Genomic DNA, 112,398 nt, shown 5'->3' with positions numbered 1-112,398 from the left:
AGCCACGACAAGACGTTCGAGATCGCCGCGGACGGCATCGTGCAGGTGCTCGACAGCGAGGGCACCGTGCTCATCGAGCACGAGGTCGGCAAGGGCGACATCTGGCGCGCCACGCAGACCAAGCACATCCCGATCATGGACTGGGTCAAGCTGGCCGTCACCCGCGCCCGTGCCACCGGCGTCCCGGCCGTGTTCTGGCTGGACGCGAACCGCTCGCACGACGCGCAGATCATCGCCAAGGTGCACCAGGGGCTCGCGACGCTCGACACGCACGGCCTGACGCTGACGATCCTCGCTCCTGAGGAGGCGACCCGGTACACGCTGGCCCGCATGCGTCACGGCCTGGACACCATCTCGGTGACCGGCAACGTGCTGCGCGACTACCTGACCGACCTGTTCCCGATCCTCGAGGTCGGCACCAGCGCCAAGATGCTCTCGATCGTCCCGCTGCTCGCCGGCGGCGGACTGTTCGAGACCGGCGCGGGCGGTTCGGCCCCGAAGCATGTGCAGCAGCTGGTGCAGGAGAACTACCTGCGCTGGGACTCGCTGGGCGAGTTCTTCGCCCTCGCCGCCTCGCTCGAGCACTTCGCCGACGCGGAGGGCAACGAGAAGGCGCGCATCCTGGCTGAGACGCTGGATGCCGCCACCGGCACCTTCCTCGAGGAGGACCGTTCGCCCGGCCGTGCGCTCGGCACGATCGACAACCGCGGCAGCCACTTCTACCTGGCCCTGTACTGGGCGCAGGAGCTGGCGAAGCAGACGAAGGACGCCGAGCTGGCGGCCGCGTTCGCCCCGGTTGCCGAGAAGCTGGCCGCAGACGAGGCGACGATCGTCGCCGAGCTGAACGCCGCGCAGGGCTCGGCCGCCGACATCGGCGGCTACTACCGTCCGGACGCCGCGAAGGTGGACGCCGTGATGCGTCCCTCCGCGACGCTGAACGCGGTGATCGACGCGATCTGAGCGCCACTCAGCAGAAACGCTGCGGCCCGGCATCCGAGAGGATGCCGGGCCGCAGCGTTTGAGAGGGCTGACTACTTCTGCACCGTGACTTCGAAGCCGTCCGGTGCCCAGTCGTACACCCACTTGGCAGCCGACTCAGTCATGTTCACGCAGCCGTGGCTCATGACGTTCCCGAAGTTGTTGTGCCAGTACGTGCCATGGAATGCCTGGTTGCCGTTGAAGTAGGTGACCCACTTGACGTCCTTGGTGACGTAGGTCTCGCCGACCATGTCCTGCATCGCCACGTGCGCGCGGATCCGGAAGTGCCCCTGGCGGGTGTCGAAGCCGGGCTTCCCTGTGGAGACCGCCCAGTCGCGGACGAGCTTGCCGTTCTCGTAGAAGTAGGCGTGCTGCTGCGACAGGTCGACGACTGCGTGGCGGTACAGCGGAGTGGTCTCGAAGGGCGTCTCGTTGACCGTCAGTGCGTACGCGCCGTTGCCCTGGCCGAGCTGGGCGGCGAAGGCCGCAGCGATGCCGGCGGTGCTTCCGAGCGCGCGTCCGGTCTGCCCGTCGGTCAGCGAGCGGAGCACTTTGCCGTTCGAGTCGACGACGGTGGTCGCGTTGACAGGGGCTCGGTCGACAGCGCCGGGCAGCGTCGCGACGGTCTCCTGGATGGCGCCGGCGTCGGCGTCGATCACGAGGTCGCCGTCGACGGGGGTCACGGACAGCCAGCTGGCGGCGACAGCGGGGGCGACCGGGACGGTGCGCTCCTCGCCCACGTAGAAGCCGATGGTCGGCAGCATCTCGTTGAGCTTCGCCGCGGCGGCGCTCGCCTCGTCGTCGGTGATGTCAGCCGGAACCGGGGTGCCCGTGGCGTCGAACTCTGCGGAGGACTTCCCATCGGCGACGGCCGCGACGAAGGCCTTGGTCAGGGCATCGAGGTCGAGGCCGGTTCCGTCGGTGGCCGGGGTGACGGTGTAGGTGCCGGACGCGGCGTCGAAGGTGACGGCGGCGTCGACGCCGTCCTTATAGCTCGCCGGCACGGCGGCGCGGAGCGAGCGGTCGGCGGCGTCCGGGTCGAGCGTGATGTCGGCTTCGATCGGATCGCCGGCCCAGGCGCCCAGGTTCCACATCGGGTGCGCGGCGAAGGCCGCTTCGGCGAGGGCCTTGGCATCGGTGTCCACGCCGAGGGACGCGCCGTTGACCGTGGCATCCGACCCGGCCCCGGTGAGGACGATCTCGGTGTCGGCGAGGTGCGAGCTGATCGCATCCGCGGCCATGCCGGCGGTCATCCCGCCCACCGGGATGCCGGCGACGGTGGTGCCGGGTGCGATGAGGATCGTCGAGGCTCCGGCTGCGGCGAGCAGGAGAGCTCCGGCGCCGATGCCGATCCACAGGCCGAGGTGGTGCTTCTTCGGCGCCGGCTGCGAGGGTGCCCATTCGAGGTGCGAGGCGCCATCTGATGGCGGCAGCGCATCCGTCAGCGGAACCGTCGGCGCAGCGTCGCCTGCGACGATGTTCTGCGCGCCAGTGTTCGGTGCAGAAACAAGATCGGTCACGAACTCACCCCCCGTGTCTTCGGACAACCCTCCAGCATCAATGATAAAGGACGGACGATAACGAGGGGGCAACGGTCGAGGGCGGATGCCGCATGATGCGACATCCGCCCTCGACGTTTCCTGCAGGTCAGGCCGTGCAGAGCTCGGTGAGCGCCTTCACCGAGTCGTTCAGGTCGCCCGTCAGCGTGCTGATGTCGGACGCGGCAGAGGTGTCGCCGTCGACGACGACCTTCTTGAACACGTCGCGCAGCTGCGCGTAGGAGTCGTGGAAGTCGGAGACGGCAGCCTTGACCTCGGGGTTGGTGACCGTGTCGGATGCTTCGCCGAGGCTGTCGACGAGGGTGGTGAGGGCATCGATGGTGCCCTGCGGGTCGCTGGCGGCCTTCGACATGTCGATGTCCTGCAGCCCGCTGGTGGCGGCGGAGACCTTGTCGGTGGCGACCTTGCAGGCGTCGGCGACGGACTGCTCGGACGTCTTAGGCGCCTCCTTGGAGGCCGAGCTCGACTTGTCCGAGCTGGAGTCGGACGCAGGAGCGCCAGAGCAGGCGGTGAGGCCCAGGACCGCGACGGCGGCGATGGCGAGTGCGGCGATACGACGGTTCATCAGGTACGTTTCCCTCCCGCGCGGGGTGTCTCCCCGCGCAAACGAACGGCGCCAAGTCAACCACAGGTGACCCGGGCGCTGGAAAACGGCGGCGGCTAGTAGCTTTGTCAGATGCCCTTACTCTTCCCTCTGCCGGCTGTCGGAACGGCGGACACATGCTTCTGAGCAGCGTGCTCGCCGCGTCCGGACAGGTCAGGGTCTTCCGCGCAGCCACAGTGGTCGACGGCACCGGAGCGCCGCGGTATCTCGCGGATGTCGCAGTCGAAGGGGCGCGGATCGTCGGCATCCGGCGTCCGGGCGATGCCGACCCGATCGAGGCGCCGGAGAGAGCGGTCGAGACGGATGCCGCCGGCCTGGTGCTCGCCCCCGGGTTCATCGACCTCAGTCTGCAGCCTGCCGACGGCGTCGCACCTGACGAGAGGATCCGTCGGGGCGTCACGACTGCGACGGTAGGTGCGCACGGTGCCGGTGCGCCGTCGGCCGGGAACACCGTGATGCTCGTGCGGCTCGGCGACCTGCGCAGGCGCGCGCTGGGTGCGGTGGAGCGGCCCGCGACCGCCGCCGAGATCACGGAACTGCAGCGGATGCTGGGGGAGGAGCTGGACGGCGGAGCCGCGGGACTCGCGTCCGGGACGCAGGCCGACGCCGCCGAGCTCGAGGCTCTGCGTCGCGTCGTCGCAGAGCGCGGCGGTCTCTGGGCGCCGGACGTGGATGAGAGCGAACCCGTGGAACTCCGGAGTTCACTCACCCTGGAGGAGGCCGTGCATCGGCGGTCCCGCATCCCTGCCGAGCGCCTCGGCCTGCACCTCGGCGACACGCCGCGTGGTGTGATCCGCGAGGGCGCCGCCGCCGATCTGGTGCTGCTCGACCCCGAGACGTTCGACGACCGGGGCGCCGCGCCGACCGGCATCCGCGAGGTGCTCGTGTCCGGCGTGCCCGTGCTGACGGCCGGCGAGACCACCGGGGCCACGCCGGGGCGGGCGCTGCGCATGCCGCCCCCGCCGCATCGGGCGACGGTGCCGCGGACCGCTCACGAGATCGACTCCGATGCGGCGCCGTTCGTGCTGCACGCCGGCACCGCGGTCCATCCGCAGGATGGGCTGCAGGGTATCGCCGGGTTGCTCCGCGACGCGCTCGGCCTGGGCGAGGCGGATGCCGCGCTGCCCGCCATCGCACTGCGGGTCGACTCCGCGGTCGGGGGACCCGAGGCGTTCCGCATCCGCGTGGGCGCCTCCGGCATCGACGTCGCCGGGGGCTCGGCGGAGGGCGTGTTCCGCGGGACGACCGTGCTGCGACAGCTGTGCGATCCGGAGCGCGCAGTCGGCAGCCGCCTCCCCGCAGGAACGTGGTGGGGGGAGCCTGCATTCGGCTGGCGCGGGCTCATGCTCGACGTGGCCCGGCATTTCCGTCCCGTCGACGAGGTGCGGCGGATGATCGACCTGCTCGCCGCTCATCACCTGAACGTGCTGCATCTGCATCTCTCCGACGACCAGGGCTGGCGCTTCGAGGTGCCGGGCTATCCTCGGCTCACCGAGGTCGGAGCGGTACGGCAGGCCACCCAGCTCGGACACGGCCCGCTGGCCACCGTGGAGCCCGGCGTGCACGAGGGGTTCTACCGGGCCGAGGAGATCCGGGGCCTGGTCGCCTACGCGGCCGAGCGGTTCGTGACGGTCGTTCCCGAGGTGGAGCTGCCTGGCCATGTGCAGGCCGCACTCGCCGCCTATCCCGAACTCGGCAACACCGACGTCTCGGGGTCGCCGGAGGGCGCTTGGGAGCGGTTCGGCGTGAACCGGCGCGTTCTGGCGCCGACCGAGGCATCCCTCGCCTTCGGCCGTGCCGCGATCGATGCGCTGTGCGAACAGTTCGACGCGGAGTGGATCGGCATCGGTGGAGACGAGGTGCCGACCGACGAATGGGCGGCCAGTCCCGCGGCGCACGAGCGGATGCGGGAGCTCGGCCTCTCGTCGCCGGAGGAGGTGCAGCCGTGGTTCACCCGGGCGTTCGTCGCCCACGTCCGCTCGCACGGGCGCACGGCGCTGGCCTGGGACGAGGTGCTGGCGGGCGACGTGCCCGAGGGCGTGCGTGTGCTCGCCTGGCGCGGCCCGGTCGCGATGGCGGAGGCGCTGCGTCGCGACATCCCCGTGGTGGCCTGCCCCGATCTGGAGGTCTACCTGGACTACCCGCAGTCGGACTCGGAGGACGAGCCGATCCGGGTCGGTCCTCCGCTGCCGATCGAGCGCGCGTACACCCTGCGCGTGCCGGACGGCGCCGAGGGCGGCCAGGCGAACGTGTGGAGCGAGCACCTGCCGACCCGCGACCGGGTGGACTTCGCGGTGTTCCCGCGACTCTGCGCGATCGCGGAGCGACTGTGGGAGGGGGGAGAAGCGCCGTCGGTCGACGGGTTCGCGCAGCGGCTGCCCGTGCAGCTGCGCCGGCTCGCCGCAGCCGGCGTGCAGTACCGCCCGCTGGACGGTCCGACGCCCGCGCAGCGCCGTCCCGGAGTCCCTGGTAAGCCGTTGACCCTCGCCCAGCGGGAGGCGATCGTGGCGGACCTCGTCGCGGGTCTGTCGACCCCGCGCGCCGGCGGTCCTGCCGCTGGTGGCGGCGGATCAGAGTAAAGTAACGTTTCGGTAACCGTGATCGTCCACGTAGGCGACCAGGGTTGCGAAAATTTTGTTCGTAAGGTCTACTAACAAACATGTCCGAACCGGATGAGCTGCGCACGCCGACGTCGATGGATCACCTCGGCGCACCGGCGCACGCCTTCGGACCCGTGCGGCGACTCCGGTCCCGTGCCAAGGTTCTCCCCGAGCACGCCCGCGGGCACAACCGCGCCCTCGTCCTGCAGACGCTCTACCACTCCGGGGCGATGAGTCGTGCGGACCTGTCCCGCGAGACCGGCCTGACCCGGGTGACGATCTCCGATCTGGTCGCCGAGTTCATCGCCGACGGCATCGTCGTCGAGATCGGCGTGCGCGAGACCGTCGGCCCGGGCAAGCCGCCGATCCTCGTCGACATCGATCGCGGTGGACACCAGATCATCGGCATCGACCTCTCCGGCCCGACGCACTTCGACGGTGCCGTGATGAGCCTGGACGGCGACGTCGTCGAGCGACGCACGGTGACCAGGCCCGAGGGCAAGGACGGCGACGCGGCCTACGCGGCCACGCTGGCGCTCGCCCGCGAACTGGTGGCGGCATCCAGCCGGCCGCTGCTCGGCGTGGGAATCGGCGCACAGGGCATCGTGCGGTCCGACGGCGTCGTGCTCAGCTCGCCCAACCTCGGCTGGCACGGGTTCCCGCTCGAGGCCCGCCTCGGCCTCGACCTCGATCTTCCCGTCATCGTCCGCAACGACGCCAACGCCGCCGTCCTCGCCGAGTACACCTTCGGCGAGGAGCGCAGCGACTTCATGCTCATCAAGATCGGACGCGGCGTCGGCGCCGGCCTGATCACCGGCAGCCAGCCGCTGCTCGGCAGCCGCTTCGCCGCGGGGGAGATCGGCCACGTCGTGGTCGGCACCGACGGCGGACCGCGCTGCGTCTGCGGCAAGGAGGGCTGCCTCGAGGCCTGGGTCAACGTCACCCGCCTGACGGCAGCGATCGAGGAGGAGCCGTCCGCCCGCGACGACATCCTCCGCGATGCCGGTGCGCGGATGGCCATCGGCATCGCACCGATCGTCGCCGCACTCGACCTGTCCGACATCGTCCTGTCCGGACCGCCTGAACTGCTCGGCGACGTCCTCATCGACGCGGCGATCGACACCCTGCGCGCGCGCACCCTGGAGGGGATCTTCGACGATGTCGCCATCCGTCTCACCCACCAAGACGACATCGTGCTGCGCGGTGCCGCGGTGATGGTCCTGTCCGGTCAGCTGGGAGTCTCGTAGATGGTGGCAGGCATCGCCCGGCTGGAAGGCCGGGCCATACGAGTGGGCCTTGATGTCGGCGGAACCAAGACGGATGCCGTTGCCGTGGACGACTCGGGGGAGATGCTCGGGCGCATCCGCCGGCCCACCGGATGGGGACCGGACGCGGTCGTGCAGGGCATCCTCGATACCACCTTCGCCCTCGCCGACGAGGCGGGCTTCAGCACCGCCGACATCCGCTCGGTCGGCGTCGGCATCCCCGGCATGGTGGACAGCGCCACGGGCCGCGTGCTGCACGCCGTGAACCTCGGGGTCGAGTCGCTCGACATCGCCGAGCGCGCCCGCCCGGTGCTCGACGCGCCGTTCGCCGTCGAGAACGACGTCAAGGCCGCCGCGCTCGGCGCAGCCTCGCTGCGCGGCGGCGACGCCTCCATGGCGTACCTCAACCTCGGCACCGGCGTCGCCGCCGGGGTCATCACCGACGGCCGCATCTGGCGCGGCGTGCACGGCAGCGCCGGTGAAGTGGGACACATCTCGGTCGATCCGCACGGTCGCGTGTGCGGCTGCGGCCAGCGCGGCTGCGTCGAGACGCTGTGCGGCGGCGGGGCACTGGCGCGGGCGTGGGGACGCCCGGGCGAGCTGCCCGTGCTGGACATCTTCGATGCAGCAGAGGCGGGTGACCCCGTGGCCGTGGGGCTCCGTGCCGACCTCGCCAGGGGCGCGGCGGCCGCCGTGCGCATCCTGGTGCTCTCGGTCGACGTCGAGACCGTCGTCATCGGTGGCGGGCTGACCGCGCTCGGCGCGCGGCTGGAGAGCGACATCATGCAGGCGCTGCGCGCGGATGCCGAGAGCTCGGCGTTCATGCGCTCGTTGCACCTCGATGAGAGAATCGAACTGCTGCCGACCGGATCGCCGGTCGCGGCCCTCGGTGCCGCCCTGCTGGTCGCGGCACCGGCCGAGTTCCCCATCCCCCTGAAGGAGACCGCCGCTCATGGCTGAAGTCGTCATCGTCGAGAACGCCGCCGCCGCCGGCGCCCTGGTCGCCGAGGAGATCATCGAGCTGCTGGACCGCAAGTCCGACGCCGTGCTGGGGCTGGCGACCGGCTCCACGCCGCTGGGCGTCTACCAGGCGCTCGCGCAGCGCGTGGAGGGGCGCGACCTGTCGCAGGTGCGCGGCTTCGCCCTCGATGAGTACGTCGGCCTCGACCCCGCGCACCCCGAGAGCTACCGGTCGGTGATCACGCGCGAGGTCGTCGAGCCGCTCGGGCTCGACCCGGCCCGCGTGCGCGTGCCGAACGGTTCGGACGAGACGATCCAGCACGCCGGCGCCGACTACGAGGCCGCGATCGAGGCCGCGGGCGGAGTGGACCTGCAGATCCTCGGCATCGGCACGGACGGGCACATCGGCTTCAACGAGCCTGGCTCGTCGTTCGCCTCGCGCACCCGCGTGAAGACGCTGACCGAGCAGACCCGCGAGGACAACGCGCGGTTCTTCGACTCGATCGACCAGGTGCCGCGGCACTGCATCACGCAGGGACTGGGCACCATCCTGCGCGCCAGACACCTCGTGCTGCTGGCCTTCGGCGAGGGCAAGGCGCAGGCGATCGCCGACGCCGTCGAGGGCCCGGTGTCGGCCATCCTCCCGGCATCCGCCATCCAGCTGCACGAGCACGCGACGGTCGTCGTCGACGAGGCCGCGGCGTCGAAGCTCAAGCTCGCGGACTACTACCGCTACACCTACGCGAACAAGCCCGCCTGGCAGGGCATCTGACCCACGACCCTGCTGGGACCCACCTCGGAGGGGAGGAGGGCGGGGGATCAGCCCCAGGCGATCGGGAGCAGGTGCTCCTCGCTGAGCGGCGCCAGCGGCAGGCCGCCCTGCTCAGCCTCGGTGATCCAGCGCAGTTCGGCGAGCTCGGCCTGCACGACGACCTCGCCCGGCTCGGCGGTCATGGCGAACGCGGTCGCGACCACGCGGTGACCGGGTTCGTTGGCGGCATCAGACACGAAGGTGCCCAGCGGACGCAGCTGATCCTGGAACACCACGAGACCCAGCTCCTCCCTCAGCTCGCGCACCAGCGTCTCGGCCGCCGTCTCGCCGGCCTCGGGCTTGCCGCCGGGTTGCATGAAGCGCTCGGTGCCCGTCTTGCGCACCAGCAGGGCGCGTCCTTCGCTGTCGGTGATGACGGCCGCGCTCACGTGGATGTCAGTCATGGGGAGCGAACACCTTTCCTGGGTTGAGAATGCCCTGCGGGTCGAAGACGCGCACGATCTGCCGCTGCAGCTCCCACTGGTCGTCGCCGAGCTCCTCGGCCAGCCAGCGGCTCTTCAGCGTGCCGATGCCGTGCTCGCCGGTCAGCGTGCCGCCCAGGCGCAGAGCGGCGCGGAACAGCTCGCCGGCGGCGTCCCAGATGCGTGGCGGCACCACGTCGCCGTCGATGACGAAGTTCGGATGGAGGTTGCCGTCGCCGGCGTGCGCCACCGTCGGGATGCGGATGCCGTAGGCCTGCTCGATCCTGGCGATCTCGTCGAACATCGCCGGCATCGCGCTGCGCGGCACCGAGACGTCCTCGATGAGCGTGGTGCCGAGGCTCGCCATCGCGGCGTGCATCGAGCGGCGGATCGCGAGCAGCCGCTCGCCCTCCTCGGCATCCGCGCTCCAGGCGACCTCGCCGCCGGCGGCGAGGAGCACGTCGGCGATCCGCTGCGCCTCGGCGAGGGCCGCGGGGCCGTCGGTGCGGATGGTCAGCTGCGCGGCACCGGGCACCGGCGCGGGAAGCCCGAGCAGGGCGTGCACGGCCTCGAGGCTCGAGGCATCCATGAGCTCCATGATCGCGGGCTGCACGCCGGCGGCGGTCACTGCGGCGGATGCCGCGGCGGCGGCGCGCACTCCGGGGAAGATCGCGGCGAGCGTGCAGACCTCGCCCTCGATGCGGCGGCGCAGCCGCAGCGTCGCGCCCACGACCACGCCGAGCACGCCCTCGGAGCCGATCACCAGTGAGGTGAGGTCGAGGCCGGTGACGCCCTTCACCGAACGGTGGCCGAGATGCAGCAGCCGGCCGTCGGCGAGCACGAGGTCGACGGCCAGCACCGCGTCTCGGACCACTCCGTACTTCGCGCACAGCAGGCCGCCGGCACCCGTTGCGATGTTGCCGCCGACGGTCGAGATCTCGCGACTGGCGGGATCCGGTGCCCACCAGAGGCCGTACCGGTCCAGTTCGGCGTTCAGGTCGGCGTTCAGGATGCCCGGTTCGACGACGGCCAGCAGATCGTCGGGGCGCACCTCGAGGATGCGGGTCATCCCGCCCAGGGAGAGCACGATCTCGCCGGCGCCGGCGTTCGCCGCACCCGCCAGACCTGTGCCGGCCCCGCGGACGACGACGGGGGTGCCGGTCGCCGTGGCGATGCGCATCGTCTGCTGCACGTGCTCGACGGTCTCTGCGTGCACGACGGCCAGCGGCCGGCCCTGCGCGGCATGACCGGAGCGGTCGGAGCGGACGGCCTCGAGTGTGGCCGGATCGGTGTCGACCAGTCCGCCCAGCGCCGCGCGGAGCCGCTCCAGCGCGGTCATGACAGCGCGCGGCGCCCGGAGATCAGTCCCGCGCCGACGGCGACCACGGCGAAGGCGATGCCCGCCCAGCCCTGGCCCATCGCCCACCAGGCGAGGGTGACGCCGACGTAGATGAGCAGCTCGACGACGGCCCGCAGGAACGGATGCAGCCGCAGCACGGGCTTAGGCGACAGGAACAGCGCCCACACCACCAGCACGATCACAGGCAGCCCGATGCCGAACACGAGGTTCATCGGCAGCGGCCAGGACACGAAGCCCCACAGTCCGAGGGAGAACAGGGCGACGATCAGCACGATCGCGCGGACGATCTCGAGCGGGGTGATGTTCGGGCGGTTCACGCCCGGAACGGCGGCGGAGTCCTGCGGCATGCCTCAAGTCTAGTTCGTGGCTCCCGGGCCGAACGGTCGCCGGCGGGCGGCGCGCAGCGCCGGGGACGCGACGGAGACCGGCGCCTCTTCACGAGGATCGCGCGCGGCGAGGGATCAGTCGACGGGCACCGGGTCGGTGGATGCGACGGCCTGATCGGCGGGTGCGGCTTCGTCCGCCTCCGTGACCGCCGCGGCCTCCGTGACCGAGGCATCCTCCACGATCGCCGTCGGTTCGGGGACGACCGCGGGGTCGGACGCGGGTGCAGGCACGTCTGCGGGAGACGGCGCGGGTGACTGTGCCTCCGGGGCGGTCGAATCCTCCGGAGCGGGCTCGGGAGCCTGCTCACCGGGCGGGAGGTCGGGGACGGTGCCTGTCCAGCCCAACTGGGCGAGGGAGAGGTGCAGCCATGCCCCGGGTGCGTTGTCGACCGTCGCCCGGAGGGCGACGTCGGCGTTCGGCTTCAGGTGCCCGGCGGGAATGACGAGGTCGATCAGGCCGAGGCCCGAGTCGCCGAGCACCGTCCTGGCGCTGAGCCCCGGTGCACCGTCGACCATCGCCTGCACGGTCGCCCCGGGAACGCCGCCGACCGGGATGGAGGCGTGCACCTGCCCGTCGGCGTCGCGCCAGAACGTCGCCGGCCCCTGGGAGAGCGCGGGCGTTCCGGGGTCGGTGCCGGGGTCCGTCCCGGGATCGGTGCCCGGGTCTGTACCCGGATCCGTGCCTGGATCCGTGCCCGGATCGGTCGGATCCGTGGGGTCGACGGGCGGCGTCGTGGGCTTCGCGGTCTCGGCAGGCGCCGGCGCGAGGACGGCGGGGGAGTCCGGGGCGGCGAACACGTCCGCATCGGCGTCGCCGGCCGGGGGCTCCGTCGGAAGAGGAGCATCAGGCTGCTGCTCGTCATCGACCTCGATCACGATCGGCTGCTTGCCGAGCACGGACTGGTCGGGCGAGACCTCGGACGAGATCGACGACGGGTCGTCATCGCCCGCGGAGGGCTGCGAGGTCGCGGGCGAGGCGTTCATCATTCCGGGGACGACCGCGACGGCGGCCACGACACCCGCGACGAGGAGCGCAGCCGAACCGGCGCCGACGAGCGCGCCGATACCCCCGATCGATCCACCGGACGCCCCGGAGCCTCCTGCACCTGCGGCCGATCCGCCGGCTTGACCGGAGCCGGCCAGTCCGGCGCCTGCGCCTGCGACGACCGCGCCTTCGACGACGCCGGAAGGCATGGCGGCGAGTGCGACGATCGGGGTGCCGCCGCCCTGCAGCGCGGCGAGGTACCCGCCGGCGCCTGCCACGCCCAGCACGAGGGGCAGCAGCACGAGGGCGAGCCGGCTGGAGACGTCCTTCGCCTCGGCGGCGACGATCATGCAGCGCGCACAATCGTCGAGATGCGCCTCGAGCCGACTGCGGTCGCGCACGCCGAGGTTGCCGCGCGAGTAGGCGCCGAGATGCTCGATCGTCCACTGGCAGTCGGAGCCCGGCTCGGCGCTGCGCAGGTGCGCCTGGATCCACGCCTCGCGCAGTCCCTCACGGGCGCGGAACGCGAGCTGGGAGACCGCTCCGGCCTTCATGCCGAGCAGCGGCGCGACCTCGGCCGGCTTCATCTGCTCGATCTCGGAGTACCAGAGCACCTCCTGCCAGCGGGAGGGAAGACTGCGGAACGCCTGCGCGGTGAGACCGCGGTCGAGCGCCTCCTCGGCCGCCTGATCGGTGCTGGACGGATCGGCGACGGCGTCGAGCTCGTCGATCGCGGTCTCGCGACGCGAACGGCCCCAGGCCGCGGCGGTGTTGCGGATGCTGGTGAACAGATAGGCGCGGAACGAGCCGTTCGGTCCGCCGCCCTTCAGGATCGCCTGGTAGATGCGGGCGTAGGACTCCTGCACGAGGTCGTCGGCGTCGATCGTGGAGGTGATCGAGCGGGCGACCGCCATCCCGGACGGATAGTGCCGACGCCAGAGTTCGCCGAACGCTTCGGCATCACCCGAGCGGGTGCGGAGGACGAGGTCGGCGTCTGCCGTCAGTTCGTCGGTGGTGTCGTCGTGCACAGATCTTTCCAAGGCTGTCGGTGCTTCCCGGACCGCGGGAGCGGGTTCACAGGAAGAGACGCGTGAACTCCGGATCTGTCACGCGCCTCACCCATTCTGACCCCAACTCCACGATTCGGAAAGCCCCTGTGGACAAGTCGGGACAACTCCCGGCGACTGCGGATCAACCTCTCGGGAAAGTTTCTGCGGAACCCGCGTAATGAATCGCGTGGACCGTCGTCTCATCCGTAGAGCATGTCGCACGTGCCACCGGGGGGCGGTGCGGACGACAGCCGGTGAAGGGTAACTCGCCGGTCCGGTGGGCTCGGGGTCCTCGGGGGAGGAGCTCCCGAGCCCCGCCGGCTCTCAGGTTTTGGGGACCTGACCCGAACAGGGGCAGAGGCCGTCGCTACTGGGGGCGACGGCCTCTTCTGTTTTCTGAGGCATGTCAGCGCGCGGAGCGCGCGCCGGTCCAGACGCTCACGACCCGGAGGTCCGCGTCCAGGAGCACCGCGTCGCCGAGCATCCCCGGGCGAAGAGCGCCGAGCTCCTCGCCGAAGCCGATCGCCGCGGCGGGAGTCTCGGTGAGGGCGCGCACGGCGTCCGACAGGGTCGCACCGGCCGCGACGGCGTTGCGCAGCGCGGCATCCTGCGTCAGCGTCGAGCCGGCGATCGAGCCGGAGTCGACCCGAGCGACGCCGTCGAGGACGGTGACGTGCAGTCCGCCCAGCGAGTACTCGCCGTCGACGGAGCCCGCCGCCGCCATCGAATCGGTGATCAGGGCCACGCGGCCCGGCGCCTCGTCGAAGAGCAGCTTGGTGACGTGCGGATGCAGGTGGATGTTGTCGACGATCGCCTCCAGCGTCACCCGGTGGTCCGCGGCCGCGGTGAGCACAGGACCGGGATCGCGGTGGTGGATCGGCCGCATCGCGTTGAAGGCATGGGTGAGGATCGACGCGCCGGCGTCGAACGCCGCGCGGACAGTGTCGTCATCGGCATCCGTATGCCCGACGGCGGCGACGGCACCGCTCGCGACGACGACGCGCACCGCTTCGAGTCCGCCGGGGATCTCCGGCGCGATCGTCATCTGCCGCACTGTGCCGCGGCCGGCGTCGAGCAGCCGCTGCACGTCGCCGGCGGTGGGCTCCCTGAGCAGCTCGGGGTCGTGTGCGCCCTTGTGGCCCGGGTCCAGGAACGGGCCCTCCAGATGGCTGCCGAGGATGTCGGCATCCGTCTCGCGCAGGTCGGCGATCTCGGCGACCCGCGCCGCAAGGGCGTCGAGCGAGCCGGTCACCAGCGAGACGACCGCCCTGGTGGTGCCGTGCGAACGGTGCATGTCACGCGCGGTGCGGATGGCGGCGACGCCGTCGTCGAACGTCGCACCAGCGCCGCCGTGACCGTGGATGTCGATGAAGCCCGGTGTGAGGATCGCGCCGGGGCCGGCCGCCTCGGATGCGTCGACGACGGTGCCGGCCTCGGGCCGCTCCGCGCCGACTCCGAGCTGTGAGACCCGGCCGTCCTCGAAGAGCACCCAGGCGTCGTCGACGATGAATCCGTCGTTCACGAGTCGTGCGGAGTGGATCAGGAGCGAACCCTCCGCCGAGCTGTGCGTCATGCCCATGCGATCTCCTCAGAACGGGTGAACTCGATACCCGAAGCCTCCCACGCGGGGGCGAGGCCCGCGACCCGCGCCCGGAACGAGTCCCAGGTGCGCTCGGCGCCGTCCTTCGGCGACCAGGCCGTCTCGGCGTGCGCGGCGATGCGAGGGAACACCAGGGTGTCGGCGGCCGCGATGGTCGTCACCGTCTCGGTCCACAGCGGGGCCTCGACGCCGAGGATCGCGTCGTCGGCCAGGCCGGGCACGACGGCGGTCGGCTCCCACTCGTAGGCGGCGCGCACCGGCACGATCCCGGCCCAGACGAGGCCGAGCGGGAAGTCCGGCGTGGGCTTCATGTCGAGGTAGGCGCGGTCGGACGGCGACATGATCAGCGCGCCACCGCGCTCGACGAAGTGCTCCGCCTCCTCTGCGTGCGACCCCTTCGGCTCGACGCTGCCCCAGTACTGGCCGATCGTGCCCTCGGCGATCCCGGTGACGGCGCCCGCCTCGTGCCAGGCGACCGGGGTCTTGCCGGTGTCGGCGGCGATGCGGCTGACCCGCTCGAAGAACAGGGCGAAGTCCGCGGCGGGGGTGCCCAGACACTCGTCGCCACCGATGTGCAGGTACGGGCCGGGGGTGATCTCGGCGACCTCGCGCAGCACGTCGGTGATGAAGTCGTAGGTGCGCTCCTCGTGGATGCGCACCGAGGAATGCCCCACCGCGGCCCCGCGGTAGTACTCCCCGTGGACGGGCAGCGGGCTGCCGAGAGCCGCCTGCTCGGCGATGGACTGCTCGCTGAGCCAGGGCTCCTCGACGAGGTCGGGGTAGGCGATGCCGACCGCATGCGTGTGGCCGGGCAGATCGATCTCCGGCACGACGGTGACGTGCCGCTCCGACGCGTACGCGAGGATCTCGCGGTACTGGTCCTTCGTGAAGAATCCGCCCGCGCCGCCGGTGGTGTCGCTGCCGGAGGCGCGCTCGGTCAGCAGCGGCCAGGAGTCGATCTCGAGGCGCCACCCCTGGTCGTCGGTCAGATGCAGGTGCAGGTGGTTGAACTTCAGGTCCACGGCACGATCGATGTAGGCCTTGACAGCGTCGACCCCGAAGAAGTGCCGGGCGACGTCGAGCATCACCCCGCGGTAGGCGAAGCGCGGGGCGTCCTCGATGCGCACCCGGGGCACGGCCCAGCCGGCATCCGAATCGTGCAGCAGCTGCAGCAGGGTGCGGGTGCCGTAGAACAGCCCGGCGGCGTCCGCGCCGGTGATCCGGATGGCGTCGCCGAGCGCGTCGAGGACGTATGCCTCTGCGGCGCCCGCCGCCGGATCGACGGACAGCACGATCTCGGCATCCGTTCCCTCGCCGACGACCTGCGATCGGACGCCGGTGCGCGCGACCAGTGCGTCGCGCAGCAGGCCGGCGACGCCGGCGTCGCCGGAGATGCGGGCGGATGCCAGGGGGATCACCCCCTCTTCTCTGCGGACGTCAGCAGGATGGGGGACGAGCGGCAGGGAATCAGGAAGGGCCATGAACAAAACCTACCGTGATGGCGCGTCGCAGGGGGAGGGGCGGAGCGTCGACAATCGACGGGATTCCAGCATCCACTGCGCACGGCCATCGGGTAGGCTCTTCCTCGTCGCGACTGGCGTCTGGGTGGGTCACCACCGGGGAGCGACTTCTCATGGGAATCGACCGCGCGCCTGGGCCGATGCGAATCCATCCCCTTTTCCCGTGAGAAAGCAGGAAACCGCCATGACCGACCGCTTCTTCAATGCTCCGCTCTCCGAGGTCGATCCCGAGATCGCACAGGTCCTCGACCGTGAGCTGAAGCGTCAGCAGACCTTCCTCGAGATGATCGCGTCCGAGAACTTCGTGCCCGTGTCGGTGCTCCAGTCGCAGGGCTCGGTGCTGACCAACAAGTACGCCGAGGGCTACCCGGGTCGCCGCTACTACGGCGGCTGCGAAGAGGTCGACGTCGCCGAGGAGCTCGCGATCGCCCGTGCCAAGGAGCTGTTCGGCGCCGAGTTCGCCAACGTCCAGCCGCACTCCGGCGCCACCGCGAACGCCGCCGTGCTGCACGCAATCGCCCGCCCCGGCGACACGCTGCTGGGTCTGTCGCTCGATCAGGGCGGCCACCTCACCCACGGCATGAAGATCAACTTCTCGGGCCGTCTCTACGACATCGTCGCCTACGGCGTGAACCCGGAGACCTCGACGATCGACATGGACGAGGTCCGCCGCCTCGCCATCGAGCACAAGCCGAAGGTCATCATCGCCGGCTGGTCGGCCTACCCGCGCACCCTCGACTTCGCCGCGTTCCGCGCGATCGCCGACGAGGTAGGTGCGCTGCTCTGGGTCGACATGGCGCACTTCGCCGGTCTCGTCGCCGCGGGCCTGCACCCGAACCCTGTGCCGCACGCCCACGTCGTCTCGTCGACGGTGCACAAGACCATCGGCGGCCCTCGTTCTGGCTTCATCCTCACCAACGACGCCGACATCGCCAAGAAGATCAACTCGGCCGTGTTCCCCGGTCAGCAGGGCGGCCCGCTGATGCACGTGATCGCCGCGAAGGCGACCGCGTTCAAGATCGCCGGCACGCCGGAGTTCAAGGAGCGTCAGGAGCGCGTGCTGCGCGGCGCCGCGATCATCGCGGACCGCCTCTCGCAGCAGGACGTGAAGGATGCCGGCATCGCCGTGCGCTCGGGCGGCACAGACGTGCACCTGGTGCTGGTCGACCTGCGTGACGCCGAGATCGACGGCAAGCAGGCGGAGGATCTGCTGCACGACATCCACATCACCGTGAACCGCAACGCGGTGCCGAACGACCCGCGTCCGCCGATGGTCACGTCGGGCCTGCGCATCGGCACCCCGGCGCTCGCGACCCGCGGCTTCGGCGACGCCGAGTTCACCGAGGTGGCCGACGTGATCGCCCTGGCGCTGCAGCCCGGCGCGGACGTCGAGGCCCTGCGCACCCGCGTCGACGCGCTCGCCGCGGCGTTCCCGCTGTACCCCGACCTGCAGCAGTAAGCACCCACGCGTCCCGAATCCCGCCGCGCCGAGTGCACGGGATCTCGGCGAGTGCACGGCTTCTCGACGTGAGGAAGCCGTGCACTCGATGCCAAGCCGTGCACTCGGCGAGCGTCGACAAGGAGAAGACGACATGACTGCGAAAGTCCTGGACGGCAAGGCCGCTGCGGCGGAGATCAAGAGCGAGCTGGCCGAGCGCGTCGCGGCGCTGCGCGAGCGCGGCGTCGTGCCGGGCATCGCCACCGTGCTCGTGGGCGCAGACCCGGCGTCCCAGCTGTACGTCGGCATGAAGCACCGGCAGTCCGAGGCGATCGGCATGAACTCGATCCAGCGCGAGCTGCCGGCGGATGCCACGCAGGAGCAGGTCGAGGCCCTGATCGACGAGCTCAACGCCGACCCGGCCTGCCACGGCTACATCGTGCAGCTGCCGCTGCCGAAGCACCTCGACACCGACGCCATCCTGGAGCGGATCGACCCCGCCAAGGACGCCGACGGCCTGCATCCGACCAACCTCGGACGCCTGGTGCTGAACGTCAACGCGCCGATCCACACCCCGCTGCCCTGCACGCCACGCGGCGTCATCGAGCTGCTGCTGCGCAACGACTACGACCTGAAGGGCAAGCACGTCGTGGTCGTCGGTCGCGGCGTCACGATCGGGCGGCCGATCGGCCTGCTGCTGACCCGTCGCGACATCAACGCGACGGTCACGCAGGTGCACACCGGCACCCCCGACATGTCGCCGTACCTGCGCACGGCCGACGTCATCGTCGCCGGGGCCGGGGTGAAGCACCTGATCAGGGCCGAGGATGTGAAGCCGGGTGCGGCGGTGCTCGACGTCGGCGTCACGCGAGAGGCCGACGTCGAGACCGGCAAGTCCAAGGTCTACGGCGACGTGCATCCGGATGTCGCCGAGGTCGCGGGCTGGCTCTCGCCCAACCCCGGCGGCGTGGGCCCCATGACCGTGGCGCTGCTCATGACGAACGTGGTCGAGGCTGCCGAGAGAGCGGTCACGGCCGGCTGAGCCCCCTCGCCCTGTCATCGACGCCCCGGCGCGCATCGCGCCGGGGCGTCGATGCGTGTGCGAGACGGGGCGGCACCGATAGGCTGACCCCGAATCGCGCCGTTCGCGTCGGGGGGAGCCGTCATGGAGGTCGTCCTTTTCATCGCCCAGCTGCTGGTCGTGCTGGGCTGCATCGTGATGGGCACCCGCTCCAGCGGCGTGGGGCTGGGCCTCTGGGGCGGCGCCGGTGTCGCCATCCTGGTGTTCGGCTTCCGGCTCGTTCCGGGGTCGCCGCCGGTGGACGCGCTGCTCATCGTTCTCGCGGTGGTCGTGGCGGCCTCGATGATGCAGGTCGCCGGCGGCATCGACTGGATGGTCTCGGTCGCGGCGAAGCTCATCGCCCGCAACCCGAAGCAGATCACCCTCGTCGCGCCGCTCGTGTCGTTCCTGTTCTCGGTCGGAGCCGGCACCTCGAACATCCTCTATCCGCTGCTCCCGGTCATCCAGGACCTCTCGTACCGCAACGGCATCCGTCCGTCGCGTCCGCTGTCGCTCTCCGTCGTCGCCACCGGCGTCGCTCTCGCGTGCAGCCCTGTGTCGGCGGCGATGGCGGCGATGGTGACGCTGACCGATGTCGCGCCGTACGACTTCGAACTCATCGACATCCTCAAGGTGACGATCCCCGCGGCCGTCGTCGGCATCGTGCTCTCGTCGCTGGTGGTGAACCGGCTCGGGAAGGAGCTGGCGGACGACCCCGAGGTGCAGGCGAAGATCGCCGCCGGCACCCTCGCACCTCCGAGCGGTGACGCCGCCGAGGTCAAGGCGCAGGTGACCGTGACCAAGGCCGGCCGGAACGCCGCGATCATCTTCCTCACCGGCGTGCTCGTGATCGTCGTCTTCGGTCTGTTCAAGAGCATCCGCCCGGTCGACGCGGACGGCGCGCCGATCGGGATGACGCCGATCATCGAGATCGTGATGCTGCTGGCCGGCACGGTCATCCTGCTGGTGTCCCGGCCGAAGGTCGCCGAGGTGCCTATGGCGACCGTGTTCCGCGCCGGTATGGTCTCGGCGATCGCCCTGTTCGGTCTGGCCTGGCTGACCGACACGTTCCTCACCGCGCATGCCGAGCTGATCGCCGACACGGTCGGCGGGCTCGTCGCCGCTGCGCCCTGGGTCTTCGCGCTCGGCGTGTTCCTGGTCTGTGTGCTCACCACGAGCCAGTCCACGGCGACGCGCACGATCGTGCCGATCGGCCTGTCCGCCGGCATCCCGCTCGGCGTGCTGTCCGGCATGTGGGCCGGCGCGTTCGCCGGCATCTATGTGCTGCCGACGAACGGCTCGCAGATCGCCGCGGCGAACTTCGACACCTCGGGCACGACGAAGCTCGGCACCAAGCTCGTCGACCACTCGTTCTTCCTGCCGTCGCTGATCCTCGCAGTCACGACGATCGCGGCCGGTTCGCTGTTCGGGCTGCTCTGGGGCGGGTGACCGTGGCGGGTCAGCCGCGGTAGAGGTCCCAAGCGCGCCGGCAGGATGCCGCGACGGCGTCGACGTGCACCTGGTCCTCGGTGATCCACTCCGTGCCGGGCCGGTGCAGTTCACCGACCGCCGCGTCACCGAGCAGGTACTCGCGGAGGAACTCGGCCTGCACGGCGTCGAGCTCGAGGCCGGCGGCGCGCGCCTGCGCACCCGCTTCGCGGAAGCGGGCGCCCGCTGCGAGGATCTCCTGGCTGCCGAGATAGGGCTTGTTCAGTGCGACGTCCGCCGGGTCTGCGACCCGGAAGCCCTCCCGGTGCGCCTCGGCCAGCGCGCGCAGCCGCGCGGGATCCATCGTCGGCGGGTCCTCGGTCGTGCGCAGCTCGCCACGGGTGTCACCACGGTTCGACAGCGCGACCACCCGGGGCAGGCGATCCTTCTCGTCGCGGGCGACGTTGACCGCACCCTCGCGCGTGGTCGTGGTGTTCATCGTGTCGTGGAACGACAGCCGGGTGAACCGGCCGCCCTCGGCGAGCCCGCGAGCCAGGAAACGTTCTGTGAGCTCGTCGCGGATGCGCTCGTAGACCCCGAGGCCCCGCTCGGCGACCTCGACGAAGGTGCCGACCAGCCGGTGCAGCTCCGCCTCGGTGCGCGGCACCTCGAGGATGGGGAAGAACGAGAAGGTCACCGGGCGGATCGCGTCGACGCCGGTGAGGTCGACGCGCTGCCACGGACCGGCCTCGGCGGTCCGTGCGATCGCCGCGGACAGGTCGGCGGCGACGTCGGCCGGCTTCGCGCGGTTCGGGTCGCGGACCAGCCGCGGATGCGGGTTGAGCACCGCCACCACCCGCGGGTCCTGCGACGCCCAGCGCCGCACGATCGCGTCGGTCGCGACATCCGTGAAGTCGTACTGCAGCCGCCGGGTGAGAGCCGGGGAGAGGAACTCCGCGATCTCCTCCGGGATCGCCGCCCCCGCGTGCGGGGCGCTGATCAGCACGTCGGCGTCTCGGATCGCCTCGTCGAGCGTGCGGTGCTCACGGTCGGCGTAGACGACGATGTCGTCCTCGGTGAAGGTCCGTCCTGCGGGGATGAGATCCAGACCGCTCATGGCTTCTCCTAGAGCTCGTCGAGCATGCGGCGCTGCTCGGGGGTGAGACCGTCGGCCAGCTCGTGCTCGCCGGCCTTCGTCGCGGGTGAATCGGGCGTTGCCGGCGTGGTCGACCCGGCTGCCTGCTTGCCGGTGATCTTCGCCGAGGTCGCGTCGTAGACGGCGCCGGCCTTCGCGCGCAGCCGGTCGTCGAACCGGTCGTAGATCACCCATCCGATCAGCAGCACGATCGGGGGCACGATCCAGCCCCAGAAGAACCCGCTCACCGACACGCCGCTGAGCAGCACGGTGGCCGCCCAGATGATCAGCTCGACGAGGAAGATGATCGCGTACTGCACGATCTTCTCGCCGAAGCCCGACCGGTCACCGGCCGATTTCGCCGCGGAGGAGCGGAACCACTTCAGCAGAGCCGGCTTGAGCGCGAGTGCGGCGAGCGTGAGGATGACCGCTGCCCAGAGCGCGTTCCATCCGACGTACACCGAGCGCAGCACCAGACCGAGCACGAGCAGTACGGCGACGTTGAACACGTAGAGCGCCGCGAAGCGGACGATGGCGTTGCGCATGCGCCCAGCTTCGCACACCGGAAGCGGACGCGCGCGGGGTCAGACGGCGGCGAGGGCACTCTCGATGCCGGCGATCCTGGCCTGCTCGTCGAAGCGGAACGTCGCCGAGCCCGTGGCATCCGTCACGACGGCGCCGGTGAACGCGTCGTCGGTCCACTGAAGGTTCCACGCGGCGAGCCGCGCGAGGTCCCACACCGACGTGCGCGGGTCGGTCAGTTCAGCGGATGCCAGGATGCGCGGGAGCGCGACGACCGCGTCCGCGACCGTGAGCGGGCCGAGCACCCCGTCGAGCACGAAGACCGCGCGGGTGCCGCCACCGGCATCCGCCGCGAAGTAGGGAGCGCGGCCGGTGAGCTCGCCGGCGGTGCCGCCCACGACATGTGCGGCGTCGATCACCCACGCGTCAATGTCGGCGATGCCGTCCGGGAACGGCGTCTCGCCCTCCGAGAGCGCGGGCAGGCCGTACTGCGAGCCGTAGTCTCGCAGCTTGACAGCCACGCCGTCCGGTGCTCCCATCGGGTGCGCCCACCCCCACAGCACGGACCGCGCCTCGGGCGCGATCGAGGCGATCAGGTGCGCGGTCGCGGTGATCCGGCGCGACGGGTCGGCCGCCGAGGAGAACGTGATGGTTCCCGCATCCAGGTCGGCGTCCCAGCGGTGCTCGCCGAGCGCGTCGACGGCCATGACGAACTGATCCTGGCGGAGGGCGGAGAAGAGCGCCGCCCGTGCGGCGAGCGGGCGGAGGGCATCGAAGGTCATGCACTCAGTGTGCGCCCCGCGCCTATGAATCGCACCCCTGGCACCTTTGAACCGTCCGCGTGCGGACTATGAATGCGACGCGATCGCGCCCTCGGGGCGGCCCATCCGCCACACGCTCGGCACCGCGAGCGCTGACAGTGCGATCACGGCGTACAGGATGCCGGAGGTGACGAGCACCGTTGCAGGGTCGGCCCGCGTGATCAGCCAGCCGTAGACGAGCGTGCCGATCGGCATCACGACGAAGCTGCCGAGCATGTCGTAACTGGACACTCGGGAGAGCTTGTCGCCGGGGACGTTCTCCATCATCGCGACGCTCCAGCCGGTGCTGAAGATCTCGGCGCCGGCGCCCGCGAGGAACGCCGCGATCGCCAGCAGCACCACCGCCGGGTGCACGCCGAGCACGGTGAGCGGGATCGCGAAGACGGCCATCCCGATCATGCCGAGCCGCAGTGGCCGGCGCAGCGGGAAGCGCATCAGCACCAGCGTCATCAGCAGCACGCCGAGACCCTCCGCGCTGACCACCCAGCCCCAGCCGGAGATGCCCAGGCGGTCGTCGTTCTTCGCGATGTACGGGCCGACCACGCCCCAGGCGCCGACGTGGATCGCGTTCATGATCATGAAGGCGAGCACGATGGTCCACAGCCAGGAGCGGCTCCAGAACTCCGTCCACCCGGTGCGCAGATCGGCGAACAGGGAGAACTCGCCCGACCCGGAGGGCGGCGGCAGCTTCACCATCGCGAGGATCGGGATCGCCGCGAACCAGCCGAGCACCTGCACCACCATCGCCCACGCAGGACCCACGGTGGACACCAGCACACCGGCGATCACCGGACCGCCGATCGTCACCGCCGATCGCACGAACGACAGCATCGCGTTCGCCTGCTGCAGGTGAGCCGGCGTGGTCAGCTGCGGGATGAGACCCTGCATGGCGGGCAGTACGAACGCGGTCGACGCGCCGTTGAGCGCGGCCAGCCCGATCATCGCGGGGATGGTCGCGGTGCCGGTGAACAGCAGCACTGCGACCGTGCCTATCGACAGGATGTCGAGCACGTAGCAGGCCTGGATCACGAGGGCCCGCGGAAGACGGTCGGCGACCACGCCGCCGAAGAGCACGAACACGATGTTCGAGATCGTGAACGCGGCGAGCACGAACGACAGGCTCTCGGGGTGATTGTCGATGTCGAGCACCGCGAACGCCAGTGCGATGGACGACATCGAGCCCGTGATCAGCGTGATCGCGCGGGCCAGGAAGAACCAGCGGAAGTTGCGGTCGCCCAGCGCCGCGAGGCCGCGGCTCATCGGGTGGTTCTCAGGAAGCGCATCCGTCGATTCTGGCACGGCGGATGCGAGGATCCCCAGCCGTCAGTACGACGCGCGCTGTGCGGAGTCGGATGCCGGGATGAAGCGCGTCGCAAGGGCCTCGGACGCCCGCGCCAGGAGCGCGACGTCGGCGCCGACCGCGATGAAGTCGGTGCCGTGCGCGATGTACTCCTCGGCCGCGACCGGGTCGAAGGCGTTCACGCCGACCGGCTTGCCGGCCTCCTTCACCGCGGCGAACGCCCTGGCTACCGCCGCGAGCACATCCGGGTGCGTCTGCTCGCCGAGGTGGCCCATCGAGGCAGCCAGGTCGCTGGGCCCGACGAACACGGCATCCACGCCGTCGACGGCCGCGATCTCCGCCGCGGCATCCACGCCGGCGGCGGTCTCGATCTGCACGATCAGGGTGGTGTGCTCCGCGGCGTCCTGCAGGTAGCCGTCGACACGGTTCCAGCGGGCGCTGCGCGCCAGCGCGCTGCCCACACCGCGTACCCCGGCCGGCGGGTACCGCACGGCGCGCACCGCGGCCTGCGCCTCCTCGGCGGAGGACACCATCGGCACGATGAGGTTCTGCGCCCCGAGGTCGAGGATCTGCTTGATCGCGACCGTGCCATTGAACGGCGCGCGGACGATCGGCGTGATCGGGTAGGCGGCGGAGACCTGCAGCTGCACCAGCACCGACTCCAGCGTGTTCGCGGAGTGCTCCATGTCGATGAGCAGCCAGTCCAGACCGGACCCCGCGGCGACCTCCGTCACCAGAGGGGAACCCGAGCAGGCCCACATGCCGACGAGTGCTCGGTCGCTCTCGGCGAGCCGGGCGCGGAAGGTGGGGGCGAGCTGCAGTGCCATGGATGCTCCTCGATCGTCATTGAGGGGATGGGCCGGAAGCGGCACCACACACCTATAGGGTAGAGGCGTCCGCGGGAGCCTGTCAGAGGCTGAGAGGGCCACGTGCCGACCGCTGAACCTGATACGGGTCATGCCGTCGTAGGAAAGGGCACGCAATGCGCACCGCTGTGATCGGCGCGGGGATCATCGGGCTGGCGACCGCCGCCGAGCTGGACCGCCGTGGCCACGATGTCGTCCTCCTCGACCCCGCGCCCGCGAACGGCGCCAGTCGCGCCGCCGCCGGGATGCTGGCGGCCGCCGCCGAGGCTGCCTGGGGGCAGGACGATCTGCTACCGCTGGCGCGCGCCTCCGCCGCGCTGTACCCCGCGTTCGTCGCCACTCTGGAGACGGCCGTCGGGCGCGACGTCGACGTCGGGTACCGCATGAGCGGCACGCTCGCGGTCGGAGCGGATGCCGCGGATCGTGCCGCCCTCTTCGAACTCGGCGAGCTGCAGAGCGCGCACGGTGTGCCGGTGCAGCGCCTGACCGGCAGCGCCGCGCGCGACCTCGAGCCCGCGCTCGGGCCCGCGGTGACCTCTGCCGTGCTCGCGGACGAGGACCACAGCATCGATCCGCGCCGGGTCACGGCCGCGCTGGGCGAACTCCTCGGCGAGCGCCTCCGCGAGGAGCGCGTCTGCCACGTGACCCGTAGGGACGACCGCGTCACCGGCATCCGGCTCACGACGGGGGAGGAGATCGACGCCGACGTCGTGATCGTGACCGCCGGGCTCGGCACCGCCGGCATCGACGGACTGCCCGCGCTGCCGTTGCGGCCGGTGTGGGGAGACATCCTCCGGCTACGCGTGCCCGTGGCTCTGCGTCCGCTGCTCACCCGCACGGTGCGCGCGCAGGTGCGCGGGCGCCCGGTCTATGTCGTCCCGCGCGACGACGGCACCGTCGTGCTCGGCGCCTCCGTGCGCGAGGGCGGTGTGGCAGGCGTGCAGGCCGGCTCGGTGCTCGCCCTGCTGCGCGACGCGGAGACGGTGCTGCCCGGGATCTCCGAGTGCGAGATCGTCGAGATGCTCGCCCGTCCGCGCCCGGCGACACCCGATGCCCTTCCGCTGCTGGGCACCGTCGAGCCGGGACTCGTGATCTCCACCGGCTACGACCGGCACGGTGTGCTGCTCGCGCCGCTCGCCGCGCGCCTCGGCGCCGACCTCGCCGAAGGACTGCCGATCGATCCTGTGACGGCCGCGGCCGTCGACCCCCTGCGCTTCTCGTCGGATGTCCGTACCCGCCGAGCCTTCGCAGACCTCACCCCTCCCGCCGAACTCGCCGGTGCCGGACAGAAAGGGCGATGATGACCGAAACCATCCGAGTGAACGGGGAGGCGATCGACGCGCGCCCCGGCGACACCCTTCTCGACCTCGTCGTGCGCCTCACCGGACACGCCCTGCATGATGACGGCTCGCGCGTCGACGGAGGCCGCCTCGGCGTCGCCGTCGCGGTGGGCGGTGCCGTCGTTCCCCGCAGCCGCTGGTCCGCGCACCAGGTCGCCGCAGGCGACGAGATCGAGATCGTCACCGCCGTCCAGGGCGGCTGAGAAGGAGCATCCGTGAGCACCATCGCACAGACCGTCGCCGACCCGTTCCTCGTCGCGGGGGAGTCGTTCTCCTCCCGGCTGATCATGGGCACCGGCGGCGCGACCAGCCTCGCCCTGCTCGAGGACGCCCTCGTCGCCTCCGGCACCGAACTCACCACCGTCGCGATCCGCCGGTTCTCGCCGGAGGGCCGCGATTCGGTGTTCGCGCTGCTGGACCGCCTCGGCATCCGTGCCCTGCCGAACACGGCGGGGTGTTACACGGCGCGCGATGCCGTGCTCACTGCGCAGCTGGCCAGGGAGGCACTGGAGACCGATTGGGTCAAGCTCGAGGTGATCGCCGACGAGGAGACCCTGCTGCCGGACCCGATCGAGCTGTTCCGCGCCACCGAGCACCTCGTGGCGGACGGCTTCCACGTGTTCGCCTACACGAACGACGACCCCGCGCTGGCCCGCAGGCTGGAAGACGCCGGTGCGGCCGCTGTGATGCCCGCCGGATCGCCGATCGGCAGCGGTCTGGGCATCCTCAACCCGCACAACATCGAGACGATCGTGCAGCGGGCGTCGGTGCCGGTCGTGCTCGACGCCGGCGTCGGCACCGCATCGGATGCCGCGCTCGCGATGGAACTCGGGGTGGATGCGGTCCTGCTGGCCAGCGCTGTCACCCGCGCCCACGATCCGGCGGTCATGGCGCGGGCGATGCGGGGCGCGGTGGAGGCGGGCAGGCTCGCGCGGGGCGCGGGACGGATTCCCCGGCGGCCGCTCGCCCGGGCATCCTCGGCGACCGACGGACTGATCGCCGCCCGTCCCTCGGAGGCCGACCTGTGAGCATCCCTCCGCTGGTCGACCCAGGGCCGCCGTTGCCGGCGGGCCGCGCCGCGCGCTTCGCACGGCACCTCACCCTGCCCGGCATCGGTGCGGAGGGACAGCGGCGCCTGGCCGCGGCGCGCGTGCTCGTGATCGGCGCCGGCGGCCTGGGCGCGCCGATCGTCCAGTACCTCGTCGCCGCCGGCATCGGCCTGATCACCGTCATCGACGACGACCGGGTCGAGCGCAGCAACCTGCAGCGCCAGGTACTGCACGGAGAGGCGGACCTCGGCCGGCCGAAGGCGGAGTCTGTGCGGGATGCCGTCGCTCGGCTCGATCCCGGCGTCCATGTGACCGCACACGTGGAACGGCTGCATCCGGCAGGCGCCGTCGAGCTGTTTGAGGCGCATGACCTGGTGCTGGACGGCAGCGACAACTTCGCCACCCGGTATCTTGTGAACGACGCAGCGGAGCTGAGCGGCACCCCGGTCGTGTGGGGCGGCATCCACCGGTTCAGCGGGCAGCTCAGCGTGTTCCTGCCGGGGCGCGGTCCGATGCTGCGCGACCTCTTCCCCGAGGTGCCGGACGCCGACGCCATCGAGTCCTGCGCGGTGGGTGGCGTACTCGGGGCGCTGTGCGGCGTGGTCGGATCGGCGATGGCCGTCGAGGCGCTGAAGCTGCTCTGCGGCGTCGGCGAGCCGCTCGTCGGGCGGCTGGCCCGCTACGACGCGCTCGCCGCCAGGTGGGACGAGCTGCGCTTCGCCGCCGACCCCGACCGGCCCGCGGTCATGAGCCTCGAGGAGATCGCCGTGCTGTGCGAGGTGCCGAGGGGGCGGCCGGACGACATCTCCGCCGATGAGGTCGCCGCGCGGCTGGGCGGATCGGGGCTGACGGTCATCGACGTGCGGACGGACGGGGAGCGCGCGGCATCCGAGATCCCCGGCTCCGCGCATGTGCCGCTGGACGACATCCTGGATCGCGGCTGGGTGGCCGTGTCCGGGGCGCTTCACGAGGCCGGCGGGGACATCGTGCTGGTGTGCCAAGCCGGGCTGCGCTCCGCGTGCGCGATCGATGCGCTCGCCGCGTCGGCGCCGGCGGATGCCGCACTGCGCAACCTGGCCGGCGGCATGGATGCCTGGGCAGCGGCGAGCCAGGGGCGGTGACGGCCCGACAGATGGCGGACGTTTCTGCGGATGGCGGACGTCTGGCCGGCGTGTCTGCCGCCCGGTGCGGATTCGTCCGCCGGGTGCAAGGGGGAGGGTAGACCCGGCGGTCAGCCCCGCTCGCTGAGGAACGCGCCGATGAGCGCGGCGGCGCGATCGGCACCGCCCTCCGCCCGCATCCGCTCGCCGAGGGCCGTGGCGGCCTCGCGGAAGCCGGGATCGTCCAGGGCGGTGCGCACGGCGACCCGCAGCTCGTCGGCCGGCACCGGGCGACCGGAGAGGTTCTCGCGGAGCACGAGCGCCGCGCCCTGTTCGGCGAACGCCTGTCCGATGAGGAACTGCTCCACCTGCTGCGGCACGACCACCAGCGGCACCCCTGCCGCGATGCCCTCGAGCGCGCTGTTCATGCCGCCGTGGGTCACGAACACGCCGGTGCGGGCGAGGAGATCGGTCTGCGGCACCCGGGGCATGGCCAGCATGTTCGCGGGCAGCGGGGTCTCGAGCTCGCTGCGCCCCGTGGCCAGGACCACCCGCACCGGGAGCTCGCCGAACGCTGCCGCGCAGGTCTCGAAGAACTCCTCACCCGCGGCATGCAGAGTGCCCAGCGAGACGAGCACCACGGGTTCGGTGCCGTCGATGAAGGTGCGCAGCACGTCGTCCAGGGCGGCGGGTGTGCCGGCCTCCGCCGTCGGCCCGACGAAGACGCAGGTGTCGTCCAGCCGATCGTCCGGTCCCTGCAGATCGCGCGGCACGGGGAAGAGCGTCAGGTCGCCGCGCAGCGGCAGCATCGGCGTCGGCGGCACCAGGTCCTTGCCGAACATCCGCACGACCTCGCGGCGCCCGCTCACCGCGGCGGGCAGCGAGCGCATGGTCGGCCAGGTCTCGGCCATCGACTCGCGAAGTGAGAGCGCCTTGATGGCACCGGTTCCGATGAGGATCGTCGTCATGAACGACACCGTCGGCAGATCGGCGAGACGCGCGCCGATGCGCCCCCACAGTGCGTTCGAGTCGTGCAGGATCGCGCTCGCGGACACCCTCCTCGCCTCTTCGGCGACGAAGGGCGCGAAGGTCTCGGTCGCCTTCAGCACCCGCACGATCACGGCGACGCTGCTGCCGCTCTGCGTGGCCTCGGCGATGTCCGCCGACTCGAGCACACCCGGCGGATAGGGCACGAAGTCGGCGCCCGTCGCGCTGATCCGCTCGGCGAACTCCTCTGTGCCCGCAGCCACCACCTTCGTCCCGGATGCCGCGAGCCGCGACAGTACGGGCAGCAGCGGGTTCACATGACCGGAGGCGGGCATCGTGGCGACGAAGAGCACGGACATGGATCCGACGCTACGCCCCTCGCGCGCCGTTCACACGAAGCGGCAGGCGATCGTGCCCATCTCCCGGTAGTCGCAGAGCACCTCGTCGCCGCGCTGCACCCACATCGGGCGGGTGAACGACCCCGCCAGGATGATCTCGCCCGCCTCGAGCCGCGCCCCGTGCTGGTGGAACTTGTTCGCGAGCCACGCCACGCCCGTCGCCGGATGCCCGAGCACGCCGGCGGCCACGCCGGTCTCCTCGATCTCGCCGTTGCGGCTGAGCACGCCGGGCACCCAGCGCAGGTCGATCTCGTCGGGCCGCATGCGCACGTCGCCGAGCACCATCGCGCCGTAGGCCGCGTTGTCGCTGATCGTGTCGACGATCGTGCGCCCCTCCAGCTCGATGTGCGAGTTCAGCACCTCGAGCGCGGGCACTGCGTAGTCGATCGCCGCGAGGGCGTCGTCGAGCGTGCAGTCGGGGCCCTGCAGCGGCGCCTTCAGCACGAAGGCGAGCTCTACCTCGATGCGCACGTTCGTGAAGTCGTCGAACGGGATTTCGGACCCCGAGGCGTACACGGTGTCGTCGAACATCACGCCGTAGTCGGGCTCGGTGATGCCGGTCGCCTGCTGCATGGCCTTCGAGGTCAGCCCGATCTTACGACCGACGAGGCGCCGCCCGGCGGCGAGCTGACGGTCACGCCAGACGCCCTGGATCGCGTACGAGTCCTCGATCGTGGCATCCGGATACCGCGCGGTGATCCGCGGGATCAGCGCGCGGGTGCGCTCGGCCTCGGCGAGCTCCTCGGCGATGGCGGCGATGGTCTCGGCGGGGAGGGTCACAGCTGGTGCCCGAGCTTTCCCTCGCGCTCATCCGCGCGGGTGTAACTGAACCCGTCGGCGCCGATCGTGACGGCCATCTCGCTGCTGTCGGTGCGGGAGTGCACCGGCTGCGGGTTGCCGTCAAGGTCGAGCACCAGCGAGGCGTCGGTGTACCAGGACGGCACGACGGGGTTGCCCCACCAGTCGCGGCGCTGGTTGTCGTGCACGTCCCAGGTGATCACGGGGTTGTCCGGGTCGCCGGTGTAGTAGTCCTGCGTGTAGACCTCGACGCGGTGGCCGTCCGGGTCGCGCAGGTACAGGTAGAAGGCGTTGCTGACGCCGTGACGGCCGGGGCCGCGCTCGATCGCGTCGGAGCGGCGCAGCGCGCCGAGCTTGTCGCAGATGGCGAGGATGTTGTGCTTCTCGTGCGTCGCGAAGCACACGTGGTGCATGCGAGGACCGTCGCCGCCGGTCATGGCGGTGTCGTGCACGGTGGGCTTGCGGCGCATCCACGCGGCGTACACCGTGCCCTCCTCGTCCTGGATGTCCTCGGTGACGCGGAAGCCCAGGTCCTGCATGAACTTCACGGCACGGGGGACGTCGGGGGTGACCTGGTTGAAGTGGTCCAGGCGCACGAGCTCGCCGGGGGAGTGCAGGTCGTAGCGCCAGGACATGCGCTCCTGGTGCTCGGTCTGGTGGAAGAACTCGTACGGGAAGCCGAGCGGGTCGACCACGCGCACCGAGTCGCCGATCCCCTTGACGAATCCGTCCGGGTTGCGGCGCACGTCACAGCCAAGCTCGGTGTAGAACTCGACCGCGCGGTCGAGGTCCTCGGAGGTCCGCACGCGGTATGAGAAGGCGGCGACGGCAGCGATCGGACCTTTGCGCAGCACGAGGTTGTGGTGGATGAACTCCTCGGTGGAACGCAGGTAGATCGCCTCGTCGTCCTCGCTGGTCACGTACAGGCCGAGGATGTCGACGTAGAACTGGCGCGACGCGGCGAGGTCGGTCACCACCAGCTCCATGTACGCGCAGCGCAGCACGTCCGGCGGCGTGCTCGCCGGGGTCGGCGTCGGGTTGTCGGTCCGGATCGGCGCCTCCTGGCTCACGTAGAAGCCGGAGGAGGTGAGGGTCATGTCTTCACGGTTGGTCATGTCAGCGTCCTTGCTCGTTGTCGCGAGAGCCCGAGTCAGCGGGGGTCGGGGTCGTCCAGATCGGGTGCGGCCGGCGGCGCCTGCTTGCCGAATGTGGGGTTGTGCGGTGCGCCCAGCGTGATGTGCACGCTCTGCTGGTCGGTGTAGAAGTCGATCGACCGGTAGCCGCCCTCGTGGCCGAGACCGGAGGCCTTCACGCCGCCGAACGGGGTGCGGAGGTCGCGCACGTTGTTCGAGTTCAGCCACACCATGCCCGCCTCGACGGACTGCGCGAAGTTGTGCGCCCGCTTGAGGTCGTTGGTCCAGATGTAGGCGGCGAGGCCGTACTTCGTGTTGTTCGCGAGGGCGAGCGCCTCGTCCTCGGTGTCGAACGGCGTGATGGCGACGACGGGTCCGAAGATCTCCTCCTGGAAGATACGCGCATCGGGGGAGACGTCGGCGAACACGGTCGGAGCCACGTAGTTGCCGGTGGGGAAGCCCTCCGGGCGACCGCCGCCCGCGACGAGGCGTCCTTCGGTCTTGCCGAGCTCGACGTAGCTCATCACCTTGTCGTAGTGCTCGGGGTGCACCAGCGCGCCGACCTCGGTGGCCGGGTCGTGCGGGTGGCCGACCTTCACGCGCTTCGCCTGCGCGGCGTACTTCTCGACGAACTCGTCGTACACCTCGCGCTGGACCAGGATGCGGGAGCCGGCGGTGCAGCGCTCGCCGTTGAGCGAGAAGACACCGAAGATGCAGGCGTCGATGGCGATGTCGAGGTCGGCGTCGGCGAAGACGACGGCCGGGCTCTTGCCGCCGAGCTCCATCGACAGCCCCTTGAGGAACGGCGCCGCGTTGCCGAAGATCAGCTGCCCGGTGCTGCTCTCGCCGGTGAACGAGATGAGCGGCACGTCGGGGTGCTTGACCAGTGCGTCACCGGCATCCTCGCCCAGTCCGTTGACCAGGTTGAACACGCCCTTGGGGAGGCCGGCCTCCTCGAAGATGCCTGCCCACAGCGAGGCCGACAGGGGCGTGAACTCCGCGGGCTTGAGCACCACGGTGTTGCCGGTGGCCAGCGCGGGGCCGAGCTTCCACGACTCGAGCATGAACGGGGTGTTCCAGGGCGTGATCAGACCCGCGACGCCGATCGGCTTGCGGTTGACGTAGTTCATCTGCTTGCCGGGAACCTTGAACGCGTCATCGGCCTGGGCGACGATCAGGTCGGCGAAGAAGCGGAAGTTCTCGGCGGCGCGACGAGCCTGGCCGAGTGCCTGCGTGATCGGCAGACCGGAGTCGAACGACTCCAGCTCGGCCAGGCGCGCGTCGCGCGACTCGACGATGTCGGCGATGCGGTGCAGCACCCGGGAGCGCTCGCGCGGCAGCATCCGCGGCCACGGCCCTTCGGTGAACGCGCGGCGGGCGGCGGCGACGGCACGCTCGATGTCGGCCTTCTTGCCGGCGGCCGCGTGCACGTAGGTCTCGTTGGTGACGGGGTTGAGCACCTCGAAGGTGTCGCCGTCGATCGAATCGACGAACTCGCCGTCGATGTAGTGCTGGATCTTCGCCGGCAGGTCGGCCGGGACGAACACGTCGGTCATCATCATCCTTCGGGGTCAGGCGGTCTTCGGATGCCGGGCATCGAGGAATGCGTCCATCGTGCGCCAGCGGTGATTGCGCGCGGCCAGCTCGATCTCGAGCGGGTCCGCGCCGGTGCGGATCAGGTGCAGGATCTCCACGTGCTCTTCGACGGAGTGCCGGGCGCGGCCCGGCACGAACGCGAACGTCGTGTCGCGGATGCCGGAGAGCCGCGACCATCCGCGGTGCACGAGATCGAGCAGGTGCGGGTTGGGGCAGGGTTCGTAGAGCACGGAGTGGAAGTCGCGGTTCAGCGCGGTGAACGCGTGTGCGTCGAAGTGGTCGAGCAGATGCCGCATCCGGTTGTTGATCTCGTCGGCGCGTTCCAGATCGTCCTCGAGCAGCAGCGGCGCGGACAGCGCGGTCGCGGAGCCCTCCACCAGGCCGAGCGTCTGCATGGTGTGCACGTACTCGCTCTCGTCCACCAGCGTGACGCGGGCGCCCACGTTGCGTTCGAAGGTCACCAGCCCCTCGGCCTCGAGCCGTCGGATCGCCTCGCGCACGGGCACGACGCTCATGCCGAGCTCGTCGGCGATCGCGCCGAGCACCAGCCTGTAGCCGGGGCCGAACGCGTGGTTCGCGATGCGCTCGCGGATCCAGGCGTAGGCGGCCTCGGACTTGCTGGTGGGCGGGGCGGGGATGCTCATGACTGGGTCCCTGAGTTCGTCGAAGGGTCCCGCTGGTCGTACTTCGCGCGCCACTCGGTGTTCATCGGGAACAGCCCGTCGACCGGATGCCCCGCAGCGACCTGCTCGGCGATCCAGGCGTCCTCGTCCTCCTGCGCGAGAGCCGCGTCGGCGACCTCCTCGGCGAGGTGAGCGGGGATGACGATCACGCCGTCGCCGTCACCGACGATGATGTCGCCGGGCTGCACGGTCGCGCCGCCGCACGCGATCGTCACGTCGACGTCCCACGGCACGTGCCGGCGGCCGAGCACCGAGGGGTGCGCGCCCTGCGAGAAGACCGGCAGGCCGATGTCGGTGACCGCGTCGAAGTCGCGCACGCCGCCGTCGGTGACGACGCCGGCGGCGCCGAGCGTCTTCGCGCGCAGCGCGAGGATGTCACCGAGTGTGCCCGTTCCGGACTCTCCGCGTGCCTCGATGACGACGACCTCGCCGGGGCGGATGGCGTCGAAGCAGCGCTTCTGCGCGTTGTAGCCGCCGCCGTGGCTCTTGAACAGATCCTCACGGGCGGGCACGAAGCGCAACGTCTTGGCGGTGCCGACGATCTTCGTGCCGGGGAGGTTCGCGGTCACGCCGTCGATGAAGCAGGAGTGCAGCCCGCGCTTGCGCAGCTGGCTGGACAGGCCCGCGGTGGGGGCGAGGTCGAGCTTGGCGCGGAGCTCGGGGGAGAGTCCCGGTTCCGTCACCGGAGGCAGCCCGGCCTCCTCACGAGACCCCCAGGCCTCGGTGCGCTGCAGATCGTCGACGGCGGGCAGTGAGCCGAGCGACTCGTCGAAGGGGGCGTCGCCCTCGGTCACGGTGGTCACGAGCCGGCCGGTCGAGAGCCCGGAATCCGGAGCATCCACCTCGATCTCGACGACGTCGCCCGGCACGATCACCGACGAACCCGCTGGAGTGCCGGTGAGGATGACGTCGCCCGGCTGCAGCGTGAAGTGCTGCGAGAGGTCGGCGACCAGCTGGGCGAGCGGGAAGATCATGCCGGCAGAGGTGTCGTCCTGGCGCAGCTCGCCGTTAACCCAGGCGCGCACGCGCAGCGCCTCCGGGTCGACGGCTCGGGCGTCGAGGTACTCGGGGCCGAGCGGCGCGTAGCCGTCGCCGCCCTTGGAGCGCACGTTCGAGCCCTTGTCGTTCGCGCGCAGGTCGTAGAGGCCGAGGTCGTTCGAAGCGGTGACCCACCCGACGTGCGACCAGGCGTCCGCGAGCGAGACCCGGCGGGCGGCGGTGCCGATGACCAGGGCGATCTCGCCCTCGAAGGCGAGCAGCTCGGTGCCGGCGGGGCGCTCGACGGTGCCGCCCGAGGCGCCGACCGAGGAGGTCGGCTTGAAGAAGTAGGAGGGTGCGGCGGGGCGCCGGCCGCGCTGATCGGCGCGGGATGCATAGCTCAGGTGGATCGCGATGATCTTTCCCGGGTGGGGGATCTGCTGGCTCACGGGCGCCTCCTTGCGGGCCTTGTGCGTCGTATTCGAAATCGTATATCATCCTGATACCCGGCGGCAAGCATCGAATTCCGACAGCCGCGACAAGGACGTCACCCTCGAAGGAGAGACAATGAGCGGCTCAGAGCAGGACGGGTTCACCCCGACCGGCACCATCGCATCACAGGCGGACAGGCGACGCGTCGTCTTCGCCACCGTCGTCGGCACCACTGTCGAGTGGTACGACTTCTTCATCTACGCCACCGCCGTCGGCCTGGTCTTCGGCCAGCTGTTCTTCGCCCCTCTCGGTGCGAACAGCGCGCTGATCGCCTTCGCGACCGTCGGCGTGAGCTTCCTGTTCCGGCCGCTCGGTGCCTTCCTCGCCGGGCACTTCGGCGACAAGCTCGGACGCAAGACCGTGCTGATGTGGACGCTCATCCTCATGGGGACGGCGACCGCGCTGATCGGTCTGCTGCCCACGTACGAGGCGATCGGCATCGCCGCTCCGATCCTGCTCGTGCTGCTGCGCATCATCCAGGGCATCTCGGCCGGAGGCGAATGGGGCGGGGCTGTGCTGATGGCCGTCGAGCACGCGCCGCGCACCAAGCGCGGCATCTTCGGGGCCTCGCCCCAGATCGGTGTCCCGCTCGGTCTGCTCCTCGCCTCCGGTGTGATGGCGCTGATGACCGCGATCGCCCCCGGCGATCAGTTCGTGGCCTGGGGATGGCGCATCCCGTTCCTGCTCAGTGTCGTGCTCATCCTGGTCGGCTACTACGTCCGGCGCCGCGTGGAGGAGAGCCCTGTCTTCGCCGAACTCGCCGAGCGCAAGGAGAAGGCGAAGATGCCGATCGTCCAGCTGTTCCGCAAGCACCTGCTGCTCGTGATCATCGCCGCGCTGGTCTTCGCCGGAAACAACGCGGTGGGCTACATGACCACCGGCGGCTACATCCAGGGCTACGCGACCAACCCCGAGGGACCGATCGGCCTCGAGCGCGGGCCGGTGCTCTGGGCGGTGACCGGATCCGCGGTGACCTGGCTGCTCACCACGCTGCTGGCGGGCTGGGTCTCGGACCGCATCGGCCGGCGAAACACCTACATCATCGGCTGGATCCTGCAGCTGGTAGGTGTCTTCACGCTCTTCCCGCTGGTGAACACGGGGCAGATCTGGCTGCTGTTCGCCGGACTCGCAATCCTCACCATCGGCCTGGGCTTCACGTACGGTCCGCAGGCAGCGCTCTACACCGAGCTCTTCCCGGCGAGCATCCGGTTCTCCGGCGTCTCGATCTCGTACGCGATCGGTGCGATCGCGGGCGGCGCGTTCGCGCCGACCATCGCCACGGCGATCGTGGACGCGACCGGTTCGACGCAGGCCGTCACCTGGTACCTGGCCGGCATGACACTGATCGGCCTGATCGCGACCCTGCTGCTGCGCGACCGCAGCGGCATCCCGCTCGGCCCGGACAGCGAGGAGGAGCAGTCGGTCAGCCCGATCTACGGCATGTCGGAGGCCTGACCTCGGCACACCTTCTCGCACTGCTCGCGCTGTGAGTCGCCCAGCGGGTCACAGCGTGAGCAGTGCGAGACGATCGGCAGAATCCCGGATGCTTCCTGTAGGGGGCTCCGGGATTCCGCATGTCGGCGCGACGCGAGGGACGTCGTCAGTCCGCGACGCCGCGCCGCTCCTCGAGCAGCGCCGCCACGCCCGCGAGGATGCGTCGCACGCCGAACAGCAGGGCGTCGTCGCGGGAGCCCTCCCGGCCGGCCTCGGCGAAGGCGGCGGTCGCGTGCGGAAACCTCGCGGTGTGAGCGGCGAGGACGGGGCCGAGCTGCGATGCCAGATCCTCCTCGGGGGAGGACGATCCCGCCTGCTGGCGCACCAGTGAGAGCGCGTGGCCCGAGAGCAGCGCCAGGAGGTCGAGTCGTTCACCTGCCGTCAGCGACAGCCCGTCGGTGGCCTCCAGCCCGCGCTCGTACCATGTGAGCTCCTGCGGGCCGGGCACGTGCGGCCTCTGGGCCAGTTCGACCGTCCATGGGCGCTCGAGCGCCCGTGAGTACAGCGCGCGGGACCAGTCGGTGAGTGCGTGCTCCCAGGGCGCCCCTGAAGTCGACGGAGGCGCTCCCAACGCACGGTCGAGGATCACCGCATCCAGGTCGGCGCGACCGGGGACATAGCGGTACAGCGCCATCTTCGTCGTTCCGAGGCTCTGGGCGACGCGCTGCATCGTGACGGCGTGCAGTCCCTCCGCGTCGGCGATCGCGGATGCGGCCTCGGCTATGCCGTCGAGGGTGTGCTTCGGCTTCGGCCCCCGGCGTGCTGGCGCCGGGGCGCCCCACAGCACGCCTGTTCCGGCGGAGTCGTCCTGATCGGCCATCCGCCCTCCTCGGGAAAGTTATTGCGTCCAGCGTACGCGATTAGTTATTGTATCCATGGGACGCAATTAACTCATCCTCACCAAGGAGCACCTCACGACTGTGAAGAAGATCCTCATCTCCGGCGCGAGCATCGCCGGTCCCGCACTCGCCCGCTGGCTCGGCCGCAGCGGCTTCGACGTGACCGTCGTCGAGAAGGCACCCGCCCTGCGGCCCGGCGGTCAGGCCGTCGACTTCAAGGGCCGCACCCATCTCGACCTCCTCGCGCGCATGGGGATCCTCGACGACGTGCGCGCGAACCAGACCGCGAAGACCGACTGGCGCATGGTGGACGCCGACGACCGTGTGCTGGCCGTGGTGCCGGGGGAGTTCATCGGCGGCGACCTGGAGATCCTGCGGGGCGACCTCGCGGGCATCCTGCACCGGCATTCCGACGGCGACGCGGACTACGTCTTCGGCGATGAGATCACGGCGATGTCCGAGACGACGGACGGGGTCGAGGTCGAGTTCGCGAGACGCGCCGCCGAGCGCTTCGATCTCGTGCTCGGAGCCGACGGGGTGCACTCCGCCGTGCGGCGCCTGGCGTTCGGACCCGAGCAGGAATTCGTAGAGTCCTCCGGATACCACTACGCGGTCGCGAGCGGAGAGGTGTCGCTGGATGGACTCGAGACCGAGCTTCCCGGCGGGCGCTCCGTCGCCTACGGGTGCAACACCCCGGACAGGCTGGTACTCCTCGGCGGGCAGAAGGCTCCGGCGCTGTTCGTGTTTCGCGGTGACGCCGGCGGCTACGACCGCCATGACGTCGAGTCCCAGCGGGCCTTCCTCGCATCCGCATTCGCGGACGGGGCGTGGCGCGTGTCGGCGGCGCTCGAGGCCGCGAGCACGGCGTCCGACTTCTACCTCGACGCACTCACCCGTACCCGCATGTCGACGTTCACGCGCGGTCGCTTCGCTCTCGTCGGCGACGCCGGATACGCGAACACCCTCGGTGGCTTCGGCACCGGTCTCGCCCTTGTGGGGGCCTACGTGCTCGCGGGAGAACTGATCGCCGCCGGCGGCGACCACGACGTCGCCTTCGCCGCCTACGACCGGCGGATGCGCAAGCCGACGAAGGTCGCTCGCACCGGGAACGCCGGGCCGTTCCTCGCGCCGCCCTCAGCGCGTCGCATCCGGATGCGGGACCGGATGTTCTCGAATCGCCTGATGTACCGCACGATGCTCTGGATGACCGAGACCTTCGCCACGGACGACAGCATCCCCGAGTACGGGCTGACCTGAGTCGGTGCCGCGCCCGACCGGGGCGCGGCACCTGGATCAGGCCTGCGGGTTGTCGATCACCTTGACGAGGTCGCGGCCGCGCAGCGTGTAGATCGCCTCGTCCTCGTCGATGTTCAGGTGCGGCCCGCTGTACCAGCCGCCGTTGATCTCCGGCACGACCACGGTCGTGGCGAACGCTCGCCGGTCGATGCGGAACAGGGTCGTGTCCGAGACCGCGTAGACCGCGCCGCGGGCGGCCTTCATCGCAGAGAACCCGGGGCAGATGCTGCGGAGGTCGGCGGTGTGCACGATGCGACGTGTCGGCCGGTCGACAACGATCAGCGTCCCGCGCAGAGTCAGCGCGAACAGGTGCCTGCCGTGCGTCTCGAGCGAGGCGATACCGTTCGGTGTCCCGGTCTCGAGGCGCCACAGTTCGGTGCGGTTCACCGGATCCCAGGCCACGATGGTGCCGCGCGGTCCGGTCTTCTGCGCGTTGTCCCCGCCGAGGTAGGCGATGCCGTCTGCGGCGGCCACGGCACGGACCAGCTGGATGTCGTCGATCGGGTTCACCGTGCAGGTGCTCGCGCCGGTCTCCGGGTCGAACGTCCAGATCGACCCGCCGCCCTCGGTGTCGGCCTGAGCCGCGACCAGGAGCAGCCCGTGCGCGGCATCCCACTCGGTGTCCAGCGGGCGGTTCTGCGTGCTGGGGAAGGAGGCGACGCGCGTGATGGGGGCGCCGGAGCGGGGGTCGTAGCGCCAGATGCCCTGGCCGCTGTACTGGCCGGTGTAGAGCACGCCGCCGATGACCTCGGCGTCCTTCGCCTCGCCGGGCAGCAGCAGGTTGACGACCTCGCCGGTGGCGAGGTCGTGGCGGGCGATGCCGCCGTTGCCGCCGACGTAGGCGAAGCCGCCGCCCGCGGCCACGCCCATGCAGGTCTGCGCGCTGACCGGCGCGCCGGCCGCGCTCAGGTCGATCGTCTGCACGGTCGCGCCCGCCGTCGTGACCTCGCCGAGGAAGCCGTAGCCGGAGGCTGCGACGAGATTCCCGCCGCGCGCGTCGAGACCCCAGATCTCGCCGAGATCGAGCAGGCCGAGGTCGAGCTGTCTCAGGTCGGCGGTCTGCGGGTTCCAGGCGAGGATGCCCGCCTCGTTGGCGCAGTGGATGGTGTCGCCGACGACGGTGAAGTTCTTCGCCGTCTTGCCGATCGAGGTGATGATCGCGCGCACCGAGTGGTCGGTGAGCGAGAGCGTGGCGAGCTTGCTCGGTTCTGCGGCGCCGGCGGTTGACACGACGAGTTCGCCGTGCAGCACGGCGAGTTCGCGGATGCTCGGGTCCGGCAGCATCCCGGTCGGGGTGATGTCGGTGAATCCGCCCTGCGCGCGGTCGTAGGCGTAGAGCGAGGCGCGAGAGGTGGATCCGCCGCCACCGAGGGTGCTTCCGGCTCCGAAGTAGGCGTGCGAGTCGGTGGCGGCGACGGCGCGGGCCAGCGTGGCCGTGGCGTCGGGGGTTCCGAGATCGGTGACCGCACCGGTCGCCGGGCTCCACTGCCACAGCGCCGGCGCGGTGCCGCTGCCGCCGCCGACGGCGAACAGCATGCCGTCCGGCGCCACCGCGAGGTCGCGCACGTCGCGGTCGCCGATGGTGCCGATCGGCGACGCGGGCAGCTGCGGCGCGGACAGGTCCCAGCGATACAGATTCGCCTGGGGGCCGCCGCTCTTCTGCAGCACGCCGATGTAGAGGGCGTTGCGTTGGGGGTCGACGGCGAGGGCCTGGATCGCGTACCCCGTCGCCAGCGTGGTCTGGTGCGCCACCTTGCCGGTGGTCAGGTCGATCCCGACCACCCCGGCCGGCTCGAGGTTGCGCGAGCCGACGTAGTACACGTCGCCGACGAGGACTCCGCTCATCAGCGAGTACTGCACGATGCCGGGTCCGAGGGACGTGATGACCGGGCCGGCACCGGGACGGGAACCGGCGGCGTGAGCCTGTGACGGCAGCGCGATCTGGGCGAGCGCGAACAGCCCGGCGGCCGCGCCGGAGGCGAGCAGGGTGCGGCGGGAGAGCTGTGCGGAAGCGGGGGCGGGGGAAGACATCGTTCTCCTTCGAACGGGTGGGAGCCGTGCGAAGAGAGTCTGCTGAGCGGTGCGAATCAGGTCAAGGAAAGGCGCCGAAAGGCAACAGAACCTAACAACCGGGCAGTGGTCGGCGCCGGATCAGCCGCCGAGGGCGTCGCGGATGGTCGCGGCGGAGCGCTGCAGGCGCGCGGCGATCTCGGCGTCGTCGAAGCGGGATGCCACATGCACGACGGCCAGCGCGGCGGGCCGCTTGCCGCGCAGCACGAGCGGCACCGCGACCGACTGCACCGTGGGGATGACCTCGTCGTGGCTGGTCGCGTAGCCGCACTCGCGAGCTGCGTCGACCTGGGCACGCAGCGCCGCATCGGCCTCCGGCCACTGGGCATCCGGCAGCTGCGTGAGGATCGCCTTGCCGGGGGCGCCGGCGGTGACCGGATGCCGGGTTCCGGGGCGCTGCGCGACGTTGGCGACGGCGTGCCGGGGTTCGACGCTGGTCAGGGTGATGCACTCGTCGCCGTCCAGCACCGCCAGGAATGCGGTCTGGCCGAGCTCGTTGGCGACCGCGGTGAGCTCCGGGAGAGCCTCGGCCTGGAGGTCGTGCGCGACTCCGGCGGCGAGGGCCGCCATCCGCGGCCCGAGCGCGACCAGTCCGGCGGCATCCCGCGACACGAGTCCGTGGTCCTCGAGCGTGCGCAACAGGCGGTAGGCGATCGAGCGGTGCACCTCGAGCCGGCCGGCGACGTCGTCGATCGACAGCGCGCCCGGCCCGTCGGCGAGGATCTCCAGGATCCGGATGCCGCGGCTGAGGGTCTGTGAGGCGGGGCTGGCCAAGGTGGCTCCCTTCGTATACGATCTGTTCAATAGTAGAACTTTGTGTTCGAATATAGAACATTTGGAAGGAATCGACGACGATGCAGTTCCACCACCACGGCTACGTCTCCGGTGATCCGCGAGTGCTCCCGGCATCCGGCACCGGGATCGACCGTCCTGCCGACCTGCCGGACGAGGTCGACGTGCTCATCGTCGGCTCGGGCCCGGCCGGCATGCTGCTCGCGGCACAGATGTCGCAGTACCCCGACGTGGTCACGCGCCTCATCGAGAAGCGCGAAGGGCGCCTCGTGCTCGGCCAGGCCGACGGCATCCAGCCCCGCAGCGTCGAGACGTTCCAGGCCTTCGGCTTCGCGGAGCGCATCGTCGCCGAGGCGTACAACATCGGCTGGATGAACTTCTGGGGCCCCGATCCCGAGAACCCCGGCAACATCATCCGCACCAGCCGCACCGAGGACTACGGCTACAAGATCAGCGAGTTCCCGCACCTGATCGTGAACCAGGCGCGCGTGCTGGACTACTTCGCCGAGGCCGCGCACAACGGACCGGGTCGTATCGTGCCCGACTACGGCGTGGAGTTCGTGGGGCTCACCGTGCACGAGGCGGGGGAGTATCCGGTCGAGGTGCAGGTGCGCACGACCGCGGGCGAGCGCACCGTCCGCGCGAAGTACGTCGCGGGCTGCGACGGCGCCCGCAGCGGCGTGCGCGAGGCGATCGGGCGCAAGCACGTCGGCGGCATCTCCGCGCACGCGTGGGGCGTCATGGACGTCCTGGTCAACACCGACTTCCCGGACTGGCGCACCAAGTGCGCCATCAACGCCGAGGCCGGCAACATCCTGCACATCCCGCGCGAGGGCGGCTACCTGAGCCGGATGTACATCGACCTCGGCGCCGTCGCCGACGACGACAACCACCAGGTGCGCTCGACGCCGATCGAGGAGATCATCCGCAGGGCGAACGAGATCCTGCACCCGTACACACTCGACGTGAAGCAGGTCGCCTGGCACAGCGTGTACGAGGTCGGCCACCGAGTCACAGACGGGTTCGACGACGCGCTCGAGAGCGACCGGCATCCGCGTGTCTTCCTCACCGGCGACGCGTGCCACACGCACAGCGCCAAGGCCGGTCAGGGCATGAACGTCTCGATGCAGGACGGCTTCAACCTGGGGTGGAAGCTCGGCGCCGTGCTCACCGGGCGCTCGCCGCAGGAGCTCCTGGAGACGTACGCCGCCGAGCGGCGCCCTGTCGCCCAGCAGCTGATCGACTTCGACAAGGAGTGGTCCTCGCTGATGGCACGCAAGCCCGAGGAGATCTCCGACCCGCAGGAGCTCGCGACCTTCTACCTCGGCACCGCCGAGTTCCCCTCCGGGTTCATGACCGAGTACCAGCCGTCGATGATCGTCGCGGGCGCCTCGCAGCAGGAGCTGGCCACGGGCTTCCCGCTCGGCCGCCGCTTCAAATCGGCCGAGGTCGTGCGCGTCTGCGACGGCAACGTCGTGCACCTCGGGCACCACGCCAAGGCTGACGGGCGCTGGCGCGTGTACGGCTTCGGAGACCGCTCCGGTGCCGCACTCGACGACTGGGCGGCCTGGATCGGCGGCGAGGTCGCGAAGTTCACGCCGGCGGATGCCGACCTCGACGCGGTGTTCGACGTGAAGGCCGTCTACCAGAAGGCCTTCGACGAGATCGACCTGCCCGATGTGCCGGACGTGCTGCAGCCGAAGACCGGTCCGCTGGGCCTGACCGACTGGGAGAAGGTGTACTCGGCGGCACCGAACGCGTGGTGCCGCAGCGACATCTTCGACGAGCGTGGCCTGTCACGGGAGGGCGTCGTGGTGGTCGTGCGACCCGATCAGTACGTCGCCGCGATCCTGCCCCTGCAGGCGCGTGACGAGCTGTCGTCGTTCCTCGACGGAGCGTTCATCGCGGCATCCTGACGCGGGTGTTGAAGGGGGCCGTTGACAAGACGGCCCCTTTTGTGCTGAAATCTCTCTATTCGAAAAAGAGTTTTCGGATTGTGAAATCGAGTGTCGTCGACGAAGTCGTCGCCGAGAGGGGTCCATCACAATGACCGCAGAGGACTACGTCCACATACCCAGCCGGGCATCCGAAGGACTGGCGGAGCCGCCGTCCATGCTGGTTGCCGTGCAGGCGGGCATCAGCCCGAGGCTGTACAACAGCGACCTCGCGCCCACCACCCGAGAGGGCCGGCACTGGAGCGCTTACAGCATCTTCACCCTCTGGGCGAACGATGTGCACAGCCTCGGCAACTATGCCTTCGCCATCGGCCTGTTCTCCCTGGGGCTCAGCGCGGGCGGCGTGCTCGCCGCGCTCGCGTTCGGCGCCCTCTTCCTGTTCCTGCTGCTCACGCTGTCCGGATACATGGGGGAGAAGACGGGCGTCCCGTTCCCCGTCATGAGCCGCATCGCCTTCGGCATCCACGGCGCGCAGATCCCCGCACTGCTGCGCGGCGGCGTCGCGATCGCCTGGTTCGGCGTGCAGACCTTCCTCGCCTCGCAGGTGCTGCAGGTGGTGCTGCTCGCGGTCCTCCCCGGTCTGCAGGGGCTGCAGGAGGGCTCGTTCCTCGGGCTGTCCGCGCTCGGCTGGATCACCTTCGTCGCGCTCTGGGTCGTCCAGGTCATCATCGTCAGCTACGGCATGGAGATGATCCGCAAGTACGAGGCCTGGGCGGGCCCGATCATCCTCGCCACCTTCGTGGCCCTCGCCGTGTGGGTGCTGGTGCAGTCCGGCTTCCAGATCGACTGGGCGCCGGCCGGCCAGGCCGAGGGCGCCGAGTTCTGGCTGACCGCACTCGGCGCGGCATCCCTCTGGGTGGCCATCTACGGCACCTTCGTGCTGAACTTCTGCGACTTCACCCGCGGCGCCAAGTCGAAGAAGGCGATCGTCAAGGGCAACTTCTGGGGCATCCCGATCAACATGCTGTTCTTCGGCGTCGTCGTGGTGGTGCTCACCGGCGGATCGTTCAAGATCAACGGAGAGCTCATCACCTCGCCCTCGCAGGTGGTCGCCGCCATTCCGAACACGTTCCTGCTCGTGCTGGCCTCGCTGGCCCTGATCGTGCTCACCATCGCGGTGAACCTGATGGCCAACTTCGTCGCGCCGACCTATGCGCTGACCAACCTCTTCCCGCGACACCTCAACTTCCGCAAGGCGGCGATCGTCTCGGCCGTCATCGGCCTGGTCATCCTGCCGTGGAACCTGTACAACTCCCCGGTGGTCATCAACGTGTTCCTCGGCGGCCTCGGCGCACTGCTCGGGCCGCTGTTCGGCATCATCATGGTCGACTACTGGATCATCCGTAAGCAGCGCATCAACGTCCCCGAGCTGTACTCCGACTCGCCGACGGCCGAGTACGCCTACACGCGCGGCTTCAACCCCCGTGCCGTGATCGCCCTGATCCTCTCCGGCGCCTTCGCTCTGGTCATCACCTTCGTGCCCGCGTTCAAGGGACTGCACGACTTCTCCTGGTTCGTGGCAGCCGGGTCCGCGGCGATCGTCTATGCGATCATCGCCGACAGACGGGGCCCCTTCCACGACGTGGAGGGCACCGAGATCGCCGTCACCCCGACCCACTGACATCCCGACACCCGAAACGGAAGCAAGAGCATGCGCATTCTCGTCGCGAACGTGAACACGACCGAGACGATGACCGAGGGCATCGCGGAGGCGGCGCGGGCCGTCGCCTCACCGGGCACCGAGATCATCGGGCTCACCCCCGACTTCGGTGCGGAGTCGTGCGAGGGCAACTTCGAGAGCTACCTCGCCGCGATCGCCGTGATGGACAAGGTCGTCCGGTACGACGGGGAGTACGACGCCGTCATCCAGGCCGGGTACGGCGAGCACGGCCGCGAGGGGCTGCAGGAGCTGCTCGACGTGCCGGTCGTCGACATCACGGAGGCCGCTGCCTCGACCGCCATGTACCTCGGTCGGTCGTACTCGGTGGTGACAACGCTCGATCGGGCGGTGCCCCTGATCGAGGACCGTCTGATCCTCGCCGGACTGCACGACCGCTGCGCGTCGGTCCGCTCGTCCGGACTCGGCGTGCTCGAGCTGGAATCCGACCCCGAGCGCGCGATCGAGGCGATCGCCGCCGAGGCGCAGCGCGCCGTCGAGATCGACCGCGCCGAGGTCATCGTGCTCGGCTGCGGCGGCATGGCCGAGCTGAAGGACCGCGTCGTCGAGCTGTGCGGCGTGCCCGTCGTCGACGGCGTGCAGGCCGCGGTCGCCGTCGCCGAAGGGCTGGTGCGCCTCGGGCTCACGACCTCGAAGGTGCGCACCTACGCACCGCCGAGGCCGAAGCGGATCACCGGGTTCCCGAGCCTGGCACGCTGAGACCGGCGCAGAATTCAATCACCCCCGATACAGAGCAGAACCGGCGAAGCCGCCGGCAGAAGGGAATCGCGACATGTCGCACGAGACCGAACAGCAGGAGACGGCGTCTCTCGACCCGACCGGCGAGCACTACGACCTGGTCATCCGTGGCCAGCGCGTGCTGACCACCGCGGGCATCGTCCCGCGCGAGGTCGGCGTCCGCCACGGCAAGATCGTCGCGATGCAGCCGCTGGGCAACAACCTGCAGGGCGACGAGATCGTCGAGATCGCCGACGACGAGACCCTCATCCCCGGCCTGGTCGACACGCACGTGCACGTCAACGAGCCCGGCCGTACCGAGTGGGAGGGCTTCGCCTCGGCGACCCGCGCCGCCGCGGCCGGCGGCGTCACCACCATCGTGGACATGCCGCTGAACAGCATCCCGCCGACCGTGAGCGTCGACGCGCTGAACGAGAAGCGCGCGGTCGCGCGTGATCAGGTGCACGTCGACGTGGGCTTCTGGGGCGGCGCGATCCCGGGCAACACCGAGGACCTGCGTCCGCTGCACGACGCCGGCGTGTTCGGCTTCAAGAGCTTCCTGCTGCACTCGGGCGTGGACGAGTTCCCGCCGCTCGACCCGGAAGAGCTCGAGAAGGACATGCGCGAGCTCAAGAAGTTCGACTCGGTCATGATCGTGCACGCCGAGGACTCCCGCGCGATCGACCGCGCCCCGCAGCCCGAGGGCGACGACTACAGCAAGTTCCTGGCATCCCGTCCCCGCGGCGCCGAGAACCTCGCCATAGCCGAGGTCATCGAGCGCGCCCGCTGGACCGGCGGACGCGCGCACATCCTGCACCTGTCGTCGTCGGACGCGCTGGCGATGCTGCGCACCGCCAAGCACGACGGCCTGAAGATCACGGTCGAGACCTGCCCGCACTACCTCACGCTGACAGCCGAGGAGATCCCGCACGGAGCCACCGCGTTCAAGTGCTGCCCGCCGATCCGCGAGGCGGGCAACCGCGAGCTGCTCTGGCAGGGCCTCGAGGACGGCACGATCGACTTCATCGTCTCGGACCACTCGCCCTCGACGCTCGATCTGAAGGACCTCGAGAACGGCGACTTCGCCGTGGCCTGGGGCGGTGTCGCGTCGCTGCAGCTCGGTCTCTCGCTGATCTGGACCGAGGCGCGCCAGCGCGGGCTGTCGCTCGAGACAGTCGTGGAGTGGATGAGCGAGCGGCCCGCCCAGTTCGCCGGACTCACCGGCAAGGGCCGCATCGCTCCCGGCTACGACGCCGACTTCTCGATCTTCGCGGCGGACGACGCGTACGTCGTCGACGTCACGAAGCTGCACCACAAGAACCCGCTCACGCCGTACAACGGCAAGGCGCTGGCCGGCAAGGTGCGCAAGACCTGGCTGCACGGCGAGGTCATCGACTTCGAGACGCCGCGCGGCCGCCTGCTGCGCCGCGGCATGACCACCGAGGACTGATCCGGCTCGCCGCCGGCAGTGACGCACAGGATGCCCGGACTCGCCCCTGCGGGCCCGGGCATCCGTCGTCTGCAGCGCGGCGACGGCGGACGCCGGCGCTGTGTCCTCCGCTCGCGCTGCTGTCTTCGGCTCGCGCTGCGCGGATCTGCGCCGCGCGAGCGTGGAAATGGCGCTCGCTGGTCGGGGCGCGCGGAGAAGTGCCGCGCGGGCGAGCAAGTGCCGCGCGAGCGGGCGAGAGCCGGAAGCGCGGCGCGTGCTCCGTCAGGAGTTCACGCGGATGATCTCCTGCTGGTACGGAGCGATGACAGCGCCGGAGACGCGCAGGTCCAGCACCAGGAAGCGGCGGGATGCCGGGTCCTCCGCCGTCCACGTGGCGAGTCGGTCCAGGTCGGCGAGCGTGCGCACCGCGACGCCCTCGGCACCCACGGCGGCGGCAAAAGCGGCGAAGTCGACCTCGGGGATGAGCATCGGCTGCTCGGCGAGACCCTTCAGCCCGTACAGGTTGACCTCCGCGCCGTAGGCGGCGTCGTTCCAGACCACCGCGACGCCGCGTCCGCCGGCGGCGCGCACGGCCGACTCCAGGTCGGCGATCGCCATCAGGCCGCCGCCGTCGCCGCTCGTCAGCACCACGGTCGACTCCGGGCGGGCGCGGGTGGCACCGACGACGCTCGGCCAGCCCTGGCCGATGGCCTGGAACGCGGTGCCGATCATCATCATGCGATCGGGCGACGCGACCGGCCAGTACATGTTCGCCCAGCCGATGAAGTGCCCGCCGTCCGAGACGACCACGCGGTCCTCAGGCAGAAGCTCGGCGATGCGGCGCGCGGCCGAGCGCGGGTCGAGGCGGCCGTCTGCGGCGAGGTCGTCGCCCGGCTCGTAGGCGCGGGCCGCGGCGACGTCGACGGATTCGCGCCAGGCGCCGTGCGCCTCGCGCGGGGTTGTGCTGTTCCCGCCGGAGTCTGCGCGGGATTCGTCGGCGGAGTGCGCACCTTCCCGTGGGTGCGCACCGGCGACGGGTGCCTCGCGCAGCCCGCGCACGCGCTCGACGAGCATCTCGGCAGCGACCCGGGCATCCGCGCGGACGAAGCCGCTGACGTGCGCATGGGTCGCAGCGGGCGCGACATCCACCTGGAACACCCGGGTGCCGGGGGCGAACAGGTCACCGAACCGCATCGTGAACTGGTTGAGGGATGCTCCGAAGACCACCGCCACATCGGCATCGCGCACCAGCTCCATCGCCGCCTCGGCGCCGAAGCCGCCGGTGACGCCGAGGTCGTACTGCTGCTCGGGGAAGATGCCCCGGCCGAGTGCGGACGAGGCGGTGAGTGCACCGGTCAGCGCCGCGAGCTCGCCCAGCGCAGCACCGGCGCCGGCCAGCCAGGCACCGCGTCCGGCGAGCAGGAACGGCTTCGACGCGCCAGACAGCGCAGAGGCGATCTCGTCCAGCATCCCCTCGGCGAACTCGCCGCGCGGGAGCAGCGGCGCGGGGATGCGGGGCCTGGCGCTCTCGGGCACCTCGCCCGCCTCCAGCGTGGCGACGTCGTAGGGGATCGCGAGCACGACGGGCACTCGGTAGGTGAGGGCGTGCTCGATCGCGATGACGACCGTCGCGGCGGCATCCGCGTGTCCGACGGTGTACGTGCGCGCGCCGACGCCGGAGGCGAGGGCGATCTGGTCGACATCCCAGGGCCGCGGACCGGAGGTGGGCTCGTCACCGACGACGAGGACGAGCGGGATGCGCGCCTGCACGGACTCGGCCAGGGCGGTGAGCGTGTTCGTGAAGCCGGCGCCGTAGGTGGTCGTCGCGGCGGCGATGCGGCCGGAGGCGCGGAAGTGCGCATCGGCGGCGACGACCGCGCCCTGCTCGTGACGGACGGCCGTGTATGCGGCATCCGTCTGCTTCTCGAGGGCGTCCAGGAAATAGGCGTTGCCGTTGCCCATCACCCCGAACACGTGGTCGATGTGGCGGGCGATGGTGAGGGCGACGTGCGCGGAGACGGTGGGCATGACGGTGCCTTTCAAGACGGACGGATGAGGTTTCCGTATGTGTCTCGCCGTGGGCTTCGTGCCCCTTTTTCGGGCACCGGCTGCGCAGCCGGACTTTCCGATTCTAGATGCACCACAATGGGTTCATGACGGATACGGCAGTAGAGCGCGAGACGCTCACCTGGGACGGTTTCGGTGACGCGACGCGGGATCTCGCCCGCCGCATCCTGGACAGCGGCTTCGAGACGGAGGTCGTCGTGGCGATCGCCCGCGGCGGCCTGCTGCCGGCAGGCGCGATCGCATACGGCCTCGGCGCGAAGAACTGCGGCGCGATCAACATGGAGTTCTACACCGGCATCGGCACGGTGCTGGATGCTCCCGAGGTGCTGCCGCCCGAACTCGACATGGACTATCTCAACGGACGGCGCGTGCTGCTCGTCGATGACGTGGCCGACTCCGGCCGCACCCTGGCCCTCGCCGTCCAGTTGCTGCAGGACAAGGGCGCGGACGTCCGCTCGGTGACGATCTACACGAAACCGACGACGATCATCCAGCCCGACTACGCCTGGAAGGACACCGATCTCTGGATCGACTTCCCGTGGTCGTACAAGGGCACGGTGCGCGAAGAGGACCTCGGGCTGCCGCCCACCGCCTGACCTGTGGACAGCGCGACGCGAGTGTCGGCGTCGTACGGCAGGGTGGAGGCATGACCTCTCCCACCCGCGAAGCCGCCCTCACCGCCCTGCGCGACCTCGTCGGGCGGGCGGATGCCGACTTCCACGACGGACAGTACGAAGCGATCGAGGCGCTGGTCGCCGGGCGTCGCCGCGCGCTGGTCGTGCAGCGCACCGGATGGGGCAAGTCAGCGGTGTACTTCGTCGCGACGCTGCTGCTGCGGCGTCAGGGCGCCGGTCCCACTGTGCTGGTCTCGCCGCTGCTGGCGCTGATGCGCGATCAGATCGCCGCGGCCGAGCGTGCCGGCGTACGGGCGGTCGCGATCAACTCCACCAACGCCCACGAGTGGGACGACGTGCTGGCCCGGCTCGACCGCGACGAGGTCGACGTGCTGCTGGTCTCGCCCGAGCGCCTGAACAACCCGGCGTTCCGCGAGCAGCGTCTGCCGGCGCTGGTGCAGCGCATCGGCATGCTCGTGGTCGACGAGGCGCACTGCATCAGCGACTGGGGGCACGACTTCCGGCCGGACTACCGCAGGCTGCGCGACCTCATCGCGCAGATGCCGGCCGACGTCCCGGTGCTCGCCACGACCGCGACCGCGAACAGCCGCGTCGTCGCGGATGTCGCGGAGCAGCTCGGCGGCGCGGACGTGCTCACCATCCGCGGGCCGCTCGCGCGCGCATCGCTGCGCCTCGGCGTGCTCCAGCTCCCGAACGCGGCGAGCCGGCTGGCCTGGCTGCTCAGCCATCTCGACGACCTGCCCGGCTCCGGCATCATCTACACGCTGACCGTCGCGGCTGCCGTCGACACCGCGCGGCTGCTGCGCGAGCACGGCCACGATGTGCGCGCCTACACCGGCCAGACGGATGCCGAGGAGCGCGAGGAGTCGGAGGGGCTGCTGAAGCGCAACGAGGTCAAGGCCCTGATCGCCACGAGCGCGCTCGGCATGGGCTTCGACAAGCCCGACCTGGGGTTCGTGCTGCACGTCGGCGCACCGTCGTCGCCGGTGGCGTACTACCAGCAGGTCGGCCGAGCCGGCCGCGCGAGCGACAGCGCCGACGTGCTGCTGCTCCCCGGCGCGGAGGACCGCGACATCTGGCACTACTTCGCGACCGCGTCGATGCCGGATCGGGAGCGTGCCGAGCATGTGATCGCCGCACTGGGCGATCAGCCGATCTCGACCCCGGCGCTGGAGGCCATGGTCGACATCCGCCGCACTCCGCTCGAACTGCTGCTCAAGGTGCTCGACGTCGACGGTGCGGTGAAGCGCGTGCAGGGCGGCTGGGTCGCGACCGGCGCGGCCTGGGACTACGACGCGGAGCGCTACGAGCGCATCGCCGCCGAGCGTCGCGCCGAGCAGCAGCACATGATCGAGTACCAGCAGACCAGCGGATGCCGGATGGAGTTCCTGCAGCACTCGCTGGACGACGACACCGCGGCGCCGTGCGGCCGTTGCGACAACTGCGCGGGGGTCTGGTTCCCCGCGGAGATCGCGGCCGGTGCGAAGACGGATGCTGCGGAGTCGCTCGACCGCGTGGGCGTTCCGATCGAGCCCCGACGACAGTGGCCGACCGGAGCAGACCGGCTCGACGTGCCGGTGCGCGGGCGGATCGGGGCAGAGGAGCAGGCCGCCGAGGGGCGCGCCCTGGCGCGCCTGACCGACCTCGGCTGGGGCGGGACGCTGCGAGAGCTGTTCGCGGCGGGAGCCGCGGACGGGCCTGTGCCGCCTCAGGTGCTGCAGGCGTGCGTGCGGGTACTCGCCGGGTGGGGCTGGGACGAGCGCCCGGTCGCCGTGGCGGGGATGCCGTCCCGATCGAAGCCGCAGTTGACCGGTTCTCTGGCGCGCGGCCTTGCTGAGATCGGCCGGCTGCCGTACCTGGGCGAGCTCGGTTTCGCGAACGGCGGGCCCAGCGGTGCGCCCGGCGGGAACAGCGCGTTCCGTCTGGCGGGCATCTGGGACCGCTTCACCGCCGACGAGCTGCAGGTGCCGGCGGGCCCGGTGCTGCTGGTCGACGACCTCGCCGACAGCCGATGGACCCTGACGGTCGCCGCGCGCACCCTGCGCGGGGCCGGTGCCACGGCGGTGCTGCCGTTCGCCCTCGCGCTGCGGGGGTGAGTTCAGTTGCGGTGCGCGCGGATGGTCCTGGCCGTCGCCTCGACCCAGCGCCGCTGACGTCGCGTCTCGACGGCCCCGGTGCCGCGGATGCGCCCGCCATCCGGCAGTTCCACCACGCCCGGTTCGTACGTCCATGCGCTCACGAAGCCGACACTACTCGCCGGCCGGACCGGTCCGGCCGCGGTTCACAGCCTCCCGAACGCCCGGAGCGGATGCTCGATCAGGTCGGTCACCCGGCGCAGGAAACCCGAGGCGTAGCCGCCGTCGCAGACCCGGTGATCGAACACCAGGGAGAGCTGGGCGACGCGACGCGGCACGATCTGCCCGTCCACGACCCATGGGCGCTCGATGATGCGGCCGATGCCGAAGATCGCGACGTTCGGCGGGTTGATGATCGCCGCCGATCCGTCGACGCCGAGGGTGCCGTAGTTGTTCAGGGTGAACGTCGATCCGCGCATCCGCTCTGGCGCCAGCGTGCCGGCGCGGGCCGCGTCGGCGGCATCCCGGATCGCGGTGTCGAGCGTGTCGAGATCCATCGCGTGGGCGCGCGGGATCACCGGCACGACCAGGCCGCGCGGGGTGTCCGCAGCGATACCGAGGCTCACGCCGTCGAACACCGTGAGCTCGGTGGCATCGGGGGAGAGGCGGGAAGCCAGGATCGGGAAGTCCTCCAGAGCGAGCAGGGTGAATCGTGCCAGCAGCGCCGTCATCGACGGGGCGCGTCCGCCCTCGGGAGCCATCGCCTTCCTGGCGTTCCAGAGCTCAGTCGCATCGACGTCGACCCAGACCGTGGCCTCGGGGATCTCCGCCCGGCTGCGGCTCAGCGTCGCGCTCGCCGCGCGCCGCAGCGGCGACAGCGGTTCCTGCGAGCGGATCGCCAGACCGGACGGGTCGGCGGAGGCGGATGCCGGCGAGCTGGACGCCGCGTGAGCAGCTGCGGCGTGAACGACCGCGTGGTCCACGGCGGCGCGCAGCACATCGGCGCGCGTGACGGCGCCGTCCACGCCGGTCGGCGTGATCGTATGAACGTCGAGGCCCAGGTCGCGGGCGAGCCTGCGGACGATCGGATTGCGGACGGCGACCGAGCGCGTCGGGTTCGACGGACGGTCCTGCGCGGAGCCGGCGTGTCCGGCTGTGGCGCGCCGTGCGGTACCGGTCTGGTCTGTGGTTTCCGACGTGGGGTTTGGGCGGATGCGAGTGTTCGGCGGGGTCGGGTTCGACGGGCCGTCCGGTGTGGGGACTGCGTGTTCGGGGGCGGCGCGCCGACCGGTATCGGTCTGGTCTGTGGTTTCCGACGGCATCCACGACGTCGAATGGCGGCGGGGGCGACGGCGCCGACCCGACGAGGCACGCTCCGGGGTGCCGTAGCCGATCAGCACGTTGCCGGAGCCGGCCTGCTCCTCCTGGCGGTGCGCCTCGAGGAGGGCGGAATCTGGGCGCCCTTCGTCTCGCTCCGCTCGCTCAGGACCCGAAGTGGCATGATCCGAGGGGGCAGCCGGCGCCGCGGCATCCGCGACCTCCAGTACCGGCGCGCCGACGGCGATCGTCTCACCCTCGGCGCCGTGCAGCGCGGTGACGACGCCCGCGAAGGGGGTGGGCAGCTCGACGACGCTCTTGGCCGTCTCGACCTCGGCGATGGGCTGATCGACGGTGACGGTGTCGCCGACGGCGACCAGCCACTGCACGAGGCCGGCCTCGGTGAGGCCCTCGCCCAGATCGGGCAGCCGGAACACACGGGCGGTGGCGACGCTCATCCTTCGTCCTCCCAGTGCAGCGTGTCGATCGCGTCGAGCACGCGGTCGACGTCGGGCAGATACCAGTGCTCGAACTTCGGCGGCGCGAACGGCACGTCGAAGCCGGTGACCTTGCGCACAGGCGCCTCGAGGTGCTCGAAGCAGCGCTCCGAGACGCGGGCCTGGATCTCGGATGCCACCGACACGTAGCCCGGTGCCTCCGCGATCACCACGGCGCGGCCGGTCGAACGTACCGCCGCGGTCACGGTCGCGTCATCGAACGGCGACAGCGACCGGATGTCGACGACCTGCACGCTGCGGCCCTCCTCGGCTGCGGCATCCGCCGCCTCGAGCGCGATCGGCACCGCCGTCCCATAGGCGAGCAGCGTGACATCGGTGCCATCGCGCACGATCCGTGCGGTGCCGAGCTCGGTGCGCCGCGAGGTGTCGACCTCGCCCTTGGTCCAGTACAGCTTCTTCGGCTCGAGGAAGATCACCGGGTCGGGGGAGTCGATCGCGGCGCGCAGCATCGAGTACGCGTCCTGCGGGGTCGACGGCGTCACCACGGTGAGACCAGGCGTGTGTGCGTAGTACGCCTCAGAGGAATCGCAGTGGTGCTCGACTCCGCCGATGCCGCCGCCGAACGGGATGCGGATCACCATCGGCAGGCGCATAGCGCCGCGCGTGCGGTTGCCGAGCTTCGCGACGTGGCTGATGACCTGCTCGAACGCCGGGTAGGCGAACGCGTCGAACTGCATCTCCACGACCGGGCGCATGCCGTTCATCGCCATGCCGACCGCGGTGCCCACGATGCCCGACTCGGCCAGCGGCGTGTCGAAGCAGCGATCCTCGCCGAACCGCGCCGCGAGACCATCCGTGATGCGGAACACTCCGCCGAGCCTGCCGACGTCCTCGCCGAACAGCAGCACCTCCCGGCTCTCGGTCAGGGCGTCGGCCAGGGCGCGGTTGAGGGCGCCCGCCATGGTCATGGTCTGGGTGGCGGGTGCGGCGGCCTCCGTCGCCCGCACGTCGGCGATCGTCATCGTGCGCCTCCTTCGGTCGTGGCCATGCGGTCGCGGTCGATCTCACCGCGCAGCAGCTCCCATTGCTCCTCCAGCTGCGGCGACCGCTGCGCGGTCACCCAGCGGAACAGGTCTTCCGGGTCGATCTCGGGATCGACGTTCATCGCGTCGCGCAGATCGGATGCCAGACGCTCGGCCCCTTCGCGGATCGCCTGCTCCGCCTCGTCGTCGAGCGCGCCGGATGCCCGCAGGTGGGCGCTCATGCGCGTCAGGGGGTCGCGCGCGATCCACTGCTGCACCTCTTCGCGCTCGCGGTAGCGGGTGTCGTCGTCGGCGTTCGTGTGCGGCTGCATCCGGTACGTGTGCGCCTCGACGAGCGACGGGCCGCCTCCGGCGCGAGCGCGATCGACGGCGTCGGTGAGCACCGTGAGGACGGCGGCCACGTCGTTGCCGTCGACGCGCTGTCCCGGCATCCCGTAGCCGATCGCCTTGTGCGCCAGGGAGGGCGCGGCGGTCTGCCGCGCGAGCGGCACCGAGATGGCGAAGCCGTTGTTCTGCACCAGGAACACCACCGGCACGTGGAACACGGCGGCGAAGTTCATCGCCTCGTGGAAGTCGCCCTCGCTGGTGGCGCCGTCGCCGCACAGCGCGAGCACGACGGTGTCCTCCCCGCGCAACTTCGCGGCGTGGGCGAAGCCGACGGCGTGCAGCAGCTGGGTCGCGAGCGGAGTGGCCTGCGGGGCGACGCCGTACACCGCCGGGTCGTAGCCGGCGTGCCAGTCGCCGCGCAGCATGACCATCGCATCGGCGGGTCGCACGCCGCGGCCGACCACGGCCACCGTGTCGCGATAGGTCGGGAACAGCCAGTCGCCGTCGCCCAGCACCATGGCCGCCGCCACCTGGCAGGCCTCCTGCCCGTGCGAGGACGGGTAGACCGCGAGGCGGCCCTGCTTGACGAGCGCCGTGCACTGCTCGTTCAGGCGCCGCCCCTCGACGAGCATCCGGTACGCCTCGCGGAGGATGTCGGATGCCGGCATCCGATACTGTTCGTCGGCATGGGCCGAACCCGTCTCATCGATGAGCTGAACCGGGGTGTCCCGGGGGAGCAGGTCTGTCATCGCTCCGCCTCCTTGCCGAACGTGTCCTTCCGCCAGCATGAGCCCTGAACGACCGATCATCCAGATACCAAGGCCATTTCCTGGACGGATGCTTCTGGTGAACACTCGCGGGTGACAGAATGTCAGCGAACCCCGACGAATCGGAGGCGCTCATGGTGGAGCTCGACGAGACCGATCACGCGATCCTGCGGATGCTGAAGAAGGATGCCCGGGCATCCATGACCGCGATCGCCGACGCGGTGCACATCTCGCGCGCCGGCGCGCACGCCCGCATCAAGCGGATGACGGATGCCGGCGTGATCACCGGCTACACGGTGCGCACCGACCCGATGCTGCTCGGGCACCACGCCTCGGCGTACGTCATGGTCGCGATCGAGCAGGCCAGCTGGCAGGAGGTGCGCGACCGGCTGCAGAGCATCGCCGAGGTGGAGCACATGGCGCTCATGGGCGGCGACTTCGACGTGCTGCTGCTGGTCCGTGCGCGGGACAACAGGGATCTGCGGAGGATCGTGCTCGAGGAGATCCAGGCGATCCCGCAGGTGCGCTCGTCACGGACGTCGCTGATCTTCGAGGACTGGGGCGGGTGACCGGTCGTTGAGCGAGCGGAGCGGGACGAAGGGCGCGGGTTCTCGTGCGCGGCTTATCCGCCTGCAGGTGTTCAGTCGTGCCTGCATCCGTGACGGGGTGGAGTCACCAGGGCGGGCCGAGGAGGTCGATATCGCCGGCTGGCCAGTCGTGGTCGGGGCGGCCGGCGGAGCGGATGAGGATCGGGTCGGTCTCGGTGACGACCGGGGCGCCGTCCAGACGGGAGAGGGAGCGCTCGCGTACTGACATCCGTCGCCAACCGGCAGACTTGTAGAACGGCACGACCTCCTCGCGGCATCCGAGGTAGCCGAACTCCACCTCCGTGCTCATGGACTGCTGCGCGGCGTGCAGCATCCGCGCGCCCAGGCCGAGCCCGCGCGCCGCGGGCGCCGTGAGCACGCCGCCCACGCCGCCGATCACGACCGCGCTGCCGCCGACGCTGATGGTGCGCGGCTGATAGCCGACGTGGCCGACCAGTGCGGCGCCGGAGTAGGCGAGCACGCGGGTCGCGGCCGGGGCGTAGCCGTACGGGGCGGAGCGGGTCCAGGGGCCGAACTCGGCCGCGTACTCGCGGTCGAAGAGCGCGCCGATCGCCGCGATCGACTCGGCATCCAAGGCGTCGTCGCGCACGATCTGCAGGTCGACGTGCATCCGGTCAGTCGTCGAGGAGGGCGGCGGCGTACATGGGGCGGGCGGCGTCGGCACTCGGCGGGTGGAAGAGGCCGGCAGTGGCGTCGCGGAACAGGCGGCCGGCCTCGTGCTGGTTGCCGAAGCCACTGCCGCTGGTGCACATGAGGGCGACCTCGGCCGTGCGGCGGGCCGCGGTGGAGGCATTCAGACGGGCGCTGACCAGCCGCAGCGGCCAGCCGGCACCGTGGTCGGCCAGGTCGTCGAAGTCGCGGCAGTACGCCTCCAGCTGGGCAGGCACGGACATGTACTCCATGTGCGCGTCGGCCAGACGGATGCGGGTCTCGGGCACCTCCGCATAGGTGGTGCCCGCCTTCGCCGACTTCCTGGCCTTGAGGCCTGCGACCGCCAGCTGCAGCGCGCGCTGCGCGACGCCGGCGTAGACCGAGCCGACCAGCAGCTGGAAGTTGCTCGTTATCGCGAACGTGAGCAGATCGGGGAACCGGCCGGACGGGATGCGGCGGGCGACGCGCTCCGGCTGCATCCGAACGTCCTTCAGGATCGTGGCCCGGCTCTGCGAGGCACGCATGCCCATGACGTCCCAGTCGTCGGAGACCGTGATGCCGTCGGCATCCCGCTCCAGGAACCCGTAGACCAGCTGCGTGTCGTCCGAGGCATCCGTGCCGTGCACGATCAGCCGCGTCCACACCGGAGACAGCGACGTGAAGATCTTCACACCCGAGATCAGGTAACCGCCGTCGTCCTGCGGCACCGCGGTGGACTTCGATCCCTGCAGCACCCAGTCGTTCGAGGGCTCGCTGATGCCGAACGCGAAGATCTCGCCGGCCGCCGCCTCCTCAAGCACCCAGTCCAGGGAGTGGTCGTCGCGCTCGCGCATCGCGTGCACGACGCCGGTGCACATCAGATGCATATTGATCGCGAGCGCCGTCGCGGGCGCCGCGGTCGCGAGGCGCTGCTGCAGTTTCGACACCTCGTTGAGGTTCAGCCCGCCCCCGCCGAGCTCCTCCGGCACGAACAGCCGCAGATATCCGGCATCCTTCAGGTCGGCGAGATCCTCGTCGAAGAACCGGTTCTCGCGGTCGTAGACCGCTGCCCGCTCGCGGAAGCGCTCCAGCAGCGCGGCGGAAAGGTACTGCTCGGCCAGCGCGGCGTGCCGAGCAGGGGAGTTGTCCGTCATGGGGTGATCCCTTCCGCGCGCCGCAGCACGAGCGCGCCGTTGTGGCCGCCGAACCCGAACGAGTTCGACAGCACCGTGTCGATCGGAAGCCGTCGAGCCTCCGTCACGATGTCGACGTCGCCGAACTCCGGGGCGTCGAGGTTGATCGTCGGCGGCAGGATGCCGGTGAGCAGGCTCTGCACGGCGATCACCGCCTCCACCGCACCGGATGCCCCGAGGAGGTGCCCGGTCGACGATTTGGTCGCGGTGAGGGGGATGCCGCTGAGGCGGTCGCCCAGGGAGGCGCGCAGTGCCGCGAGCTCCGCGGCGTCGCCGGCCGGCGTCCCCGTGCCATGGGTGTTCACGTGGCCGACATCGGCGGCGGTGATCCCGGCATCCGCCAGCGCCGATGCGATCGCGAGCGCGGCGCCGCGGCCGTGCGGCTCGGGGGCGGTCGGATGGTGCGCGTCGCTGGACTCACCGAAGCCGGCGAGCTCGGCCAGCGGTGTCGCGCCGCGGGCTTCCGCGATGTCGGTCGCTTCGAGAAGCAGCGCGGCCGCGCCCTGCGCCATGACGAATCCGCGGCGGCCGCGATCGAAGGGACGGCTCGCGCTCGCCGGGGCATACTCATAGCCGCTCGCGAGCGCGCGCAGGTTGGCGTTCGACGCGAGGTTGACCGGATTCAGACAGTCCTCCATACCGACCACGAGCACCGCATCGGCATAGCCGTGACGGATGCGTCGCAGTGCCTCTCCCAGGCCGATCGCGCTGCTCGCGCAGGTGGCCGTCACGCCGTGGCCCGGACCCTGCGCGCCGTAGCGCTGGCTGAGGAGCGCCGCCGCGGCATCCGGAGCGCCGTACACGACAAGAGTGAGGGGGACGCCGCGCGGCCCCTTCGCGTCGAGTGCACGGGTCGCCTGCTGCATCGCGTCGATCGGACCGGAGCCGGTGGCGGCGAGGACGCCGAAGCGGGACGGATCCCAGGGGAGGGCGGCACGGTTCGCCGACTCGGGGAGATCGCTCCGCGTCGCGCGAGCCTGCGCCATCGCCTGGTCGGCGGCGGCGATCGCCCAGTGCTGTACCGGGCTGAGTCGTCGTGCGATCGCCGGTTCGAGAACGGATGCCGCGTCGAAGCCCTGCACCTGCCCGCCGATGCGCACAGGAAGGCCGTCGAACTCGGGGCCGTCCAACGTGGTGACTGCACTGCGACCGTGCACGACGGCATTCCAGAGGGCGGGGACGTCGAGCCCGCTCGGGGTGATCGCACCGAGGCCGGTGATGACGACGCGGCGGTTCATGCGGGCGCCGCCCCAGAGCCGAGCGGACCACATCGCGACGAGTGCACCGGGTATCGACGTCCACAAGTGGTGCGCTCGGCGGTAACGGGTTCAGTCGCGGCCGCGCGGCTCGCCGAGCGGTCCAGTACCGAGGCGCTCACAGGCGCACCGCCGTCGAGCCCTCGGCGAGGAGCGCATCCGCCATCTCTCCACGGCGGATCTTCCCGCCCGCGGTGCGCGGGAGCATCGGCACGGTGTACCAGCGTCGCGGCACGTATTGCGGTGCGAGTCGTGCCCGGGCCCAGGCACGCAGAGCGTCCTTGCCCGGAATCTCAGCCGCCCAACGAGCTCCGGTCGCAGCCGTTGCGGGTTCGGCGGTGCTCTCACCCGCATCCGTTGAGACCGGAGCAGGAGGACGGGCTTCCTCCAGCACGAGCGCGACGATCGTGCCCAGCCGCGGATCCGGGAGCGCCACGGCGCACACCGCGCCCAGCCCGGGCATCCCGTCGAACGCACGCTCGACCTCTGGAAGCGAGACCTTGTGCCCGCCGGTCACGGTGATGTCGCCGGCGCGGCCGAGCAGCGCGAGGCGACCGTCCTGCACCCGAGCTTGGTCGTGCACGGTCGCCCAGCCGTCCGGGCCGACGAGCGTGTCTGTGCTCGTGCCGGCGAGATATCCATCGGAGCAGGCCTCTGCGAGCACCCAGAGCTCGCCGACGTCGCCGTCCGGCAACGGCCGCCGCGTATCGTCGCGCACCGATACGCCAATGCCGTCGTACACGGTGATGAGCGTGCCGTCGCCATCTCGGCTGTCGCCGATGAAACCGATCTCCGCTGCGCCGTAGTAACTGATCAGGCGCACGCCGGGGAGCACTGCGGCGAGCCCGGCGCGGATCGACGAGGGCAGGTTCGCGCCGCCGGTCACGACGAGTTCGAGCGCGGCGAAGGCCGAAGGGTCTCGACGTGCGGCATCCGTCAGCGCCTGCACGATCGCGGGCACGGCGACCACGCGGGTGATGCCCCCGTCGCGCACGCGCCGGGCGATCGCCGCCGGCTCGAACACATCGGCGAGGTGCGCACCGCCACCGGATGCCAGGCATTCGATCAGCGCGTAGAGAGTGAGGCTGTACGAAAGCGGGCCGGGGGCGAGCGTCGCGACGCCCGGCCTCGGCTCGAGGTGCGCGCTCGAGATCGCGAAGTTCGCGCGGTACTGGGCCCGCGTCTTGAGGAAGGCCTTGGGATCGCTCGTCGTGCCGGACGAGAACAGCAGCAGGAAGGCCTCGTCGCCGTCGCGCACGGTCGGCGGATCAGCGGGCGCCGCCGCGGCCTCGAGTGCGAGGAACTCCCTGAGGCCGATGACCGTGCCCCGCCAGCCCTCGGCGGCGAGAGCTTCGCTGAGATCGGTGGAGTCGCTGATCACGACGCCGATCCCGGAGCGCGCGATCACGCGCACGCGGTGCGCGAGCGGCCAGAGCGGGTCGATCGTCGCCGACACCGCCCGGTACCCGGCGAGCCCGGCCACGATCCGCGCTGCGTGGAACGCTGAGCCGACGCTCACCGCCGTGATCGGGATTCCGCCGGTCTCGGGCGCCGGCACGACCGGATGCGCGCGATGCAGCGTGTCCACGACGGCGAACGAGCGCCGGGAGTCCTCGACCAGTTCGCCGTACGTCAACGCCTGATCGGGCCCCGCGATCGCGATCCGATCCGGATGCGCCCGCGCCACTTCGAGCACGCTCCGTGTGATCGGCACAGTGTCCTCCCCGGAAGGCGATCCAGTTGCCTGCTCAGTCTATGACCGGCCATCCCTCACGGCTCCGGTCTCAGCGCTTGTGGGTTGCAGGCCCGCCGCACCCGCAAGCAGTGAGACCGGAACAGAATAAGCAGCGGTCGGGGAAGGGCTCAGCCGATCGTCCGGGGCGAATCCGTCGGCATCCGCATCGGCCCGCCGGGCCGGCGTCGGGAATCACGGATGGGGTGCCGGAGGTGCGGTGTGCCGGCAAATGTGCCCTGGCGGGACACGCCGGCACCATGCGCATCCGGCTGTGGTCTCCGACGGGGTCAGCCGAACGTGACGGTCAGCCCCTCGGCATCCTCCTCGATCCGGATGCCGGTGAGGTCGGCGACGACCAGGTCGGGGTCGAATGCGGCCGACGCCGCGCCCACGCCGACCACGCGCATCCCGGCTGCCTTCGCGGCGGCGATGCCGGCCCCGGAGTCCTCGAACACCAGGCAGTCGGCCGGATCGATGCCGAGCCTGGTCGCCCCGAGCAGGAACCCCTCAGGGTGCGGCTTGGAGGAGGTGACGTTCTCGGCCGTGATGTGCAATGCGGGGATCTGCAGCCTGGCCTCGTTCATCCGTGCCTGCATGAGCCGGACATCGGCCGAGGTCACGATCGCGTGCGGATGCGGCAGCAGATCCCGCAGCAGGTCCTCGGCTCCGCGCACTGCGACGACGCCGGTGACGTCCTCCGCCTCGGTGGCGAGCATGATCTCGTTCTCGGCGATGTTCTGCTCGTGCGGGCGGTCCGGCAGCAGAATGGCCATGCTCTCGTAGCCCTGCCGTCCGTGCACGACCTCGAGGACGTGCGCGGGGTCGAGACCGTGCGGCTTCGCCCAAGCCAGCCAGGTGCGTTCGACGGCGGCCGTCGAGTCGACCAGAGTCCCGTCCATGTCGAGGAGCACCGCACGGATCCGGAAAGACTGGGTCATGTACTCACCCTAACGGCGCATTCGAATCGGAATTCTTAACATCTCGTGCGCATCCGCCGATCTTGCGACGCCAATCCTCAGGGTCTTCGGTATACCGCCACGTACCCTGGAATCACGGGACGGATCCGTCCCGATCCACCCCGGCGCCGCCCCACCCTCCGGCGCGCATGCATGCAAGGAAGCAGATGAACGATTTCGCCGCCCGCCACGATGAATGGGCCTCGCGAGAGGAACTGGCCGAGCGGATGATCCCGCTCATCGGGTCGCTCCGCCGCGAGCGCGACGTGGTGACGTCGCTGCACGGACACCGGCTGCTCGGCCTGTCGACCAAGGGACTGCTCGAAGTGCACGAGCGGGTCGCGCAGCTCGGTCACGCGCAGCTGCGCGTGGAGGACACCCTCGCCGTGCTCGAGGGCCTTCGCCGGCTGAATCCGGGTGCGTCGTCTATCGACGTCGCGCGCCTCGTCGAGGGCCACGCCGCCGACGATCGCGAGCTCGACGAGTACCTGCGCGAGGTGCTCGCCCCGGCGCTCGGCGCCGAGCCCGCCGAGCCCGCCGACGTCGTGCTGTACGGCTTCGGCCGCATCGGACGTCTGCTCGCCCGCATCCTCATCGCGCACACCAGCGGCGGCAGCGGCCTTCGTCTGCGCGCGATCGTGGTGCGCCGCGGCGCCGAGAACGACATCGTCAAGCGCGCCTCGCTGCTGCTGCACGACTCGGTGCACGGTCGGTTCGAGGGCTCCGTCGAGGTCGACGAGGCGAACTCGCAGATCATCGCCAACGGCACCCGCATCCAGGTGATCTACTCCGACGACCCCACGTCGGTCGACTACACCGCCTACGGCATCCACGACGCGATCGTCGTCGACAACACCGGACGCTGGCGTGACGCCGACGGTCTCTCCCAGCACCTGCAGGCCAAGGGCGTGGCCCGCGTGCTGCTCACCGCGCCGGGCAAGGGCGAGCTGAAGAACATCGTGCACGGCATCAACGACGGCACGATCGAGGACTCCGATCGCATCCTGTCGGCGGCGTCGTGCACGACCAACGCGATCACACCGGTGCTGAAGGCGATGGACGAGGCGTACGGCATCGTGCGCGGCCACGTCGAGACGGTGCACTCGTTCACGAACGACCAGAACCTCACCGACAACTTCCACAAGGGCGACCGCCGCGGCCGCAGCGCGGTGCTGAACATGGTCATCACCGAGACCGGCGCGGCCAAGGCCGTCGCACGGGCGCTGCCCGAGCTGGCGGGCAAGCTGACCGGTTCGGCCATCCGCGTGCCCACGCCCGACGTGTCGCTCGCGGTGCTGCACCTGACTCTCGAGAACCCGGCCGACCGGGAGCAGCTCAACGACTACCTGCGTCGTGCGTCGCTGCACTCCAAGCTGCGTCAGCAGATCGACTACGTCGAGAGCCCCGAGGTCGTCTCGACCGACTTCGTCGGCTCGCACCGCGCCGGCATCGTCGACGGCCTGGCCACGATCGCCACCGGCAACGACGTCGTGCTGTACGTCTGGTACGACAACGAGTACGGCTACTCCTGCCAGGTCATCCGCGTGCTCGAGACGATGGCCGGCTCGCACCCGGTCGTCATCCCGACCCGCCGCGAGGTCACGCTGCAGGGCTGACCCGCCCTCTGCTCCGGTCTCACTCGTTGCGGGTGTTTCCCTCCGGTGGACCCGCATCCGTTGGGACCGGAGCCGTGTCGGCGGCATCCGGCATGATGGGGCGGGTGAACACGAAACGCCTGCTCGCCGAGCGGTTGCGCTCGCACCGTCTCACGGCCCCGACGCGGACGGTGGCGGACGCCGCGGCGCATCTGCTCGCGGTGCAGAGCCAGGACTTCGTGGCCGGGCGCTGGGCGCTCGGCGCGCGTACCCGCGGTGCCGTCGCACTGTCGCAGGTGGATGCCGCGTTCACCCGCGGTGAGATCGTGCGCGCCTGGCCGATGCGCGGCACGCTGCACATCGTCCCGGCCCGCGACCTCGGCTGGATGCTGTCGGTCACCGCGCAGCGACAGCACCAGCAGGCGGCGAGCCGGCACCGTCAGCTCGGCATCGACGACGGCGTCGTCGCGGCCGCAGAACGCGCGCTGCGAGAACGGATGGACGGCGGGATGACCCGCGCGCAGGCGTTCGAGGCGTTCGAGTCGGTCGGCATCGATCCGCGGGATCAGCGCGGCATCCACCTGCTGTTCGTGTTGACGATCAACGGCGTGCTCTGCCAGGGGCCGGTCGTGGGCAAGGACCAGCTGTTCGTGGTCGCCGAGGACTGGATCACTGATGCGGCACGGCCGGACGATCCGCTCGCCGAGCTCTTCGTGCGGTACGTGACAGGCCATGGCCCTGCCGGTGCGGCGGACCTGGCCTGGTGGGCGGGGCTCACGCTCGGCCAGGCGCGGGAGGCGGTCGAGCGCGGCCGGCACCGGGTGACGGAGGTCGAAGACGGGGTGTTCGTCGCTGCCGAGACGCCGCGGCGGGCCGCCGGGGCGGCATCCGTGCACGTGCTGCCGGCTTTCGACGAGTACTACATCTCGTACGCCGACCGCACGCCCGTGTGCGCCCCCGAACACGCGATGGCGGTCGGGCCAGGCAAGAACGGCATGGTGCGTCCGACGATCGTCGCGGACGGCCGGGTCGTCGGCACCTGGTCGCATGCCGGAGCAGAGGGCGCCGCCCCGGAGCCGCAGTTCTTCGCGCCTCCGTCAGACGGGGTGGCGGATGCCGCGGCATCCGCCCTTGCCCGCTTCGCTGCGTTCCGCGCCGGCTGACGCGGCATCCGCCATCCCCGTAGCCGGGAACAGGAGATTCGGCGAGAACAGGACGGATGCTCGGCACTCGTCCTGTACTCGCGTGTTCTCCTGTTCTCGGTGACCTGGCGAAGACTGCGAGGTTCCGGATCAGCCGGCGGCGTGCCTCTCGAGGAAGTCGTACACCTCGGTGTCGTCGACGCCGGGGAAGGCGCCGCGGGGGAGCGGCGAGAACATGTGCGTGTGCACGCGGGCGCTCGGCCAGGCCCGGCCGCTCCAGCGGCTGACCTGATCGGCATCAGGACGACGGCAGCAGGCCTCATCGGGGCAGGTCGACTGAGCGCGGGCCGAGGTCTCGCGCCCACGCCACCAGCGTGCGTCGTCGAACGGCACGCCGATGGTCACCGAGAACTCGCCGTCGCTCGACGTGCCGGTCTGCGTCGCGCACCAGAACGTGCCGGCCGGGGTGTCTGTGTACTGATGCTGCTCGGTGGTGCGGTTCTGCTGGCCGAATGCCGCGCGGGCCTGGAACTTGCGGCACACGGGCTGGCCCTCGACCGATCCGGTGACGTCCATCGGGAGCGGCAGATCGTCGTTCTCGTAGACACGGGTGATCGCGCCCGAGGAGTCCACGCGCAGCATGTGCAGCCGCATGCCGAGGTGCTCGGTCATGAGATTGGTCATGCGCAGCGCCGCAGCCTCGTGGGTGACACCGAACGCGTCGCGGAAGTCCTCTACGGCGAGATTGCGATCCTTCTTCGCCTGCTGCAGGAACGCCACGCCCGCGGTCTCGGGGATCAGGCAGCACGCGGCGAAGTAATTGATCTCCAGCCGCTGCTGCAGGAAGTCCGCGTAGTCGGTGGGCGGGGTGTGCCCGAGCAGACGGTGCGCCATCGCCTGCAGCGCCATCGAGCGCAGGCCGTGGCCGCCGGGGATCGATGCCGGCGGCAGGTAGATGCGCCCGTTCTCGAGATCGGTGAGCGACCGGGTCGAGTGCGGCAGGTCGTTGGCGTAGATCAGCTCGAAGCCGAGTTTCTCGGCCATGATGCTGACCGTGCGGTGCGTGAGGGCGCCGGAGGTGTGCCCCGCGGCCTTGAGCTGCTTCTCGGCGAGCTTCTCGATGTCTCCGCGGTAGTTGTTCTGCGCGCGCATCCGCAGCCGGAGCTCGGTGTTCGCGCGACGCGCCTCCTCCGGGGTGGCGATCGCCTCGCGCTCGCGGCGCTGCAGCTCGTGGTGCAGGCCGAGCACCGACTCGATGGTCTCGTCGCTCATGCCCTTGGTCACCCGCACCGGGGCGATGCCGAGCTGACGGAACACGGGGGAGCGCTGCGCGCGGTCGAGCTCGATCTCGAGGGCCGCCCTGCGGTTCGGCGGCTCGCCGGAGATGAGGTCCGCCACCTCGGTGCCGCAGGCCTCGGCGATCGCCTGCAGCAGCGACAGCTTGGGCTCGCGCTTGCCGTTCTCGATGAGGCTCAGCTGCGAGCCGGCGATGCCGACTTTGGCGCCCAGCTCATCGAGGGTGAGGCCGCGTGCCACCCGGTGGTGACGGATGCGGTGCCCGAGGGTGGTCAGTTCCAGTCCGGTGCTCGCCATGACTTGATCATAGCGAAAGATTTGGAGTTCTTTCTGCGCTGCTGATCGGAAAGTCGTCATGTTTCGCGAAGAAGATGGATGTACAGCACCCCGCGTCGAAGGAGCAGAAATGGCTATCGCCGAGACGTTCACCCCTCACCTCTCAGCAGTCGCCCCCGTACGCAGCTACGGTTCGGCTCCTGCGTACGACACCCCTGCCATGGCGGAGCTGCGCGAGTGGGTCGACGGCATCGCCGCGCTGACGCAGCCCGACCGTGTGCACTGGATCGACGGCTCCGCCGCGGAGAACGACGCGATCATGCGCGAGCTGGTCGCCGAGGGCAAGATCATCAAGCTGAACCCCGAGTGGCGACCCGGCTCGTACCTGGCGCGCTCGCACCCCAGCGACGTGGCGCGCACCGAGGCGCGCACCTTCATCGCCTCCGAGAAGGAGGAGGACGCCGGCCCGACGAACAACTGGGCCGACCCGGTGGAGATGCACGCCACCATGGATCGCATCTTCGAGGGATCGATGCGCGGACGTACCATGTACGTCATCCCCTTCTCGATGGGCCCCGTCGGCGGCAAGCTCTCGCACATCGGCGTTCAGATCACCGACAGCGCCTACGCGGTGGCATCCGTCGGCATCATGACCCGCGTCGGCGACGCGGTCACCCGCCAGATCGCTGAGGGAGCCCCGTGGGTGCGCACCGTCCACACGGTGGGCGCCCCGCTCGAGCCGGGCCAGCAGGATGTGGCGTGGCCGTGCAACGACGAGAAGTACATCGTGCACTTCCCGGACACCCTCGAGGTCTACTCCTACGGTTCGGGCTACGGCGGCAACGCCATCCTCGCCAAGAAGTGCTTCGCGCTGCGCATCGCCTCGGTGATCGCCCGCGACGAGGGGTGGCTGGCCGAGCACATGCTGCTCATCAAGGTGATCTCGCCCGAGGGGCGCGCCTACCACGTCGCGGCGGCGTTCCCCTCCGCCTGCGGCAAGACGAACCTCGCCATGCTGCGCCCGACCATCCCCGGCTGGAAGGTCGAGACCCTCGGCGACGACATCGTCTGGATCCGTCCCGGTGAGGACGGCCGGATGCACGCGATGAACCCCGAGGCCGGCTTCTTCGGCGTCGCGCCCGGCACCGGCGAGTCGACCAACGTCACCGCCGTCGAGACCCTGTGGGGCAACACGATCTTCACGAACGTCGCGCTGCGCCCCGACGGCGACGTCTGGTGGGAGGGGCTCACCGACACTCCGCCGGCCGAACTGATCGACTGGGAGGGCAACCCGTGGACGCCGGACTCCGGCCGTCCCGCCGCGCACCCCAACTCGCGCTTCACGGTCTCGGCCGCGCAGTGCCCGCAGATCTCGGACGACTGGGAGGACCCGGAGGGCGTGCCGCTCGACGTCATCCTGTTCGGCGGCCGCCGCGCCACCAACGTGCCGCTGGTCGTCGAGGCGACCGACTGGACGCATGGCGTCTTCCTCGGTTCGACCATCTCGTCGGAGCGCACCGCCGCGGCGGAGGGCACCGTCGGCGAGCTGCGCCGCGACCCGTTCGCCATGCTGCCGTTCTGCGGTTACAACATGGGCGACTACTTCGCTCACTGGCTGAAGGTCGGCCGCTCGCTGCGCTTCGACCGTGCCCCCCGCATATTCCAGGTCAACTGGTTCCGCCGCGGCGAGGACGGCCGCTTCCTGTGGCCGGGCTTCGGCGACAACTCGCGCGTGATCGACTGGATCATCCGCCGCGTCGAGGGTCGCGTTCCCGCCGTGGACAGCCCGATCGGACGCCTCCCCGTCGTCTCCGACCTGAACCTGGACGGGCTCGACATCCCGCAGGCCGACCTCGACGAGCTGTTCGCCGTCGACGCCGACGCCTGGCGTGAGGAGGCCGACAGGACCGAGGAGTTCTACGCGGTCTTCGGCGACAGGCTGCCCGCGGCGCTGCGCAGCGAGCTCGAGGCGCTGCGCTACCGCCTCGCGACCGCGAACTGAGCTCGTCATACCGATACGGATGCGGGATGCCGGTGAGCCGACGTCCCGCATCCGTTTCGGGTTCTAGGCTGAGGGCATGAGCGATCGACGGTTCCCGCGCAGCGTCTACGGCGTCGGCGAGGAGCCGGACCCCCGCTTCTCGCTCGCCAACGAGCGCACCTTCCTGGCCTGGATCCGCACGGCGCTCGCGCTGGTCGCGGTCGGCATCGCGATCGAGGCGCTGCAACTCGACATCCATCCGGTGCCGCGCTTCCTCGCGGCGGTGCTGTTCGTCCTGCTCGGAGTGATCGCGACCGTGCACGCCTGGGTGTCGTGGGCGCGCAGCGAGCGCGCGATGCGGCTGCATCTCGCGCTGGCCGGGCCTACGACCGGCGTCGTCATCGCGGCCGGGGTGATCATCGCCATCCTGCTGCTCGGCGCGGGACTGTTCCTGTGACGGAGGCCGCCGAGGGCGCGGATGCCGCGGCCGATCGTCCCTTCGACACCGGTCTGCAGACCGAGCGCACGCTGCTCGCCTGGCGGCGCACCTGCCTGGCGCTGGCGGTCGGCAACGGTGCGGCGATCAAGTACCTCTCGGATGCGCTGGGAGCGTGGGCGACCCTGCTCGGCTTCTTCGGGCTGGTGCTCTCCGTCGTGGCGTGGGTCCTCTGCAGCATCCGCTATCGCCGGGCGCACGGCGGCCTGGTGCGCGACGAGACGCTGATCGTGAGCGGACGTCTGCCCGCGATCATGACCGCCGCAGTGGGTGCGGCAGGCGTGGCCGCGCTCGTGGTGCTGTTCGCGCAGTGGCGTCCCTGGTGACCCCGTTCTGAGAGGCCACAGGACAGCTCGGCTCACGCCGAGCTGGCGGATGGCACCACCCCCGCTTCGCGTTGCCGTCAGACCAGTAGCTGGTGCTTCGCGAGGTCGCGGTACAGCGGCGTGGACTCGAGTAGTTCGTCATGGGTGCCCTGACCCACCACGGCGCCGTCCTGCAGTACCACGATCAGGTCGCTGTCGACGACGGTCGACAGCCGGTGCGCGATCACCACGAGGGTGCGGTCGGCGGAGACCGCGTCGATCGCCTCCCTCATCCGCTGCTCGTTGACGCCGTCCAGCGACGAGGTGGACTCGTCGAGCAGCAGGATCGGCGCCTCGGTCAGCAGCGCGCGTGCGATCGCGAGGCGCTGGCGCTCGCCCCCGGAGAGCATCACGCCGTCCTCACCGACCGGCGTCTGAAGCCCCAGCGGACCGCGCTCGAGCACGTCGCCGAGGTTCACGGCGCGCAGCACTCGCTCGCAGTCGGCGTCCGTGGCATCCGGCACCGCCAGGCGCAGGTTGTCGGCCAGTGTGCCTGCCAGCGTCGGCGCGTCCTGCTCGACGTACCCGAACTGGGCGCGCAGCTCGTTGCGCGGGTAAGTGCGCAGGTCGTGGCCGGCCAGCCGGATCGAGCCGCCGGTCGGGTCGTAGAAGCGCTCGATGAGCGAGAGGATCGTGCTCTTGCCGGCGCCGGACGGTCCGACGAGTGCGACGCGCGCCCCGCGCGGCACCGCGAACGACACCCCGCGCAGCACCTCGCGCTGGGCGGGAGCATCCGCCTCGGCCGCGAGGTGCGCGTCGGCCAGCAGATCGTTGGCGGCCTTCGCTGCCGCCTCACGGGCGGCGACGACGTTCTCCGGGTACTGGAACCGCACCTCGCGGAACTCGATGGCGGCGGAGCCGGCGACCGGCGCGGCCGTCGCAGCGGCATCCGGCTCGTCGGCGGCGGTCTCGGCCGGCAGATCGAGGATCTCCTGGATTCGGCCGAGCGCGCCGAGCGCCTGGTTCACCGACGTGATCGCGCCGAAGGCCTGCCCCAGCGGCATGATCAGCATGAACAGGAACATGATGAACGTGACCAGCGAGGCGATCGAGATCGCGCCGGACGCGACCCGGAAGCCGCCGACGCCCAGGACGACGAGCAGCGACAGCTGCAGCGCGATGCCGGCGATCGGGACGACGAGCGACGAGATCTTGGCGATCCGCACGCCGATGCCGTAGGCCTCGGTCGCGAGCCCGGTAACGGCTTCGGTCTCGCGTTCTGTCGCGCCGGAGGCGCGCACCGTGCGGATCGAAGAGACGGCGCGCTCGACGCCGGATGCCAGTTCGCCGACCTTCTGCTGCTGCGCGGTGGACGCCGTGCGGATGCGGCCGCTGAGCAGCACGACGACCACGACGGACGCACCGATCACCAGCACGATCAGCAGCAGCAGGACCGGGTCGATCACGAGCATCGCGATGAGCGCGCCGGCGAACAGCAGGGCGCTGCCCACGGCATCCGCGAGTCCCTGCGTGAGCACGGCGTAGAGCAGCGTCGTGTCGGTGCCCACGCGTGAGACGAGGTCGCCGGTACGGCGCGCGTCGAACTCGCTGATCGGCAGATGCAGGATGCGGGCGATCAGCCGTCGCCTGCTGGAGAGCACCACCGCGGTTCCGGTGCGCTGCAGCAGGTAGTGCTGGTAGCCCGAGATCACCGACGACACGATCACGAACGCGATCAGCGCCCAGATCAGCATGCCGAGCGGCAGGTTCTCCTGGACGCGCTGGATGACCTGGCCCACCAGCAGCGGCTGCACGAGCGAGGCGGCCGCGCCGACGATGCTGAGGATCGTGACGACCACCAGCACCTTCTTGTGTTCGAACAGGAACGGGAGGAGCTGGCGGAACGAGGCGCGCGGACCGTCCTGCTGCGCGCCGCGTCCGCGTCGGCGTGCTGTCGCCGTGCGAGACATGGGTGACCTTCTTCGATGGGGGCGGATCCATTGTGCTCCGGTTCGCTTATGGGTCGCCTGTCTGTTTCGGATGCCGGATGTCGGCGGAATCCACTACCGTGAGGCGGGTGCCGGAACCTGTGATCGCCGCCAGAGAGCTCGTCAAGGCTTATCGTGCCAAGGGCAAGCCCGACTTCCTCGCCGTCGACGGTCTGAGCTTCGAGGTCGCGCCCGGTGAGTCGTTCGGTCTGCTCGGCCCGAACGGCGCCGGCAAGTCCACCACCATGAAGATGGTCGGCGCGGTGTCGGCGCGCACCGGCGGGGACCTCAGCATCCTCGGCCTGGACCCCGACCGGTACGGGCCGGAGATCCGCTCCCGTCTCGGCGTCGTGCCGCAGCAGGACACCCTCGATGGCGAGCTGAACGTGCGCGAGAACCTGTACATCTACGGGCGTTACTTCGGGCTGCCCGCCAAGGTCTGCAAGGAGAAGGCCGCCGAGCTGCTCGCCTTCGCGCAGCTCGAGGACAAGGCTCAGGCGAAGGTCGAGCAGCTCTCCGGCGGCATGAAGCGGCGGCTCACGATCGCCCGCGGGCTGATCAACGATCCCCGAATCCTGCTGCTGGACGAGCCGACCACCGGCCTCGACCCGCAGGCGCGCCACGTGCTGTGGGATCGGCTGTTCCGCCTCAAGGAGCAGGGCACCACGCTGGTGCTCACCACGCACTACATGGACGAGGCCGAGCAGCTCTGCGACCGGCTGGTCGTCGTCGACAAGGGCCGCATCATGGCGGAGGGCACGCCGGCGTCTCTGATCCGCGAGCACTCCAGCAGGGAGGTCCTCGAGGTGCGGTTCGGCTCGGCGCACAACAAGGATGCGGCGAAGCGGATGCAGGGCATCGGCGACCGCGTCGAGGAGCTGCCCGACCGGGTGCTGGTGTACGCACAGGACGGCGAGGCCGCACTCGAGCAGGTCACCGCCCGCGACCTGCATCCGATCACCTCGCTGGTGCGACGATCGAGCCTGGAGGACGTGTTCCTGCGGCTGACCGGAAGGTCGCTGATCGAATGAACTCCTCTCATCCGGTTCCTGAGCGCCCTTCCTCGTCCTCGGGTCCTGAGCGAGCGAAGCGAGACGAAGGGCGCTCAGGAACCGAGCGAGACGAAGGACCCTCGCTCGACGAGCTGCGCGCCGAGGCGATCGCCGCTGCACGCCTGCCGCGTCGGCGCGGCTCCTGGTACGTCGCCGAGCACATCATCCGCGCGATGCGCGCCTACGGGTGGACCCTGGTCGTCGGCGCGGTCGGACAGCCGGTGCTGTATCTGGTCGGCCTCGCCCTGGGGCTCGCGGCGCTCATTCAGGCGCCGATCCAGGACGGCTCCCAGCAGGTCGGGTACGTCGTCTTCGTCGCGCCGGCGCTGCTGATGAGCGCCGCGATCACCGTGGCGTCGGAGGAGTTCAGCTATCCGGTGATGGCCGGGTTCAAGTGGCGCCGCTTCTTCTACGGGTTCAGCGCCTCGCCGCTGTCGTCGGGGCAGATCGTGAACGGTGAGGTGATCGGGGTGAGCGCCCGCGTGGTGCTGACCGCGGGGCTGTACTACCTGTTCCTGCTGATCTTTCCCGCCGTCGGGAATCCGGCGACGTCCTGGCTGATGATCCTGGTCGGCATCCTGGCCGCTCTCGCCTTCGGCACGCCGATGCTCGCCTACGCGGCATCCCTCGAGGAGGACACCGGGCAGTTCGCGCTGGTGCAGAGGTTTGTGTTCATGCCGATGTTCCTGTTCTCGGGAACGTTCTACCCGCTGGACAGCCTGCCGGTGTGGCTGCAGTGGATCGGCTGGATCTCGCCGCTCTGGCACGCGACCGAGCTCGGCCGCGACCTGTCCTACCCGCGCGACACCGACGGCGTGATGGTCGCCGTGCACCTGGTGGTGCTGCTCGCCTTCGCGGTGGGTGGCTACCTCGCCGCGCGGCGCATCTTCGCGAGGAGGCTGGCGGCATGACGACGACGACCGATGCTCCGCGCGTCCGCGCCGGCGGAGTCCGGGCGCTCTGGGCGGGGAACCCCTGGTCGGTGGTGCTGCGCGGCCTGATCGCCGCGCGATCGTCGAGCTTCGTGGTGATCCTGTCCGGCTTCTTCGAGCCGGTGCTCTATCTCGCGTCGATGGGCATCGGACTCGGTGCGCTGATCGGCGACGTGCAGACAGAGTCCGGGGCATCCGTGCCCTACGCGGCATTCATCGCACCCGCCCTCTTGGCGGTGTCGGCGATGAACGGCGCGATCTACGACTCCACCTGGAACGTGTTCTTCAAGCTGAACTACGGCAAGCTCTACGAGGGGATGCTGGCGACTTCGCTCGGCCCGCTCGACGTGGCGCTCGGCGAGATCATCTACGCGCTGCTGCGCGGCCTGGTCTACGCGAGCGGATTCATGATCATCATGCAGATCTGGGGGCTGAACCTGTCGTGGACGGCGATCCTCGCCCTACCCGCGGTGGCACTGATCGCGTTCGGCTTCGCGAGCTTCGGCATGGCGGTGACCAGCTACATGAAGGCGTTCCAGCACATGGACTGGATCCAGTTCGTACTGATGCCGATGTTCCTGTTCTCGGCGACGTTCTATCCGATCACCGTCTACCCGGAGTGGGTGCAGGCGATCGTGCAGGCGCTGCCTCTGTGGCACGGCGTGGAGCTGATCCGCGGGCTGACCACCGGTGCGCTGTACGTCGGGATGCTGTGGCACGTGCTCTACTACGTGGTCATGATCGCGATCGGGCTGGTCTTCACGACCAAGCGGCTGCGCGCGCTGTTCCTCGGGTGACCGGCTACTGGCGGCCGTAGCGCTTGTGCGCGGCCTGCTTCGAGATGCCGAGTGCGCTCGCGATCGCCTGCCAGGAGTACCCGGTCAGGCGCGCGCGGCGCACCTGCGCCTCCTCCGCTCGCGCGAGTTCGCGACGGATGCCGGTGAGCCGGTGCAGTTCGGCCAGCGGCTCACCGTCGGGGTCGGTGCTGATCGCCGTTCGCGTGGTCATGGGAGTCAATCTAGGTTGACGCATCGAGGTTTGTCAACCGTCATTGACGGTTCTCCTGTGGCAGGGTGGGCGGATGCTGATTCCCCCGAAAGCCCGTCCTGGTGACCGCGTCGCCGTCCTCTCGCCCGCCTTCGCCGCGCCGGCGGCGGGGCCGGAGGTTCATGAGCAGGCGATGCGGCGGCTCGAGGAGGCGACCGGGCTGATCCCCGTCGAATACCCGACGACGCGGCAGCTGGATGCCACTCCCGAGGCCAGGGCGGCCGACGTGAACGCGGCGCTCGCCGATCCGAGCATCCGGGCGATCCTCGCGACCATCGGCGGCGACGATCAGATCCTCGTCACGCCGCACCTCGACCCGGCGCTCGCGCAGGCCGACCCCAAGCCGTTCCTCGGCTTCAGTGACAACACGAACATCCTGAACTGGCTCTGGATGAACGGCGTCGCGGCCTTCCACGGCGGGTCGACGCAGCTGCACCTGGGCGCAGGACCCGGGATCGACGACATCCACCTGTGCTCACTGAGAGCGGCACTGCTGCACGGCGGTGAGATCGAACTGACCGAGCCGGGGGAGTCCGAGGACATCGGTCACCCGTGGGACTCCCCGGAGGCGCTGGCCCAGTTCGGCGACCGCATGCCGACTGAGGCGTGGACCTGGGCGGGTCCCGCGCGGCGCGTGGCCGGTCGCACCTGGGGCGGCAGCCTCGAGGTCATCGGTGAGCTCGCCCACGCCGACCGGCTGCCGTCCGTCGACGATCTCGAGGGTGCGATCCTGCTGCTGGAGACCTGTGAGGAGCTCCCGAACGCGGACTGGGTGCGGCGCTGGGTGCGTGCGCTCGGAGAACGCGGCCTGCTGGGCGCGATCGCCGGTGTGCTCGTCGCCCGCCCGATCGTCAGCAACTTCGAGTTCGACCCATCGCCCGAGGAGCGTGTGGCGCTGCGCGCCGCCCAGCGCGACGCGGTCATCGGAGAGGTCGCCCGGTACAACCCGGACGCCGTCGTGTGCGTCGGCGTGCCCTTCGGCCACACCCGCCCGCAGTGGATCCTGCCCTACGGCGGCACGGTGACGCTGGACGGCGCAGTCCGCACCGTGACCGCGCAGTACTGAGAGAGCTCCGGATGCCTGCGAAGAAGTTCCTGTTCGACATCGGCGGCGTGCTCGAGCTACTGGACGACGATGCCTGGCAGAGCAGCGCGTGAACAAGCCGTATCCGCAGGCCTACCTGCTCGCTCCGGAGCGCGTGGGTGCGGATGCCGCGGACGTGCTCTTCATCGACGACAGACAGCATTCCATCGACGGTGCTGCCGCCGTCGGCATCCGCGGCGTCCTGCAGCGCGAGAACGCCTCGACGATCGCTGCCATCGAGGCGTTCCTTGGGGAGTGACCGCTACTTCACGGGGACCGGCGGCGGGTCGCCGAGCTCGGCCGGGTCTCCGATCGGGAACCAGCCGATCACGGTCTCGCCGTCGGACTCGTACACCTTGATGTAGCCCTCGCCCTCGAACGCGCTCTGCTCAGAGTTCCTGGTGTACCCGATCTCGCCGTTCGACGCCTGCGCGGCCACGAGATCAGGGATCCCGTCATCGTTCGGCACGCCGTAGGTCTCACCTCGTGCGTTCACGCCCCAGGGTTTCGTGGTCGAGCTGCCGTATCGGGCCACGACCGACCACGGGGTGCCGGCATCCGCTGTCACGGTGATCGTCGTAGCGCCCTTCGCCGGGAGCAGGCCGTCGTCGATGTGCACCGTGTCCGTGGCCCGCACCGGATCGGAGCAGGTCCAGAAGACAGAGCCCGAGCGCGCCCCCTGCCCGGGGTTGGTCGGAACCTCGATCTTGCCGCCCTCCGAGCAGGTGACATCGAGGATGATCCGATCGGCCCATTCGGGGGCCGGCCCCAGATCGATGGTGGCGGTACCGGTGAAGGATCCGCTGACCGCTTCTCCGATCGGAGTGACGGTGGTCTGGCCCGGCAGCCCGCCCGCGACGACTGCCGCGCCGGCGAGCGCACCCGCCAGCGCCACCGATCCGCCGCCGATGGCAAGGGCGCGGACGTGCCGCTGATGCCGCTGCAGCCTGCTTCGACGTGTGCCGATCGCGGCGAGCTCGCGCTCGACGGCTGCGGCGAAGGTCCTGTCCAATGTCGTGTTCATGCGAGTTCTCCTTCTGCGTCGTAACGAGTGCTCCGGGGATGTTCGGAACCGAGATCGGCCTTCAGCCCATCCCGTGCACGTTTCAGCCGCATCCGCGCGGTACCCGGCTTGACTCCGATGACCTGCGCCGCATCGGCGACGCTGAGGCCGTCGAGGGTCGTGAGCACCAGCAGCGCGGCGTCGTCCGGCTTGAGCGTCGCAAGCGCGTCCCGCAGTCGGATGCCGAGGATCTGGGCATCGATCCTCCCGGCCGCCTCGGACTCCGCATCCTGAGTCTCTTCGCGGGGCATGCTCGCCAGCAGCCGGCGATACCGGTTGACGCTGCGCCGCTGGTTGCGTGCCGTGTTCGCGACGGTGACGAGCAGCCACGGCAGTACCGTGCCGTTCACCACACGCACGCTGCGCCGGCGCCGCCAGAGCTCGAAGAACGCGACCGCGGTGGCGTCCTCGGCATCGTGCGCCTGATCGAGCATCGCAGCCGCGCGCCGGAACACGCTGTCACGATGCATCCGGAACAGTTCGGCGAAGGCCTCACCGCTGCCGTCGCGCGCCCTGCGCCAGACCTCTTCTTCGTCGTTCATACCCAGGAATGTCCGGATGCCGCGAAAGCGTCACATGCGCGGCTCATTCCAGTCCGTGCTCGGCGAGCCATGCCTTCCCGACCGTGTGCGGGACGCGCAGCAGCCAGGCATCCGTCAGCGTCTCGCGCAGCAGCTGCTCGTCGATCGCGTCGAGCCGGGTGAGCACGGCCGGGAAGCCGTCGAAGTGCGGGATCGTGAAGAAGACCTCGGGGTAGGTCTCGATCAGTGCGGCCTTGGCCTGCTCACCGTCGACGCGGATGCCGATGATCACGCCCGCCGGCCACTCGCGACCCTGCGCATCGAGCTGCTCGAGGTCGTGCTTCCGTGGCGGGCGCTCCCAGACCAGCATCCCGGCGCTGGTGCGCCAGGACGCTCCGCCGCCGTGCCCCTCTGTCCTCTCCGAGACCCGGGGGAACTCCATCGCGATCCTGCGCACATCGTCGAGCGTCGCCATGCGGCCAGCGTAGACGCGGAGAGCCGCCGGCGCACGTGGCGTCGGCGGCTCTCCGGTTGAGCACGGCTAGAGCGTCGCTCCGGCAGAGACCCCCAGGTCGTCTTCGTAGTCGTGATCCTTCGTCTCCGGTGTCAGGAGCAGCGCGATGAAGGTGAGGACGGCCATGGCCGAGAGGTACAGGCCGACCAGCCAGGGGGCGCCGTCGCCCCACTCCCACAGCTTCACCGCGATCAGCGGTGCCACCGCGGCACCCAGGATCGAGGACACGTTGTACGAGATCGCCGAGCCCGAGTAGCGCACGTTCGTCGGGAACAGCTCCGGCAGCAGCGCGCCCATCGGCCCGAAGGTCGCACCCATCAGCATGAAGCCGAACACCAGGAACGCCTGCACCAGCGCGCCGGTGAACTTCGGGTCCATCTGGGGGAGCAGGAAGGTGTTGAAGGTCAGGCCGAACACGATGATCAGCCCGGTGACCCACAGCAGCAGCTTGCGGCGACCGACCGCATCGGCGATCGGACCGGACAGCAGCGTGAAGAGCCCGAAGAACACCACGCCGATGATCTGCATCAGCACGAAGTCGGTGTATCCGAACCCGAGGCCGGGGTAGAACTGCGCGGCGAATGCCGCAGGGTCGAAGGCGGCGCCGGTCGCCTCGGCCGCCTTCTGCGCGGCGGCAGAGGCCGTCTCGAGATCGGCGGCCTTGGTGCCGTAAGCGAGCGTGAAGTTCGTCATCAGATAGAACAGCACGTAGGTGGCCAGCATGATGAACGTGCCGAGGATCAGCTGCTTCCAGTGGTACCGGAACACCGTGGCGAGCGGGAGCTTGCGGATCGCGCCCTTCTGCTCGGCCTTCTTGAAGGTGTCCGACTCGACCAGCTTCAGGCGCACCCAGAGGCCGATGATGACCATCACCGCCGAGAACAGGAACGGGATGCGCCAGCCCCAGGACAGGAATGCCTCGGATTTCAGCGCCGGGTTGTCGGCGTGCGGCAGTGCCCAGTTGATGCCGAGGAACAGGAAGTTCGCGATGATGAACCCGAGAGGGGCACCCAGCTGGGGGAAGGTCCCGTACCAGGCGCGCTTCCCCTTCGGCGCGTTCTCGGTGGCGACCAGCGCAGCCCCGGACCACTCGCCGCCGAGCGCGAAGCCCTGCGCCAGACGCAGGACGAGCAACAGCAGCGCCGCCACCCAGCCGATCTGCTGGAAGGTGGGCAGCAGTCCGATGAGGAACGTGGCGATCCCCATCGTGAGCAGAGAGGCCACCAGCGTGGCCTTGCGGCCGAACCTGTCGCCGAAGTGGCCGAAGACGACGGCGCCGATCGGACGCGCGACCATGGCGGCGCCGAACACGCCGAACGATGCCAGCAGCGACGTGGTGTCGTTTCCGGTGGGGAAGAACAGCACGGGGAACACCAGCACCGCTGCGGTCGCGTAGGCGTAGAAATCGTAGAACTCGATCGTCGTGCCGACGAGACTCGCGAGTATGACTCGTGATCGAGGGTTGGCGGGCGCGCTTGTCGTGGTCATCAGTCCTCCGGTCGTGCGTTCCCAGCGCTGGATCGGAGTCTAGGGGATCCCCGCCCTCGCCCGGAGCAGCGTTACTGCGCGGCTCCGGGCGGAAGAGGACTCAGTGCCAGAAGAATCCGAGTGCGGCGTTCAGCAGTGCCAGCACGCCGACAGCCCAGAACGCGCCGGCCGGTACCGCCTCGCCGCGCTTCTGCTTGGCCATGCCCATGCCGATCAGGCCGCCGATGATGATCAGGACGACGAGCTTGACGGTGATCTTGATGTAGAAGCTCATCCCCGGGGTCCACTCGATGCCCCACGGGGCCGCGAGAGCGAGACCGGCGACGCCGGCGATCGCCAGGCCGACGTTCATCAGCTGGGTGAACTGCCTCTTCCCTCCGAAGGCCTGCGCCGCCCAGGCTCCGAAGAGCACGGCGAAGCCGAGAAGGTGGACGAACACGACGACAGCGCGGAGGGTTTCCATGGCTTCAGGCTAGCTGAAACGGTGCGCGAAGAAAGGGTGTCAGCCGCGGAGCTCGGCGACGACGCGGGCCATCCGCAGCGCGGCATCCGCCGCCTCCGCGCCCTTGTCCTCCTTCGAGCCGGGAAGGCCGGCGCGGTCTATGCCCTGCTGCTCGTCGTCGAGGGTCAGCACTCCGAAGCCGACCGGCTTGCCGGCATCCAGCGCGACCCTGTTCAGGCCGTCGGTGGTCGCCGCCGAGACGTACTCGAAGTGCGGGGTGCCGCCGCGGATGATCACGCCCAGGGCGACGACCGCGTCCGCACCGCCGGTGAAGGCCGCCTGCGCTGCCAGCGCCAGTTCGAACGACCCCGGCACGCGCACCAGCGAGTGCGAGGCGCCTGCGGCGTCGAGAGTGCGCTGGGCACCCGCGATCAGGCCGTCGGTGATGACGTCGTGCCAGGTGCCCGCCACGACGACGACGCGGAGGCCGGTGCCGTCGATCGGGGTCTGCGGGGTGGGTGCTCCTGCGCCGCTCATGCGTGGTCCTTTCCCTGCGCGAGGGCCTCGGCGAGCTCTGACTCACCGATGATGTGGCCCATGCGGTCGCGCTTGGTCTCGAGGTACTGGTGGTTGTTCGGGCCGACGCCCACGATCAGGGGCACCTGCTCGACGACGTCGAGGCCGAGCTCGCGCAGCTGCTTCACCTTGTCGGTGTTGTTGGTCAGCAGACGCACCTTGGACACGCCGAGATCGGAGAGGATGCCGGCGGCCGCCGCGTACTCGCGGGCGTCGGCGGGAAGGCCGAGCGCCAGGTTGGCGTCGACGGTGTCGAGGCCCTCCTCCTGCAGCGCGTAGGCGCGCAGCTTGTTGATCAGGCCGATGCCGCGGCCCTCGTGGCCGCGCATGTAGATGACCACGCCGCCCTCCTGCTCGATCGCGTCGAGTGCCGCCTGCAGCTGCGGTCCGCACTCGCACTTCAATGAGCCGAAGGCCTCGCCGGTCAGGCACTCGGAGTGCACGCGCACCAGCGCGGTCTCGGTCGGCTCGCCTGAGACGACCGCGATGTGATCGGTGCCCGTGATGCGGTCCTTGTACGCGAGGAAGCGGAAGGTGCCGTGCTCGGTGGGCACCGTGGCGTCGGCGCGCATACTCACGCGACGCTGCGTCTTCTTCGCGACGCAGTCGGCGTCGCTGCGCGGGTCGACCTCGTTCAGGTGGCGGATCAGCTGCTCGATCGTGATCACCGGCACGCCGTCGCGCGCACCGAGCTCGAGCAGGGCGGGGAGGCGCATCATGCTGCCGTCCTCCGCAACGACCTCGGCGATCGCGGCCACCGGCTGGAGTCCCGCGAGTCGCATCAGCTCGACGCCGGCCTCGGTGTGGCCGCCGCGCTCGCGCACACCGCCGTCGACGGCGCGCAGCGGCAGGATGTGGCCGGGGCGGATGACGCTCTGCGCGGTCGACTCCGGGTCGGCCAGCACGTTCAGCGTGTGCGAGCGGTCGTGCGCGCTGATGCCGGTGGTGACGCCCTCTGCGGCGTCCACGCTGACGGTGTACGCCGTGGAGCGGGCGTCCTCGTTCGACTCGACCATCGGCGGCAGGTTCAGCCGGTCGGCGAGATCGGCGGGCATCGGCGCACAGATCAGGCCGGACGTCCAGCGCACCATCCACGCCATCGTCTCGGCCGTGGCGAGCTCGGCCGAGATGATGATGTCGCCCTCGTTCTCGCGGTTCTCGTCATCCGCGACGATGATCGGCTTTCCGGCGCGCAGGGCGTCGACGGCTTCGGCAATGGTGGACAGGCTCATCGCGAGCCTCCTTCCGATCGGAACGCGAGCAGCCGCTCGACGTGACGGGCGAGGATGTCGGTCTCGAGGTTGACGCGGTCGCCGACGGCGAGCGCGCCCAGGATGGTGGCGGTCAGGGTCTCGGGGATGAGGGAGACCTCGAACCAGGCAGCAGTCGCGTCGGGGGCGCTCACGGCGCTGACCGTGAGGGAGGTGCCCGCGACGGTGATCGATCCCTTGTCGACCACGAGAGGGGCGAGGTCGGCGGGAAGCGAGATGCGCAGCACGCGCCACTGGTCGCCGGGACGCACCTCGAGCACCTCCCCGGTGCCGTCGACGTGGCCCTGCACGATATGTCCGCCCAGTCGTGCGCCCACCGGCATCGCCTTCTCGATGTTGACGCGGGTGCCGACCTCGACGGATGCCAGGGCCGAGACGTCCAGCGTCTGCTTCATCACGTCGGTGTCGAAGGTGTCGGCGGTGGAGCCCACCACGGTGAGGCACACGCCGCTGACCGCGATCGATTCGCCGTGCACGGCGTCGGATGCCGCGCCGGGCGCTCGGACGGTGAGGCGCCAGCCGTCGCCGGAGGGCGTGATGGCGGTGATCTCGCCGATCTCCTCGATGATTCCGGTGAACATCAGTCTCCTTCTTCCACGAGATGCGCGATCGCGAGCAGGTCGGCGCCGAGCGGGAGCCATTCGTCGATCGTGAGTCTGCGGGCGTCGGCGATGGTGCCGACGCCGATGTCTGTGAGTGCGAGCCGGTCGCCGCCGAGCAGCACCGGCGCGAGGTAGGCGAGGATCTCGTCGGCGAACCCCTGGGCGAGGAACGCGCTCGCGAGCGTCGGGCCGCCCTCGACGAACACCCGCTGCACACCGCGCTCGCGCAGGTCTTCGAGCACGCCGGCGAGGTCGCCGTCGTAGAACAGGGGAGTGTGCGGGTGGCGCCGCACCGCGGCATCCGCCGGGGTCTCGCGCGATCCGATCACGACGGGCACGGGCTGCTGGGGGTACAGGGCATCGCCGTCGCGCGCAGTGAGGGACGGATCGTCGGCGAGCACCGTTCCGGTGCCGACGACGATCGCGTCGGATGCCGCGCGGCGCGCGTGCACGTCGGCACGGGCGGCCGGTCCGGTGATCCACTGGCTGGTGCCGTCGGATGCCGCTGCGCGGCCGTCCAGGCTCTGCGCCCACTTCACGGTGACGTGCGGGCGACCCAGTCGCTGCACGGCGAGCCAGTCGCCGATGAGCGTGCGCGCGGCGTCCTGCTGCTCGCCGGACTGCACGTCGACGCCCGCGGCGCGCATGCGTTCGGCACCGCCGCCGGCCTTCTCGCTGGGGTCGTCGAGGGCGTACACGACGCGGGCGACGCCGGCGTCGATGAGCGCCTGTGAGCACGGGCCGGTGCGGCCAGTGTGGTTGCAGGGCTCGAGCGTGACGATCGCGGTCGCACCCTGCGCCGCGCCGGGCGCGAGCTTCGAGAGGGCGTCCACCTCGGCATGCGGGGTGCCGGCGCCGTGGTGCCACCCTTCGGCGAGGACCTCGCCCGCGGGGGAGAGGATGACGGCTCCGACCTGCGGGTTCAGTCCTCGGGGGCCGTTCGCGGCCAGTGCGAGCGCGCGCGACATCGCGTCGCGTTCCGCCTCGGTCACTGTCATCCGCTGTCCTTTCCGGACTCCGGGGGTGCCGAGGCACGCGTGCGCGTGCCGTGCTTCCTCTCATCCGGACTACGCGGGAGTCTTCTCCCGCATCACCGTCGGTTCCGGAATTCCACCGGATCGGCACCCTGAAGGGTGTTCGCGGACTGTCACCGCCGGTTCGGATTCTCACCGACCCCGGAGCACGTTGATGCTCTGAGTCTACTCAACGTGGCATACGCCGATTCATTCCCGGTGACGCCTTATTTCAGCAGCCGCGACAGCCGGCGGTCGGCCAGCACCTTGCCGCCGGTCTGGCAGGTGGGGCAGTACTCCAGGCTGCGGTCGGCGAAGAACACACTGCGGATCGTATCGCCGCAGACCGGGCAGGCCTCACCGCGGCGGGCGTGCACGCGGAAGCCGGAGCGCTTCGCGTCCTTGAGGCTGGCGGGCGGCTTGCCCGACGCCTCGGCTGTGGCCTCCCGCAGCGTCGTCTGCATCGCCTCGTAGAGCCGGTCGATCTCGGCGTCGTCGAGGTTCGCCGCCGGCGCGTATGGCGACATCTTCGCCGCGTGCAGGATCTCGTCGGAGTAGGCGTTGCCGATGCCGGCGATCAGCCCCTGATCGCGCAGCAGACCCTTGATCTGCGTGCGCCGCCCCGCCAGCAGCGCGGCGAACGCGTCCCGGGTGAACGCGGGGTCGAAGGGGTCGGGACCGAGCCGGGCGATGCCCGGCACGTCCTGCGGATCGCGCACCACGTACACCGCGAGGGACTTCTTTGTACCCGCCTCGGTGAGGTCGAAGCCGCTGCCGTCGTCGAGGGCGACGCGCAGGGCGATCGGGCTCTTGCCGGGCTTGATCAGGGTCGTCGGCAGGGCGTCGTACCAGCGCAGCCAGCCGGCCTTGGCGAGGTGGAAGACCAGATGCAGGTCGTCTCCGCACGCGACGTCGACGAACTTGCCGTACCTTTTCGTCGCCGTGATCGTGGCGCCGTGCAGTGCGGTGTTCGGCGGATCGTAGGTCTTCAGCGCGGCGATCTCGCCCACGCTCGTGCGCGTGATCGCATGGCCCACCGCACGCTCGGCGAGATAGTCGACGAGACCCTGCACCTCCGGCATCTCGGGCATGCACTCATCCTGTCACCCGGGTGCGACATCCGGCCAGGGGCGCGTCTATCGCACCAGCACCGGCCAGTCCGCCGGGGTCCGGTCATCGGATGCCAGCAGGCCGGCGATCCACCCGTCATCCCGGTGCTCGCCGTGCCGGAAGGCCGCGCGCATCGTGCCCTCGTAGCGGAAACCCGCGGAGCGGGCCGTGCGTGCCGAGCCCTCATTGCCCGCGACGGCGCGCCAGCCGATGCGGTGCAGGCGCAGCGGCCCCTCGAAGCCCCACTCGACGACGGCGTGCACGGCCTCGGAGACGATCCCCTGACCGCGGGCCTCCGGCGCCATCCAGTAGCCGATGTCCGCACCGCCGTCGTCGATCTGGGCCAGGCCGACCGCTCCGGCGAGCGTCTCTCCGGAGCGGATCACCCAGGTCGCGGCCGAACCGGCCGCCCACCACTGAGGGATCAGCCGCACGAAGTCCTCGGCGTCCTTGCGGGCGTACGGCTTGGGCACCGTCGTGAAGCGCTGGATCGCCGGATCCTGGCAGGCCGCGGTGATCGCATCGACGTCGGTCTCAGCAGGCAGGTCGAGGACAAGACGGGCGGTGTGCAGGGTGACGGGTTCCATCCGCAACACCGTAGCGGCGCGCGGGCGGACGGGCCGAATCCCCGCGTGTCAGCCGGCGAGCACCGGCCAGACGTCCGCCTCCGTCGGGATGCTGAGGACGAGGCGATCGGTGCGCAGGGAGACGGGTTCCATCGGGCCAGCGTACTGAGCAGCCGGCCGCCGCGTCGGGCGCCGATATCCTGAGAGGGCGGCACGACGTCGCGAAGGACGGAGACGGGCGTGGCGGTGCAGCATTCCTCCGCGCGCGGTGTGCTCGCGTCGATCGCCGCCTCCGTGCTGTTCGGCGGCATGTTCCTGCTCGCGGGTCTGGTCACGGTCTCGGCGGAGGTGGTCTTCGCCTGGCGGGTGGTGATCGCCTTCGCCTGCTACGGGGCCGCACTCTTGCATCCCGGTGCGCGCCGGGCGCTGCGGATGCTGTGGCGCCGGCTGCGCTCGCGCTGGTGGATGCCGCCGCTGTCTCTGCTGCTCACCGCGATCGTGGGTGTACAGCTGTGGTTGTTCATGTGGGCGCCGCAGAACGGGCATGCCCTCGACACCTCGCTCGGCTATCTGCTGCTGCCGATCTGCCTGGTGCTCTGCGGCCGGTTCCTCATGAAGCATCCGGTGAGCGTGCTGCAGTGGGCGGTGGTGGGGCTCGCCGCAGTAGCCGTCACGGTGAAGCTCGTCGCGACGCCGGAGCTGTCCTGGGTGACGCTGGTGATCTGTGTCCCGTATTCGGTGTACTTCGTGCTGCGGCAGCGGTTCGGACTCGACGGTCCGATCGTGTTCGGCTGGGAGATCGCGCTGATGCTGCCGGTCGCCGTCCTGTTCCTCCTGACCGGAGGAGGCCCGTCGTCAGGGCCCGAGACGGCCGCGATGCTGGCGATCGGGTTCGCGAGCGCCGCGGCGATGACGCTCTACCTCGCGGCGTCGTCGTTGCTCACCATGCCGGTGTTCGGCCTGCTCGGCTATGTCGAACCCGTCCTGCTGGTGGTGGTCGCCCTTCTGCTCGGCGAGCGGATGCAGGGCGCGGACGTCTTCGTGTACGGCATCCTCGCTGTGGCGCTGACCGTGCTCGCCGTCGACGGTTTCCGCGCCGCACGCCGCACGCGCTGACCGGAACGGTCGTGTGTGCGGCTCCCGTCGACGGGTCACGAGGACTGGTCGACGATGACCGCCCCGAAGCCGATCAGCGTGTACAGCATCAGTCCACCCCAGACGAGTCCCCACACCAGAGCCCCCGCGAGCGCCGTCACGATGCCGAAGATCCCTGCCCTGCGCCCGCGGCGCGACACCGCCGCCGCGATGCCCAAGCCGATGGCGGTGAGCCCGACGAGGGTGCCGAGTGAGGTCGCCGGGCTGAAATCGAAGGGAAGGATCCTGAACAGGCTGAGCACGGCGCCGATCGCGCTCACCGCTCCGCACACGAGCGCGGTGATCCCCAGACCCAGAGCCCAGCGCCCCAGCACGGGCGAGCCGGGCTCGGAGACGACGGCCGCCGGTTGCGCGTGCGGGGACTGGTTCGGCGGAGGGAGCGTCATGCCGGTCAGTGTAATCGCCGGGCCCCGCATGTCGGCGGCCCGGAATACACTTGTCCGGTGACTGTTCCGGGGATTCTGCGCGCCTTGGAAGAGGCGAACCTGTACCGCGATGCTCTCAGCTGGGCGTCCACCGACGCCGACATCTCGCTGGTCGACGGGCTCGATGCCCCCGTCGTCGCGGGACTGCTCCAGAAGCGGGCGGACGCCGGGCATCCGGCCGCCGTGCTCGTCGTGACGCCGACCGGCCGGCGCGCCGAGTCGGTCGCCGCGGCTCTGGACACCTACCTCGCCGATGCTGAGATCCTCACGTTCCCGGCCTGGGAGACCCTGCCGCACGAGCGCCTCAGCCCGAGCCCCGACACCGTCGGCCGTCGGCTCGAGACACTGCGCAGCATCACCACTTGGGACGGCGCGAAGCCGCTGGTGGTCGTCGCATCGGTGCGCGCTGCACTGCAGCCGCTCGCCGCCAACCTCGGCGACGCCGCCCCGCTCGAGCTGCGCGTCGGCGCCCGCGGACTCGAACTCGAGGACGCCGTCGAGCAGCTCGTCGAGCGGGCGTACTCCCGCGTCGACATGGTCTCGCGACGTGGCGAGTTCGCCGTGCGCGGCGGCATTCTCGATGTGTTCCCGCCGACGGCCGAGCATCCGTCCCGTGTGGAGTTCTTCGGCGACGAGGTCGATCAGATCCGCGCGTTCTCCGTCGCCGACCAGCGCTCGCTCCCCGGCGAGATCGCCGCGATCGAGCTGCCGGCGAGTCGTGAACTGCTGCTCACCGCGGAGGTGCGCGAGCGCGCCGGCGAACTCGTCGGCAGGTACCCGGCGATCGCCGGGATGCTGGAGAAGATGAGCGAGGGCATCCCCGTAGAGGGCATGGAATCGCTGCTGCCGGCCGTCGCCGGCCCGCTCGTCACGCTCGCCGAGTACCTGCCGAAGGGGTCCGCCGCCGCGATCGTGGACCCCGAGCGCGCCAGCGCCCGCGCCCAGAACCTCGGCGAGACCAACCGGGAGTTCCTCGACGCCGCGTGGAGCGCCGCGACGTCCGGGGCATCCGCTCCGATCGATCTCGGCGCCGGCGACTTCCGCACGATCGCGCAGCTGCGCGACGTGGTGCGCGAGCGTGACGGCGTGTGGTGGCGGCTGAGCACGTTCGCCACCGACGACGCGGATGCCGCGAACCTCGACTCCTCCGTCATCCCCTCGTTCCACGGCAACGTCGACGGCGCGATCTCCTTCGTCGAGGCGCGGCTGCAGGACGGCTGGCGCGTCGTCGTCATCGCCTCCGGTCAGGGCCTCGTCGAGCGCGCTCTGGATGTGCTCGGCGACCGCGGCATCGCCGCCCGCATCATGGAGGACCTCGCGGCGGAGCCGGATGCCGGTGTCGCGACCCTGGTGACCGGTGCGGTCGAGTCCGGCTTCCAGGTGCCAGAGGCACGCCTCGCAGTGCTCACCGACAGCGAGTTCTACGGGCGCACCATCGGCGGTGACCAGCGCGTCGTCAAGAAGCTCGCCTCGCGGCGGAAGAACGTCGTCGACCCCCTGCAGCTCAAGCAGGGCGACTACGTCGTGCACAACACGCACGGCATCGCCAAGTTCGTCGAGATGACCAAGCGCGAGGTGTCCTCGGGCGGACGCAACGCCGTCAAGACCACCCGCGAGTACCTCGTGCTGGAGTACGCGCCGTCCAAGCGCGGCTACCCGGGCGACAAGCTGTTCGTGCCCACCGACCAGCTCGACCTGCTCTCGAAGTACGTCGGCGGTGAAGCGCCCGCCCTCTCGAAGATGGGCGGCAGCGACTGGGCTGCGGCGAAGGGCAAGGCCCGCCGTGCGGTGCGCGACATCGCCGTCGAGCTGGTCAAGCTGTACTCGGCGCGGATGAGCGCCAAGGGGCACGCGTTCGGCCCGGACACCCCCTGGCAGCGCGAGCTCGAGGAGGCGTTCCCGTTCGCGGAGACGCATGACCAGCTGCAGACCATCGACGAGATCAAGGCCGACATGGAGCGGCCGATCCCGATGGACCGCCTGCTGTCCGGCGACGTCGGCTTCGGCAAGACCGAGGTCGCCGTGCGCGCCGCGTTCAAGGCGATCCAGGACGGCAAGCAGGTCGCGATGCTCGTGCCGACCACCCTGCTCGTCAAGCAGCACCTCGAGACGTTCACCGAGCGGTTCGCCGGGTTCCCGGTGAAGGTGCGCCCGCTGTCGCGGTTCCAGACCGACAAGGAGGCGCGGCTCACGCTGGCGGGTCTCGTCGACGGCACGGTCGACATGGTCATCGGCACTCACCGCATCCTCACCGACCAGGTGATCTTCAAAGACCTCGGCCTGCTGATCATCGACGAGGAGCAGCGCTTCGGCGTCGAGCACAAGGACGCGCTGAAGAAGCTCAAGACCAACGTCGACATCCTCGCCATGAGCGCCACCCCGATCCCGCGCACCCTCGAGATGGCGGTCACCGGCATCCGCGAGATGTCCACGCTGCAGACCCCGCCCGAGGACCGGCATCCGATCCTCTCGTTCGTCGGCGCGCGCAGCGACAAGCAGATCGCCGCGGCGATCCGCCGTGAGATCCTGCGCGAGGGCCAGGTGTTCTTCGTGCACAACCGGGTGCAGTCCATCCAGCGCGTGGCATCCGAGCTCGCCGAGCTCGTGCCCGAGGCGCGGATCGCCGTCGCGCACGGCAAGATGGGCGAGCACCAGCTGGAGCAGGTGGTCGACGACTTCTGGGAGCGCAAGTACGACGTGCTCGTGTCGACGACGATCATCGAGACCGGCCTCGACATCTCCAACGCGAACACGATCATCATCGACCGCGCCGACAAGTACGGACTGTCACAGCTGCACCAGTTGCGCGGACGCGTCGGTCGCGGGCGGGAGCGCGCCTACGCGTACTTCCTCTACGACGACATGAAGCCGCTCAGCGAGACCGCCGCCGACCGGCTGCAGACCATCGCCGTGAACAACGACCTGGGCTCGGGCATGCAGGTCGCGCTGAAGGACCTCGAGCTGCGCGGAGCGGGCAACATGCTCGGCGCGGAGCAGGCCGGCCACATCGCCGGCGTCGGCTTCGACCTGTACCTGCGGATGGTCGGCGAGGCCGTGGCGACGTTCCGCGGCGAGGACACCTCCTCCGATGTCGAGCTCCGGCTCGAACTGCCGGTGGACGCACGGATCCCGGAGCACTACATCGACAGCGAGCGACTGCGCCTCGAGGCCTATCAGAAGCTCTCCGCCGCCGCCGGGCCGACCGCCACCGACGACGCGATCGACCTCGTGGTCGAGGAGCTCACCGACCGGTACGGCGCGCTGCCCGACGAGGTCGGCGGGCTGGTCGCGGTCGCGCGACTGCGCCGCCGTGCGGCACGCGCCGGGCTGTCCGACGTGGTCGCGATGGGCTCGAACCTGCGGATCGCCCCGGCGAATCTGCCGGACTCGATGAAGGTGCGGCTGCAGCGGCTCTACCCGAAGGCGAAGTTCGTCGCCGGGGGAGAGGCGCTGCTGGTGCCGATGCCCGAGGACATCGACCTGATCGAGTGGGTGGGGAGCCTGTTCACCGCGCTGTTCCCGGAGCCGGTCAAGGCCGAGGCGTCCTGAGCCGCCGAGGGACTCCTAGGCTCGAGGCATGACGGGCATCCTCGAGCGCGGCACGGCGACCATCCACTACGTCGACGGCGGAGGCCCGGGCCGGCCGGTCGTGTTCACGCACGGCGCGGGGATGGACGGCGAGTCGTTCGCCGCGCAGGCGCAGGCCGTGCAGGATGCCGGGCACCGCAGCATCCGCTGGGATCTGCGCGGGCACGGCGCCTCTGCGCTCGCCGCGGGCACACGCTTCACGGCGGAGGACGCGCTGGCCGATCTCGACGCGCTCGTCGACGAGCTGCGGCTGGAGCAGCCGATCCTGGTCGGGCACTCGCTGGGCGGCAACCTCTCCCAGGCGTACGTGCGTGAGAACCCCGATCGGGTCGGCGGAATGATCGCCGTCGGCACCACTTGGAACACCGGGCCGCTCACCGCCGGCGAGCGCCTCGGGCTGCGGCTGGCCGCGCCGATGCTCCGGCTCATTCCGGCGTCTCGGCTGCCGAGGCTGATGGCGGATGCCTCGGCGACGACGCCCGAGGCGATCGAGGCGATCCGCGCGACGTTCGCCCGGGTGCCGAAACCCCTGTTCCTCGACGTGTGGCGCGCGACCGCCTCGTTCGTCGCGCCCGACCCGGCGTACCGGACGCCCGTGCCGCTCGGACTGGTCGTCGGCGCGGAGGACCGCACCGGCAACATCCGCACGGCGATGCAGGCGTGGGCCGACGCCGAGGGCGTGCCGCTGCACGCGATCCCCGGCGCCGGTCACGTCGCGATGGCGGATGCCCCGGGTGCGACCTCCGACGCGATCGTGCACATCATCCGGGGGTGGGAGGTCGAGGCAGGCTGAGCGTCGGCGCTCAACGCAGCGCGAAGCCGCCGTCGGTCGTGAGCACCTGGCCGACCACCCACGACCCCGCATCCGTGCAGAGCCAGCCGATCAGCCGGGCCGGATCGTCGGGACGGCCGAACCGCCCGAACGGCGTCTTCGCGAGGAACTCAGGCAGCCAGCTGAGGTCGCGGTCAGTGGTAGCCGGATCGAGATAGCCGGTGTCGACGGGCCCGGGATTGACCGTGTTCAGCACGATGCCGTGATCGAGCAGCTCGGCGGCGACGGTCTTCGTGACCCCCGCCAGCGCCGCCTTGCTCGTGGCGTAGGCCACCTCGCCCCGCATCGGACCGTCGGCCTGGCCGGACGTCATCCAGATCACGTGGCCGGTCGGCTTCTCGAACGGGCCGGAACCTGCACGCTCGCCGGGGCGCTGCGCCGCGGCATCCGTCCCAGCCTTCCTCCGGGCGAAGCCGGCGGTGAGCAGCATCGTCGCGCGGGCGTTCGTCTGCCAGTGCGCGTCGAGCCGGTCGGCGGTCATGTCGAGGATGCCGCCGTCGCCGCCGCTCATCGCCTGGTTGCAGATGAGGATGTCGAGCGATCCCGTCAGCGCGGATGCCGCGTCGAGCAGAGGCTCGATCGACTCGGGGTCGCGCAGATCGGCGTGCCGGTCGCCGGAGAGAGCGCCGGGGACCAGCGCTTCGGCGACGCCGGAGCGGACGGCCTCGAGGTCGTCACCGCCCCACGGCTGGTCGAGGTCGTGCGGGCGGAAGTGGTGCAGGAACACGTTCGCGCCGAGGGCGGCGAGGGTCGTGGCGGTCGCGTAGCCGATGCCGGCGCGGCGTGAGACCCCGGTGACGAGGGCGGTGCGTCCGGAGAGAGGGTGCTGCATGGTGGGTCTTTCCTGTCGAAGGATGCCCGGGCGCACAGAACGGCGCCCGAAGGCGGGGGATCGGAGGCGACTCACCGGCATTGCATGCCCACGACCCTAGCAGCGGTCGCACGAGCTCACTTACTCGGTCCCGGCGTGCGCGTCAATGGCCTGTGGCGCATGGTGACGATCGCGGATCCTCGGACCATGCGGACTCCGATACTGTTCCCCGCGGCCCTCGTGCTCGGGATGACTCGCGTCGCACGGGCGAACGGGAGCTGAGATGCACGCGGACTCGCTCGAACGGGGCACGCTGCTCGCAGCCGAGCGGCAGGGCTGGGACGCGCTGTGCGAGTCGCGCGGCGGAGCCTTCTACGGCGCCCTGATGACCGACGAGGCCGTGATGATCCTCGTCAACGGTGCGGTCCTCGATCGGACCGCGGTGTCCGAGTCCCTGGACGGAGCGCCGGCCTGGAAGTCGTACGAGCTGACCGATGCTCGAACGGTCCCCATCGGTGCGGACGCTGTCGCACTGGTCTACCGGGCTCACGCGAAGCGAGACGGCGAGGATCCGTTCGTGGCGCTGATGACGAGTCTCTACACGCTCCGCGACGGGCGACTCCGCCTCGCCCTCTATCAGCAGACCACGATCACGCACTGACGGGTCAGGCGTCCCTGAGCACCTGCTCGACGTAGGGCAGAAGATCGAGCGCGGAGATCTCGTCGCGCGTGAACCACGCGACCTCGAGGATCTCGTCGAGATCGGGGCGAGGCGCACCGGTCAGTCCGCAGGAGTATGCCGTGGTCACGTAGGCGACGCGGTCGCCGTTCGGATACTCCACCACCAGCTCCTCGCCGCCGTAGACGCCGACGATCCCAAGGACGCGGATGCCGGCACCGATCTCCTCGCGCACCTCGCGGGCCATCGCGTCGGCGGGGTGCTCGCCGGGCTCGATACTGCCGCCTATCAGGCCCCACATCCCCGAGTCCGAATGCCGGGCAAGCAGGAACCGGTCGCCGTCCCGGATCACCGCGGTCACCGCGGGGAGCATCAGCAGGTCGTGACCGACATGGGCGCGGAGCGAGGCGATGTAGGGCGAGACCGGCATCCGCTCAGTCAATCACGGCCGTGCCCAGCTGCGGATGCCGGCGCGCGCCGCACCGTGGCGTCCGCGGTCCGCGCGGCGTGTCTACCGTGACGTCCGGAGTTCGGCGCAGCGGGGTGGGCGCGCTCAGCGCCAGAGCCAGCGCAGCGCGTCGGGCAGCAGCACGCCGCCATGGTTCGGGCTGTGCCCGCCGTCGCCGACGACCAGGCGCAGATCGTGGCCGGAGCGGGCCAGCGCCGCGGCGGTCTCGAGCGACTCGGCGAACCAGTTGTCCTCGCGGTCGTTCCAGCCGATGTCGTGGTGCGCGGCGTGCAGGAGAGTGCGGATGCGGCGGGTCTCGCCGTCCGCGAGCAGCGCGGGATAGGGGTTTCCGCCGGGCATCTGCGCGAAGCTCGGGTTGAACGCGATCACGCGGGCGATCGCGTCGGGGCGGTGCCAGGCGGCCGTGAAGGCGGCGTTGCCGCCGGAACTGCCGCCGCAGATCCCCATCCCTCCTCCGAAGGTGAGTCCCTCGATCGCCCGCGGGAGCACCTCGTCGAGCAGGAACTGCACGTAGCGGGCGTCACCCGGGTCGTACTCGTTGTTGCGGTTCTTGGGCATCACCGAGCCGGGGAACTCGCCGGGATCCACGAAGATCCCGATCATCGGCGGAATCGCGCGCTGCGCGGCGAGGTTGTCGAGCACGATGCCGGCGCGGACATCGCCCTCGGGATCGAGGTACCACCAGCCGTCGTTGAAGAGGGTCACAGCTGCCGGCGAGGACGGGTCGTGGCCGGCCGCGGTGTGCACCCAGACCCGACGGATCGTCCCGGGATAGGCGCGGCTGTCATCGATGACGAACTCGCGGACCGTGCCGGCGCGGACACCAGGTTGCACCGCCGAGTCGGGGCCGTGCGCGTAGGTCACGGCCTCCTGGTCGGACGCGAGGGGAGAAAAGGGCACGACGGGCATGTCTCCATCCTCGCCCCAAACGCGACCAGCACTGGTCGGCGGGGGCTCGCTCGGCCTATTGTTTCGCCATGGCCTCTGGGGTGGGCCCGAAGTTCGCCGAGGCGGCGGCCGCCTTCGCGAGCAACTGGGGCAATGCGAGTCTGCGTCGCGCGCAGCTGAGTTTCCTCAGCTGGTGGGCGGCCGAGTGCGCCTTCGCCGTGGCGCTCAGCATCGTCGCCTACGGCGCGGGCGGGACGCTGGCCGTGGGGCTCGTCGGGCTCGTGACCATGTTGCCGGCCGCGCTGCTCACCCCGCTGCTCGCGCCACTGGCCGATCGGGTCCGACGGGAACGGGTGCTGGTCGCGGTGACGCTGCTGCGTGCGGCGTCGATGGTCGCTGCCGCGGTGATCGTCCTGCTCGCGGGTCCGATCGTGCTCGTGTATGCGATCGCGGCGCTGTCGTCCGTCACCGCATCGCTCTACCGCCCCGCCCACTCCGCGCTGCTGCCCACGCTGTGCCGCACCGGCCGTGAGCTGGCGGGTGCCAACGTCGTGCGCGGGCTGCTCGACTCCTCGGCGAGCCTGATCGGGCCGCTGCTCGCCGCAGTCCTGCTCGCGCTCGCCGGCCCTGCGGCGGTGCTCCTGACCGCCGCAGCCGGGGCGACCATCGCCGCGCTGCTCGTGCTCCGCCTGCACTACGAGGGAGCCCCGACTCCGCCGGTGCGGCGTCCTGCACTCGTCGCCGAGGCGGCCGAGGGGCTGCGGGCGGTCGGCGGCAGCCGGCCGCTGCGGCTGATGCTTGCGCTCATCGCCGCGCAGACCTTCACCCGCGGGGCGCTCAGCGTGTTCTCGGTCGTCGTCGCGATCGAACTGCTCCGGATGGGTGAGGCGGGGGCAGGCGCCTTGATGGCGGCCCTGGGCATGGGCGCGGTGCTCGGCTCCCTGGCATCCTCGGTCCTGATCGGCACCTGGCGACTCGGCGCCTGGTTCGCGATCGGTGTCGGAATGTGGGGCCTGCCCATCGCACTCATCGGCGCCTTCCCTCAGCAGGCGACGGCGCTCGCGCTGCTCGCCGTCGTCGGCCTCGCGAACGCGCTCATCGACGCCGCCGGGTTCACCCTGATCGGCAGACTGACGCCGGATGCGGTGATGGCGAGAGTGTTCGGCGTGCTCGAGGCGATCGTGGCCATCACGATGGGGATCGGCTCATTGGTGGCATCCGCTCTCGCCGAGGTCTTCGGCGTCGAGACCGCGCTGCTCGCGATCGGCGTGCTGTGTCCGGCGCTGGCGATCGCGTCGTGGTGGCGGCTGCGGCGCATCGACCGGACGGTCCGCGAGCAGGACGCCGAGATCGCCCTGCTGCGCGAGGTCCCGCTGTTCGGCCCGCTGCCGCTGTCGGCGATAGAACATCTCGCCCGCGGTCTGGAGCCCGTGGAGGTTCCGCAGGGGACCACGGTGTTCGCGCAGGGAGACATCGGCGACCGGTACTACCTGATCGAGTCCGGCGAGGCGGAGGTGCTCGGCGACGGCCGGGTGGTCGCGACCCTCGGACCCGGTGAGGGATTCGGCGAGATCGCTCTGTTGCGCCGCACGGTGCGCACCGCGACAGTGCGTGCTCGCACCGATCTGCGGCTTCGGGCACTCACAGCCGAGCGGTTCACGACCGCGGTGCTCGGGTTCTCCGGCGCGGCGTCGGCCGCGGATGAGGGCATGGACGACGAGCTCGCACGGTTCCGTCCTGCGGGGTAGGGACGTCGCCGCCTCTGATGCATCGAGCCGCGGCGCGCACACCGTCCGAAGTCCTATGGGACCCACCGGCGCACGACTAGTCTGACGGCATGATCTACGAGCACCTCGGGGGTCGACCCCGCATCCACGAGACCGCCGTCGTCGCACCTTCGGCCGTGATCTCGGGAGACGTCACGATCGGCGAGAACTGCCAGGTGCTGCACGGTGCCGTGATCACCGCCGAGGGCGGCCCGATCACACTCGGCGAGCACGTGATCGTGATGGAGAACGCGCTGATCCGCGCAACCGCGGCGAACCCCGTACACATCGCCGACCACGTGCTCGTGGGCCCGATGGCGAGCATCTCGGGTGCGACGATCGCCGAGGAGGTGTTCCTCGCCACCGGCGTGCGCGTCTTCAACGGCGCGGTGATCCAGGAGCGCAGCGAGGTGCGCATCAACGGCGTGGTGCACCTGCGCACCACGCTGCCGCCGGAGACGGTGGTTCCTATCGGGTGGGTCGCGGTCGGAGACCCCGTGCGTATCCTCTCGCCGGATCGGCACGAGGAGATCTGGGATGCTCAGCACGAGCTCGACTTCCCCGGATACGTCTTCGGAGTGGACCGCTCCACGCCCGATCTGATGGTGCAGCTCACAGAGCGCTACGCCCGCTCGCTCGCCCGGCACGTCGACGACCGCGCGGTCTGACCCGCGGCATCCGCGCTCTTCTGCTCGCGCGCGGCGGGTCCCTCCTCCTGCGGCATATCCTTTCTCGCGCGCCATTGCCCAGCTCGCACGGCGCGTATTCGCGTCGCGTGAGCGGATGATTGCAGCGCGACCGTGGCCGGATGCCGGGATGCGCAGCCTGAGCACGAAATCGCAGCGCGAGCAGGAAAGTGCACCGCGACCGCGAGGCGATGAACGCTCGCCCGAATCGCCGAGACCCCGCCTGAATGACGTGATCCAGACGGGGTCGCGGTAAAAGGCTGCGACGGATGCGTCAGATGACGCCCTGCTCCAGCATCGCGTCGGCCACACGCTCGAAGCCGGCGATGTTGGCGCCCGCGACGTAGTCGCCCGGCACGCCGTAGCGCTCCGCGGCCTGGAAGGACGCGTCGTGGATGTCGGCCATGATGTCGCGCAGACGCTGCTCGCTGTCGGCGAAGCTCCAGCGCTGACGGGCGGCGTTCTGGCTCATCTCCAGGGCCGAGGTCGCCACGCCGCCGGCGTTCGCGGCCTTGCCGGGAGCGAACAGCACGCCGGCCTGCTGGAAGACTCCGACGGCCTCAGGGGTCGAGGGCATGTTCGCGCCCTCGGCGACGGCGCGCACGCCGTTCGCGACGAGCATCCGCGCGGAGTCCTCGTCGAGCTCGTTCTGCGTCGCCGACGGTACGGCGATCTCGACCGGGACCTCCCAGACGTTGCCGCCCTCGACGAAGACAGCGCCGGGACGACGGTTCGCGTACTCGACGATGCGGCCGCGCTCGACCTCCTTGATCTGGCGCAGCAGGGCCAGGTCGATGCCGGCCTCGTCGAGCACGTAGCCGGTCGAGTCCGACGCGGTGACGGCGCGGGCGCCGAGCTGCTGAGCCTTCTCGATCGCGTAGATCGCGACGTTGCCCGAGCCCGAGACTGCGACCCGCTTGCCCTCGAGGTTCTCGCCGTGCACGGCCAGCATCTCCTGCACGAAGAACACGGCGCCGTAGCCGGTGGCCTCGGTGCGCACCTGTGCACCGCCCCAGCCCAGGCCCTTGCCGGTGAGGATGCCGGACTCGAAGCGGTTCGTGATCTTGCGGTACATGCCGAACATGTAGCCGATCTCGCGGCCGCCGACGCCGATGTCACCGGCGGGGACGTCGGTGTGCTCGCCGATGTGGCGGAACAGCTCGTTCATGAACGACTGGCAGAAGCGCATGACCTCGGCTTCGCTCTTGCCGTGCGGGTCGAAGTTCGATCCGCCCTTGCCGCCGCCGATGCCCTGGCCGGTGAGCGCGTTCTTGAAGATCTGCTCGAAGCCGAGGAACTTGATGATCGAGATGTTCACCGAGGGGTGGAAGCGCAGTCCGCCCTTGTACGGGCCGAGCGCCGAGTTGTACTGCACCCGGTAACCGCGGTTGACCTGCAGCTTGCCGGCGTCGTCGATCCACGGCACCCGGAAGATGATCTGCCGCTCCGGCTCGACGAGGCGCTCGAGCACGCCCTTGTCGAGGTACTCCGAGCGGCGCTCCAGCACGGGGCCGATCGAGTGCAGGACCTCGTGCACAGCCTGGTGGAATTCCGGCTCGTTGGGGTTGAGCGTGCGCACGGCGTCGAAGACGGGCTGTGCGGCGGTGGAGAGCGGGTGGAAGTCGGCTGTGGTCTCGATGGTCACGCGGGTGCTTTCTGAAGGGGGAATGGGTCTTGCGGGCGATCGTGTCGCGTGAGGATTCGCCGGATCGGGCGGAGTCTCACTGTACATCGATCACTAGGGTGTCCTCGTTTCTGCGTCAGCAGCACGAGGGCACCCGATCACCCGGTGTTCTGCAGGCCGGCGGCCACTCCGCTGACCGACAGCAGCAGCAGTCGCTGCAGATCGGGCGAGGCGACGGGCTCGGTGGTGGCCGACGTGCGCAGGGCGCGCAGCGCCCGCAGCTGCAGCAGCGACAAGGCGTCGACGTACGGGCTGCGCAGCTGCACCGCGCGCTGCAGCACGGGCTTGTTCGCGAGCAGGCGGTCGCCGCCGGTCAGGCGGATCACCCAGTCCCGGGTGAGCTCGAGCTCGTCGAGGACCAGCTTCGCCAGGTCGTCGCGGTCGCCGAGCGCGAGGTACTCGCGGGCGATGCGCTCGTCGGTCTTCGCCAGGCTCATCGCCACGTTGTCGACCATCGTGTGCAGCAGCGGCCACTCGCGGTACGCCTCGATCAGCGCCTCCTCGTCGCCGACGGCCTCGAGCGCCGAGCCGAGACCGAACCAGCCGGCGAGGTTGATGCGCGCCTGTGTCCAGGCGAACACCCACGGGATGGCACGCAGGTCCTCGAGGGATTCCACGGACAGGCCGCGGCGTGCGGGGCGCGAGCCCAGTGCGAGCAGTCCGATCTCCTCCATCGGCGTGACGGTGGCGAACCAGGGCGCGAAACCTTCGGCCGCGACCAGGGAGAAGAACCGGTCGCGCGACGCGGTGTCCATCACATCGGCGATGTGCGCGAAGCGGGATGCCGCACTGCTGGTGCGCTCCTCTACGGTGGGCGAGGACGCCAGCAGCGTCGCCGCGGCCACCTGGTCGATGTGCCGCATCGCGATCGCGGGCTCGCCGTAGCGGGCGAAGATGACCTCGCCCTGCTCGGTGAGCTTGAACCGGCCGTCCACGGAGTGCGGCGGCTGCGCGAGGATCGCGGAGTTCGCCGGGCCGCCACCGCGGCCGAGTGCGCCGCCGCGACCGTGGAACAGCGTCAGCTCGATCCCGGCATCCTTCGCCCACAGGGCGATCTCGCGCTGCGCCTCGTAGAGGGCGAGGTTCGCGGCCACCGGGCCGACGTCCTTCGACGAGTCGGAGTAGCCGAGCATGACCTCGAGCCGGTTGCCGGTCTCGGCCAGGCGTGCCTGGAACTCGGGAGTGGTGACGGCCTCGCTCATGATCGAGGGCGCCGCCTTCAGGTCGGCGAAGGTCTCGAACAGCGGGACGACGTCGAGCACCGGGGCGTCCGCGCCGAGCGCGTAGTCCGCCAGCCGGTGCACGTTCGCGAGATCCTGGGCGGACTGCGTGAACGACACCACGTAGCGGCCTGCGGCACGCAGGCCGTAGCGCTTCTGGATCTCGGAGATGGCGCGGAAGACCTCCAGCACTTCCTCGGTCTGCGCACTGATCGGGCCACCGGCGTCGAGCTCGGCGAGTGCCTGACGGTGCACCTTGGAGTGCTGGCGCACCTCGAGCTCGGTGAGGTGGAAGCCGTAGGTCTCGACCTGCCAGATCAGGTGCTGCACGCCGCCGAACGCGTGGCGTCTGGCACCGGCATCCGCCAGCGAGCGCTGCACGGCGCGCAGGTCGGCGAGCAGCTCCTCGGGGGCGCCGTAGGCGCCGCGGCTCTCGTGCCGGGTGGCGCGCACCCGGTGCGCGAGCACGAGCAGCACGCAGCGGTGCGGCTCGGCGGGGGAGCGGGTGGCGATCTCCTCGGCCAGTTCCGGGGCTGCCTGCGCGAACGCATCCCAGATCGCCTGCACTTCGGCGCTCGGCGGAGTGTCCTCCGCGTCCAGCGTGAGAGTGCGGCCGATGCGCTCGATCGCGCGCTCCAGTCCGCGCAGCACGTGCTCCGAGGCGATGGCGGATGCCTCGCGCGTCACAGACGAGGTCACGAACGGGTTGCCGTCGCGGTCGCCACCGACCCACGATCCGATCCGTACGAAGGACGGCACGACGGGGGCGGAGTCACCGGACTCGTCGCCGCGCAGATCGTCGTCGATCCGGCGGTAGATGTGCGGCACCGTCGTGAACAGCGTCTCGTCGAAGACGCTCATGACCGTGCGCACCTCGTCGGTGGGCGTCGGCTTCTGTGCGCGCAGCGGGGCGGTGCGCCACAGGGTGTCGACCTCCTCCAGCATCCGGCGCAGCGCCCGGCGCTGCTCGGCGCCACCGTCGCTGGTCGCGTCGTGCTGGGTGAGCAGCTCGGACAGCCGGCGGATGCTGCCGGACACGGCCCGCCGGCGCGCCTCGGTGGGATGCGCGGTGAAGACGGGGTGGAAGCGGAGCCCTGCCAGACGACGGCGGGCCTCGTCCTCGCCGACCTCGGAGCGCAGCCGCGCGAAGGCGGTCGCCACGGTGTCGGCGGCGGCCTCACGGCCGGGCTTGCCGGCGCGTTCGCGCAGGATGCGCACGCGCTGGTGCTCCTCAGCCAGGTTCACCAGGTGGAAATAGCAGGTGAACGCGCGCGCCACCTCATCGGCACGCTCGATGGTGAACTCGTCGGCGATCTCGGCGGCGCGGCGGAACGCGGCATCCGATTCCTCGTCGTAGGCCTGGATGGTCGCCAGGCGCAGCCGCTCGACGTCCTCGAACAGGCCAGGCGTGCCGGATTCGCGCAGGACTTGGCCGAGCAGTCCGCCCAGCATGCGCACGTCGGCGCGCATCTCGTCAGGAATGCCGTCGGATGCCTCGAATCGGGTGATGACGCGGATGGCCTCGGTGGGGGTGGGCTCAGGGGTCATTCTTCGAGAGTATCCCGGCGCGAACGGGCGTCCCGACCGCGTGACATCCGGCCGGGGTGAGAGCATGGAGGCGATGCGCATCTCAGTGAAGGCCCTTCGCGGACAGCAGTTCCCCGCCGTGCTCCTGCTGGTGGCGGCGGCGCTCGGGCTGCTGCTCGCCAACCTGCCCACGCACGACTCGATCGCGGAGGTGCTCGGCTTCCACATCGCGATCCCGGGTACCGACATCGATCATTCGATCTCGGACTGGATCGCCGACGGCCTGCTCGCGATCTTCTTCCTCATGGTCGCGATCGAGCTGCGCCACGAGCTGACGCACGGCGAGCTGGACAGCCTGCACAAGGCCGCCCAGCCCGCGGTCGCCGCCGCCGGCGGCGTGCTGGTGCCGATCGCCATCTACCTGCTGATCGCGGGCGGCCCCGAGACGGCGTCCGGCTGGCCGATCCCGACCGCGACGGACATCGCCTTCGCGCTCGGCGTCCTCGCCATGTTCGGCCGCGGTCTTCCGTCGGGAGTGCGCGTGTTCCTGCTCGCGCTCGCGATCCTCGACGACATCATCGGCATCATCTTCATCGCCGTGCTGTTCGCGCATGACGTGCAGTGGGGTCTGTTCCTGCTCGCGGTCGTCGCGGTGGGCGCGTTCGCGATCCTGAGCCGGATGCTCGGGCGCAGCGGCCACTGGCTGATCGCGGTCCTCATGATCGTCGTGGGGGTCGCCACCTGGGTGCTGGTCTCGGAATCGGGCGTGCACGCCACGATCGCCGGCGTGATGCTGGGCCTGGTGATGTCGCCGGTGCCCGCGGAGCGCACCAGGCACGCGCTCGAGCCCTGGGTGAACGGCATCATCCTGCCGGTGTTCGCCTTCGCGGCGGCGTTCGTCGTGATCCCGCAGCTCGGAGGCGAGGGCCTGTCGCCGGCGTTCTGGGCGATCCTCATCGCGCTGCCGGTCGGCAAGATCATCGGCATCACGCTGTTCGGCTGGATCGCGATGCGGTTCCGCCCGCGCGGTCAGGCGCCGGCGCTCGTGCTGCCGGACCTGGTCGCCGCCGGTGTTCTCGGCGGTATCGGGTTCACGGTGTCGCTGCTGCTCGCGAACCTCGCGTTCGCCGGCGAGGCGGATATCCGCGATCAGGCGATCCTCGGCGTGCTGGGCGGATCGCTCATCGCTCTCGCCCTGTCGGCGGTCGTCGTCTCGCTGCGTGCGAAGCACTACCGATCGCTCGAACGGACGGCCTGATGAGCGTCTTCCCCTGCTCGCGGCGCGGGCGCGTGCTGCGAATCGCGTGGTCGGTGACCATCCTGCGGAGGAGCCGGGCCGAGCGACGTCGATCAGTAAGACCGGGTGGCGAGAACAGGAAGGCCGGCGGATGAGCGACCCGCTGAGGGATGCCGCGGAAGTGATGCGCCGGGTGCGGGCCGAGTGCCCGTGGTCGCAGCGGATCACGCACCGCGACCTCGTGCCGTACCTGATCGAGGAGGCGCACGAGGTCATCGACGCTGTCGAGAACGGCACCGCGGACGAGCTGCGTGAAGAGCTCGGAGACCTGCTCTGGCAGGTGCTGTTCCACGCGGCGATCGCCGCGGAGGTCTCGGAGTACGACATCGACGACGTCGCGCGCGGCCTGACCGAGAAGATGGTGCGCCGGCATCCGCACGTCTTCGGCGACGCCGTGGCGACGACGCCGGAAGAGGTGCTCGTGCACTGGAACGCCGCGAAGGCGGCCGAGAAGCGCGAGCGGCGCAGCGTGCTCGACGGCGTGCCGCGCGGAATGCCTGCGCTCGCGCTCGCGCAGAAGCTGCTCGGCCGGGCGTCCGCCGTCGTCCCGGACCCTGAGCGCCCTTCAGCCGGCGTTCCGGTCCCTGAGCGAGCGGAGCGAGAGGAAGGGCGCTCAGGAACCGCGACGGCTCCGCGCGACGGAGGGCCGGCATCCGAGGCCGAGCTCGGCGACGCCCTGCTCGCGCTGGTCTCGCACGCCCGCGCGAACGGCTGGGATGCCGAGCGCGCCCTGCGCGAGCGGCTTCACCTGCTCGAGGACGACGTACGCGCCGCGGAGTCCGGCGACTGACCCGTCGTCGCCGGTCATCTCCGGTGTCGCTGGGCGCCGCGGCGGACTCGACCTGCACGGGTGCAGGCGTCGCGAACGCCGAGATCGTCGCCGTCGCGCCGCGGTGACAGGTCGCCGGCGCAGACCTGGAAAGATGGAGCCGTGGCAACCGTGAACCCGCCGCGCGGAATGCGCGACTTCCTCCCCGCTGACAAGGCCCGTCGCGAGCGCGTGCTCGCCGTCATCCGCGAGCGCTACCGCGCGCACGGCTTCGACGAGATCGAGACGCCCGTGGTCGAGGAGTACGACCGGCTGCATGCCGGTATCGGCGGCGACAACGAGAAGCTGTCCTACAACATCCTGCGGCGCGGGCTCGACGCCGACGCCATCCGGCAGGGTGCCGACGACCCGGCGTCCCTCAGCGATCTCGGCCTGCGCTACGACCTCACCGTGCCGCTGGCGCGCTTCTACGCGACCAACCGCGGCCAGCTGCCGACCGTGTTCCGCTCGATCCAGATCGGCCCGGTGTGGCGCGCGGAGCGCCCGCAGAAGGGGCGCTACCGCCAGTTCGTGCAGTGCGACATCGACATCATGGGCGACGACTCGGCCCGTGCCGAGGCCGAGCTGATGACCGCCTCGCTCGACACGATCGACGCGCTCGGTCTCGAGGGCGGCATGGTGCGCGTGAACGACCGGCGTGTGCTCGACTGGATGCTGGACTCCTTCGGCTTCTCGGTCGACGAGCGCCCCGGTGTGCTGATCACGATCGACAAGATGGACAAGGTCGGCGCGGACGGCGTGATCGACGAACTCGCGGCACGCGGCGCGACCCCGCCCGCAGTGGAGGCGCTGCGCGCCTTCCTGACCCGTGCGCAGACGATGGAGTACAACCCCTACGGCGAGCGGCAGATCCGCAAGGCGCTGCCCCAGGACGCCCCCGACGACCTGGTCGCCGAACTCGTCGCCCTCGGCGACGCGGTCGCGGCGGCGCGCCCCGGTGCGGGGGAGATCCCGCTGGTCTTCGACCCGTTCCTCGTTCGTGGCATGGGCTACTACACGGGCACGATCTTCGAGCTCGCGCACCCCTCGGTGGACTACTCGCTCGGCGGCGGCGGCCGCTACGACGGCATGATCGGGCGCTTCCTCGGCCAGCAGGTCCCCGCGGTGGGGTTCTCGATCGGCTTCGAGCGGATCGTCGACCTGGTCGCCTCGCTCGAGGCCGACGCTGCGGAGTCGGTCGTCCTCGTGCACGACGCCGATGTGCCGCTGACCGAGCTGCTCGCGCACAAGGCCGCGCTGGTTGCGGACGGCGGGCGCGTGCGTCTCGAGCGTCGCACGAAGAATCTCAAGGCGCTGCTCGAGCGGGCATCCGCCGACGGCTACACGGCGTTCGCGACCGTGCGCGCGGGCGACGAGCCCGGCGCACTCGAGGTCAAGTCGCTGAGCTGACGCCTTTCTGCCGCTCCGGTCTCAACCGATGCGGGTGCTTCGGTCGAAACACTCGCATCCATTGAGACCGGAGCCGTGGGGCAGCCCCTCACCCTGCGCTGTACGACGCCGCCCAGTCGGCGACCCGGCGGGCGCTCTCCTCCTCGCTGATGTCCTCCACGCGGGTCATGATCGACCAGCGCACCCCGAACGGGTCGCGGATGCTGGCGAAGCGGTCGCCAGACACGAAGTCGGATGCCGGCTCGCGAACGGTCGCACCGGCCGCGACCGCCCGCTCGACCACGGCGTCGACGTCGGGCACGTACAGACCCATCGAGTAGCAGTCGTCGTCACCGGACGGCGGGGCGACCAGCTTGTACTCCGGGTTCGGCTCGCCGAGCTGGAGCAGCCCAGCGCCGAAGTCGAGTCCGGCATGGGCGACGACGCCGTCGAACTCCGTCACGTCGGTGATGCGGGCGCCGAAGACCTCGCGGTAGAACTCCATCGCGGCGCGCGCATTCGGGATGGCGAGGAACGGCGTGAGCGAGGTCGCGGTGTTCGGCCGTCCGTTCGTGGTGTGCTCTCCGGTCACGCCGGTTCTGATGTCGGTACTCATGCGGATCACGGTACGGACACCCGGATGCCGGGCGCTTGAAGATCCGCGACAACCTCGCCGCTACGCTGAGCGGATGGTCGATTCCACTCGCGGCGTGCTCTATCCGGCGCGGCTTCCGGAGTTCCACCGCCTCCCGGCCCCGCCGGAGATCTCCGACCTCGCAGTGTGGTTCTGGATTCCGGAGTGGGACGTCCAACCCGGTCGCACCTCACGGCAGGAGGTCGTCGCGTATCCGGCGCTGAACCTCGTGATCGAGCAGGGCGGCGTCTCGCTCGTCGGAGCCACGACGCGGGCAACTCATCGGGATCTCACCGGCCGCGGCTGGGCGGTCGGCGCCCTCCTGAGGCCGGCGGCCGTCGCGGCGCTCACCGAGTCGCCGGCATCCGTCATCGATCAGGAGGTCGCGCTGACCGAGCCCGAGCTGCACGACGCCGTCGCCGCGGCGATGACGAGCGGCGACGGCCACCGAGAGCGCGCCGTCGCGCTGTTCGCCCGTTGGCTGCTCGCCCGGGTCGGAGAGCCGACGGATGCCGCGCGGCAGGCGAACGGCGCCGCCGATCTGCTCATGACGACTGAGGTGCGCTCGCCGGAGGAGGTGGCTGCGCGCCTGTCCGTCTCGGTGCGCACGCTGCAGCGACTGATGCATCGTCACGTCGGTCTGCCGCCCGCGGCGATGATCCGCTGCCGGCGCCTGCAGGAGGCGGCGGAGCGGGTGCGCACCGATCCGTCGGCCGATCTGGCCACGATCGCCGCCGAGTTCGGCTATTCCGACCACGCCCACCTCACGACGGACTTCCGCACTGTCCTCGGCTTCACCCCGTCGGCCTACCGTGCGGCCTCCCACGCCTGATCGACCACGCCGCGGAACATCTGCACGACGCGCCCGCCGGCGTCACGTGCGGATGCCACGACGCCGTAGCCGCAGCGCCACGAACCGGCCGGCGAGGCCGACCAGCAGCACGCCGACGCCGATCAGCGAGGCGAGCGGCGGCAGGGTGCTCACCAGCACCACGCAGCCGATCGCGCCGATCACCTGCAGCGCGCGCGGGTACCGGCGGGCGTCGCCGTGCTGCCGCAGGGCCGAGCCGTTCGCGAGCAGGTAGTACAGCAGCACGCCGAACGACGAGAACCCGATCGCGCCGCGCAGGTCCGCGACCAGCACCACCGCGATCACGATGACGCCGATGGTGATCTCGGCGCGTCGGGGCACCTGCCGGCGCGGATCGACGACGGCCAGGAAACGCGGCAGATCGCCTTCGCGGGCCATCGCCAGAGACGTGCGCCCGATGCCGGTGATCAGCGCGAGCAGCGCGCCGAGTGCGGCGGCGGCCGCCGTCACCCGCACGATCGGTGCCAGTGCCGGATGTCCGGCCGCGCGCACGACCTCGGCGAGCGGGGCGGTCGTCCCGGTGGCATCGCCGCCGAGCACGAGCAGCACCACGACGCCGATGAGCGCGTAGACGGCCACCACGCCGATCAACGCGATCGTGATCGCCCGAGGGATGGTGCGGGCGGGGTCACGCACCTCCTCGCCCATGGTCGCGATCCGGGCGTACCCCGCGAACGCGAAGAACAGCAGGCCGGCCGCCTGCAGCACCCCGTACGCGGTCACGTCGGGCAGGGGGGCGCGGGTCGCGGCATCCGCCCCGGTGGCGCCGGTCGCGACGACGACGGCGAGGCCGATCAGCGAGGCGACGACGAGGATGCGGGTGAGCAGCGCCGTGCGGGTGACACCGAAGCAGTTCACGACGACGAGCGCGGCCACGGCGGCCACGGCCACAGGCACCTGCCACCCCGGGGGCGCTGCGTAGGCGGCGAAGGTGAGGGCCATCGCCGCGCAGCTCGCGGTCTTGCCGATCACGAAGCACCAGCCGGCGGCGAAGCCCGCCCAGGGGCCGATCTCCGCGCGCGCGTAGGCGTAGGTGCCGCCCGAGACCGGATACACCGCAGCCAGCTGCGCCGACGAGGTCGCGTTGCAGAACGCGACCACCGCGGCCACGCCGAGGGCGAGGAGCAGCCAGGGGCCTGCGGCGCCGATGGCCGGGCCCCACACCGAGAACACGCCGGCTCCGATCATGGATCCGGCGCCGATGGCGACGGCATCGGTCAGGGTCAGACGGCGAGCGAGCGGCATCCGTCCATCGTGGCACCGCGGGGTGAACGGCGGGTGACGCGCTCCCGAGGTGCCCTTACGCGATGTCCGATGTCATCGCTAGCATCGCCGGATGGACCAGGAGCCGACTGTCGAACAGTATCTGGATGGGAAGTCGCCCGAGGTCGTGGCGCTCTACGACCGTTTCATCGAGCTGGCGGAGGGATGCGGGCCGTTCATCTACTCGGTCAACAAGTCCGCGATCACCATCAAGGGAACGCGCCGTGGCTTCGCCGGGGTGGTCCCGGGGGATGACCACCTGCGCGGCTATCTCGATCTGACGCGCGCGATCGGAGCCGACCCGCGCATCCAGCGGTCGGCGCCCTACGAGAGCCGCCTGTTCGTGAACTACTTCCGCGTCACCTCGCTCGACGAGATGGACGACACCTTCGCGCAGTGGCTGGCCGAGGCCTACGAGGTTGGCCGCGGGGCGCACCTCGCCGGCCCGAAGCAGAGGTGAACGAGGTCAGCCGCGGGCAGCGGTGACGCGCTTCTTCTCACGCACGTACACCTCGCGGCGCACACGCGCCACGATGTCGCCTTCGCGGTCGGTGATCACGGTCTCGAACCACTCCAGCACCTTGGCGCCGCCGCGGGCGCGCTCGCGCAGCTCCTCGGCCTTCTCCCTCGGCACGGAGAACTCCGCGGTGAGCACCCCGCGCCCCGGCTTCACGAACTCGATCTCGCCGCGGGTGTCCCAGACGACGTGGTCACGGCCCAGCTGGTGCATCACCAGCATGAAGAAGTACGGATCCGTCATCGCCGACATCGAGCCGCCGAAGGCCGTCTTCACGTAGTTGCGGGTGAACAGGTTGACGTGCAGCTCGACGGTGGCGTGCGTCCAGTCCTGGGAGAACCGCCGAACCCGGATGCCGCTGAACAGGTTGGGGATCCACAGGGACATGCCCACGGCGAGGCGACGGGGAGTGATGCGCATACGGTCAGCTTGCCGGTGCACCCCGCCCGGCGACGGATCATCTGGACCACTTCCACAATTATTGTTCTAGTTGTAATAGAATAAACGCGCCGAGGGGGGGTGAGCATGCTGATCCGGATCGACCCAGAGAGCACCAGGTCGCTGTTCGAGCAGATCGCGGCGTCCGTGCGCGCCGAGGTGCTCGCCGGGCGACTGCGCCCCGGCGACCGGCTGCCTGCCGCGCGCGAGGTCGCCGAGGCGATCGACGTGAACGTGCACACCGTGCTGCGCGCCTATCAGGAGCTGCGGGCGGAGGGACTCGTCGATCTGCGCCGCGGGCGCGGCGCCGTGGTCTCCGCCGCAGCCGAACCCCTCGCCGAGCTGGCCGACGACATCGCCGATCTCGTGCGCCGCGGCGCGCGCCTCGGCCTCACGCCCGCGACCATCGCCGCACTCATCAAGGAGACGACGCCATGACCGAACATCCGCTCGACCGCCAGGTGACCGCCGTGCCCGCGGCCGATCTGCGGCGAGCGCGGCGCGCGCTGCTGCTCGTCGGGATCGTCGCACCGCTCGCGATCACCGCGATCGCAGTGGGGCTGATCCTCGCCTGGCTGCCCGAACTGCCTGATCCCGCGGCGACGCACTGGGGTGCGGGCGGCGTGAACGGATATGGCGCACCGGTCACCTACGTCTGGCTGGCGCTCGGCATCGGGCTCGGCCTGCCCCTGCTCCTGGTCGTCAGCACGCTCGCGATGGCCCGGGAGCAGTGGGGCGGCGCGGCACGGCTGCTCGGCGCGATGGCGCTGGCGCTCTCGGGTTTCAGCGCGGTGATCAGCACAGGCTCGGTCGCGATCCAGCGCGGCCTGCGGGACGCCTCGGACGTGGGCGGCATCGGGGGCATCGTCGTCCTCGGTTTCGTGGTGCTGCTCGGGCTCGGCGCGGTCGGCTGGTTCCTGCAGCCGCACGTGCACCCCACTCCGGCGGCACCGCTGCAACCGGTGCATCTGGCATCGATCTCATCCGGCGAGCGCGTGGTGTGGATGGCGACCGCGACGATGTCGCGGGTCGCAGTGATCATCATCGGCATCGTCGTGGTGCTCGTCGTCGGTGCCACCGCGGTGCTGGTCGTCCAGGCGGCCGAGGCCGCCTGGATCCCCGTCCTGACCCTGCTCATCGTCGGCTTCGCGTTCGCGTCCACCGCATCGTTCCGGGTGAAGGCCGGGCCGGACGGTCTGTCCATCCGCTCCCAGATCGGTGTGCCGCGCGCTCAGGTCCCGCTCGACGAGATCGTCGCCGTGCGCGCCGTCGAATGCCACCCGTTCGGCGAGTTCGGCGGCTTCGGCTGGCGCCTCGGCCTGGACGGTCGCACCGGCATCGTGCTGCGCACCGGTCCCGCCATCGAGGTCGAGCGGCGCGACAAGCACCCTCTGGTCGTCACCGTCGATGGCGCGGAGGTGGGCGCCGCCGTGCTGCAGGCCTACCTCGATCGTGCCGGCCGCCCGCCCGTGCAGGACGCCGCAGAAGGAGACGCATCATGACCGCGCAGAATCCCGCGTCCGCAGAGACGGATGCTCCGCCGCGGATCGGCCTCGGCGCGATAATCGCCTACGTCATTCTCGCCTGCGGACTCGCCTGGCTGCTGGCGCTTCCGCTCTGGCTCGGTGACGGCCTCGCCACGCCGTTCGCCCCCGTGCTGCTGCCGGTGATCATGTACACGCCCGCGGCCGCCGTGCTGATCGTGATGCTGGTCATGCGCCCGGTGCCGCGAGGGCAGCGGCTGCGCTTCCTGGGCATGTGGCCGCTGCGCCCGGCGTCGCGCGTGATCTGGATGAGTGTCATCTCGCTGTTCGGCACCGTCGCGGTCGTCGTGCTCGCGATGCTGATCGCGATCGCGTTCGGATGGATGAAGGCCGACTTCATCGGCCTGTCCGGCTTCGAGGAGACGCTGCGGGCGGCCGTGCCGCCTGGCACGGAGCTGCCGCCGGCGTTCGTGCTCGTGGCCGCGCAGATGGCGTCGCTGCCGATCGCCGCCGTGACGATCAACGCGCTCGCCGCCTTCGGTGAGGAGCTCGGCTGGCGCGGATTCCTGGTTCCGGCGCTGCGCCGGTACGGCACCTGGACCGCCCTGCTGGTGAGCGGCGTGATCTGGGGGCTCTGGCACGCGCCCGTGATCCTTCTCGGCTACAACTTCGGGCGCCCCGACGTCCTCGGCGTGCTGCTGATGGTCGGCGGATGCGTCGCGGTGGGCGTGCTGTTCGGCTGGACGCGCCTGCGCTCGGGGTCGGTGTGGCCCGCGGTCTTCGCGCACGGTGCGCTGAACGCCGCGGCGGGTCTGCCGATGGTCTTCCGGGCTGCCGGCGCCCCGCTCGACCCGGCGTTCGCGATCGTGCTCGGCGTCTCGGGCTGGATCGCCTGCGCAATCGTCGTCGTGATCCTGCTGCTGACCGGGCAGTTCCGGAAGCAGCCGTCACTCGCGGGTCCACGTCCGGCGGCCGCTCCGCCGGCGCCGCAGCCGCCCGCGCCCTGAGCCCGACCGGTTGACCCGCCGCGACCGGCAGGGTTGGCTGAGATCATGGAACCCACTCGTGAGAACTGGCGCGCCGCCGACGCCTACCTGTCCGAGACGCTGGTCGGGCACGATTCTGCACTCGAGGCGGCGCTCGCCGCGCAGCAGGATGCCGGGATGCCGGCGATCGAGGTCGCGCCGGTCTCCGGCAAGCTGCTGAACCTGCTGGTGCGGATGAGCGGCGCGCGCCGTGTGCTCGAGATCGGCACCCTCGGCGGGTACTCCACGATCTGGATGGCCAGGGGCGTGGGCGAGGGAGGGCGCGTCGTCACCGTCGAGGCGGAGGCGGCGAACGCCGCCGTCGCCCGGGAGAGCATCGATGCCGCGGGCGTGGGCGAGCGGGTCGACATCCGCATCGGCAGGGCCGCCGACGTGCTGCCGACGCTGGTCGGGGAGTTCGACCTGGTCTTCATCGACGCCGACAAGGAGTCGAACACGATCTACCTGGACTGGGCTGCGAAGCTCGGGCATTCCGGCACCGTCGTCGTGCTGGACAACATCGGCCGGGACGGCGAGATCGCGAACGCGGACAGCACCGACTCGATGGTCGTGGGCACGCAGCAGGCGCTGCGGATGCTGGGCGAGGATCCCCGCTTCGACGCCACCGCGCTGCAGACCGTCGGGCTGAAGGGCTGGGACGGCGTCGCCGTCGCGCTGGTGGTCTGAAACGTCCTCGGCGCGCCGAGACCGCCCGGCTAGACTGGGCCGCGGACCGACGCCGCTCCAACACCCCCAAATTCCTCTAGCAAGGAGCTCTTCCGTGGCATTGATCGAGGCTGTAGGCGCTCGCGAGATCCTGGACTCGCGTGGAAACCCGACCGTCGAGGTGGAGGTGCTCCTCGATGACGGCATCGTGCAGCGCGCCGCCGTCCCCTCCGGCGCATCCACCGGCGCCTTCGAGGCGTACGAGCTGCGCGACGGTGACAAGAGCCGGTACGGCGGCAAGGGCGTGCTGAAGGCCGTCGAGGCCGTCATCGACGAGCTCGGTCCGGCCATCGAGGGCGTCGAGGCGAGCGAGCAGCGCGTCATCGACGAGATCCTCATCGAGGTCGACGGCACCGACAACAAGAGCCGCGTCGGCGCGAACGCCATCCTCGGCGTCAGCCTCGCGGTCGCGAAGGCCGCTGCGGACTCGGCCGACCTGCCGCTGTTCCGCTACCTGGGCGGCCCGAACGCGCACCTGCTGCCCGTCCCGCTGTTCAACGTCATCAACGGCGGCTCGCACGCCGACAACGGCATCGACATGCAGGAGTTCTTCCTCGCTCCGATCGGCGCCGACACCTTCTCCGAAGCGCTGCGCTGGGGCACCGAGGTCTACCACGTCCTCAAGGGCGAGCTGAAGGCCGCCGGCTTTGCGACCGGCCTGGGCGACGAGGGCGGCTTCGCCCCCGACCTGCCCAGCAACCGCGAGGGCCTGGAGTTCCTGGTCAAGGCGATCGAGAAGGCCGGCTTCACCCCGGGCGCCGACATCGCGCTGGGCCTGGACGCCGCCGCCACCGAGTTCTTCAACGAGGGCGTCTACCGCCTCGACAACAAAGACTGGGACGCCGCCGCGCTCACCGACTACTACGTCGGCCTGGTGAACGACTTCCCGATCGTGACCATCGAGGACGCCCTCGCCGAGGACGACTGGGACGGCTGGAAGGCCCTCACCGAGAAGCTCGGCTCGCAGATCCAGCTCGTCGGCGACGACCTGTTCGTCACGAACCCGGAGCGCCTGCAGAAGGGCATCGACCTCGGCACCGCGAACTCGCTGCTGGTGAAGGTGAACCAGATCGGCACGCTGTCCGAGACCCTCGACGCGATCAACCTCGCGCACCGCTCCGGCTACACCACGATGCTCTCGCACCGCTCCGGCGAGACCGAGGACACCACGATCGCCGACCTCGTCGTCGCCGTGAACTCGGGCCAGATCAAGAGCGGCGCGCCCGCACGCAGCGAGCGCGTCGCCAAGTACAATCAGCTTCTGCGCATCGAGGAGGAGCTGGGCGACGCCGCGGT

General features: G+C 70.6%; 102 protein-coding genes and 3 riboswitches (2 of these 105 cut by a window edge). Of the genes, 47 read left to right on the top strand and 55 right to left on the bottom strand.

From position 1 onward, the window contains the following. Positions 1-960 carry the 3' portion of an NADP-dependent isocitrate dehydrogenase gene (locus GON06_RS07980; RefSeq protein WP_332837274.1) on the top strand. Its footprint begins 1,257 nt before the window's first position, so only the last 960 of its 2,217 coding nucleotides appear in the window; its start codon lies beyond the left edge, outside the window; its stop codon occupies positions 958-960. A gap of 71 nt (positions 961-1,031) precedes the next feature. Here GON06_RS07980 and GON06_RS07975 read toward each other — a convergent pair whose 3' ends face one another. Together GON06_RS07975 and GON06_RS07970 are read right to left on the bottom strand one after the other, a co-directional pair. Further along, on the bottom strand, positions 1,032-2,498 hold the full coding sequence (locus GON06_RS07975; protein ID WP_332837273.1) for a L,D-transpeptidase family protein: 1,467 nt from the start codon (positions 2,496-2,498) through the stop codon (positions 1,032-1,034). 127 nt (positions 2,499-2,625) lie between these two features. After that, a complete protein-coding gene (locus tag GON06_RS07970; RefSeq protein WP_157311723.1) occupies positions 2,626-3,102 on the bottom strand; it encodes a hypothetical protein in 477 nt (158 codons plus the stop codon). Between the two features lie 155 nt (positions 3,103-3,257). On the opposite strand from GON06_RS07970, the gene GON06_RS07965 reads away from it, so the two are divergent. From GON06_RS07965 to nagB, 4 genes are all read left to right on the top strand, one after another. After that, positions 3,258-5,720, top strand: coding sequence for a family 20 glycosylhydrolase (locus tag GON06_RS07965; protein ID WP_157311722.1), 2,463 nt, complete (start codon positions 3,258-3,260; stop codon positions 5,718-5,720). Positions 5,721-5,800: 80 nt separating this feature from the next. Further along, positions 5,801-6,988, top strand: coding sequence for an ROK family transcriptional regulator (locus tag GON06_RS07960; RefSeq protein WP_157311721.1), 1,188 nt, complete (start codon positions 5,801-5,803; stop codon positions 6,986-6,988). Further along, positions 6,989-7,966: an ROK family protein gene (locus tag GON06_RS07955; protein WP_157311720.1), complete on the top strand. Its 978-nt coding sequence runs from the start codon at positions 6,989-6,991 to the stop codon at positions 7,964-7,966. Further along, positions 7,959-8,738: a glucosamine-6-phosphate deaminase gene (gene nagB, locus GON06_RS07950; RefSeq protein WP_157311719.1), complete on the top strand. Its 780-nt coding sequence runs from the start codon at positions 7,959-7,961 to the stop codon at positions 8,736-8,738. The genes GON06_RS07955 and nagB overlap by 8 nt, the downstream gene beginning before the upstream one ends. Positions 8,739-8,785: 47 nt before the next feature. On the opposite strand, the gene GON06_RS07945 is transcribed toward nagB, so the two are convergent. The 6 genes from GON06_RS07945 to GON06_RS07920 all read right to left on the bottom strand — a co-directional run bounded on the left by GON06_RS07945 (position 8,786) and on the right by GON06_RS07920 (position 16,060). Continuing rightward, positions 8,786-9,181: an NUDIX hydrolase gene (locus tag GON06_RS07945; RefSeq protein ID WP_157311718.1), complete on the bottom strand. Its 396-nt coding sequence runs from the start codon at positions 9,179-9,181 to the stop codon at positions 8,786-8,788. After that, a complete protein-coding gene (locus GON06_RS07940) occupies positions 9,174-10,538 on the bottom strand; it encodes an FAD-binding oxidoreductase (RefSeq protein WP_157311717.1) in 1,365 nt (454 codons plus the stop codon). The genes GON06_RS07945 and GON06_RS07940 overlap by 8 nt, the downstream gene beginning before the upstream one ends. Further along, positions 10,535-10,906 carry a YrdB family protein gene (locus GON06_RS07935; RefSeq protein ID WP_157311716.1) on the bottom strand — a complete coding sequence of 124 codons (372 nt, stop codon included), beginning with the start codon at positions 10,904-10,906 and terminating at the stop codon, positions 10,535-10,537. Before GON06_RS07935 ends, GON06_RS07940 begins: the two co-directional genes overlap by 4 nt. A gap of 114 nt (positions 10,907-11,020) precedes the next feature. Further along, complete coding sequence (locus tag GON06_RS07930) at positions 11,021-12,958, bottom strand: sigma-70 family RNA polymerase sigma factor (RefSeq protein WP_157311715.1); 1,938 nt, start codon at positions 12,956-12,958, stop codon at positions 11,021-11,023. A gap of 427 nt (positions 12,959-13,385) precedes the next feature. Further along, positions 13,386-14,558, bottom strand: coding sequence for an N-acetylglucosamine-6-phosphate deacetylase (gene nagA / locus GON06_RS07925; RefSeq protein ID WP_232528291.1), 1,173 nt, complete (start codon positions 14,556-14,558; stop codon positions 13,386-13,388). After that, positions 14,549-16,060 carry a beta-N-acetylhexosaminidase gene (locus GON06_RS07920; protein WP_157311714.1) on the bottom strand — a complete coding sequence of 504 codons (1,512 nt, stop codon included), beginning with the start codon at positions 16,058-16,060 and terminating at the stop codon, positions 14,549-14,551. The genes nagA and GON06_RS07920 overlap by 10 nt, the downstream gene beginning before the upstream one ends. A 99-nt stretch (positions 16,061-16,159) precedes the next feature. Further along, positions 16,160-16,244: riboswitch (ZMP/ZTP riboswitch) on the top strand. 39 nt (positions 16,245-16,283) lie between these two features. Between GON06_RS07920 and glyA the strand changes: the two genes are divergently transcribed. The 3 genes from glyA to GON06_RS07905 all read left to right on the top strand — a co-directional run bounded on the left by glyA (position 16,284) and on the right by GON06_RS07905 (position 20,046). Next, a complete protein-coding gene (gene glyA / locus GON06_RS07915) occupies positions 16,284-17,558 on the top strand; it encodes a serine hydroxymethyltransferase (protein WP_157311713.1) in 1,275 nt (424 codons plus the stop codon). A 133-nt stretch (positions 17,559-17,691) separates the two neighbouring features. Further along, on the top strand, positions 17,692-18,579 hold the full coding sequence (locus GON06_RS07910; RefSeq protein ID WP_157311712.1) for a bifunctional methylenetetrahydrofolate dehydrogenase/methenyltetrahydrofolate cyclohydrolase: 888 nt from the start codon (positions 17,692-17,694) through the stop codon (positions 18,577-18,579). Positions 18,580-18,702: 123 nt separating this feature from the next. Beyond that, the gene (locus GON06_RS07905; RefSeq protein WP_157311711.1) at positions 18,703-20,046 is read left to right on the top strand and encodes an anaerobic C4-dicarboxylate transporter; all 1,344 of its coding nucleotides are present in this window, start codon (positions 18,703-18,705) and stop codon (positions 20,044-20,046) included. Positions 20,047-20,056: 10 nt separating this feature from the next. Here the strand turns inward: GON06_RS07905 and GON06_RS07900 are convergent, their stop codons facing one another. The 5 genes from GON06_RS07900 to GON06_RS07880 form a co-directional block, all read right to left on the bottom strand. Further along, positions 20,057-21,142 carry an N-formylglutamate amidohydrolase gene (locus GON06_RS07900; protein ID WP_157311710.1) on the bottom strand — a complete coding sequence of 362 codons (1,086 nt, stop codon included), beginning with the start codon at positions 21,140-21,142 and terminating at the stop codon, positions 20,057-20,059. 8 nt (positions 21,143-21,150) lie between these two features. After that, positions 21,151-21,705 carry a hypothetical protein gene (locus GON06_RS07895; protein WP_157311709.1) on the bottom strand — a complete coding sequence of 185 codons (555 nt, stop codon included), beginning with the start codon at positions 21,703-21,705 and terminating at the stop codon, positions 21,151-21,153. A 39-nt stretch (positions 21,706-21,744) separates the two neighbouring features. Next, positions 21,745-22,464, bottom strand: coding sequence for a DUF6882 domain-containing protein (locus tag GON06_RS07890; RefSeq protein ID WP_157311708.1), 720 nt, complete (start codon positions 22,462-22,464; stop codon positions 21,745-21,747). 66 nt (positions 22,465-22,530) lie between these two features. Further along, positions 22,531-23,763, bottom strand: coding sequence for an MFS transporter (locus GON06_RS07885; RefSeq protein WP_157311707.1), 1,233 nt, complete (start codon positions 23,761-23,763; stop codon positions 22,531-22,533). Positions 23,764-23,826: 63 nt separating this feature from the next. Next, positions 23,827-24,630 (bottom strand): HpcH/HpaI aldolase family protein, encoded by an 804-nt coding sequence (locus tag GON06_RS07880; RefSeq protein ID WP_157311706.1) that lies wholly within the window; start codon positions 24,628-24,630, stop codon positions 23,827-23,829. Between the two features lie 61 nt (positions 24,631-24,691). Continuing rightward, positions 24,692-24,793: riboswitch (TPP riboswitch) on the top strand. Between GON06_RS07880 and thiO the strand changes: the two genes are divergently transcribed. From thiO to GON06_RS07860, 4 genes are all read left to right on the top strand, one after another. Continuing rightward, positions 24,786-25,970 (top strand): glycine oxidase ThiO, encoded by a 1,185-nt coding sequence (thiO, locus tag GON06_RS07875; RefSeq protein ID WP_157311705.1) that lies wholly within the window; start codon positions 24,786-24,788, stop codon positions 25,968-25,970. (Overlaps the previous riboswitch by 8 nt.) Then, positions 25,970-26,212 (top strand): sulfur carrier protein ThiS, encoded by a 243-nt coding sequence (thiS, locus tag GON06_RS07870; protein ID WP_378737043.1) that lies wholly within the window; start codon positions 25,970-25,972, stop codon positions 26,210-26,212. The genes thiO and thiS overlap by 1 nt, the downstream gene beginning before the upstream one ends. Before the next feature lie 21 nt (positions 26,213-26,233). Next, a complete protein-coding gene (locus GON06_RS07865; RefSeq protein WP_332837280.1) occupies positions 26,234-27,037 on the top strand; it encodes a thiazole synthase in 804 nt (267 codons plus the stop codon). Continuing rightward, complete coding sequence (locus tag GON06_RS07860; protein WP_332837272.1) at positions 27,034-28,179, top strand: ThiF family adenylyltransferase; 1,146 nt, start codon at positions 27,034-27,036, stop codon at positions 28,177-28,179. Before GON06_RS07865 ends, GON06_RS07860 begins: the two co-directional genes overlap by 4 nt. 110 nt (positions 28,180-28,289) lie before the next feature. On the opposite strand, the gene GON06_RS07855 is transcribed toward GON06_RS07860, so the two are convergent. Genes GON06_RS07855 through GON06_RS07830 form a run of 6 tightly spaced genes read right to left on the bottom strand, consistent with a single transcriptional unit; the run spans position 28,290 to position 35,180 of the window. Continuing rightward, positions 28,290-29,504, bottom strand: a complete 1,215-nt coding sequence (locus GON06_RS07855; RefSeq protein ID WP_157311703.1) for a nucleotide disphospho-sugar-binding domain-containing protein — start codon at positions 29,502-29,504, stop codon at positions 28,290-28,292. Positions 29,505-29,534: 30 nt separating this feature from the next. Continuing rightward, positions 29,535-30,323: a fumarylacetoacetate hydrolase family protein gene (locus tag GON06_RS07850; protein ID WP_332837271.1), complete on the bottom strand. Its 789-nt coding sequence runs from the start codon at positions 30,321-30,323 to the stop codon at positions 29,535-29,537. Continuing rightward, positions 30,320-31,456, bottom strand: a complete 1,137-nt coding sequence (gene hpaD, locus GON06_RS07845) for a 3,4-dihydroxyphenylacetate 2,3-dioxygenase (protein ID WP_157311702.1) — start codon at positions 31,454-31,456, stop codon at positions 30,320-30,322. The genes GON06_RS07850 and hpaD overlap by 4 nt, the downstream gene beginning before the upstream one ends. Positions 31,457-31,491: 35 nt before the next feature. Further along, positions 31,492-33,030, bottom strand: a complete 1,539-nt coding sequence (gene hpaE, locus GON06_RS07840; protein WP_198346645.1) for a 5-carboxymethyl-2-hydroxymuconate semialdehyde dehydrogenase — start codon at positions 33,028-33,030, stop codon at positions 31,492-31,494. A gap of 15 nt (positions 33,031-33,045) precedes the next feature. Continuing rightward, positions 33,046-33,714: a GntR family transcriptional regulator gene (locus GON06_RS07835; protein WP_157311700.1), complete on the bottom strand. Its 669-nt coding sequence runs from the start codon at positions 33,712-33,714 to the stop codon at positions 33,046-33,048. After that, positions 33,711-35,180, bottom strand: a complete 1,470-nt coding sequence (locus GON06_RS07830; protein WP_332837270.1) for a fumarylacetoacetate hydrolase family protein — start codon at positions 35,178-35,180, stop codon at positions 33,711-33,713. The genes GON06_RS07835 and GON06_RS07830 overlap by 4 nt, the downstream gene beginning before the upstream one ends. 118 nt (positions 35,181-35,298) lie before the next feature. On the opposite strand from GON06_RS07830, the gene GON06_RS07825 reads away from it, so the two are divergent. Further along, complete coding sequence (locus tag GON06_RS07825; RefSeq protein WP_157311699.1) at positions 35,299-36,678, top strand: MFS transporter; 1,380 nt, start codon at positions 35,299-35,301, stop codon at positions 36,676-36,678. 145 nt (positions 36,679-36,823) lie between these two features. On the opposite strand, the gene GON06_RS07820 is transcribed toward GON06_RS07825, so the two are convergent. After that, positions 36,824-37,537: a TetR/AcrR family transcriptional regulator gene (locus GON06_RS07820; protein ID WP_157311698.1), complete on the bottom strand. Its 714-nt coding sequence runs from the start codon at positions 37,535-37,537 to the stop codon at positions 36,824-36,826. 100 nt (positions 37,538-37,637) lie between these two features. Here GON06_RS07820 and GON06_RS07815 point away from each other — a divergent pair, with 100 nt between their 5' ends. Further along, complete coding sequence (locus tag GON06_RS07815) at positions 37,638-38,813, top strand: FAD-dependent monooxygenase (RefSeq protein ID WP_198346644.1); 1,176 nt, start codon at positions 37,638-37,640, stop codon at positions 38,811-38,813. A 36-nt stretch (positions 38,814-38,849) separates the two neighbouring features. Here GON06_RS07815 and GON06_RS07810 read toward each other — a convergent pair whose 3' ends face one another. Together GON06_RS07810 and GON06_RS07805 are read right to left on the bottom strand one after the other, a co-directional pair. Further along, complete coding sequence (locus GON06_RS07810; RefSeq protein ID WP_157311697.1) at positions 38,850-40,883, bottom strand: outer membrane protein assembly factor BamB family protein; 2,034 nt, start codon at positions 40,881-40,883, stop codon at positions 38,850-38,852. Between the two features lie 120 nt (positions 40,884-41,003). Beyond that, the gene (locus tag GON06_RS07805) at positions 41,004-41,696 is read right to left on the bottom strand and encodes an IclR family transcriptional regulator (RefSeq protein ID WP_232528289.1); all 693 of its coding nucleotides are present in this window, start codon (positions 41,694-41,696) and stop codon (positions 41,004-41,006) included. Positions 41,697-41,776: 80 nt separating this feature from the next. Between GON06_RS07805 and GON06_RS07800 the strand changes: the two genes are divergently transcribed. The 4 genes from GON06_RS07800 to allB all read left to right on the top strand — a co-directional run bounded on the left by GON06_RS07800 (position 41,777) and on the right by allB (position 47,514). Then, positions 41,777-43,630: an FAD-dependent monooxygenase gene (locus tag GON06_RS07800; protein ID WP_157311695.1), complete on the top strand. Its 1,854-nt coding sequence runs from the start codon at positions 41,777-41,779 to the stop codon at positions 43,628-43,630. A 130-nt stretch (positions 43,631-43,760) separates the two neighbouring features. After that, positions 43,761-45,290 (top strand): NCS1 family nucleobase:cation symporter-1, encoded by a 1,530-nt coding sequence (locus tag GON06_RS07795; RefSeq protein WP_157311694.1) that lies wholly within the window; start codon positions 43,761-43,763, stop codon positions 45,288-45,290. A gap of 30 nt (positions 45,291-45,320) precedes the next feature. After that, positions 45,321-46,046, top strand: a complete 726-nt coding sequence (locus tag GON06_RS07790; protein ID WP_157311693.1) for an aspartate/glutamate racemase family protein — start codon at positions 45,321-45,323, stop codon at positions 46,044-46,046. Between the two features lie 73 nt (positions 46,047-46,119). Then, on the top strand, positions 46,120-47,514 hold the full coding sequence (gene allB, locus GON06_RS07785) for an allantoinase AllB (protein ID WP_157311692.1): 1,395 nt from the start codon (positions 46,120-46,122) through the stop codon (positions 47,512-47,514). Positions 47,515-47,775: 261 nt separating this feature from the next. Here the strand turns inward: allB and GON06_RS07780 are convergent, their stop codons facing one another. Further along, positions 47,776-49,521, bottom strand: coding sequence for a thiamine pyrophosphate-binding protein (locus tag GON06_RS07780; RefSeq protein WP_157311691.1), 1,746 nt, complete (start codon positions 49,519-49,521; stop codon positions 47,776-47,778). Positions 49,522-49,646: 125 nt separating this feature from the next. On the opposite strand from GON06_RS07780, the gene GON06_RS07775 reads away from it, so the two are divergent. Then, positions 49,647-50,156 carry a phosphoribosyltransferase gene (locus GON06_RS07775; RefSeq protein WP_157311690.1) on the top strand — a complete coding sequence of 170 codons (510 nt, stop codon included), beginning with the start codon at positions 49,647-49,649 and terminating at the stop codon, positions 50,154-50,156. Positions 50,157-50,206: 50 nt separating this feature from the next. Then, the gene (locus tag GON06_RS07770; protein ID WP_157311689.1) at positions 50,207-52,291 is read left to right on the top strand and encodes a RecQ family ATP-dependent DNA helicase; all 2,085 of its coding nucleotides are present in this window, start codon (positions 50,207-50,209) and stop codon (positions 52,289-52,291) included. Between the two features lie 2 nt (positions 52,292-52,293). Here the strand turns inward: GON06_RS07770 and GON06_RS07765 are convergent, their stop codons facing one another. From GON06_RS07765 to GON06_RS07750, 4 genes are read right to left on the bottom strand one after another with little or no spacing between them, the layout of a single operon-like run. Then, positions 52,294-52,434, bottom strand: a complete 141-nt coding sequence (locus GON06_RS07765; RefSeq protein WP_157311688.1) for a hypothetical protein — start codon at positions 52,432-52,434, stop codon at positions 52,294-52,296. Between the two features lie 42 nt (positions 52,435-52,476). Continuing rightward, complete coding sequence (locus GON06_RS07760) at positions 52,477-54,045, bottom strand: dihydrolipoamide acetyltransferase family protein (protein WP_157311687.1); 1,569 nt, start codon at positions 54,043-54,045, stop codon at positions 52,477-52,479. Then, positions 54,042-55,067 carry an alpha-ketoacid dehydrogenase subunit beta gene (locus GON06_RS07755; RefSeq protein ID WP_157311686.1) on the bottom strand — a complete coding sequence of 342 codons (1,026 nt, stop codon included), beginning with the start codon at positions 55,065-55,067 and terminating at the stop codon, positions 54,042-54,044. Before GON06_RS07755 ends, GON06_RS07760 begins: the two co-directional genes overlap by 4 nt. Then, positions 55,064-56,164 carry a thiamine pyrophosphate-dependent dehydrogenase E1 component subunit alpha gene (locus GON06_RS07750; RefSeq protein ID WP_157311685.1) on the bottom strand — a complete coding sequence of 367 codons (1,101 nt, stop codon included), beginning with the start codon at positions 56,162-56,164 and terminating at the stop codon, positions 55,064-55,066. The genes GON06_RS07755 and GON06_RS07750 overlap by 4 nt, the downstream gene beginning before the upstream one ends. Positions 56,165-56,283: 119 nt before the next feature. On the opposite strand from GON06_RS07750, the gene GON06_RS07745 reads away from it, so the two are divergent. After that, positions 56,284-56,751, top strand: a complete 468-nt coding sequence (locus tag GON06_RS07745; RefSeq protein WP_232528287.1) for an Lrp/AsnC family transcriptional regulator — start codon at positions 56,284-56,286, stop codon at positions 56,749-56,751. Between the two features lie 103 nt (positions 56,752-56,854). On the opposite strand, the gene GON06_RS07740 is transcribed toward GON06_RS07745, so the two are convergent. From GON06_RS07740 to GON06_RS07720, 5 genes are all read right to left on the bottom strand, one after another. Then, positions 56,855-57,400, bottom strand: coding sequence for a GNAT family N-acetyltransferase (locus GON06_RS07740; protein WP_157311684.1), 546 nt, complete (start codon positions 57,398-57,400; stop codon positions 56,855-56,857). Between the two features lie 4 nt (positions 57,401-57,404). Further along, on the bottom strand, positions 57,405-58,574 hold the full coding sequence (locus GON06_RS07735; RefSeq protein WP_157311683.1) for an acyl-CoA dehydrogenase family protein: 1,170 nt from the start codon (positions 58,572-58,574) through the stop codon (positions 57,405-57,407). Further along, positions 58,571-59,884, bottom strand: a complete 1,314-nt coding sequence (locus tag GON06_RS07730; protein WP_232528285.1) for a beta-ketoacyl-[acyl-carrier-protein] synthase family protein — start codon at positions 59,882-59,884, stop codon at positions 58,571-58,573. The genes GON06_RS07735 and GON06_RS07730 overlap by 4 nt, the downstream gene beginning before the upstream one ends. Before the next feature lie 103 nt (positions 59,885-59,987). After that, complete coding sequence (locus GON06_RS07725; protein ID WP_332837269.1) at positions 59,988-61,583, bottom strand: class I adenylate-forming enzyme family protein; 1,596 nt, start codon at positions 61,581-61,583, stop codon at positions 59,988-59,990. A gap of 308 nt (positions 61,584-61,891) precedes the next feature. Further along, positions 61,892-62,542, bottom strand: coding sequence for an HAD-IA family hydrolase (locus GON06_RS07720; RefSeq protein ID WP_157311682.1), 651 nt, complete (start codon positions 62,540-62,542; stop codon positions 61,892-61,894). A gap of 185 nt (positions 62,543-62,727) precedes the next feature. Between GON06_RS07720 and GON06_RS07715 the strand changes: the two genes are divergently transcribed. Both GON06_RS07715 and GON06_RS07710 read left to right on the top strand, forming a co-directional pair. Next, positions 62,728-64,176, top strand: a complete 1,449-nt coding sequence (locus GON06_RS07715; RefSeq protein ID WP_157311681.1) for a glyceraldehyde-3-phosphate dehydrogenase — start codon at positions 62,728-62,730, stop codon at positions 64,174-64,176. Positions 64,177-64,271: 95 nt separating this feature from the next. After that, positions 64,272-65,318: a winged helix DNA-binding domain-containing protein gene (locus tag GON06_RS07710; protein WP_157311826.1), complete on the top strand. Its 1,047-nt coding sequence runs from the start codon at positions 64,272-64,274 to the stop codon at positions 65,316-65,318. 129 nt (positions 65,319-65,447) lie between these two features. Here GON06_RS07710 and GON06_RS07705 read toward each other — a convergent pair whose 3' ends face one another. Then, entirely contained in the window at positions 65,448-66,890 is a 1,443-nt protein-coding gene (locus GON06_RS07705; RefSeq protein WP_157311680.1) for a helix-turn-helix domain-containing protein, read from the bottom strand. 109 nt (positions 66,891-66,999) lie between these two features. Here GON06_RS07705 and GON06_RS07700 point away from each other — a divergent pair, with 109 nt between their 5' ends. The 3 genes from GON06_RS07700 (at position 67,000) to GON06_RS07690 (ending at position 69,672) form a co-directional block, all read left to right on the top strand. After that, complete coding sequence (locus tag GON06_RS07700; RefSeq protein WP_157311679.1) at positions 67,000-68,871, top strand: phosphoenolpyruvate carboxykinase (GTP); 1,872 nt, start codon at positions 67,000-67,002, stop codon at positions 68,869-68,871. A 76-nt stretch (positions 68,872-68,947) separates the two neighbouring features. After that, positions 68,948-69,307 carry a YidH family protein gene (locus GON06_RS07695; RefSeq protein WP_157311678.1) on the top strand — a complete coding sequence of 120 codons (360 nt, stop codon included), beginning with the start codon at positions 68,948-68,950 and terminating at the stop codon, positions 69,305-69,307. Then, positions 69,304-69,672 carry a DUF202 domain-containing protein gene (locus GON06_RS07690; RefSeq protein WP_157311677.1) on the top strand — a complete coding sequence of 123 codons (369 nt, stop codon included), beginning with the start codon at positions 69,304-69,306 and terminating at the stop codon, positions 69,670-69,672. Before GON06_RS07695 ends, GON06_RS07690 begins: the two co-directional genes overlap by 4 nt. Before the next feature lie 77 nt (positions 69,673-69,749). Here GON06_RS07690 and GON06_RS07685 read toward each other — a convergent pair whose 3' ends face one another. After that, positions 69,750-71,621: an ABC transporter ATP-binding protein gene (locus GON06_RS07685; RefSeq protein WP_157311676.1), complete on the bottom strand. Its 1,872-nt coding sequence runs from the start codon at positions 71,619-71,621 to the stop codon at positions 69,750-69,752. A 107-nt stretch (positions 71,622-71,728) separates the two neighbouring features. Between GON06_RS07685 and GON06_RS07680 the strand changes: the two genes are divergently transcribed. The 3 genes from GON06_RS07680 to GON06_RS07670 are packed head-to-tail and all read left to right on the top strand — an operon-like array spanning position 71,729 to position 74,420. Next, the gene (locus GON06_RS07680) at positions 71,729-72,670 is read left to right on the top strand and encodes an ABC transporter ATP-binding protein (protein ID WP_332837266.1); all 942 of its coding nucleotides are present in this window, start codon (positions 71,729-71,731) and stop codon (positions 72,668-72,670) included. Further along, complete coding sequence (locus GON06_RS07675) at positions 72,667-73,602, top strand: ABC transporter permease (RefSeq protein WP_157311674.1); 936 nt, start codon at positions 72,667-72,669, stop codon at positions 73,600-73,602. The genes GON06_RS07680 and GON06_RS07675 overlap by 4 nt, the downstream gene beginning before the upstream one ends. Beyond that, positions 73,599-74,420, top strand: a complete 822-nt coding sequence (locus tag GON06_RS07670; protein WP_157311673.1) for an ABC transporter permease — start codon at positions 73,599-73,601, stop codon at positions 74,418-74,420. The genes GON06_RS07675 and GON06_RS07670 overlap by 4 nt, the downstream gene beginning before the upstream one ends. Positions 74,421-74,424: 4 nt before the next feature. On the opposite strand, the gene GON06_RS07665 is transcribed toward GON06_RS07670, so the two are convergent. Then, on the bottom strand, positions 74,425-74,631 hold the full coding sequence (locus tag GON06_RS07665; protein WP_157311672.1) for an AsnC family protein: 207 nt from the start codon (positions 74,629-74,631) through the stop codon (positions 74,425-74,427). A gap of 73 nt (positions 74,632-74,704) precedes the next feature. Between GON06_RS07665 and GON06_RS07660 the strand changes: the two genes are divergently transcribed. Together GON06_RS07660 and GON06_RS07655 are read left to right on the top strand one after the other, a co-directional pair. Beyond that, the gene (locus GON06_RS07660; protein WP_157311671.1) at positions 74,705-75,736 is read left to right on the top strand and encodes a S66 family peptidase; all 1,032 of its coding nucleotides are present in this window, start codon (positions 74,705-74,707) and stop codon (positions 75,734-75,736) included. Between the two features lie 73 nt (positions 75,737-75,809). Then, positions 75,810-76,013 carry an HAD-IA family hydrolase gene (locus GON06_RS07655; protein WP_157311825.1) on the top strand — a complete coding sequence of 68 codons (204 nt, stop codon included), beginning with the start codon at positions 75,810-75,812 and terminating at the stop codon, positions 76,011-76,013. 3 nt (positions 76,014-76,016) lie between these two features. Here GON06_RS07655 and GON06_RS18505 read toward each other — a convergent pair whose 3' ends face one another. The 11 genes from GON06_RS18505 to GON06_RS07600 all read right to left on the bottom strand — a co-directional run bounded on the left by GON06_RS18505 (position 76,017) and on the right by GON06_RS07600 (position 84,941). Next, positions 76,017-76,778, bottom strand: coding sequence for a hypothetical protein (locus GON06_RS18505; RefSeq protein WP_198346643.1), 762 nt, complete (start codon positions 76,776-76,778; stop codon positions 76,017-76,019). Then, entirely contained in the window at positions 76,775-77,359 is a 585-nt protein-coding gene (locus GON06_RS07645; protein WP_157311670.1) for an RNA polymerase sigma factor, read from the bottom strand. Before GON06_RS07645 ends, GON06_RS18505 begins: the two co-directional genes overlap by 4 nt. A 43-nt stretch (positions 77,360-77,402) precedes the next feature. Further along, positions 77,403-77,813: an MmcQ/YjbR family DNA-binding protein gene (locus GON06_RS07640; protein WP_157311669.1), complete on the bottom strand. Its 411-nt coding sequence runs from the start codon at positions 77,811-77,813 to the stop codon at positions 77,403-77,405. A gap of 66 nt (positions 77,814-77,879) precedes the next feature. Further along, positions 77,880-79,340: an MFS transporter gene (locus GON06_RS07635; protein WP_198346642.1), complete on the bottom strand. Its 1,461-nt coding sequence runs from the start codon at positions 79,338-79,340 to the stop codon at positions 77,880-77,882. A 100-nt stretch (positions 79,341-79,440) separates the two neighbouring features. After that, on the bottom strand, positions 79,441-79,803 hold the full coding sequence (locus tag GON06_RS07630; protein WP_157311668.1) for a Fe-S protein: 363 nt from the start codon (positions 79,801-79,803) through the stop codon (positions 79,441-79,443). 39 nt (positions 79,804-79,842) lie between these two features. Beyond that, complete coding sequence (ribH, locus tag GON06_RS07625) at positions 79,843-80,319, bottom strand: 6,7-dimethyl-8-ribityllumazine synthase (protein ID WP_157311667.1); 477 nt, start codon at positions 80,317-80,319, stop codon at positions 79,843-79,845. Further along, the gene (gene ribA, locus GON06_RS07620; RefSeq protein ID WP_157311666.1) at positions 80,316-81,590 is read right to left on the bottom strand and encodes a GTP cyclohydrolase II; all 1,275 of its coding nucleotides are present in this window, start codon (positions 81,588-81,590) and stop codon (positions 80,316-80,318) included. Before ribA ends, ribH begins: the two co-directional genes overlap by 4 nt. Further along, positions 81,587-82,210 carry a riboflavin synthase gene (locus tag GON06_RS07615; protein ID WP_157311665.1) on the bottom strand — a complete coding sequence of 208 codons (624 nt, stop codon included), beginning with the start codon at positions 82,208-82,210 and terminating at the stop codon, positions 81,587-81,589. The genes ribA and GON06_RS07615 overlap by 4 nt, the downstream gene beginning before the upstream one ends. Beyond that, complete coding sequence (ribD, locus tag GON06_RS07610; RefSeq protein WP_157311664.1) at positions 82,210-83,229, bottom strand: bifunctional diaminohydroxyphosphoribosylaminopyrimidine deaminase/5-amino-6-(5-phosphoribosylamino)uracil reductase RibD; 1,020 nt, start codon at positions 83,227-83,229, stop codon at positions 82,210-82,212. Before ribD ends, GON06_RS07615 begins: the two co-directional genes overlap by 1 nt. 47 nt (positions 83,230-83,276) lie before the next feature. Beyond that, positions 83,277-83,418: riboswitch (FMN riboswitch) on the bottom strand. 53 nt (positions 83,419-83,471) lie between these two features. Continuing rightward, positions 83,472-84,335: an Fpg/Nei family DNA glycosylase gene (locus tag GON06_RS07605; protein ID WP_157311663.1), complete on the bottom strand. Its 864-nt coding sequence runs from the start codon at positions 84,333-84,335 to the stop codon at positions 83,472-83,474. A 45-nt stretch (positions 84,336-84,380) separates the two neighbouring features. Further along, positions 84,381-84,941, bottom strand: a complete 561-nt coding sequence (locus GON06_RS07600; RefSeq protein WP_157311662.1) for a GNAT family N-acetyltransferase — start codon at positions 84,939-84,941, stop codon at positions 84,381-84,383. Positions 84,942-85,160: 219 nt separating this feature from the next. Between GON06_RS07600 and rarD the strand changes: the two genes are divergently transcribed. Then, the gene (gene rarD, locus GON06_RS07595) at positions 85,161-86,036 is read left to right on the top strand and encodes an EamA family transporter RarD (protein WP_198346641.1); all 876 of its coding nucleotides are present in this window, start codon (positions 85,161-85,163) and stop codon (positions 86,034-86,036) included. 35 nt (positions 86,037-86,071) lie between these two features. Here rarD and GON06_RS07590 read toward each other — a convergent pair whose 3' ends face one another. Continuing rightward, on the bottom strand, positions 86,072-86,461 hold the full coding sequence (locus tag GON06_RS07590) for a hypothetical protein (protein WP_157311661.1): 390 nt from the start codon (positions 86,459-86,461) through the stop codon (positions 86,072-86,074). Between the two features lie 57 nt (positions 86,462-86,518). On the opposite strand from GON06_RS07590, the gene mfd reads away from it, so the two are divergent. Further along, positions 86,519-90,049 carry a transcription-repair coupling factor gene (gene mfd, locus GON06_RS07585; protein WP_332837265.1) on the top strand — a complete coding sequence of 1,177 codons (3,531 nt, stop codon included), beginning with the start codon at positions 86,519-86,521 and terminating at the stop codon, positions 90,047-90,049. 28 nt (positions 90,050-90,077) lie between these two features. After that, positions 90,078-90,881, top strand: coding sequence for an alpha/beta fold hydrolase (locus GON06_RS07580; protein ID WP_157311660.1), 804 nt, complete (start codon positions 90,078-90,080; stop codon positions 90,879-90,881). 10 nt (positions 90,882-90,891) lie between these two features. Here the strand turns inward: GON06_RS07580 and GON06_RS07575 are convergent, their stop codons facing one another. Further along, positions 90,892-91,752, bottom strand: a complete 861-nt coding sequence (locus GON06_RS07575) for an SDR family oxidoreductase (protein WP_157311659.1) — start codon at positions 91,750-91,752, stop codon at positions 90,892-90,894. Positions 91,753-92,014: 262 nt separating this feature from the next. Here GON06_RS07575 and GON06_RS07570 point away from each other — a divergent pair, with 262 nt between their 5' ends. Further along, a complete protein-coding gene (locus tag GON06_RS07570) occupies positions 92,015-92,392 on the top strand; it encodes a nuclear transport factor 2 family protein (RefSeq protein WP_157311658.1) in 378 nt (125 codons plus the stop codon). A 4-nt stretch (positions 92,393-92,396) separates the two neighbouring features. On the opposite strand, the gene GON06_RS07565 is transcribed toward GON06_RS07570, so the two are convergent. Together GON06_RS07565 and GON06_RS07560 are read right to left on the bottom strand one after the other, a co-directional pair. Beyond that, a complete protein-coding gene (locus tag GON06_RS07565; protein WP_157311657.1) occupies positions 92,397-92,840 on the bottom strand; it encodes an NUDIX domain-containing protein in 444 nt (147 codons plus the stop codon). A 123-nt stretch (positions 92,841-92,963) separates the two neighbouring features. After that, on the bottom strand, positions 92,964-93,788 hold the full coding sequence (locus tag GON06_RS07560; protein WP_157311656.1) for an alpha/beta hydrolase: 825 nt from the start codon (positions 93,786-93,788) through the stop codon (positions 92,964-92,966). A 68-nt stretch (positions 93,789-93,856) separates the two neighbouring features. Between GON06_RS07560 and GON06_RS07555 the strand changes: the two genes are divergently transcribed. Beyond that, positions 93,857-95,515 carry an MFS transporter gene (locus GON06_RS07555; RefSeq protein WP_157311655.1) on the top strand — a complete coding sequence of 553 codons (1,659 nt, stop codon included), beginning with the start codon at positions 93,857-93,859 and terminating at the stop codon, positions 95,513-95,515. Positions 95,516-95,604: 89 nt separating this feature from the next. Further along, positions 95,605-96,201 carry a gamma carbonic anhydrase family protein gene (locus GON06_RS07550; protein ID WP_157311654.1) on the top strand — a complete coding sequence of 199 codons (597 nt, stop codon included), beginning with the start codon at positions 95,605-95,607 and terminating at the stop codon, positions 96,199-96,201. 292 nt (positions 96,202-96,493) lie between these two features. Here GON06_RS07550 and gdhA read toward each other — a convergent pair whose 3' ends face one another. Both gdhA and GON06_RS07540 read right to left on the bottom strand, forming a co-directional pair. Beyond that, a complete protein-coding gene (gene gdhA / locus GON06_RS07545) occupies positions 96,494-97,864 on the bottom strand; it encodes an NADP-specific glutamate dehydrogenase (RefSeq protein ID WP_332837264.1) in 1,371 nt (456 codons plus the stop codon). Positions 97,865-98,001: 137 nt separating this feature from the next. Then, positions 98,002-100,671 carry a phosphoenolpyruvate carboxylase gene (locus GON06_RS07540; protein ID WP_157311652.1) on the bottom strand — a complete coding sequence of 890 codons (2,670 nt, stop codon included), beginning with the start codon at positions 100,669-100,671 and terminating at the stop codon, positions 98,002-98,004. Positions 100,672-100,744: 73 nt separating this feature from the next. Between GON06_RS07540 and nhaA the strand changes: the two genes are divergently transcribed. From nhaA to hisS, 3 genes are all read left to right on the top strand, one after another. Next, positions 100,745-101,908, top strand: a complete 1,164-nt coding sequence (gene nhaA, locus GON06_RS07535; protein ID WP_157311651.1) for a Na+/H+ antiporter NhaA — start codon at positions 100,745-100,747, stop codon at positions 101,906-101,908. Between the two features lie 130 nt (positions 101,909-102,038). Further along, the gene (locus GON06_RS07530; protein WP_157311650.1) at positions 102,039-102,737 is read left to right on the top strand and encodes a MazG family protein; all 699 of its coding nucleotides are present in this window, start codon (positions 102,039-102,041) and stop codon (positions 102,735-102,737) included. A gap of 168 nt (positions 102,738-102,905) precedes the next feature. Further along, on the top strand, positions 102,906-104,165 hold the full coding sequence (hisS, locus tag GON06_RS07525) for a histidine--tRNA ligase (protein WP_157311821.1): 1,260 nt from the start codon (positions 102,906-102,908) through the stop codon (positions 104,163-104,165). Between the two features lie 88 nt (positions 104,166-104,253). On the opposite strand, the gene GON06_RS07520 is transcribed toward hisS, so the two are convergent. Continuing rightward, on the bottom strand, positions 104,254-104,760 hold the full coding sequence (locus GON06_RS07520) for a VOC family protein (protein WP_157311649.1): 507 nt from the start codon (positions 104,758-104,760) through the stop codon (positions 104,254-104,256). Positions 104,761-104,833: 73 nt separating this feature from the next. Here GON06_RS07520 and GON06_RS07515 point away from each other — a divergent pair, with 73 nt between their 5' ends. Beyond that, positions 104,834-105,610 (top strand): helix-turn-helix domain-containing protein, encoded by a 777-nt coding sequence (locus GON06_RS07515; protein WP_157311648.1) that lies wholly within the window; start codon positions 104,834-104,836, stop codon positions 105,608-105,610. 42 nt (positions 105,611-105,652) lie between these two features. Here GON06_RS07515 and GON06_RS07510 read toward each other — a convergent pair whose 3' ends face one another. After that, positions 105,653-106,894, bottom strand: coding sequence for an APC family permease (locus GON06_RS07510; protein ID WP_157311647.1), 1,242 nt, complete (start codon positions 106,892-106,894; stop codon positions 105,653-105,655). Positions 106,895-106,985: 91 nt separating this feature from the next. On the opposite strand from GON06_RS07510, the gene GON06_RS07505 reads away from it, so the two are divergent. Next, the gene (locus GON06_RS07505; protein WP_157311646.1) at positions 106,986-107,372 is read left to right on the top strand and encodes a DUF5655 domain-containing protein; all 387 of its coding nucleotides are present in this window, start codon (positions 106,986-106,988) and stop codon (positions 107,370-107,372) included. 6 nt (positions 107,373-107,378) lie between these two features. On the opposite strand, the gene GON06_RS07500 is transcribed toward GON06_RS07505, so the two are convergent. Continuing rightward, positions 107,379-107,849 carry a DUF4442 domain-containing protein gene (locus tag GON06_RS07500; RefSeq protein ID WP_157311645.1) on the bottom strand — a complete coding sequence of 157 codons (471 nt, stop codon included), beginning with the start codon at positions 107,847-107,849 and terminating at the stop codon, positions 107,379-107,381. Between the two features lie 105 nt (positions 107,850-107,954). Between GON06_RS07500 and GON06_RS07495 the strand changes: the two genes are divergently transcribed. The 5 genes from GON06_RS07495 to eno form a co-directional block, all read left to right on the top strand. Beyond that, positions 107,955-108,305, top strand: coding sequence for a GntR family transcriptional regulator (locus GON06_RS07495; protein ID WP_157311820.1), 351 nt, complete (start codon positions 107,955-107,957; stop codon positions 108,303-108,305). After that, positions 108,302-109,369, top strand: a complete 1,068-nt coding sequence (locus tag GON06_RS07490; protein ID WP_157311644.1) for a DUF1648 domain-containing protein — start codon at positions 108,302-108,304, stop codon at positions 109,367-109,369. Before GON06_RS07495 ends, GON06_RS07490 begins: the two co-directional genes overlap by 4 nt. Continuing rightward, complete coding sequence (locus tag GON06_RS07485) at positions 109,366-110,358, top strand: CPBP family intramembrane glutamic endopeptidase (RefSeq protein WP_157311643.1); 993 nt, start codon at positions 109,366-109,368, stop codon at positions 110,356-110,358. The genes GON06_RS07490 and GON06_RS07485 overlap by 4 nt, the downstream gene beginning before the upstream one ends. Positions 110,359-110,403: 45 nt before the next feature. Then, positions 110,404-111,063, top strand: a complete 660-nt coding sequence (locus GON06_RS07480; RefSeq protein ID WP_157311642.1) for an O-methyltransferase — start codon at positions 110,404-110,406, stop codon at positions 111,061-111,063. Between the two features lie 94 nt (positions 111,064-111,157). After that, positions 111,158-112,398, top strand: partial view of a phosphopyruvate hydratase gene (gene eno, locus GON06_RS07475; protein WP_332837263.1) — the 5' portion only. Its footprint extends 40 nt past the window's final position; 1,241 of the gene's 1,281 nt are visible here — the first part of the coding sequence; the start codon lies at positions 111,158-111,160; its stop codon lies off the right edge, out of view.

The sequence above is a fragment of the Microbacterium sp. MAH-37 genome (assembly GCF_009758255.1).
In the GTDB taxonomy this organism is placed as follows: Bacteria; Actinomycetota; Actinomycetes; order Actinomycetales; family Microbacteriaceae; genus Microbacterium.
The sequence above is the reverse complement of the archived record's forward strand: the minus strand, read 5'-3'. Positions and strand labels throughout refer to the sequence as shown.

What these genes read in the sequence shown, in the direction of transcription:
- GON06_RS18505 (WP_198346643.1), bottom strand. Translation starts at nt 76,778, where the DNA reads ATGAACACGACATTGGACAGGACCTTCGCCGCAGCCGTCGAGCGCGAG.
- GON06_RS07570 (WP_157311658.1), top strand. Translation starts at nt 92,015, where the DNA reads ATGCACGCGGACTCGCTCGAACGGGGCACGCTGCTCGCAGCCGAGCGG.
- GON06_RS07710 (WP_157311826.1), top strand. Translation starts at nt 64,272, where the DNA reads ATGGGGCGGGTGAACACGAAACGCCTGCTCGCCGAGCGGTTGCGCTCG.
- ribH (WP_157311667.1), bottom strand. Translation starts at nt 80,319, where the DNA reads ATGAGCGGCGCAGGAGCACCCACCCCGCAGACCCCGATCGACGGCACC.
- GON06_RS07505 (WP_157311646.1), top strand. Translation starts at nt 106,986, where the DNA reads ATGGACCAGGAGCCGACTGTCGAACAGTATCTGGATGGGAAGTCGCCC.
- GON06_RS07700 (WP_157311679.1), top strand. Translation starts at nt 67,000, where the DNA reads ATGGCTATCGCCGAGACGTTCACCCCTCACCTCTCAGCAGTCGCCCCC.
- GON06_RS07730 (WP_232528285.1), bottom strand. Translation starts at nt 59,884, where the DNA reads ATGTGGTCCGCTCGGCTCTGGGGCGGCGCCCGCATGAACCGCCGCGTC.
- GON06_RS07515 (WP_157311648.1), top strand. Translation starts at nt 104,834, where the DNA reads ATGGTCGATTCCACTCGCGGCGTGCTCTATCCGGCGCGGCTTCCGGAG.
- GON06_RS07775 (WP_157311690.1), top strand. Translation starts at nt 49,647, where the DNA reads ATGACGGATACGGCAGTAGAGCGCGAGACGCTCACCTGGGACGGTTTC.
- GON06_RS07820 (WP_157311698.1), bottom strand. Translation starts at nt 37,537, where the DNA reads ATGGCCGATCAGGACGACTCCGCCGGAACAGGCGTGCTGTGGGGCGCC.
- GON06_RS07750 (WP_157311685.1), bottom strand. Translation starts at nt 56,164, where the DNA reads ATGACAGACCTGCTCCCCCGGGACACCCCGGTTCAGCTCATCGATGAG.
- GON06_RS07605 (WP_157311663.1), bottom strand. Translation starts at nt 84,335, where the DNA reads ATGCCCGAGATGCCGGAGGTGCAGGGTCTCGTCGACTATCTCGCCGAG.
- GON06_RS07705 (WP_157311680.1), bottom strand. Translation starts at nt 66,890, where the DNA reads ATGGCGAGCACCGGACTGGAACTGACCACCCTCGGGCACCGCATCCGT.
- GON06_RS07555 (WP_157311655.1), top strand. Translation starts at nt 93,857, where the DNA reads ATGGCCTCTGGGGTGGGCCCGAAGTTCGCCGAGGCGGCGGCCGCCTTC.
- GON06_RS07835 (WP_157311700.1), bottom strand. Translation starts at nt 33,714, where the DNA reads ATGAGCATCCCCGCCCCGCCCACCAGCAAGTCCGAGGCCGCCTACGCC.
- GON06_RS07495 (WP_157311820.1), top strand. Translation starts at nt 107,955, where the DNA reads ATGCTGATCCGGATCGACCCAGAGAGCACCAGGTCGCTGTTCGAGCAG.
- allB (WP_157311692.1), top strand. Translation starts at nt 46,120, where the DNA reads ATGTCGCACGAGACCGAACAGCAGGAGACGGCGTCTCTCGACCCGACC.
- thiS (WP_378737043.1), top strand. Translation starts at nt 25,970, where the DNA reads ATGACCGAAACCATCCGAGTGAACGGGGAGGCGATCGACGCGCGCCCC.
- GON06_RS07740 (WP_157311684.1), bottom strand. Translation starts at nt 57,400, where the DNA reads ATGCACGTCGACCTGCAGATCGTGCGCGACGACGCCTTGGATGCCGAG.
- GON06_RS07635 (WP_198346642.1), bottom strand. Translation starts at nt 79,340, where the DNA reads ATGACCACGACAAGCGCGCCCGCCAACCCTCGATCACGAGTCATACTC.
- GON06_RS07885 (WP_157311707.1), bottom strand. Translation starts at nt 23,763, where the DNA reads ATGAGCCGCGGCCTCGCGGCGCTGGGCGACCGCAACTTCCGCTGGTTC.
- GON06_RS07890 (WP_157311708.1), bottom strand. Translation starts at nt 22,464, where the DNA reads ATGACCTTCGATGCCCTCCGCCCGCTCGCCGCACGGGCGGCGCTCTTC.
- GON06_RS07685 (WP_157311676.1), bottom strand. Translation starts at nt 71,621, where the DNA reads ATGTCTCGCACGGCGACAGCACGCCGACGCGGACGCGGCGCGCAGCAG.
- GON06_RS07965 (WP_157311722.1), top strand. Translation starts at nt 3,258, where the DNA reads ATGCTTCTGAGCAGCGTGCTCGCCGCGTCCGGACAGGTCAGGGTCTTC.
- GON06_RS07600 (WP_157311662.1), bottom strand. Translation starts at nt 84,941, where the DNA reads ATGGAACCCGTCACCCTGCACACCGCCCGTCTTGTCCTCGACCTGCCT.
- GON06_RS07790 (WP_157311693.1), top strand. Translation starts at nt 45,321, where the DNA reads ATGCGCATTCTCGTCGCGAACGTGAACACGACCGAGACGATGACCGAG.
- GON06_RS07675 (WP_157311674.1), top strand. Translation starts at nt 72,667, where the DNA reads ATGAACTCCTCTCATCCGGTTCCTGAGCGCCCTTCCTCGTCCTCGGGT.
- GON06_RS07510 (WP_157311647.1), bottom strand. Translation starts at nt 106,894, where the DNA reads ATGCCGCTCGCTCGCCGTCTGACCCTGACCGATGCCGTCGCCATCGGC.
- GON06_RS07615 (WP_157311665.1), bottom strand. Translation starts at nt 82,210, where the DNA reads ATGTTCACCGGAATCATCGAGGAGATCGGCGAGATCACCGCCATCACG.
- GON06_RS07855 (WP_157311703.1), bottom strand. Translation starts at nt 29,504, where the DNA reads ATGTCCGTGCTCTTCGTCGCCACGATGCCCGCCTCCGGTCATGTGAAC.
- nagB (WP_157311719.1), top strand. Translation starts at nt 7,959, where the DNA reads ATGGCTGAAGTCGTCATCGTCGAGAACGCCGCCGCCGCCGGCGCCCTG.
- GON06_RS07550 (WP_157311654.1), top strand. Translation starts at nt 95,605, where the DNA reads ATGATCTACGAGCACCTCGGGGGTCGACCCCGCATCCACGAGACCGCC.
- GON06_RS07720 (WP_157311682.1), bottom strand. Translation starts at nt 62,542, where the DNA reads ATGACCCAGTCTTTCCGGATCCGTGCGGTGCTCCTCGACATGGACGGG.
- GON06_RS07490 (WP_157311644.1), top strand. Translation starts at nt 108,302, where the DNA reads ATGACCGAACATCCGCTCGACCGCCAGGTGACCGCCGTGCCCGCGGCC.
- GON06_RS07580 (WP_157311660.1), top strand. Translation starts at nt 90,078, where the DNA reads ATGACGGGCATCCTCGAGCGCGGCACGGCGACCATCCACTACGTCGAC.
- GON06_RS07760 (WP_157311687.1), bottom strand. Translation starts at nt 54,045, where the DNA reads ATGAGCGTCGCCACCGCCCGTGTGTTCCGGCTGCCCGATCTGGGCGAG.
- GON06_RS07670 (WP_157311673.1), top strand. Translation starts at nt 73,599, where the DNA reads ATGACGACGACGACCGATGCTCCGCGCGTCCGCGCCGGCGGAGTCCGG.
- GON06_RS07665 (WP_157311672.1), bottom strand. Translation starts at nt 74,631, where the DNA reads ATGACCACGCGAACGGCGATCAGCACCGACCCCGACGGTGAGCCGCTG.
- GON06_RS07795 (WP_157311694.1), top strand. Translation starts at nt 43,761, where the DNA reads ATGACCGCAGAGGACTACGTCCACATACCCAGCCGGGCATCCGAAGGA.
- GON06_RS07935 (WP_157311716.1), bottom strand. Translation starts at nt 10,906, where the DNA reads ATGCCGCAGGACTCCGCCGCCGTTCCGGGCGTGAACCGCCCGAACATC.
- GON06_RS07825 (WP_157311699.1), top strand. Translation starts at nt 35,299, where the DNA reads ATGAGCGGCTCAGAGCAGGACGGGTTCACCCCGACCGGCACCATCGCA.
- GON06_RS07575 (WP_157311659.1), bottom strand. Translation starts at nt 91,752, where the DNA reads ATGCAGCACCCTCTCTCCGGACGCACCGCCCTCGTCACCGGGGTCTCA.
- GON06_RS07715 (WP_157311681.1), top strand. Translation starts at nt 62,728, where the DNA reads ATGAACGATTTCGCCGCCCGCCACGATGAATGGGCCTCGCGAGAGGAA.
- GON06_RS07530 (WP_157311650.1), top strand. Translation starts at nt 102,039, where the DNA reads ATGAGCGACCCGCTGAGGGATGCCGCGGAAGTGATGCGCCGGGTGCGG.
- GON06_RS07940 (WP_157311717.1), bottom strand. Translation starts at nt 10,538, where the DNA reads ATGACCGCGCTGGAGCGGCTCCGCGCGGCGCTGGGCGGACTGGTCGAC.
- hpaD (WP_157311702.1), bottom strand. Translation starts at nt 31,456, where the DNA reads ATGACCAACCGTGAAGACATGACCCTCACCTCCTCCGGCTTCTACGTG.
- GON06_RS07630 (WP_157311668.1), bottom strand. Translation starts at nt 79,803, where the DNA reads ATGGAAACCCTCCGCGCTGTCGTCGTGTTCGTCCACCTTCTCGGCTTC.
- nhaA (WP_157311651.1), top strand. Translation starts at nt 100,745, where the DNA reads ATGCGCATCTCAGTGAAGGCCCTTCGCGGACAGCAGTTCCCCGCCGTG.
- GON06_RS07810 (WP_157311697.1), bottom strand. Translation starts at nt 40,883, where the DNA reads ATGTCTTCCCCCGCCCCCGCTTCCGCACAGCTCTCCCGCCGCACCCTG.
- GON06_RS07970 (WP_157311723.1), bottom strand. Translation starts at nt 3,102, where the DNA reads ATGAACCGTCGTATCGCCGCACTCGCCATCGCCGCCGTCGCGGTCCTG.
- GON06_RS07695 (WP_157311678.1), top strand. Translation starts at nt 68,948, where the DNA reads ATGAGCGATCGACGGTTCCCGCGCAGCGTCTACGGCGTCGGCGAGGAG.
- GON06_RS07565 (WP_157311657.1), bottom strand. Translation starts at nt 92,840, where the DNA reads ATGCCGGTCTCGCCCTACATCGCCTCGCTCCGCGCCCATGTCGGTCAC.
- GON06_RS07945 (WP_157311718.1), bottom strand. Translation starts at nt 9,181, where the DNA reads ATGACTGACATCCACGTGAGCGCGGCCGTCATCACCGACAGCGAAGGA.
- GON06_RS07540 (WP_157311652.1), bottom strand. Translation starts at nt 100,671, where the DNA reads ATGACCCCTGAGCCCACCCCCACCGAGGCCATCCGCGTCATCACCCGA.
- GON06_RS07485 (WP_157311643.1), top strand. Translation starts at nt 109,366, where the DNA reads ATGACCGCGCAGAATCCCGCGTCCGCAGAGACGGATGCTCCGCCGCGG.
- GON06_RS07480 (WP_157311642.1), top strand. Translation starts at nt 110,404, where the DNA reads ATGGAACCCACTCGTGAGAACTGGCGCGCCGCCGACGCCTACCTGTCC.
- GON06_RS07910 (WP_157311712.1), top strand. Translation starts at nt 17,692, where the DNA reads ATGACTGCGAAAGTCCTGGACGGCAAGGCCGCTGCGGCGGAGATCAAG.
- hisS (WP_157311821.1), top strand. Translation starts at nt 102,906, where the DNA reads ATGCGCGACTTCCTCCCCGCTGACAAGGCCCGTCGCGAGCGCGTGCTC.
- GON06_RS07755 (WP_157311686.1), bottom strand. Translation starts at nt 55,067, where the DNA reads ATGACGATCGCCGACGTGCGGGCGACGGAGGCCGCCGCACCCGCCACC.
- GON06_RS07660 (WP_157311671.1), top strand. Translation starts at nt 74,705, where the DNA reads ATGCTGATTCCCCCGAAAGCCCGTCCTGGTGACCGCGTCGCCGTCCTC.
- GON06_RS07905 (WP_157311711.1), top strand. Translation starts at nt 18,703, where the DNA reads ATGGAGGTCGTCCTTTTCATCGCCCAGCTGCTGGTCGTGCTGGGCTGC.
- nagA (WP_232528291.1), bottom strand. Translation starts at nt 14,558, where the DNA reads ATGGGCATGACGCACAGCTCGGCGGAGGGTTCGCTCCTGATCCACTCC.
- GON06_RS07735 (WP_157311683.1), bottom strand. Translation starts at nt 58,574, where the DNA reads ATGACGGACAACTCCCCTGCTCGGCACGCCGCGCTGGCCGAGCAGTAC.
- GON06_RS07800 (WP_157311695.1), top strand. Translation starts at nt 41,777, where the DNA reads ATGCAGTTCCACCACCACGGCTACGTCTCCGGTGATCCGCGAGTGCTC.
- GON06_RS07500 (WP_157311645.1), bottom strand. Translation starts at nt 107,849, where the DNA reads ATGCGCATCACTCCCCGTCGCCTCGCCGTGGGCATGTCCCTGTGGATC.
- GON06_RS07645 (WP_157311670.1), bottom strand. Translation starts at nt 77,359, where the DNA reads ATGAACGACGAAGAAGAGGTCTGGCGCAGGGCGCGCGACGGCAGCGGT.
- GON06_RS07640 (WP_157311669.1), bottom strand. Translation starts at nt 77,813, where the DNA reads ATGGCGACGCTCGACGATGTGCGCAGGATCGCGATGGAGTTCCCCCGG.
- thiO (WP_157311705.1), top strand. Translation starts at nt 24,786, where the DNA reads ATGCGCACCGCTGTGATCGGCGCGGGGATCATCGGGCTGGCGACCGCC.
- GON06_RS07895 (WP_157311709.1), bottom strand. Translation starts at nt 21,705, where the DNA reads ATGCGCAACGCCATCGTCCGCTTCGCGGCGCTCTACGTGTTCAACGTC.
- ribA (WP_157311666.1), bottom strand. Translation starts at nt 81,590, where the DNA reads ATGAGCCTGTCCACCATTGCCGAAGCCGTCGACGCCCTGCGCGCCGGA.
- GON06_RS07955 (WP_157311720.1), top strand. Translation starts at nt 6,989, where the DNA reads ATGGTGGCAGGCATCGCCCGGCTGGAAGGCCGGGCCATACGAGTGGGC.
- hpaE (WP_198346645.1), bottom strand. Translation starts at nt 33,030, where the DNA reads ATGACCGACGTGTTCGTCCCGGCCGACCTGCCGGCGAAGATCCAGCAC.
- GON06_RS07880 (WP_157311706.1), bottom strand. Translation starts at nt 24,630, where the DNA reads ATGGCACTGCAGCTCGCCCCCACCTTCCGCGCCCGGCTCGCCGAGAGC.
- glyA (WP_157311713.1), top strand. Translation starts at nt 16,284, where the DNA reads ATGACCGACCGCTTCTTCAATGCTCCGCTCTCCGAGGTCGATCCCGAG.
- GON06_RS07960 (WP_157311721.1), top strand. Translation starts at nt 5,801, where the DNA reads ATGTCCGAACCGGATGAGCTGCGCACGCCGACGTCGATGGATCACCTC.
- GON06_RS07920 (WP_157311714.1), bottom strand. Translation starts at nt 16,060, where the DNA reads ATGGCCCTTCCTGATTCCCTGCCGCTCGTCCCCCATCCTGCTGACGTC.
- GON06_RS07520 (WP_157311649.1), bottom strand. Translation starts at nt 104,760, where the DNA reads ATGAGTACCGACATCAGAACCGGCGTGACCGGAGAGCACACCACGAAC.
- GON06_RS07560 (WP_157311656.1), bottom strand. Translation starts at nt 93,788, where the DNA reads ATGCCCGTCGTGCCCTTTTCTCCCCTCGCGTCCGACCAGGAGGCCGTG.
- GON06_RS07745 (WP_232528287.1), top strand. Translation starts at nt 56,284, where the DNA reads ATGTCAGCGAACCCCGACGAATCGGAGGCGCTCATGGTGGAGCTCGAC.
- GON06_RS07900 (WP_157311710.1), bottom strand. Translation starts at nt 21,142, where the DNA reads ATGAGCGGTCTGGATCTCATCCCCGCAGGACGGACCTTCACCGAGGAC.
- GON06_RS07780 (WP_157311691.1), bottom strand. Translation starts at nt 49,521, where the DNA reads ATGCCCACCGTCTCCGCGCACGTCGCCCTCACCATCGCCCGCCACATC.
- GON06_RS07770 (WP_157311689.1), top strand. Translation starts at nt 50,207, where the DNA reads ATGACCTCTCCCACCCGCGAAGCCGCCCTCACCGCCCTGCGCGACCTC.
- GON06_RS07590 (WP_157311661.1), bottom strand. Translation starts at nt 86,461, where the DNA reads ATGACGCTCCCTCCGCCGAACCAGTCCCCGCACGCGCAACCGGCGGCC.
- ribD (WP_157311664.1), bottom strand. Translation starts at nt 83,229, where the DNA reads ATGACAGTGACCGAGGCGGAACGCGACGCGATGTCGCGCGCGCTCGCA.